The 112,141-nt window shown below is 57.3% G+C and carries 116 protein-coding genes, 1 tRNA gene, 1 pseudogene and 1 riboswitch (1 of these 119 running past the window's edge); of the genes and pseudogenes, 48 read left to right on the top strand and 70 right to left on the bottom strand.

Annotated features, from left to right (window positions below; translation table 11 throughout):
* Nucleotides 1-560: 560 nt before the first annotated feature.
* Genes pgaA through pgaD form a run of 4 tightly spaced genes read left to right on the top strand, consistent with a single transcriptional unit; the run spans nt 561 to nt 6,700 of the window.
* A complete protein-coding gene (pgaA, locus tag SPH27_RS16080) occupies nt 561-2,999 on the top strand; it encodes a poly-beta-1,6 N-acetyl-D-glucosamine export porin PgaA (protein ID WP_182071649.1) in 2,439 nt (812 codons plus the stop codon).
* 8 nt (nt 3,000-3,007) lie between these two features.
* Nucleotides 3,008-4,945 carry a poly-beta-1,6-N-acetyl-D-glucosamine N-deacetylase PgaB gene (gene pgaB / locus SPH27_RS16075; protein ID WP_182071648.1) on the top strand — a complete coding sequence of 646 codons (1,938 nt, stop codon included), beginning with the start codon at nt 3,008-3,010 and terminating at the stop codon, nt 4,943-4,945.
* On the top strand, nt 4,938-6,266 hold the full coding sequence (gene pgaC / locus SPH27_RS16070) for a poly-beta-1,6-N-acetyl-D-glucosamine synthase (RefSeq protein WP_182071647.1): 1,329 nt from the start codon (nt 4,938-4,940) through the stop codon (nt 6,264-6,266). Before pgaB ends, pgaC begins: the two co-directional genes overlap by 8 nt.
* Entirely contained in the window at nt 6,266-6,700 is a 435-nt protein-coding gene (pgaD, locus tag SPH27_RS16065) for a poly-beta-1,6-N-acetyl-D-glucosamine biosynthesis protein PgaD (protein WP_032659996.1), read from the top strand. Before pgaC ends, pgaD begins: the two co-directional genes overlap by 1 nt.
* Nucleotides 6,701-6,752: 52 nt before the next feature.
* On the opposite strand, the gene gss is transcribed toward pgaD, so the two are convergent.
* The 6 genes from gss to SPH27_RS16035 form a co-directional block, all read right to left on the bottom strand.
* Nucleotides 6,753-8,615 carry a bifunctional glutathionylspermidine amidase/synthase gene (gss, locus tag SPH27_RS16060; protein ID WP_182071646.1) on the bottom strand — a complete coding sequence of 621 codons (1,863 nt, stop codon included), beginning with the start codon at nt 8,613-8,615 and terminating at the stop codon, nt 6,753-6,755.
* Nucleotides 8,616-8,726: 111 nt separating this feature from the next.
* The gene (locus SPH27_RS16055) at nt 8,727-9,704 is read right to left on the bottom strand and encodes an ABC transporter ATP-binding protein (RefSeq protein ID WP_182071645.1); all 978 of its coding nucleotides are present in this window, start codon (nt 9,702-9,704) and stop codon (nt 8,727-8,729) included.
* Nucleotides 9,701-10,678 (bottom strand): ABC transporter ATP-binding protein, encoded by a 978-nt coding sequence (locus tag SPH27_RS16050; protein WP_182071644.1) that lies wholly within the window; start codon nt 10,676-10,678, stop codon nt 9,701-9,703. The genes SPH27_RS16055 and SPH27_RS16050 overlap by 4 nt, the downstream gene beginning before the upstream one ends.
* The gene (locus SPH27_RS16045) at nt 10,671-11,516 is read right to left on the bottom strand and encodes an ABC transporter permease (RefSeq protein WP_182071643.1); all 846 of its coding nucleotides are present in this window, start codon (nt 11,514-11,516) and stop codon (nt 10,671-10,673) included. Before SPH27_RS16045 ends, SPH27_RS16050 begins: the two co-directional genes overlap by 8 nt.
* 5 nt (nt 11,517-11,521) lie before the next feature.
* Nucleotides 11,522-12,475: an ABC transporter permease gene (locus SPH27_RS16040; RefSeq protein ID WP_080973628.1), complete on the bottom strand. Its 954-nt coding sequence runs from the start codon at nt 12,473-12,475 to the stop codon at nt 11,522-11,524.
* Between the two features lie 45 nt (nt 12,476-12,520).
* Nucleotides 12,521-14,110 carry an ABC transporter substrate-binding protein gene (locus tag SPH27_RS16035; RefSeq protein ID WP_182071642.1) on the bottom strand — a complete coding sequence of 530 codons (1,590 nt, stop codon included), beginning with the start codon at nt 14,108-14,110 and terminating at the stop codon, nt 12,521-12,523.
* Between the two features lie 245 nt (nt 14,111-14,355).
* Between SPH27_RS16035 and yghU the strand changes: the two genes are divergently transcribed.
* The 4 genes from yghU to SPH27_RS16015 all read left to right on the top strand — a co-directional run bounded on the left by yghU (nt 14,356) and on the right by SPH27_RS16015 (nt 16,604).
* Nucleotides 14,356-15,222, top strand: a complete 867-nt coding sequence (yghU, locus tag SPH27_RS16030) for a glutathione-dependent disulfide-bond oxidoreductase (RefSeq protein ID WP_023309162.1) — start codon at nt 14,356-14,358, stop codon at nt 15,220-15,222.
* 160 nt (nt 15,223-15,382) lie between these two features.
* Complete coding sequence (locus SPH27_RS16025; protein WP_029740720.1) at nt 15,383-15,715, top strand: hypothetical protein; 333 nt, start codon at nt 15,383-15,385, stop codon at nt 15,713-15,715.
* 193 nt (nt 15,716-15,908) lie between these two features.
* Nucleotides 15,909-16,241 (top strand): type II toxin-antitoxin system RelE/ParE family toxin, encoded by a 333-nt coding sequence (locus SPH27_RS16020; protein WP_182071641.1) that lies wholly within the window; start codon nt 15,909-15,911, stop codon nt 16,239-16,241.
* Between the two features lie 12 nt (nt 16,242-16,253).
* Nucleotides 16,254-16,604, top strand: a complete 351-nt coding sequence (locus SPH27_RS16015; RefSeq protein ID WP_045356040.1) for a DNA-binding protein — start codon at nt 16,254-16,256, stop codon at nt 16,602-16,604.
* Nucleotides 16,605-16,701: 97 nt separating this feature from the next.
* Here SPH27_RS16015 and SPH27_RS16010 read toward each other — a convergent pair whose 3' ends face one another.
* The 4 genes from SPH27_RS16010 to SPH27_RS15995 all read right to left on the bottom strand — a co-directional run bounded on the left by SPH27_RS16010 (nt 16,702) and on the right by SPH27_RS15995 (nt 20,049).
* A complete protein-coding gene (locus SPH27_RS16010; RefSeq protein WP_045888190.1) occupies nt 16,702-16,956 on the bottom strand; it encodes a hypothetical protein in 255 nt (84 codons plus the stop codon).
* 126 nt (nt 16,957-17,082) lie between these two features.
* Entirely contained in the window at nt 17,083-18,630 is a 1,548-nt protein-coding gene (locus SPH27_RS16005; protein ID WP_048979106.1) for a methyl-accepting chemotaxis protein, read from the bottom strand.
* 345 nt (nt 18,631-18,975) lie between these two features.
* Nucleotides 18,976-19,464, bottom strand: coding sequence for a TIGR00645 family protein (locus SPH27_RS16000; RefSeq protein ID WP_023309169.1), 489 nt, complete (start codon nt 19,462-19,464; stop codon nt 18,976-18,978).
* Nucleotides 19,465-19,545: 81 nt separating this feature from the next.
* Complete coding sequence (locus tag SPH27_RS15995; protein WP_023309170.1) at nt 19,546-20,049, bottom strand: ESA_00282 family adhesion-associated protein; 504 nt, start codon at nt 20,047-20,049, stop codon at nt 19,546-19,548.
* Between the two features lie 103 nt (nt 20,050-20,152).
* Here SPH27_RS15995 and SPH27_RS15990 point away from each other — a divergent pair, with 103 nt between their 5' ends.
* Entirely contained in the window at nt 20,153-20,557 is a 405-nt protein-coding gene (locus SPH27_RS15990; protein WP_023309171.1) for a hypothetical protein, read from the top strand.
* A gap of 1 nt (nt 20,558) precedes the next feature.
* On the top strand, nt 20,559-21,008 hold the full coding sequence (locus tag SPH27_RS15985) for a hypothetical protein (protein WP_032659963.1): 450 nt from the start codon (nt 20,559-20,561) through the stop codon (nt 21,006-21,008).
* 42 nt (nt 21,009-21,050) lie between these two features.
* On the opposite strand, the gene exbD is transcribed toward SPH27_RS15985, so the two are convergent.
* Together exbD and exbB are read right to left on the bottom strand one after the other, a co-directional pair.
* Nucleotides 21,051-21,476 carry a TonB system transport protein ExbD gene (exbD, locus tag SPH27_RS15980; RefSeq protein ID WP_023309173.1) on the bottom strand — a complete coding sequence of 142 codons (426 nt, stop codon included), beginning with the start codon at nt 21,474-21,476 and terminating at the stop codon, nt 21,051-21,053.
* Between the two features lie 4 nt (nt 21,477-21,480).
* A complete protein-coding gene (gene exbB, locus SPH27_RS15975; protein WP_047347847.1) occupies nt 21,481-22,212 on the bottom strand; it encodes a tol-pal system-associated acyl-CoA thioesterase in 732 nt (243 codons plus the stop codon).
* 251 nt (nt 22,213-22,463) lie between these two features.
* Between exbB and metC the strand changes: the two genes are divergently transcribed.
* Nucleotides 22,464-23,651: a cystathionine beta-lyase gene (gene metC, locus SPH27_RS15970; RefSeq protein WP_045403978.1), complete on the top strand. Its 1,188-nt coding sequence runs from the start codon at nt 22,464-22,466 to the stop codon at nt 23,649-23,651.
* A 143-nt stretch (nt 23,652-23,794) separates the two neighbouring features.
* Nucleotides 23,795-24,454: a DedA family general envelope maintenance protein YghB gene (gene yghB / locus SPH27_RS15965; RefSeq protein ID WP_182071640.1), complete on the top strand. Its 660-nt coding sequence runs from the start codon at nt 23,795-23,797 to the stop codon at nt 24,452-24,454.
* A 32-nt stretch (nt 24,455-24,486) separates the two neighbouring features.
* On the opposite strand, the gene SPH27_RS15960 is transcribed toward yghB, so the two are convergent.
* The gene (locus SPH27_RS15960; protein WP_182071639.1) at nt 24,487-25,386 is read right to left on the bottom strand and encodes an AraC family transcriptional regulator; all 900 of its coding nucleotides are present in this window, start codon (nt 25,384-25,386) and stop codon (nt 24,487-24,489) included.
* A 195-nt stretch (nt 25,387-25,581) separates the two neighbouring features.
* On the opposite strand from SPH27_RS15960, the gene yqhD reads away from it, so the two are divergent.
* Both yqhD and dkgA read left to right on the top strand, forming a co-directional pair.
* Nucleotides 25,582-26,745 carry an alcohol dehydrogenase gene (gene yqhD, locus SPH27_RS15955; protein WP_322435717.1) on the top strand — a complete coding sequence of 388 codons (1,164 nt, stop codon included), beginning with the start codon at nt 25,582-25,584 and terminating at the stop codon, nt 26,743-26,745.
* 105 nt (nt 26,746-26,850) lie between these two features.
* Nucleotides 26,851-27,678, top strand: a complete 828-nt coding sequence (gene dkgA, locus SPH27_RS15950) for a 2,5-didehydrogluconate reductase DkgA (RefSeq protein WP_207167846.1) — start codon at nt 26,851-26,853, stop codon at nt 27,676-27,678.
* A gap of 83 nt (nt 27,679-27,761) precedes the next feature.
* Here the strand turns inward: dkgA and SPH27_RS15945 are convergent, their stop codons facing one another.
* Nucleotides 27,762-29,933, bottom strand: coding sequence for a YgiQ family radical SAM protein (locus SPH27_RS15945; protein ID WP_048979110.1), 2,172 nt, complete (start codon nt 29,931-29,933; stop codon nt 27,762-27,764).
* A gap of 199 nt (nt 29,934-30,132) precedes the next feature.
* Between SPH27_RS15945 and SPH27_RS15940 the strand changes: the two genes are divergently transcribed.
* Nucleotides 30,133-31,608: a TrkH family potassium uptake protein gene (locus SPH27_RS15940; protein ID WP_182071636.1), complete on the top strand. Its 1,476-nt coding sequence runs from the start codon at nt 30,133-30,135 to the stop codon at nt 31,606-31,608.
* Nucleotides 31,609-31,638: 30 nt separating this feature from the next.
* Here the strand turns inward: SPH27_RS15940 and ftsP are convergent, their stop codons facing one another.
* The 4 genes from ftsP to SPH27_RS15920 all read right to left on the bottom strand — a co-directional run bounded on the left by ftsP (nt 31,639) and on the right by SPH27_RS15920 (nt 36,789).
* Nucleotides 31,639-33,051 carry a cell division protein FtsP gene (ftsP, locus tag SPH27_RS15935; protein WP_023309186.1) on the bottom strand — a complete coding sequence of 471 codons (1,413 nt, stop codon included), beginning with the start codon at nt 33,049-33,051 and terminating at the stop codon, nt 31,639-31,641.
* Between the two features lie 58 nt (nt 33,052-33,109).
* Nucleotides 33,110-33,847: a 1-acylglycerol-3-phosphate O-acyltransferase gene (plsC, locus tag SPH27_RS15930; RefSeq protein ID WP_023333413.1), complete on the bottom strand. Its 738-nt coding sequence runs from the start codon at nt 33,845-33,847 to the stop codon at nt 33,110-33,112.
* 163 nt (nt 33,848-34,010) lie between these two features.
* Nucleotides 34,011-36,269 carry a DNA topoisomerase IV subunit A gene (gene parC, locus SPH27_RS15925; RefSeq protein WP_029740706.1) on the bottom strand — a complete coding sequence of 753 codons (2,259 nt, stop codon included), beginning with the start codon at nt 36,267-36,269 and terminating at the stop codon, nt 34,011-34,013.
* A gap of 118 nt (nt 36,270-36,387) precedes the next feature.
* A complete protein-coding gene (locus tag SPH27_RS15920; RefSeq protein ID WP_023309189.1) occupies nt 36,388-36,789 on the bottom strand; it encodes a YgiW/YdeI family stress tolerance OB fold protein in 402 nt (133 codons plus the stop codon).
* Nucleotides 36,790-36,928: 139 nt separating this feature from the next.
* Here SPH27_RS15920 and qseB point away from each other — a divergent pair, with 139 nt between their 5' ends.
* From qseB to SPH27_RS15900, 4 genes are all read left to right on the top strand, one after another.
* Nucleotides 36,929-37,588, top strand: coding sequence for a quorum sensing response regulator transcription factor QseB (qseB, locus tag SPH27_RS15915; protein WP_182071635.1), 660 nt, complete (start codon nt 36,929-36,931; stop codon nt 37,586-37,588).
* Entirely contained in the window at nt 37,585-38,922 is a 1,338-nt protein-coding gene (qseC, locus tag SPH27_RS15910) for a quorum sensing histidine kinase QseC (protein ID WP_182071634.1), read from the top strand. Before qseB ends, qseC begins: the two co-directional genes overlap by 4 nt.
* Before the next feature lie 105 nt (nt 38,923-39,027).
* The gene (locus SPH27_RS15905; protein ID WP_087823196.1) at nt 39,028-39,609 is read left to right on the top strand and encodes an NAD(P)H-dependent oxidoreductase; all 582 of its coding nucleotides are present in this window, start codon (nt 39,028-39,030) and stop codon (nt 39,607-39,609) included.
* 31 nt (nt 39,610-39,640) lie between these two features.
* On the top strand, nt 39,641-39,955 hold the full coding sequence (locus SPH27_RS15900) for a putative quinol monooxygenase (RefSeq protein WP_008502984.1): 315 nt from the start codon (nt 39,641-39,643) through the stop codon (nt 39,953-39,955).
* Between the two features lie 81 nt (nt 39,956-40,036).
* On the opposite strand, the gene SPH27_RS15895 is transcribed toward SPH27_RS15900, so the two are convergent.
* From SPH27_RS15895 to SPH27_RS15875, 5 genes are read right to left on the bottom strand one after another with little or no spacing between them, the layout of a single operon-like run.
* Nucleotides 40,037-40,924 carry a MurR/RpiR family transcriptional regulator gene (locus SPH27_RS15895; protein ID WP_182071633.1) on the bottom strand — a complete coding sequence of 296 codons (888 nt, stop codon included), beginning with the start codon at nt 40,922-40,924 and terminating at the stop codon, nt 40,037-40,039.
* On the bottom strand, nt 40,921-41,871 hold the full coding sequence (locus SPH27_RS15890) for an iron-siderophore ABC transporter substrate-binding protein (RefSeq protein WP_182071632.1): 951 nt from the start codon (nt 41,869-41,871) through the stop codon (nt 40,921-40,923). The genes SPH27_RS15895 and SPH27_RS15890 overlap by 4 nt, the downstream gene beginning before the upstream one ends.
* 9 nt (nt 41,872-41,880) lie before the next feature.
* Entirely contained in the window at nt 41,881-42,921 is a 1,041-nt protein-coding gene (locus tag SPH27_RS15885) for a FecCD family ABC transporter permease (protein ID WP_182071631.1), read from the bottom strand.
* Nucleotides 42,918-43,901 (bottom strand): FecCD family ABC transporter permease, encoded by a 984-nt coding sequence (locus SPH27_RS15880; protein ID WP_182071630.1) that lies wholly within the window; start codon nt 43,899-43,901, stop codon nt 42,918-42,920. Before SPH27_RS15880 ends, SPH27_RS15885 begins: the two co-directional genes overlap by 4 nt.
* A complete protein-coding gene (locus SPH27_RS15875; RefSeq protein ID WP_182071629.1) occupies nt 43,898-44,710 on the bottom strand; it encodes an ABC transporter ATP-binding protein in 813 nt (270 codons plus the stop codon). The genes SPH27_RS15880 and SPH27_RS15875 overlap by 4 nt, the downstream gene beginning before the upstream one ends.
* A gap of 386 nt (nt 44,711-45,096) precedes the next feature.
* Here SPH27_RS15875 and SPH27_RS15870 point away from each other — a divergent pair, with 386 nt between their 5' ends.
* Complete coding sequence (locus SPH27_RS15870; protein WP_182071628.1) at nt 45,097-47,238, top strand: TonB-dependent siderophore receptor; 2,142 nt, start codon at nt 45,097-45,099, stop codon at nt 47,236-47,238.
* A gap of 83 nt (nt 47,239-47,321) precedes the next feature.
* On the opposite strand, the gene parE is transcribed toward SPH27_RS15870, so the two are convergent.
* The 5 genes from parE to nudF are packed head-to-tail and all read right to left on the bottom strand — an operon-like array spanning nt 47,322 to nt 51,730.
* Nucleotides 47,322-49,214: a DNA topoisomerase IV subunit B gene (gene parE / locus SPH27_RS15865; protein ID WP_029740698.1), complete on the bottom strand. Its 1,893-nt coding sequence runs from the start codon at nt 49,212-49,214 to the stop codon at nt 47,322-47,324.
* A 28-nt stretch (nt 49,215-49,242) separates the two neighbouring features.
* Nucleotides 49,243-49,824 (bottom strand): esterase YqiA, encoded by a 582-nt coding sequence (yqiA, locus tag SPH27_RS15860; protein WP_008502976.1) that lies wholly within the window; start codon nt 49,822-49,824, stop codon nt 49,243-49,245.
* The gene (gene cpdA / locus SPH27_RS15855) at nt 49,824-50,651 is read right to left on the bottom strand and encodes a 3',5'-cyclic-AMP phosphodiesterase (RefSeq protein WP_024906493.1); all 828 of its coding nucleotides are present in this window, start codon (nt 50,649-50,651) and stop codon (nt 49,824-49,826) included. The genes yqiA and cpdA overlap by 1 nt, the downstream gene beginning before the upstream one ends.
* A gap of 27 nt (nt 50,652-50,678) precedes the next feature.
* Nucleotides 50,679-51,101 (bottom strand): DUF1249 family protein, encoded by a 423-nt coding sequence (locus tag SPH27_RS15850; protein ID WP_003862516.1) that lies wholly within the window; start codon nt 51,099-51,101, stop codon nt 50,679-50,681.
* Nucleotides 51,098-51,730 (bottom strand): ADP-ribose diphosphatase, encoded by a 633-nt coding sequence (gene nudF, locus SPH27_RS15845; protein ID WP_023333429.1) that lies wholly within the window; start codon nt 51,728-51,730, stop codon nt 51,098-51,100. The genes SPH27_RS15850 and nudF overlap by 4 nt, the downstream gene beginning before the upstream one ends.
* A gap of 204 nt (nt 51,731-51,934) precedes the next feature.
* Between nudF and tolC the strand changes: the two genes are divergently transcribed.
* The 3 genes from tolC to SPH27_RS15830 all read left to right on the top strand — a co-directional run bounded on the left by tolC (nt 51,935) and on the right by SPH27_RS15830 (nt 55,437).
* The gene (gene tolC / locus SPH27_RS15840; RefSeq protein WP_048974927.1) at nt 51,935-53,413 is read left to right on the top strand and encodes an outer membrane channel protein TolC; all 1,479 of its coding nucleotides are present in this window, start codon (nt 51,935-51,937) and stop codon (nt 53,411-53,413) included.
* 192 nt (nt 53,414-53,605) lie between these two features.
* Complete coding sequence (locus tag SPH27_RS15835) at nt 53,606-54,274, top strand: DUF1190 family protein (RefSeq protein ID WP_029740695.1); 669 nt, start codon at nt 53,606-53,608, stop codon at nt 54,272-54,274.
* Between the two features lie 2 nt (nt 54,275-54,276).
* Complete coding sequence (locus SPH27_RS15830; protein WP_182071627.1) at nt 54,277-55,437, top strand: glutathionylspermidine synthase family protein; 1,161 nt, start codon at nt 54,277-54,279, stop codon at nt 55,435-55,437.
* 92 nt (nt 55,438-55,529) lie between these two features.
* Here SPH27_RS15830 and ygiD read toward each other — a convergent pair whose 3' ends face one another.
* Nucleotides 55,530-56,318: a 4,5-DOPA dioxygenase extradiol gene (gene ygiD / locus SPH27_RS15825; protein WP_182071626.1), complete on the bottom strand. Its 789-nt coding sequence runs from the start codon at nt 56,316-56,318 to the stop codon at nt 55,530-55,532.
* Nucleotides 56,319-56,514: 196 nt separating this feature from the next.
* Between ygiD and zupT the strand changes: the two genes are divergently transcribed.
* Nucleotides 56,515-57,288 (top strand): zinc transporter ZupT, encoded by a 774-nt coding sequence (gene zupT / locus SPH27_RS15820; protein ID WP_033146665.1) that lies wholly within the window; start codon nt 56,515-56,517, stop codon nt 57,286-57,288.
* Nucleotides 57,289-57,319: 31 nt separating this feature from the next.
* Here zupT and ribB read toward each other — a convergent pair whose 3' ends face one another.
* Nucleotides 57,320-57,973 carry a 3,4-dihydroxy-2-butanone-4-phosphate synthase gene (ribB, locus tag SPH27_RS15815; protein WP_023309208.1) on the bottom strand — a complete coding sequence of 218 codons (654 nt, stop codon included), beginning with the start codon at nt 57,971-57,973 and terminating at the stop codon, nt 57,320-57,322.
* A 106-nt stretch (nt 57,974-58,079) separates the two neighbouring features.
* A riboswitch (FMN riboswitch) is annotated at nt 58,080-58,230 on the bottom strand.
* A 119-nt stretch (nt 58,231-58,349) separates the two neighbouring features.
* Here ribB and ubiK point away from each other — a divergent pair.
* On the top strand, nt 58,350-58,646 hold the full coding sequence (ubiK, locus tag SPH27_RS15810; protein ID WP_028014454.1) for a ubiquinone biosynthesis accessory factor UbiK: 297 nt from the start codon (nt 58,350-58,352) through the stop codon (nt 58,644-58,646).
* Nucleotides 58,647-58,723: 77 nt separating this feature from the next.
* On the opposite strand, the gene hldE is transcribed toward ubiK, so the two are convergent.
* The 3 genes from hldE to SPH27_RS15795 are packed head-to-tail and all read right to left on the bottom strand — an operon-like array spanning nt 58,724 to nt 64,373.
* Nucleotides 58,724-60,154, bottom strand: a complete 1,431-nt coding sequence (hldE, locus tag SPH27_RS15805; protein WP_029740691.1) for a bifunctional D-glycero-beta-D-manno-heptose-7-phosphate kinase/D-glycero-beta-D-manno-heptose 1-phosphate adenylyltransferase HldE — start codon at nt 60,152-60,154, stop codon at nt 58,724-58,726.
* A gap of 40 nt (nt 60,155-60,194) precedes the next feature.
* A complete protein-coding gene (glnE, locus tag SPH27_RS15800) occupies nt 60,195-63,050 on the bottom strand; it encodes a bifunctional [glutamate--ammonia ligase]-adenylyl-L-tyrosine phosphorylase/[glutamate--ammonia-ligase] adenylyltransferase (RefSeq protein ID WP_182071625.1) in 2,856 nt (951 codons plus the stop codon).
* A 21-nt stretch (nt 63,051-63,071) separates the two neighbouring features.
* A complete protein-coding gene (locus tag SPH27_RS15795) occupies nt 63,072-64,373 on the bottom strand; it encodes an inorganic triphosphatase (RefSeq protein WP_182071624.1) in 1,302 nt (433 codons plus the stop codon).
* 229 nt (nt 64,374-64,602) lie between these two features.
* Here SPH27_RS15795 and SPH27_RS15790 point away from each other — a divergent pair, with 229 nt between their 5' ends.
* On the top strand, nt 64,603-65,223 hold the full coding sequence (locus SPH27_RS15790; protein ID WP_024906484.1) for a TIGR04211 family SH3 domain-containing protein: 621 nt from the start codon (nt 64,603-64,605) through the stop codon (nt 65,221-65,223).
* A 60-nt stretch (nt 65,224-65,283) separates the two neighbouring features.
* Nucleotides 65,284-66,525 carry a multifunctional CCA addition/repair protein gene (locus SPH27_RS15785; protein WP_039263025.1) on the top strand — a complete coding sequence of 414 codons (1,242 nt, stop codon included), beginning with the start codon at nt 65,284-65,286 and terminating at the stop codon, nt 66,523-66,525.
* Nucleotides 66,526-66,535: 10 nt separating this feature from the next.
* Here SPH27_RS15785 and bacA read toward each other — a convergent pair whose 3' ends face one another.
* The gene (gene bacA / locus SPH27_RS15780; protein WP_033146670.1) at nt 66,536-67,357 is read right to left on the bottom strand and encodes an undecaprenyl-diphosphate phosphatase; all 822 of its coding nucleotides are present in this window, start codon (nt 67,355-67,357) and stop codon (nt 66,536-66,538) included.
* A 106-nt stretch (nt 67,358-67,463) separates the two neighbouring features.
* Entirely contained in the window at nt 67,464-67,832 is a 369-nt protein-coding gene (gene folB, locus SPH27_RS15775; protein WP_023333447.1) for a bifunctional dihydroneopterin aldolase/7,8-dihydroneopterin epimerase, read from the bottom strand.
* Nucleotides 67,833-67,939: 107 nt separating this feature from the next.
* Here folB and plsY point away from each other — a divergent pair, with 107 nt between their 5' ends.
* Complete coding sequence (plsY, locus tag SPH27_RS15770) at nt 67,940-68,560, top strand: glycerol-3-phosphate 1-O-acyltransferase PlsY (RefSeq protein WP_048974922.1); 621 nt, start codon at nt 67,940-67,942, stop codon at nt 68,558-68,560.
* Nucleotides 68,561-68,645: 85 nt separating this feature from the next.
* A complete protein-coding gene (locus SPH27_RS15765) occupies nt 68,646-70,112 on the top strand; it encodes an MFS transporter (RefSeq protein WP_048974921.1) in 1,467 nt (488 codons plus the stop codon).
* Nucleotides 70,113-70,152: 40 nt separating this feature from the next.
* Here SPH27_RS15765 and SPH27_RS15760 read toward each other — a convergent pair whose 3' ends face one another.
* Nucleotides 70,153-70,575 carry a MarR family winged helix-turn-helix transcriptional regulator gene (locus SPH27_RS15760; RefSeq protein ID WP_045356087.1) on the bottom strand — a complete coding sequence of 141 codons (423 nt, stop codon included), beginning with the start codon at nt 70,573-70,575 and terminating at the stop codon, nt 70,153-70,155.
* A 147-nt stretch (nt 70,576-70,722) separates the two neighbouring features.
* Here SPH27_RS15760 and SPH27_RS15755 point away from each other — a divergent pair, with 147 nt between their 5' ends.
* The 9 genes from SPH27_RS15755 (at nt 70,723) to ureG (ending at nt 77,360) form a co-directional block, all read left to right on the top strand.
* Complete coding sequence (locus SPH27_RS15755; protein ID WP_033146672.1) at nt 70,723-71,736, top strand: alpha/beta hydrolase; 1,014 nt, start codon at nt 70,723-70,725, stop codon at nt 71,734-71,736.
* A 144-nt stretch (nt 71,737-71,880) separates the two neighbouring features.
* On the top strand, nt 71,881-72,708 hold the full coding sequence (locus SPH27_RS15750) for an urease accessory protein UreD (protein ID WP_182071623.1): 828 nt from the start codon (nt 71,881-71,883) through the stop codon (nt 72,706-72,708).
* Between the two features lie 10 nt (nt 72,709-72,718).
* Nucleotides 72,719-73,021 (top strand): urease subunit gamma, encoded by a 303-nt coding sequence (locus tag SPH27_RS15745; RefSeq protein WP_006811999.1) that lies wholly within the window; start codon nt 72,719-72,721, stop codon nt 73,019-73,021.
* Nucleotides 73,022-73,031: 10 nt separating this feature from the next.
* Nucleotides 73,032-73,346 carry an urease subunit beta gene (locus SPH27_RS15740; RefSeq protein ID WP_045404057.1) on the top strand — a complete coding sequence of 105 codons (315 nt, stop codon included), beginning with the start codon at nt 73,032-73,034 and terminating at the stop codon, nt 73,344-73,346.
* Nucleotides 73,339-75,042, top strand: a complete 1,704-nt coding sequence (ureC, locus tag SPH27_RS15735) for an urease subunit alpha (protein ID WP_207167854.1) — start codon at nt 73,339-73,341, stop codon at nt 75,040-75,042. Before SPH27_RS15740 ends, ureC begins: the two co-directional genes overlap by 8 nt.
* A gap of 9 nt (nt 75,043-75,051) precedes the next feature.
* Complete coding sequence (gene ureE, locus SPH27_RS15730; RefSeq protein WP_182073021.1) at nt 75,052-75,510, top strand: urease accessory protein UreE; 459 nt, start codon at nt 75,052-75,054, stop codon at nt 75,508-75,510.
* 9 nt (nt 75,511-75,519) lie between these two features.
* Nucleotides 75,520-76,059: a HupE/UreJ family protein gene (locus SPH27_RS15725; protein ID WP_029741751.1), complete on the top strand. Its 540-nt coding sequence runs from the start codon at nt 75,520-75,522 to the stop codon at nt 76,057-76,059.
* Nucleotides 76,059-76,733: an urease accessory protein UreF gene (locus SPH27_RS15720; protein ID WP_182073015.1), complete on the top strand. Its 675-nt coding sequence runs from the start codon at nt 76,059-76,061 to the stop codon at nt 76,731-76,733. The genes SPH27_RS15725 and SPH27_RS15720 overlap by 1 nt, the downstream gene beginning before the upstream one ends.
* Before the next feature lie 9 nt (nt 76,734-76,742).
* A complete protein-coding gene (gene ureG, locus SPH27_RS15715) occupies nt 76,743-77,360 on the top strand; it encodes an urease accessory protein UreG (protein WP_014071813.1) in 618 nt (205 codons plus the stop codon).
* Between the two features lie 44 nt (nt 77,361-77,404).
* Here ureG and tsaD read toward each other — a convergent pair whose 3' ends face one another.
* Nucleotides 77,405-78,418, bottom strand: coding sequence for a tRNA (adenosine(37)-N6)-threonylcarbamoyltransferase complex transferase subunit TsaD (gene tsaD / locus SPH27_RS15710; RefSeq protein WP_029741753.1), 1,014 nt, complete (start codon nt 78,416-78,418; stop codon nt 77,405-77,407).
* Nucleotides 78,419-78,654: 236 nt separating this feature from the next.
* Here tsaD and rpsU point away from each other — a divergent pair, with 236 nt between their 5' ends.
* From rpsU to rpoD, 3 genes are all read left to right on the top strand, one after another.
* Nucleotides 78,655-78,870, top strand: coding sequence for a 30S ribosomal protein S21 (gene rpsU / locus SPH27_RS15705; protein ID WP_001144069.1), 216 nt, complete (start codon nt 78,655-78,657; stop codon nt 78,868-78,870).
* Nucleotides 78,871-78,985: 115 nt separating this feature from the next.
* Nucleotides 78,986-80,731: a DNA primase gene (gene dnaG, locus SPH27_RS15700; protein ID WP_029741754.1), complete on the top strand. Its 1,746-nt coding sequence runs from the start codon at nt 78,986-78,988 to the stop codon at nt 80,729-80,731.
* A 153-nt stretch (nt 80,732-80,884) separates the two neighbouring features.
* Nucleotides 80,885-82,732 (top strand): RNA polymerase sigma factor RpoD, encoded by a 1,848-nt coding sequence (gene rpoD, locus SPH27_RS15695; protein ID WP_023309228.1) that lies wholly within the window; start codon nt 80,885-80,887, stop codon nt 82,730-82,732.
* A 107-nt stretch (nt 82,733-82,839) separates the two neighbouring features.
* Here the strand turns inward: rpoD and mug are convergent, their stop codons facing one another.
* Entirely contained in the window at nt 82,840-83,346 is a 507-nt protein-coding gene (gene mug / locus SPH27_RS15690) for a G/U mismatch-specific DNA glycosylase (protein ID WP_029741755.1), read from the bottom strand.
* Nucleotides 83,347-83,471: 125 nt separating this feature from the next.
* On the opposite strand from mug, the gene SPH27_RS15685 reads away from it, so the two are divergent.
* Nucleotides 83,472-83,547, top strand: a tRNA-Ile gene (locus SPH27_RS15685).
* Between the two features lie 82 nt (nt 83,548-83,629).
* On the opposite strand, the gene SPH27_RS15680 is transcribed toward SPH27_RS15685, so the two are convergent.
* The 9 genes from SPH27_RS15680 to SPH27_RS15640 form a co-directional block, all read right to left on the bottom strand.
* Nucleotides 83,630-83,830 carry an ogr/Delta-like zinc finger family protein gene (locus SPH27_RS15680; RefSeq protein ID WP_182073016.1) on the bottom strand — a complete coding sequence of 67 codons (201 nt, stop codon included), beginning with the start codon at nt 83,828-83,830 and terminating at the stop codon, nt 83,630-83,632.
* A 67-nt stretch (nt 83,831-83,897) separates the two neighbouring features.
* Entirely contained in the window at nt 83,898-85,052 is a 1,155-nt protein-coding gene (locus SPH27_RS15675; protein ID WP_182073017.1) for a phage late control D family protein, read from the bottom strand.
* The gene (locus SPH27_RS15670; RefSeq protein WP_182073018.1) at nt 85,049-85,513 is read right to left on the bottom strand and encodes a phage tail protein; all 465 of its coding nucleotides are present in this window, start codon (nt 85,511-85,513) and stop codon (nt 85,049-85,051) included. The genes SPH27_RS15675 and SPH27_RS15670 overlap by 4 nt, the downstream gene beginning before the upstream one ends.
* An 11-nt stretch (nt 85,514-85,524) precedes the next feature.
* Nucleotides 85,525-87,804 (bottom strand): phage tail tape measure protein, encoded by a 2,280-nt coding sequence (locus tag SPH27_RS15665; protein ID WP_182073019.1) that lies wholly within the window; start codon nt 87,802-87,804, stop codon nt 85,525-85,527.
* Nucleotides 87,797-87,916, bottom strand: coding sequence for a GpE family phage tail protein (locus SPH27_RS15660; RefSeq protein WP_023616176.1), 120 nt, complete (start codon nt 87,914-87,916; stop codon nt 87,797-87,799). Before SPH27_RS15660 ends, SPH27_RS15665 begins: the two co-directional genes overlap by 8 nt.
* Nucleotides 87,917-87,948: 32 nt before the next feature.
* Nucleotides 87,949-88,257: a phage tail assembly protein gene (locus tag SPH27_RS15655; protein ID WP_182073020.1), complete on the bottom strand. Its 309-nt coding sequence runs from the start codon at nt 88,255-88,257 to the stop codon at nt 87,949-87,951.
* Nucleotides 88,258-88,313: 56 nt separating this feature from the next.
* Nucleotides 88,314-88,832: a phage major tail tube protein gene (locus tag SPH27_RS15650; RefSeq protein ID WP_023309235.1), complete on the bottom strand. Its 519-nt coding sequence runs from the start codon at nt 88,830-88,832 to the stop codon at nt 88,314-88,316.
* Between the two features lie 11 nt (nt 88,833-88,843).
* Nucleotides 88,844-90,031, bottom strand: a complete 1,188-nt coding sequence (locus tag SPH27_RS15645; protein ID WP_047060339.1) for a phage tail sheath protein — start codon at nt 90,029-90,031, stop codon at nt 88,844-88,846.
* Between the two features lie 58 nt (nt 90,032-90,089).
* Entirely contained in the window at nt 90,090-90,683 is a 594-nt protein-coding gene (locus SPH27_RS15640; protein WP_033146684.1) for a recombinase family protein, read from the bottom strand.
* A gap of 53 nt (nt 90,684-90,736) precedes the next feature.
* Here SPH27_RS15640 and SPH27_RS23115 point away from each other — a divergent pair.
* Nucleotides 90,737-90,986 (top strand): annotated as a pseudogene (locus tag SPH27_RS23115) (phage tail protein); the annotation flags it as partial.
* A gap of 280 nt (nt 90,987-91,266) precedes the next feature.
* The gene (locus SPH27_RS15630) at nt 91,267-91,875 is read left to right on the top strand and encodes a tail fiber assembly protein (protein ID WP_182073056.1); all 609 of its coding nucleotides are present in this window, start codon (nt 91,267-91,269) and stop codon (nt 91,873-91,875) included.
* Here the strand turns inward: SPH27_RS15630 and SPH27_RS15625 are convergent.
* The 17 genes from SPH27_RS15625 to SPH27_RS15545 form a co-directional block, all read right to left on the bottom strand.
* Nucleotides 91,847-92,446: a tail fiber assembly protein gene (locus SPH27_RS15625; protein WP_087823176.1), complete on the bottom strand. Its 600-nt coding sequence runs from the start codon at nt 92,444-92,446 to the stop codon at nt 91,847-91,849. The two genes, SPH27_RS15630 and SPH27_RS15625, sit on opposite strands and share 29 nt — an antisense overlap.
* Nucleotides 92,446-93,531 (bottom strand): phage tail protein, encoded by a 1,086-nt coding sequence (locus SPH27_RS15620; RefSeq protein ID WP_322435711.1) that lies wholly within the window; start codon nt 93,529-93,531, stop codon nt 92,446-92,448. The genes SPH27_RS15625 and SPH27_RS15620 overlap by 1 nt, the downstream gene beginning before the upstream one ends.
* The gene (locus SPH27_RS15615) at nt 93,528-94,136 is read right to left on the bottom strand and encodes a phage tail protein I (protein WP_039260511.1); all 609 of its coding nucleotides are present in this window, start codon (nt 94,134-94,136) and stop codon (nt 93,528-93,530) included. The genes SPH27_RS15620 and SPH27_RS15615 overlap by 4 nt, the downstream gene beginning before the upstream one ends.
* Nucleotides 94,129-95,037 carry a baseplate assembly protein gene (locus tag SPH27_RS15610; RefSeq protein WP_033146687.1) on the bottom strand — a complete coding sequence of 303 codons (909 nt, stop codon included), beginning with the start codon at nt 95,035-95,037 and terminating at the stop codon, nt 94,129-94,131. The genes SPH27_RS15615 and SPH27_RS15610 overlap by 8 nt, the downstream gene beginning before the upstream one ends.
* A 5-nt stretch (nt 95,038-95,042) precedes the next feature.
* Entirely contained in the window at nt 95,043-95,393 is a 351-nt protein-coding gene (locus SPH27_RS15605; protein ID WP_033146688.1) for a GPW/gp25 family protein, read from the bottom strand.
* Nucleotides 95,390-96,031, bottom strand: a complete 642-nt coding sequence (locus SPH27_RS15600; protein WP_094934442.1) for a phage baseplate assembly protein V — start codon at nt 96,029-96,031, stop codon at nt 95,390-95,392. Before SPH27_RS15600 ends, SPH27_RS15605 begins: the two co-directional genes overlap by 4 nt.
* Nucleotides 96,032-96,143: 112 nt before the next feature.
* On the bottom strand, nt 96,144-96,611 hold the full coding sequence (locus tag SPH27_RS15595; protein WP_182071534.1) for a phage tail protein: 468 nt from the start codon (nt 96,609-96,611) through the stop codon (nt 96,144-96,146).
* Entirely contained in the window at nt 96,574-96,819 is a 246-nt protein-coding gene (lysC, locus tag SPH27_RS15590; protein WP_229226321.1) for an Rz1-like lysis system protein LysC, read from the bottom strand. Before lysC ends, SPH27_RS15595 begins: the two co-directional genes overlap by 38 nt.
* Nucleotides 96,707-97,120, bottom strand: coding sequence for an Rz-like lysis system protein LysB (gene lysB, locus SPH27_RS15585; protein WP_404851819.1), 414 nt, complete (start codon nt 97,118-97,120; stop codon nt 96,707-96,709). The genes lysC and lysB overlap by 113 nt, the downstream gene beginning before the upstream one ends.
* An 8-nt stretch (nt 97,121-97,128) precedes the next feature.
* On the bottom strand, nt 97,129-97,638 hold the full coding sequence (locus SPH27_RS15580; protein WP_048981243.1) for a lysozyme: 510 nt from the start codon (nt 97,636-97,638) through the stop codon (nt 97,129-97,131).
* Entirely contained in the window at nt 97,622-97,843 is a 222-nt protein-coding gene (locus SPH27_RS15575) for an HP1 family phage holin (RefSeq protein ID WP_029741404.1), read from the bottom strand. Before SPH27_RS15575 ends, SPH27_RS15580 begins: the two co-directional genes overlap by 17 nt.
* The gene (locus SPH27_RS15570; RefSeq protein WP_023309248.1) at nt 97,834-98,037 is read right to left on the bottom strand and encodes a tail protein X; all 204 of its coding nucleotides are present in this window, start codon (nt 98,035-98,037) and stop codon (nt 97,834-97,836) included. Before SPH27_RS15570 ends, SPH27_RS15575 begins: the two co-directional genes overlap by 10 nt.
* 179 nt (nt 98,038-98,216) lie before the next feature.
* Nucleotides 98,217-98,657 carry a DinI-like family protein gene (locus tag SPH27_RS15565; RefSeq protein ID WP_033146693.1) on the bottom strand — a complete coding sequence of 147 codons (441 nt, stop codon included), beginning with the start codon at nt 98,655-98,657 and terminating at the stop codon, nt 98,217-98,219.
* Nucleotides 98,658-98,766: 109 nt separating this feature from the next.
* Entirely contained in the window at nt 98,767-100,956 is a 2,190-nt protein-coding gene (locus SPH27_RS15560; RefSeq protein WP_182071532.1) for a replication endonuclease, read from the bottom strand.
* Between the two features lies 1 nt (nt 100,957).
* Nucleotides 100,958-101,179: a TraR/DksA family transcriptional regulator gene (locus SPH27_RS15555; protein ID WP_087823171.1), complete on the bottom strand. Its 222-nt coding sequence runs from the start codon at nt 101,177-101,179 to the stop codon at nt 100,958-100,960.
* The gene (locus tag SPH27_RS15550; RefSeq protein WP_029741400.1) at nt 101,179-101,406 is read right to left on the bottom strand and encodes a DUF2732 family protein; all 228 of its coding nucleotides are present in this window, start codon (nt 101,404-101,406) and stop codon (nt 101,179-101,181) included. The genes SPH27_RS15555 and SPH27_RS15550 overlap by 1 nt, the downstream gene beginning before the upstream one ends.
* A 68-nt stretch (nt 101,407-101,474) precedes the next feature.
* Nucleotides 101,475-101,813 (bottom strand): DUF5347 domain-containing protein, encoded by a 339-nt coding sequence (locus SPH27_RS15545; RefSeq protein ID WP_039260501.1) that lies wholly within the window; start codon nt 101,811-101,813, stop codon nt 101,475-101,477.
* Nucleotides 101,814-102,040: 227 nt separating this feature from the next.
* Here SPH27_RS15545 and SPH27_RS15540 point away from each other — a divergent pair, with 227 nt between their 5' ends.
* Nucleotides 102,041-102,616, top strand: a complete 576-nt coding sequence (locus SPH27_RS15540; RefSeq protein ID WP_047060318.1) for a phage repressor protein CI — start codon at nt 102,041-102,043, stop codon at nt 102,614-102,616.
* Nucleotides 102,617-102,898: 282 nt separating this feature from the next.
* On the top strand, nt 102,899-104,068 hold the full coding sequence (locus SPH27_RS15535) for a DNA repair protein (protein WP_182071531.1): 1,170 nt from the start codon (nt 102,899-102,901) through the stop codon (nt 104,066-104,068).
* On the opposite strand, the gene SPH27_RS15530 is transcribed toward SPH27_RS15535, so the two are convergent.
* Nucleotides 104,069-104,833, bottom strand: coding sequence for a siderophore-interacting protein (locus tag SPH27_RS15530; protein ID WP_182071530.1), 765 nt, complete (start codon nt 104,831-104,833; stop codon nt 104,069-104,071).
* A 148-nt stretch (nt 104,834-104,981) separates the two neighbouring features.
* On the opposite strand from SPH27_RS15530, the gene SPH27_RS15525 reads away from it, so the two are divergent.
* Nucleotides 104,982-105,476 (top strand): PadR family transcriptional regulator, encoded by a 495-nt coding sequence (locus tag SPH27_RS15525; protein ID WP_029741394.1) that lies wholly within the window; start codon nt 104,982-104,984, stop codon nt 105,474-105,476.
* Here SPH27_RS15525 and SPH27_RS15520 read toward each other — a convergent pair.
* Both SPH27_RS15520 and SPH27_RS15515 read right to left on the bottom strand, forming a co-directional pair.
* Nucleotides 105,473-107,032 carry a methyl-accepting chemotaxis protein gene (locus SPH27_RS15520; RefSeq protein ID WP_101744686.1) on the bottom strand — a complete coding sequence of 520 codons (1,560 nt, stop codon included), beginning with the start codon at nt 107,030-107,032 and terminating at the stop codon, nt 105,473-105,475. The two genes, SPH27_RS15525 and SPH27_RS15520, sit on opposite strands and share 4 nt — an antisense overlap.
* Nucleotides 107,033-107,369: 337 nt before the next feature.
* The gene (locus SPH27_RS15515; RefSeq protein ID WP_182071529.1) at nt 107,370-108,890 is read right to left on the bottom strand and encodes a PAS domain-containing methyl-accepting chemotaxis protein; all 1,521 of its coding nucleotides are present in this window, start codon (nt 108,888-108,890) and stop codon (nt 107,370-107,372) included.
* Nucleotides 108,891-109,325: 435 nt separating this feature from the next.
* On the opposite strand from SPH27_RS15515, the gene ygjG reads away from it, so the two are divergent.
* On the top strand, nt 109,326-110,705 hold the full coding sequence (gene ygjG, locus SPH27_RS15510) for a putrescine aminotransferase (RefSeq protein WP_182071528.1): 1,380 nt from the start codon (nt 109,326-109,328) through the stop codon (nt 110,703-110,705).
* 68 nt (nt 110,706-110,773) lie between these two features.
* Here ygjG and lsrG read toward each other — a convergent pair whose 3' ends face one another.
* The 3 genes in view from lsrG to lsrB are tightly spaced (at most 11 nt apart) and all read right to left on the bottom strand, a layout consistent with a single transcriptional unit that may run on beyond the window.
* Nucleotides 110,774-111,067 carry a (4S)-4-hydroxy-5-phosphonooxypentane-2,3-dione isomerase gene (lsrG, locus tag SPH27_RS15505; RefSeq protein ID WP_008503162.1) on the bottom strand — a complete coding sequence of 98 codons (294 nt, stop codon included), beginning with the start codon at nt 111,065-111,067 and terminating at the stop codon, nt 110,774-110,776.
* Nucleotides 111,064-111,951 carry a 3-hydroxy-5-phosphonooxypentane-2,4-dione thiolase gene (lsrF, locus tag SPH27_RS15500; RefSeq protein WP_033146707.1) on the bottom strand — a complete coding sequence of 296 codons (888 nt, stop codon included), beginning with the start codon at nt 111,949-111,951 and terminating at the stop codon, nt 111,064-111,066. Before lsrF ends, lsrG begins: the two co-directional genes overlap by 4 nt.
* Before the next feature lie 11 nt (nt 111,952-111,962).
* Nucleotides 111,963-112,141 carry the 3' end of an autoinducer 2 ABC transporter substrate-binding protein LsrB gene (lsrB, locus tag SPH27_RS15495; RefSeq protein WP_033146708.1) on the bottom strand. It continues 823 nt past the right edge of the window, so the window shows 179 of its 1,002 coding nt (coding positions 824-1,002); its start codon lies off the right edge, out of view — the gene reads right to left on this strand; its stop codon occupies nt 111,963-111,965.

The following is a 112,141-nucleotide window of genomic DNA, read 5'->3' as shown; positions in this document are numbered from 1 at the left end:
ATAGCGCTGTTATATTAACGATAAATGTATTCTGGCTTTGGACATCCCTCAATACAGACATTGATGAGTAAGACTTCCTGTAGACTATCATTCAATGGCTGCCATTAATTATAAATAAAAAACAATCGCAGAAAAGTCACTTCTCTAAACATTAAGAATTTTTGTCATGAAACTTCCCAAACATGCACCAGAAAGTACTTTAATTGAGGCAGGCAAACCACATTAAAAATATATACAAAGCTGTCACAATATAAATAAAATACCAATATATCAATAATTTACAAATAAACAATCATTTCAATAAAACCGCCAAAAACTACTCGATACAGAATTATCTCAAAACAACACAGCCCCATTTCAACATATTTATCCGGCAACATATCAGGTGTACATTAGCTTTCACCCAGTCCACTGACATAAGGATCCATAATTACCTTTAGGTAAGTATCCCGTAACATCACTGCATTCAGATTTAATGTTCTCATTTATGGCCTTTAACCCTGAGTTTAAAGGCGGCCGTGTTATGCAATGGATTCATGATAAACAAATGGCAAATAGATATGGAAAGATCGCTTCGCTTCAATACGTTATTCTTTTATCGCGCCCCAACATTATTGTTTCTGTTATTCCTCTTTCCTGTTCTGGCTCAGGCGACTGAATCCGTTTATGAGCAACAGATTCAACAGGCGCGTAACGGTAATTACTCGCCGTTTCTCGATTATCTTCAGCGTTATCAGCAGCAGCATGCCCTGACGCCTGATCAAGTTGCGGACTGGTTACAGGTTGCGTCCTGGGCAGGTCATGATGACGAGGTTATTCAGGTCTGGCAGCGTTACGGTATTTATATGCCGCTGCCCGCCCGCGGCGTTGCTGCCGTCGCGCAATCCTGGCGGAATAAAAAAGCCTGGCAGCCAGCCCTGGCGCGCTGGAAAGAGGCGCGTAGCCTTGCGCCGGATAACGGCGATTATCGTATCGGCTACATAAAAACTCTCGCCGATGCCCGCATGGACGCGCTTGCCCTGCAGGAAACCCAACGGCTGGTAGCGGAAAATCCCTCTCAGGCACATCTTGAGACGCTCTCGTATGTCTGGTTACGCCAGGGAAAAAGCTGGGATCGGCTTCTGGCAGACACGCGCGCGCTGAATATCGCGCCTGAGAATAAAGCGCTCCTCAGCGAGCTAATCGACGCGCTAACGGATAGCCGGGTGAACACCCCCGCGCTGCAGCTTTCACAAAGCGTCACGCTGTCTCCCGCGGAGCGTCGCCGTCTTGAGCGTAATGCCGCCGCCGAACGGGTTCGCCTTGCCGATGTGCCCGGCAGAACAGAAAAGGAGCGCCTGCAGCTTGCGCAATCCACGCTGAATCGTTACGACGATCTGCTTTCCCGCTGGCAAAAAGATCCGCAGGCGGCGGAAGACGTCGTTCTGGCGCGTATAGACAGGCTTGGCGCGCTATACGCCCATGCTGATTACCCACGGGTGATTAGCGAATATCAGGATCTTACGGCAGACCAGCATCCGGTGCCGGGCTGGGCAATCGGCTGGGTCATCTCCGCATATCTTCAGGAGAAAAACGCGGCCGCCGCCTTCGCGCTTCTGCAACGCTATCCGCAATACGCTTCCGACCCGCAGGACGAGGAGCACGCGCTTTTCTACGCCTGGCTGGATACGGGAGATTATCAATCCGCCCGCCGATATGCTGAGCGCCAGACCCGCAACGTCCCGTGGACCCGCTACGATTTCGGCTCCCCTACCCCTCAGCCGAACGATCGATGGCTTACCGGACAGTCGCTCCGCTTTAACTATTTGCTGGCGACGAATGCCCTGCCGGAAGCCGAAACGCTGGCGCACCGTCTGGCGACAACGGCGCCGGGCAATCAGGGATTACAGATTGACTACGCCACCCTGCTTCAGGCGCGGGGCCTGCCGCGTGCGGCCGAGCAAACGCTGAAAAAGGCGGAGGCGCTGGAGCCGTCCAATACAGAGCTAGAGCAACAGCAGGCTTACGTCGCAATGGATCTACAGGAGTGGCGACAGATGGATTTACTGGCCGACGACGTGCTTGCCCGCGCGCCTGCCGACCGCAGCGCCAGGCGTCTCGACAGGCTCAGGACGGTCCACCACATGTCCGAGCTGCGCCTCAACGCGAGCAAGGGTTTGCACTCCGATAGCCCCGTCAGCGGGACGCACGACCTGAGCTGGGACGCCACGCTCTATGGCCCACCCGTAGCGGACAGCTGGCGGCTGTTTGCGGGTACCCGCTACGCGCAGAGTAATTTCGATGAAGGCAAAGGCACCAGCCGTCACCTTTTGGGCGGCGTCGAGTGGCGACCACGCGACCTCCAGCTCGAAGCCGAGCTTTCCAGCAACCGCTATCACGGCGAAAACAAGCCGGGCGCTCGCCTCGCAACAACGTACTTTGTGAACGATAGCTGGCAGGTCAGCGGCAGCCTGGAACGCCTGTCGCGCACTACGCCCCTTCGGGCGTTACGCAACGGCATTAGCGCCAACCGGGGTGAAGGCGGGGTGCGCTGGTATCAAAACGAGCGGCGTGAGTACCAGTTCAGCGCCGCCCTCAGCCGCTTCTCCGATCATAACCGCCGCCAGGAATACACCCTCACGGGCAAGGAGCGTCTCTGGCAGACCCCGTCCCTGACGCTGGATCTCGAGCCGGGGATCGCCGCCAGTAAAAACAGCCTGCTCGACACGCTCTACTACAACCCGGCGCGGGATCTGTCCGTGACGGCGGCCCTGGCCGTTGACCATGAAATGTATCGCCATTACGACACCCTCTGGAGCCAGCAGTTCGTGGCGGGAGGCGGCAGCTACTGGCAGAAAAATCAATCCGCTGGCGCCATCGCCCTGCTGGGTTACGGACAACGCATTCAGTGGAACAACGTTATTGATACCGGCGTGATGCTGAACTGGGACAAACGCCCTTACGACGGCAAACGCGAGAGCAACCTCTCCGTCACGTTTGACGCGACTTTACGCTTTTAAGGATGAATATGCTGAACACACGTTTTTCCGTGAGCCTGATACTCCTCGGCTGGCTCTGCCTCAGCGCAAATGTCTGCGCGCAGGCGATCTCGTTCATTGCGCCCAAAGAGAGGCCGCAGCTGAAGGCGAGTAAACCCTGGCCGAAGAACCAGTTTCTGGTCCTGGCCTACCACGACGTCGAAGACGATGCCGCCGATCAGCGCTATCTCTCCGTTCGCACCAGCGCGTTAAACGAGCAGATAAGCTGGCTGCTGCACAATGGCTACCACGCCATCAGCGTGCAGGACATTCTTGACGCGCATGACGGGAAAAAAACGCTGCCGCCAAAAGCCGTTCTGCTCAGCTTTGACGACGGCTACAGCAGCTTTTACACCCGCGTCTGGCCGCTGCTTCAGGCCTGGAACGTCCCCGCGCTGTGGGCGCCGGTGGGCAGCTGGGTCGATACGCCGGCAAATCAAAAAGTGAATTTCGGCGGCCTGATGACGCCCCGCGAGCGCTTCGCGACGTGGGACATGGTGCGCGAGCTCAGCCACTCCCCGCTGATTGAGATCGGATCGCATACCTGGGCCTCGCATTACGGCATTCCGGCCAACCCGCAGGGCAGCCGCGAGCCGGCCATCGCCAACCGCTTTTATGACAAAGCCACGGGTCGCTATGAAACCGACCAGCAGTTCAACCAGCGGATCGGCGATGACGTTCGCAAAGTGACTGAAAAAATCACGCAGGTGACGGGCAAGGCGCCGCGCGCCTGGGTCTGGCCCTACGGCGCCGCCAGCGGTACGTCGCTCGCTATCGCCAGACAGCAGGGTTACCGGCTGGCCTTCACCCTTGAGGACGGGCTGGGGAACGTGCAGGATCTGGGCAACATCCCCCGCCTGCTGATCGCCGGGAATCCCTCGCTCAAGGCGTTTGCCAGCACGGTCAGCCAGGTTCAGGAGCGCGATCCCGTGCGCGTCATGCACGTCGATCTCGACTACGTTTACGATCCCGATCCGGCCCAGCAGACCCAAAATATCAACAGGCTGATCCAGCGGGTTTACGACATGAAGATCAGCCATGTTTTCCTGCAGGCGTTTGCCGACCCGCAGGGCGACGGCAGGATCAAGGCGCTCTATTTCCCCAACCGTCGGCTGCCGGTTCGGGCCGATCTCTTTAATTTTGTCGCCTGGCAGCTGCAAACCCGCGCCGGGGTAAAAGTCTTCGCGTGGATGCCGGTGCTCTCGTTCGATCTCGATCCTTCCCTGCCGCGCGTGCAGCGCCGGGATCGTCAAACCGGCCAGCGGCGCGAAGCCACCGAGCCCTATATCCGGCTCTCCCCGTGGGACCCGCGGGTGCGCCAGCAGGTGACGGATATCTATGAAGACCTGGCTCGCTATGCCAGCTTCAACGGGGTTTTGTTCCATGACGATGCGGCGCTGACGGACGTGGACGATGCCGGTCAGAACACCACGCGTCAGAAAAGCCAGACGCTTATCGGGTTTACCCACGCCCTGAGCCTGGCGGTGAAGCATATCCGTGGCCCGCAGATAAAAACCGCCCGCAATATGTTCGCCTTACCCATTCTGCAGCCCGAAAGCGAAGCGTGGTTCGCGCAGAATCTTGATGATTTTCTGGCGGAGTACGACTGGACGGTGCCGATGGCCATGCCGCTGATGGAGTCCGTTCCGGCAGACGAGAGCGATGCCTGGCTGACGCGTCTGGTTAACGCGGTCGCCGCACGCCCCGGCGCGCTTGATAAAACCATTTTCGAGCTGCAGGCTAGGGACTGGGACCAGAAACCGCAGCGCGCCGTGTCCGACAGCCAGCTTGCGCAGTGGATGCGCGTGCTCCAGCTGAACGGCGTCAAAAACTACGGTTACTACCCCGACGACTTCCTCAACAATCAACCTGATATCTCACGCATCAGGCCTGAATTTTCTTCGTACTGGTACCCTGACAATGACTGATCGCATTATCGCCTTCTCTATTTTATGTCTGGTATTCGGGTTGCCGTTAGGCGTGGCCGCCCTCTTTACCGGCGAACTGATTCTGGATTTCGTGTTCTTCTGGCCGCTGTTCATGTCGGTACTCTGGATAACAGGCGGCCTCTATTTCTGGTTTCAGCTTGAACGCCACTGGTCGTGGGATAAAGACACGCCCGCCCCGACGCTCGCCGGTGAGCCGCTCATCTCCATTCTTATCCCCTGCTTCAACGAGGGACGAAATGCCCGGGAGACCATCAGCGCCGCGCTGGATCAGCGGTATGAAAATATAGAAGTTATCGCCATCAACGACGGATCTTCTGACAACACCGCGCAAGTGCTGCAGGAGTTGGCGCAGGAACAGCCGCGCCTGCGGGTGATTAACCTCGCGGAAAATCAGGGGAAAGCGCTGGCGCTTAAGGCCGGGGCAGCGGCGGCGCGGGGCGATCTGCTGGTCTGCATTGACGGCGACGCCCTGCTCGACCGCGATACCGCCGCTTATCTGGTGGCCCCGCTGATTCAGTACCCCCACGTCGGGGCTGTCACCGGGAATCCGCGCATTCGCACGCGCTCCACGCTGATTGGCCGCATTCAGGTGGGCGAGTTCTCATCCATTATTGGGCTCATCAAGCGGACGCAGCGGATCTATGGCCGGGTCTTTACCGTCTCCGGCGTCATCGCCGCGTTTCGCCGACAGGCGCTGGCGGACGTCAGGTACTGGAGTCCGGACATGATCACCGAAGACATCGACATCAGCTGGAAGCTTCAGCTGCGCCACTGGGATATCTTTTTTGAGCCGCGGGCGCTGTGCTGGATCCTGATGCCGGAGACGCTGAGAGGCCTGTGGAAACAGCGCCTGCGCTGGGCCCAGGGGGGCGCGGAGGTGTTTCTGGTTAACCTTCGCAGGATCGTGCGCTGGGAGCATCACCGCATGTGGCCGCTGTTTATGGAGTACGCGCTGTCAACGCTGTGGGCATTCGCGTACGCGATGACGGTGCTGCTGTTCCTCCTCAGCCAGGTTGCGCCTGTTCCCGCCAGGCTGACCGTGGAGAGCCTTTTTCCACCGGAGTTTACCGGGCTGCTGCTGGGCGTGATGTGCCTGCTGCAGTTCCTGGTCAGCTTGTACATCGAGCGGCGCTATGAACGTAAAGTGGCCAGCTCGCTTTTCTGGGTGATCTGGTTCCCGATGGTGTACTGGATGATCGGCCTGTTCACCACCCTCGTCGCATTTCCAAAAGTCATGCTTAAACGCCAGCGCGCCCGCGCGCGCTGGATCAGTCCGGACCGGGGAAAAGGGAGCATTTAATGAACGAAAACACCTTAATTTTGACCGAGCATCGGCTCTTGCCACGTCTTTTCGATGCCGCGCTAACGCTGGTGGCGTGGGGAGGATTTCTGTTTTTCCTGTATGCCCGTCTGTGGATGCAGCTAACCGATGAGAGCGACCACCGCTGGGGCGTGATTATCGCGTCCTTTAATACGGTGTTGATCTACTTGCTATTTGCCGCGCTCAACGGCTGGCTGCTGATTTTGTGGTATCAGTACAACCGCCGCCGCGCCCACGTGAGGCGACGTCAGCCGGGCTATTTTCACCAGGAAGAGCTGGCCCGCAGCTTTAACGTCTCACCGCAGATCATCTCCGAGATGAGCCAGTACAACCTGCTGACGGTGTACCACGATCAGATTGGCCGCATCATCGATCTGAAGATCAACGAGCAGCAGGAAGAGGAAGAACAGTAACAAAAAGCCCCCGCAGGAGACCCTGCAGGGGCTTATTTATCGCAGGTGTGAACTACTTATCTTTAACCACTATCAACGGCTCGATATCGCTCTCTTTCTTCACCACCAGCGAGTCATCGCCGCGCAGACAGGTTCCTCCGTAGTTCCCGCCCACGGTGAAGGTGCAGACCTGTATGTACTTGCCGTCGACCTTCGGCAGGCACCACAGCTGCTGGTAGATGTTTTTGCGGTCAACAAACTTGCCGCTGGATTTATCCAGCAGTTCGTCCTGGGCGCTGATGAGATCGATATTGCTGCCGCAGCGTCCGGCAATCGGCTTGACGGCATAGCCGGTCTGCTTCAGCAGATCGTTAACCTCAAAATCGGTGTCGAGCAGATAACGGTGATTCGGGAACAGCTGCCACAGGACCGGGAGAATCGCCTTGTTGCCGGGAATAACGGTCCACAGCGGTTCGAAGACCAGCACCTCCGGGCGCAGCAGGACGTCAATCAGGCGCACCTCGCCCTCGGGATGTCCGGTGCGGATCGGCACGGCGGCGTATTCGGTTTCGCTTACCTCGCGGATCTGCTCTATCGCCGTTTCCCACGCCCAGGTTTTCCACACGCAGTTGACGTGGCGACCTTCGTCGTCAATCAGCTGTCCGGCGGCATCCCAGCTGAGCGCCTCCAGCCCGTGCAGAATTTTGGTCTCGAACCCGGCCTGCATCAGCGAACGCTGAATAAAGAGCGCGTGATAGTCCTCTTCGACATCGTTGTCCTGCATGATGTGGACGAACGGCCGCGCGTGGCTGTGCTTCCACGCGCCGGTCAGCTCTTCCAGCAGCCCTTCCGCCGGGTTATGCCCGTTGCCGCGATAGCCGTTTTTCACCCACTCTTCGAGAATCAGCCCGCCCTCGGTATGGCAGGACGCGGAGTCGGCGTTGTACTCGTAGACCTTAATGCCGCGCTCATCCATGCAGAAATCCATACGACCGGTGATCATATGGTGGCGACGCCACTGCCAGGAGAGGCGCAGGCGCGGCCAGAGGATTTTCGGGATGTCGAAAAGCGCCAGCAGGCTGTCGTCTTTCAGCACCTTGTCCGTCGCGTGCAGGTACATCAGATGCAGTTCGTTAGTGGCCTTGATCAGCTCCTGCTCGGCGCTTTCGGTAATGGTGAAGTACTGGCAGGGATCTTTGTTGATCACATGGCCGTTGGCGCGGATATACGCCTGCTGCAGCGCGTCATTTTCGTTAAGCCATTTTCCGTCGAACTGACGCTTGTTTTTCAGCCGCGCGCCGCTGATTTTCAGCAGTTCGCCGTCGATTTCCGGCTGGGGAATGCTGTGTTCCGCGTCGTCGGTCTGGATCATCCAGCCGAGAATCTCCGTGTCGTTGAAGGTGTCATGGATCGTGTAACACCCGTTCTCCACGCTCAGACGCAGCTCGCGCGTCCACTGCTGCCCGAGCGGCAGCGGGGAGTGAATCACGTTCTGCTCCGCAATTCGCACCCTATCGTCGAGAAGCTGGGTGATCACCGCCACGTGGCCGGTCTCGTGAAACTCGCCGCCCTTTTGCCAGATCAGCAGAGCCCCGGCGCGCGGCGCGCGTTTTGAACCGTTTGCAAAAGCCTGAAGAGGCAGAATGTTATCGTTCACCACCTGGCGCAAAAAGCGCAGGGAGAAGATTTCCCACGCCATGCCGACGTCGGTAAACACGAAGCCATAGTTGAGAAACAGGAAACGGCGGGCAAACTCAACGCATTGCCACTTGTGGCCCATGTATTCGTTGCCGATATAGCTGCGAAAATCCGCGTCTTCCGGGTATTTTCGCGGGTCCAGACTGCCGTAATTTGAAGAGTAAATCGCCACGCCACCGGGCGCATAGCCTAACAATGTCCCGAAGGGCGCATCACTGCTTAACTTTCCTTTACGCATGTATCCAACCTAAAACAGGCAGGCGGCAATTTTTTTAAGGGTTGTCGTCGTCTGCACGTTGTAATTAACCTGACAGAGGGACATTTATCATACACCTGCGCGGCGCATTAACTACATGTTAAACAGCCAGCATGCCGCGAAATGCCCAGGCGCAATCTCCTGCATGGCTGGCTCCTGCGTCTGGCAAACCGGCATCGCATGCGGGCAGCGGCTGCAGAACTTACAGCCCGGCAGCGCGGACGTGGGGCCTGGAATGTCGCCGCGCAGGGTGGCGTCTTCGAGGTTGCGGATGCGCGGATCGGGCTGGGGAACCGCCGCCAGCAGCGCGCGGGTGTAAGGGTGCGCCGGACGTTGATACAGTTCATTCGCCGGGGCCACCTCCACCAGTTTACCGAGATACATCACCCCAATGCGGCTGGAGATATGCCGCACCATGGAGAGATCGTGGGCGATGAACAGATAGGTTAGTCCCAGCTCCTGCTGCAGATCCTGCAGAATGTTCACCACCTGCGCCTGCACCGAGACGTCCAGCGCCGAGAGCGGCTCATCGCACAGCACGAATTCAGGATGCACGGACAACGCGCGGGCAATACTGATGCGCTGGCGCTGCCCGCCGCTGAACTCATGCGGGAACCGTTCAAGGTGCTCGTGCTTCAGCCCCACTTTGTAGAGCAGCATTTCAGTGCGTTCCCGCTGTTCTTCGCGGCTGTAGCCGTGGATCTGCATCGGCTCGGCCACCAGCTGTCGCACCGTCATTCCAGGGTTGAGCGAGGAGTAAGGATCCTGAAAAATCGCCTGCATCCGTTTACGCAGCGGCTTAAGCTCTTTTTCACGGGCGTGGGCAATCGCCTGCCCGGCGAAGTGGATCTCGCCCGAGGTGATATCGAAAAGGCGCAGGATGGCGCGCCCGAGGGTGGATTTTCCGCAGCCGGACTCCCCCACCAGGCCAAACGTCTCGCCGGGCTGGATATCAAAGCTCACGCCGTCAACCGCCTTCACGGCCACGCCTTTACGCAGCAAACCGCCGTTGAGCGGATAGTGCTTGCGCAGATCGCGCACGCTCACTAATGGCGCCTGTTGTTCATTCATGCCTGAATCTCCTTGTCGGCCCATAGCCAGCAGGCGGCGCGATGGCCCTCTCCGGCGGCGTAAAAGGCGGGCTGTCTTTCACACTGGGGCATACGCTTCGGGCAGCGTTCCGCGAACGGACAGCCCTGCGGCGGGTTAAGCAGGCCGGGCGGCGAACCTTCAATGGGTGATAAACGCTGAGTCACCTCATCCGGGCGGGGCAGCGAGGCCAGCAGCCCCTGGGTATAAGGATGCGCAGGGCGATAAAAAATGTCCTCCACGCTCCCCTCCTCCATTACCAGCCCGCCGTACATCACCACCACGCGGCTGCAGACCTGCGCCACGACGCCGAGATCGTGAGTGATCAGCAAAATCGCGGTCCGGGTCTGCTGTTGCAGACTTTTCAGCAGGCGCAGGATCTGCGCCTGAATGGTCACGTCCAGCGCGGTGGTCGGCTCATCAGCAATAAGAAGCTTCGGGTTGCAGGAGAGCGCAATGGCGATCATCACCCGCTGGCGCATCCCGCCGCTGAACTCGTGGGGATACTGGTCGTATCGCCGTTCCGCCTCGGCAATGCCTACCTGTTCCAGCATGGCGATGGCCGCCGCTTTGGCCGCTTTTTTGCTGAGTCCTTTGTTGCGCATCAGGATCTCAGCCATCTGCTTGCCGATGGTCAGCACCGGATTCAGGGCGGTCATCGGATCCTGAAAAATCATCGCGATCTCGTTGCCGCGGATGGCGCGCATCTGCGCGGGCGTTTTCTGCGCCAGATCCTCATTCTGGAAGCGGATGCTGCCGCCGGTTATCCGTCCGTTGCTCCCCAGAAGCTGGATAATCGACTTGCAGGTGACGCTTTTCCCGCAGCCCGACTCGCCGACGATGCCGACGAGTTCCCCCGGCTGAACCTGAAAGCTCACGCCGCGCACCGCGTGAACCTCGCCCTCGCGCGTGCGGAACGTGGTTTGCAGGTTCTCAAGCGCTAATAGGTTATTCATCGCGATTCGCTCCCGGCTCAAAGGCGGTACGGAACACATCGCCCAGCACGTTAAAGCTGAACACCGTCAGCAGGATCAGAATGCCGGGGAACATCGCCAGCCACGACGCTTCGCCAATATAAGACTGCGCGTTGTTAAGCATGCTTCCCCACGACGCCGCGGGCGCCTGCACGCCCAGCCCTAAGAAGCTGAGCGTTGACTCCATCAGAATGGCCGAGGCGATATTGAGCGTGGCCGCCACGATAATGGTCGGCAGCACGCCGGGAATAATGTGGCGCACGATGATGCGCAGCGGATGCTCTCCCGACGCGCGGGCATAAAGCACGTACTCGCGCTCTTTCACCGACAGGGTTTCAGCACGCACCAGACGCGACATGTTCATCCACGTCAGCAGGCTGATAATCAGAATGATGTTATCCACGCCCGGCTTGAGGTAAGCATTTACTACCAGCAGCAGGAAGAAGGCCGGAATGGCCATCAGGATATCCACGGCGCGCATCATCAGGTTATCCAGCCAGCCGCCAAAATAGCCGCTCACCGTTCCCACCACCGTGCCGATAAGCGTGGAAAAGAGCATGGCGAGAAAACCGACCATCAGGGAGATCTGGCCGCCATACAGCGCGCGGGTGAAGTAGTCGCGCCCGTATTCATCGGTGCCGAACCAGTGCGCGGCATCCGGCGGTAGCGTGCGCGCGCCGAGCGCCATCCGATCCGGATCGTACGGACTCAAGCCCGCACAGAGCGCGGCGACGATGAAAATAAAAAGTACAAACAGAGAGAACTGCGCCGGACGGTTGCGGCGCAGCTGGTGACGAACCTGCTGCCAGCGTCTGCTCATCCGGGTTACCTCAGCGTACGAATGCGGGGATCGGCGAAGCGATAAAGCACGTCGGCGATCAGGTTACCGACGATCAGCATCATCGACGAGAGCATGATGATCGCCATAATCAGGGGGTAATCCAGCGAGGCGATCGACTGGATCCCGAGCAGCCCCATCCCCGGCCAGGAGAAGACGCTTTCCGTCACATAGGCCCCCACAATCAGCTCTCCGAACGACAGGCCGAACAGGGTGATCACCGGCAGCAGCACGTTTTTCAGAACGTGCCGAAACAGAATACTGGAACGCGTCGCGCCGTAGGCAAGCTGGGTTTGCACGTAGTCGGCCGAGAGCTGCGAGATGGTGTTGGAGCGGATGTAGCGCACGTAGCTGGAGAGGTTGTAGAACGTGAGGGCAATACACGGCAGCACGCCGTGACGCAGCAGATCCAGCCCGTTATCCTCCATGCCGATGGTGCGCATCCCCATGCTGGGGAACCAGTTAAGCTGCACGGCAAAAACGGTGATGAGCAAGATGCCGAACCAGAATATCGGAACAGAAATGCCGATATAGGCGAATATATTGAGCAGATGATCCAGCCAGCGGTGCTTAAATGCCCCGGCCAGCAGGCCCAGCGGGATCGCCAGCACGATCGCCATCAGCAGCGACGCGCCCATCAGCCCCAGCGTGGCCGGTATGCGTTCGCCGATCATCTCCAGCACCGGGCGGTGATAAATCAGCGAATAGCCGAGATCGCCCTGCAGGACGTTTTTCAGCCACAGGACGTACTGCGTGACCAGGGGCTTATCCAGCCCCAGGCTCTGGCGAATACGTTCGATATCCTCCGGGGCCATACGCGGCGTAATGTACGCCGCCACCGGATCGCCGGGCGCGAGCTTGACCAGCAGAAACGCCACCAGTGAAATAAAAAACAGCATCGGCAGCAGCTGCAGCAGCCGACGCGTGAGGAGTGTGTTCACGACGTGCCCTTTCAAAAGCCCCGACCTGACGGCCGGGGCAATCACTTATTTCTGATAGATTTTTGACAGATCCTGGAACAGATAGACCGGTTTCGGCTCCGCTTCCTCGGTGCCGCCAAAACGCTTGTCCACCGCGACGGTCGCATTGGTGTAGGCGATCGGGTAGTAGGTCATATCGTTCGCCACGGTCTGCTGAATTTGCTTGTAGATATCGGCACGTTTTGCGGCGTCGGTTTCCACTGCGCCTTTATCCCACAGGGCATCAAACTGCGGATTTTTGTAGTGCGCGTAGTTATAGGCTTCGTTGCTCATGAACAGCGATTTGTAACCGTCCGGCTCGGAGCCCATGATGTAGCCGCCCAAGTTCAGCTCCCACGCGGTGTTGTTCATATCGAGGCTGCGCTGAGACATGGCGTTGGAGTCCAGCGGCATCAGCTCCACGTTCACCCCAATGCCCTTCAGCGCCTGCTGAATGTAGAGCGCCATGCTCTCCTGGGTTTTGTTGGTGTTCACATACGCCAGGCGCAGCTTGAGGTTGTCCGGCGCGCCGGACGTCTTCAGCAGCTCTTTGGCTTTTTGTAGATCGAACTTGTACTGTTCGACGTCATCCGTCTTGTAAAGCGTATCTGGCGTCAGGAACGAGGTCGCCGGTTTAGCGTAGTCCAGCGAGGTAAACGCGGTCTGGGTGAGCTCGTCTTTGTTGATGGCATACGCGATGGCCTGGCGCAGCGCTTTGCTCTTCATCACCGGCACGTTCTGGTTGAACGTCATATAGGCCAGACGGCCTTCCGGATAGACCACGAAGTCAAACTTACCGGTATTTTTCAGACGGTTCACATCCTGCGGGTCAACCATCTTGAGGTTGATTTCCCCGTTTTGCAGCGCAAGGTTGGCGGCGTTGCTGTCTTTGGCGAAACGGTAGGTGACCGAATCAAGCTTCGCTTTGCCGTTCCAGTAATCGTCAAAACGGGTCAGGGCGTAATACTGCCCGGCGCGGTACTCTTTAAATTTGAACGGCCCGGAGCCGACCGGCGCATCGTTTTTGCTGCTCTTTTCCAGGTCGCCTTCACCGGCGAACACGTGCTGCGGAATCGGGTAGATTTGTACCAGGGTGCCGGTAAAGGCCGCGCTGACCTGCGGTAGGGTGAACTTGACGGTGCGCTCATCCACCTTGCTCACCTGTACCGGCTTGTCGCCGTAGGTGAACATGCTGCGGAAGAAGCTGTGCTGTTTGGCATCCAGCAGCTTATTGAACGTAAAGACCACGTCGTCCGCCGTCAGCGGCTGGCCGTCCTGCCATTTCAGGTTGGGTTTTAACGTCAGGGTATAGCTCAGGTTGTCGGCGGAGGGCGTCAGGCTTTCCGCCAGGCCCCACTCAATGTTGCCGTTATTAAAGCTGTACAGCGGGGCATAGAGCGCCTGCATGATCGTTAACGTCGTACGGTCACTGGCATAGAGCGGATTAACGGCTAACGGGTCGCCGGAGGTAATTCCAATAATTAGCGAACCGCCCTCTTTTGGCGCGTCGTTTTTTGCCGCTGAGGGCGTATTTGTCTCTTTATTTTTCGCATCATCACAGCCAGCCAGGCCTAACGCGAGCGAAACCACTACTGCCGATAACAGAAGCTTGCGCATCTCACTAACTCCTTGCCTTATAAAGTGTTTATTACTGCATCTTTTATTTATGTTGAAGCATCATATTCAGCTTTATCGGTTTACGCATTAATTATGAAAATGCGATTTTCGATTAAGCTTATGCCAGATTTGTTATATATAAGCGCCGGAAGGAATAGCGGTTAATTGATTGCGCTCGCAACGTTAAACGCTTCACAAATCTCCTGCTACACTGCCTCAACACATCACTCAAAAGGCAGGCCAACATGTCAGACAACACGTATCAGCCACCAAAAGTATGGGAATGGAAAAAGAACGGCGGCGGCGCGTTCGCCAACATCAACCGCCCGATTTCCGGCGCGACCCATGAGAAAGATCTGCCCGTGGGCTCCCATCCGCTGCAGCTTTACTCTCTCGGGACACCGAACGGCCAGAAAGTGACGATCATGCTCGAAGAGCTGCTGGCGCTGGGCGTGACGGGCGCGGAGTACGACGCATGGTTGATCCGCATCGGCGAGGGCGATCAGTTCTCCAGCGGGTTTGTTGAGGTGAACCCGAACTCGAAAATACCGGCGCTGCGTGACCACTCCACGAACCCGCCAACGCGCGTCTTTGAATCCGGCAATATCCTGCTCTATCTGGCAGAGAAATTCGGTCACTTCCTGCCGAAAGATCCGGCTGGACGCACCGAGACCCTGAACTGGCTGTTCTGGCTGCAGGGCGCAGCGCCGTTCCTCGGCGGCGGCTTTGGCCACTTCTACAACTACGCGCCGGTAAAAATTGAATACGCGATTGACCGCTTCACCATGGAAGCCAAGCGCCTGTTCGACGTGCTGGATAAACAGCTGGCGCGCGGTCGCTACGTGGCGGGTGAAGAGTACACCATCGCGGATATCGCCATCTGGCCGTGGTTCGGCTGCGTGGCGCTGGGCAGCGTCTATAACGCCGCCGAGTTCCTCGATGCAGAGAAGTACACAAACGTGCAGCGCTGGGCGAAAGACGTGGCGAATCGCCATGCCGTTAAGCGCGGCCGTATCGTTAACCGCACCAGCGGCGAGCTGAACGAGCAGCTCCACGAACGCCACGCGGCGAGCGACTTCGATACCAATACGGAAGATAAGCGTCAGGCGTAATGTTCAGCCGGGCGGGTCCCCGCCCGGCAACTGAGATCCCAGCCCAGGGCATGATTAGCTTAAAGGTTGAGCCGGTATTGCTGGCACTATCTGGACGTTTTTCTCGCGTCAGAGAGTGAGAAATGACGTCTCAACCGACAGCAGTCACAAAGGATCTGTTATGAAACTTATTAAAACAACGCTGGTTATCAGCGCCCTCATTTTTTCCACCTCGGGAATGGCTATCGACAAAACCGCCGCTGGCGCGGTAGCAGGCGCGGCCATTGGTGCGGCCACGGGCAAAGATCTGAAATCGACCGTTGGCGGCGCCGTCGTGGGCGCAGGCACAGGTGCCATGTTCAAAAACGGCGGCAAAGGTAAAGCCGCGCGTAAGGGCGGCGCGGTAGGTGCTGCCGTAGGCGCAGGTGCCGCGGCGGTTACCGGCAAGAGCGTGCTGAAAGGTGCAGCCGTTGGTGCGGGCACGGGCGCGCTGATTGGTGAAGCGACGCACTGATAAATACAGCCGGGCAGCGCTCTGCAAGCCCGGCCTCGTTGTTATGCAGTCATCCCTCCGCACAAGGTCTCAAATTTTTGCGATCTGCTTTCAGAAATCACATCTTCCCCACTGCCACAACCCTGTGAACAGTTGCCTGTCGTAGCCTGAAGATTACAATGCATTTGCTTATCGTAAACTACAGGCTACAATAATGGCTAAGGTCAAACACTACATCACAGCAGACGGGTACGACCCTTTTGATGCATATCTGAGAAGTGTGAAAGATCCCATAGCTAAAGCCATGATTGCTACACGTGTCGCCAGAAGGTCTACGGGTAACTATGGTGATTGCAAGCCATGCAGAGAGAGCGTTTCAGAACTCAGGATTGACCAGGGGCCGGGTTACCGCGTCTATTTCAGCGAAGTCTTCGATCCGGCAGATGGCGCAGTGAGTCTGGTGCTATTGACTGGAACGAAAAAAAAGCAAAATGCAGATATTGACAGGGCCGTTGAGTATCTCAACGACTACAAGCGCAGGATATAAGAGGAAATCGGAATGGCTAAATCAGTACTTCATGATGACGCAATGGTACAGCTCCTGAAAGATTCTCCGGATTTCGCGCCCGTATATCTTCATCAGGCTTTTATTGAAATTGACGAGCCTGGAGGCTATGAGGCGTTCATGCTGGCTTTACGACATGTGATTGAAGCCTCTGGCGGGATGACCGTCATTGCTAAACGTGCAGGCATTTCTCGCGAATCACTCTATAAATCACTCTCACCAAACGGTAACCCCTCATTTAAGCGTATCGCAGAAGTGGCATCTGCAACGGGATACCCCATTTCCCGAATTGCAGCTGCAGGGTTAAATGCACCAGCGTGGGACGCACGTCAAAATACGCCCTAAGTTCTGGCCGGGCGAAGCATCAATGACGATCGTCATACTGAAACGCTACTGGAAAAGGCGGTAAGAGATATGCCTGCATGCCGCCTTACCTGTTGCATTAATACTTAATGTCCCGCGCTTTTTGTCTTCCGGACTGTTTCATCTGACGCTTGTCCTGACGGCAGTCGTGATTACTCTGGTTATTGTTCGCCACGCAGGTTTGCTTCACCTGCCGCGACGCGTCGCGGGTTTCCTGCCTGACATCACGCGCCACGCGTCGCTCCTGCGCCTGCTGGGTCGCACTGGCAGAAACCGAGAACAGCATCAGAAGAATGCAAGAAAGGACGGGAACGACAGATAACGATCTGTTCATAGCAACACCTCGGAGAAGAGAGCCCAGAACGTCAGGGGGTTAGCAAAAGAATAGCAGTTTCAGAAGGGGCTGAATGGGGAAGGCGTTAATAATATAAGGCCGCACAAGGCGGCCTTATAGGTTGCGTTATGCCGTCAGGCGGAACTTCTGCACCGAGCGCTGAAGATCTTCGGTCTGGCGCTCCAGCGCCGCCGCTGCCGCAGAAACCTCTTCAACCAGCGAGGCATTTTGCTGGGTCACGCCGTCCATCTGGGTAATGGCAATCCCGACCTGCGAAATACCCTTGCTTTGCTCCTCAGAGGCGGAAGCGATTTGCTTCATGATGGTCGTCACTTCCGTCACGTCGCGCAAAATCGCATCCATGGTGGTGCCGGTGTCGCTCACCAGCTGCGCCCCCTGCTCTACGCGGGAAACGGAATCGGTAATCAGCCCCTCAATCTCTTTAGCCGCGTTGGCGCTGCGGCTTGCCAGGTTACGGACTTCACCTGCCACCACGGCAAAACCACGCCCCTGTTCACCCGCGCGCGCCGCTTCAACCGCCGCATTGAGTGCCAGAATATTGGTCTGGAAGGCAATGCTGTTGATCACGTTGGTGATTTCAGCAATTTTCTTCGAGCTTTCCGAAATACCGCTCATGGTGGTCACCACCTCTTCCACCAGCGAGCCGCCGCGGCTGGCGGTAGTTGAGGCGACATCGGCCAGCTGGCTGGCCTGACGCGCGCTTTCCGCGTTCAGTTTCACCGTGGCGGTCAGCTGTTCCATGCTGGCTGCCGTCTCTTCCAGCGCAGCCGCCTGCTCTTCGGTACGGGAAGAGAGATCGTTGTTACCGCTGGAGATTTCTGTCGCGCCGCGCCAGATATTTTCACTGCCGGAGCGAATCGTACTGACCGCTTCGCGCAGGCTGTCCTGCATCGCGCTCAGCAGCGGCACCAGCTGCCCCACGCAGTTGCGGCCGAACGGCTCAATGGGCTGGCTGAGATCGCCCTGGGCAATCTGGCGGAACTGCTGGCGAATGCGAGCCAGCGGTTTGACCAGCATCGCCACCAGATAACGGTCGGTGAAGAGCAGGATCAGCAGGCCGATAATCGTGGCGACGATAATCACCGTGCGGGTCATGCTTGTCAGGCCGTCCACTACCACGCGGGTGCTGTCGAGCGACTTCGCGGCGGCATTGTTGAACGCCTCAGCGGCCGCACCGAACGCGCGGCTCAGCGGTGGCGTGACGTTGTTGGCCTGCTGGCGATAACCCTCCAGAGCCCCCTGCTTCGCCTGCTGCATTTGCGGCGTGACGCCCTGTTCGAGCAGCGCCTGCCAGGAGCCGATCACCCGGGAAGAGACCTGCTCGTCCATCGGGCCTGGGGAGATCGCTTTCATCTCGGCCAGTTTCTTGCCCATGTTATCCAGCGCCTGTTGGGCAGAGGAAAGATCCGGCGTGCCGCCTGCGGCTTTGACTTCCATCGCACGGCTCAGACGGGTCACAAAGCGGAAATATTGATCGTTCCCCTGGCTGAGTACCGTCATCTGTTTAACCAGCTGGCGATCGACTTCATTGCCATCCGATACGCGAGAAAGGGACCAGGTGCTGTACAACCCAACGCCCGCCCACATTAAACAAAAGATCCCGAGAATCGTCAGCATGACGAAACGGATCGTGAAATTACGGAGCATATTCATAAGTCTTCCTTGCCGTGAGGGTGAGTTCGCCCAGAGGCGAGTACTACTCTCGTTATCGGCAGGAAAGAGGGAAATTATAACGTTTTGTGATCATTTTTAATTAGCGTGGGTTCACTGGTCACACAGCTGGCGTTAATCATTAGGCCCGCGCTTAGTGATGCAATTTGTGATGTGATAAGTGCAGAGTGGGAAAGCGCTTTGAATCTGTGGCAGGCGTCGTCGGATAAATAGTGCAGTCTGATGCCCTCACCCCGGCCCTCTCCCACAGGGAGAGGGAGAAAGGCCGCACCGAGCGGTCCCCTCGCCCCTTTGGGGAGAGGGTTAGGGTGAGGGGTAAGGTGTACTTTATTTCTTACTGATCTTATCCAGATACCCCATCACAAACGCAGACAGCACAAACGTCAGGTGGATGATGACGTACCACATCAGTTTGTTATCCGGCACGTTCTTCGCGTCCATAAACACGCGCAACAGGTGGATAGAGGAGATCGCCACAATCGACGCGGCCACTTTATTCTTCAGCGACGAAGCATCCATTTTGCCCAGCCAGCTGAGCTTCTCTTTACGCTCGTCGATATCGAGCTGGGAGACAAAATTCTCGTAGCCGGAGAACATCACCATCACCAGCAGCCCGCCCACCAGGGTCATGTCCACCAGCGACAGCAGAACCAGAATCAAATCCGCTTCGGCAATAGAAAAAATGTTCGGCAGAACATGCCAGATTTCCTGAAAGAACTTAATCGTCAGCGCGATAAGTGCCAGCGAGAGGCCAAAATAGACGGGGGCCAGTATCCAGCGGGAGGCGTACATGGCATTTTCAAAAAAGCGTTCCATAGAGTCCTGTTTGCAAAAGAAACCAGCGCCCAGTATATCTCAACGGCGCTGACTGTTTGCAATAACTCAACGGTACGTCACTCAGACGTTGTCCGGGTTAACCTCGGGACGTGCGTACTCCGGCCAGACAAGCGCCACCAGTTCAGGATAGGCTTCCAGGCTGAACTCGCGAAAACACTGACGCAAATTTAATACGTCCAGATCGGAATAAGAGACCTTCTCGCCGTTAAGGCAGCGCTTTTTAATATTGTCATAATATTTATAGACTGCTGAATTCAGATCGCTACAGCGACGCTGCGCCTCAAACAGTCCAGGCGTGTCATTAATTTCCGACATTTTCATACGCTTAATTGTCGCGTGTAAAAAGTCGATATATTCGTGGTTCACCCGCCAGTACCAGACAGGCGTAACGGAGTTCATCAATACAGAGAAATGGTCTTCCCCTTCCTCTTTTGTCATCAGTTCAGGTTGCGGGGGTTCACTGGTGTCTTTCGACACTTTCGTTTTATTGAACTCCTGCATCAATAAAAGCACACCAGCGGTCAGTAATAGTAATGTGATGACCGTAAAAAAGATGCTGTTCATGGGTAGGCTCCATTTTTTTTGATTTTAAATTTGCCTCATGATATTGTCAACGAATCTCACGCCTTTACCAACCCCACCCTGTTGAAAATAAAGGAAATTAAAAATGCTGCCCGACTATCTCGTCCCGGCTAAGTACCACATTACGCCTGTGGAACAGCAACCGACGGAAGCAGAAAAAGAGGCCAGTTTCACTCAGGGGAAAAGAAAGCTCTCTGATTTCGAGCCCGATATATTAATTGGTGTTTCCCGAACTGGCAAATCCCGAAATATGTTGCTGGAAGAGCACGATCGCCATATAAAAGACCGCTTATTTCGCGCCATAAAAATTGAAGCCTTTGTCCACCTGCTGAATGACCTGCAGGCCGAGGGTGAAATAGATGCCCAGAAACTAAGTCAAATAATGGCCGAGAAAACCGAAGAAATTAATGAAGCGGGCAATGAAATTTGGCTTAATTTAATTACGCGCGAAAAAAACAACCCAATCTTTTATAGCCTGGGGGAAGATTAACGTGAAAGAAGTTAAAAACAACGACGTTTATTTGACTTTAGATGATAAAAAAAGTGATGAATTTATCTTAAAGCAAAATCTCGACGCGCTAAGAAACACAAAAAATGACGAGATGACGCGTATTACGCAAGACCTGGTATCGATCCCGGCGACGCTGGTTCGTCTGAAGTGGCAGAATCGCCGTGAAATTTATCCGCTACAGGTCAAAGAAGAGATTTACGGTGCCGTGATGAACGCCATCATAGAGCAGCGTCCCGAGCTGAAAGAGAAGCTTCTGGGACGTCTTGAGGCCAATTATCAGTATCTGCTTGCCAGAGAAATCGCCACCCTGCGTCTGACGCGCAAGCTGTCCGACGGTGAGTACCGTACCTCAAATGTCACCTGCGTGGCGCTTGATGAGGACGCGCTGGCAACCCCTTCTACCGCACCGACGGATAATAAAAACGCTTAAACCGACAGGCATAAAAAAAGCCGGCTTTCGCCAGCTTCTTTATCACTTCGAGGCCGCTTTCTCTTCGCCGACCAGTCCAATCTTCAGGTAACCCGCCTGATGCAGCGTGTCCATTACCTTCATCATGGTTTCATAATCAACGGTTTTATCCGCGCGGAAGAAGACCGTGGTGTCTTTCTTACCGCCCGTAAGCTGCTCCAGCGCCGGGATGACCGAGTCGGCCGTCACCGGGTCGTTCCCGAGGAACATTGATTTATCCGCTTTCACAGACAGGTAGATAGGCTTCTCCGGGCGCGGCTGGGGCTGGCTGGAAGAGGCGGGCAGATTCACCTTCACATCCACCGTCGCCAGCGGCGCGGCCACCATGAAGATAATCAGCAGAACCAGCATGACGTCGATAAACGGCGTCACGTTGATTTCATGCATTTCGCCGTTATCGTCCAGATTTTCGTTTAGACGCATCGCCATACTCTTAACCTGCGCGCAGTTTAGACGCCGCGTGCACCGGCTTAACCGAGCTGGCGTTCAGGTCGAGATCGCGACTTTGCAGCAGCAGAACCTGCGCGGCAACGTCACCCAGCGTGGCTTTGTAGCTGCCAATCATGCGCGCGAAGATGTTGTAGATGACCACCGCCGGAATAGCGGCAACCAGACCGATTGCCGTCGCCAGCAGCGCTTCTGCGATACCCGGCGCAACGACCGCCAGGTTGGTGGTTTGGGTCTGCGCGATACCGATAAAGCTGTTCATGATGCCCCAGACCGTTCCGAAAAGACCGATGAACGGTGAGATCGCGCCGATGGTCGCCAGATAACCATTACCGCGTCCCATGTGTCGGCCAACGGCCGCAACGCGACGCTCCAGGCGGAAACCGGTACGTTCTTTGATCCCTTCGTTATCTTCACTGCCAGCGGAGAGTTCCAGCTCGTTCTGCGCTTCGTTCACTAACAGGGTGGTCAGGCTTTTCGCGTGGAAGGATGAGGTCATATCTGAAGCCTGATCCAGAGAGCGGGCTTCAGCCAGCTGCAGCTGTTCCCGCTTAAGGCGACGCTTCTGCGAAAGCAGCTCGGCGCTTTTGCTGAAGAAGATAGCCCAGGTGACAACGGACGCCAGAATCAGGCCGATCATCACAATCTTAACCACGATGTCAGCATGCTGATACATGCCCCAAACGGAGAGATCCGTCTGCATCAAATTATTACCCACTCTGTATCTCCAGGACGCAAATCACAAAATCTGAGCGTAATAATATCAAAACGTCGTCGAATTGATAGTAGTTCTCATTAGTATTTGCATGGTGCCGTAATTTTCGTTCACTTTCCTTGCGCTTACGCAGTAAAAATTTCTTATGCAAATTTTTGCTAATATTTTCTGCTTATTCGATAAGCCCCGGGGTGCAGTTTTTTCCAATCGTGGTAGTCTGGACGTCCAGACGTATAAAAACAGGGTTAGCGAACATGACAAAGAAGCATCTTGATACCACGCTGGTACAGGCAGGACGCAGCAAAAAATATACGCAGGGATCGGTCAACAGCGTGATTCAACGAGCCTCCTCGCTGGTGTTTGATACCGTTGAGGAGAAAAAAATCGCCACGCGCAACCGCGCCAAAGGCGGGCTGTTTTATGGCCGTCGCGGCACGCTAACCCATTTCTCTCTTCAGGAGGCGATGTGCGAGCTGGAAGGCGGCGCGGGCTGCGCGCTGTTCCCGTGCGGGGCGGCGGCGGTCGCCAACACCATTCTGGCGTTTGTGGAACAGGGCGACCATATCCTGATGACCAACACCGCCTACGAGCCCAGCCAGGACTTCTGCACCAAAATCCTCAGCAAGCTCGGCGTAACGACCGGCTGGTTCGACCCGCTGATTGGTGAAGGCATTGCCGAACTTATTCAGCCAAACACGCGCATTGTGTTCCTGGAATCTCCGGGATCGCTCACCATGGAAGTTCACGACGTGCCGGCTATCGTGAAGGCCGTGCGCAGCAAAGCCCCAGAGGCGATCGTGATGATCGACAACACCTGGGCGGCGGGCGTGCTGTTTAAAGCCCTGGAGTTCGACATTGATATCTCGATTCAGGCGGCGACGAAATACCTGATAGGCCACTCTGACGGCATGATTGGCACCGCGGTTTCCAACGCGCGCTGCTGGGATCAGCTGCGTGAAAATGCCTACCTGATGGGCCAGATGGTGGATGCAGATACGGCCTACATGACCAGCCGCGGACTCCGCACGCTGGGCGTTCGTCTGCGTCAGCACCATGAAAGCAGCCTGAAGGTGGCCGAATGGCTGGCGCAGCATCCGCAGGTTGAGCGCGTGAATCATCCCGCGTTACCGGGCAGTAAAGGCCACGAATTCTGGCAGCGTGACTTTACGGGCAGCAGCGGCCTGTTCTCGTTCGTGCTGAAAAAACGGCTGAATAACGACGAGCTGGCGAGCTATCTGGATAATTTTACCCTCTTCAGCATGGCCTACTCCTGGGGCGGTTTTGAATCCCTGATCCTGCCTAACCAGCCGGAACAGGTTGCGGCTCTGCGCCCCGGCGGTGAAGTGGACTTCAGCGGCACCCTGATTCGACTGCATATCGGTTTAGAAAACGTTGACGATCTGATTGCCGATTTAGCAGCAGGGTTCGAGCGTATCGTGTAGAGTGCTGGCTGAAAATGTACTCCCTGGACGCTTTTGTGGACACCGCAAGCAGAAAAGTCTGCATGAGTTGCGCCCGGGATCAACCCCGACGGGCGAATAAGGGAGTACAATAGCGCTATATCTGCTGTTCCACAGGAAAGTCCATGGCTGTTATTCAAGATATTATCGCGGCGCTCTGGCAACACGACTTTGCCGCGCTGGCGGATCCTCACGTCGTCGGTATCGTTTACCTCGTGATGTTCGCAACTCTGTTTCTGGAAAATGGATTACTGCCAGCCTCTTTTTTACCCGGTGACAGCCTGCTTTTACTTGCCGGGGCGTTAATCGGAAAAGGCGTCATGGACTTCACGCCAACGATGGTTATTCTCACTTCCGCAGCCAGCCTGGGCTGCTGGCTGAGCTATCTGCAGGGCCGCTGGCTCGGGAATACCCGCGTCGTGAAAGGCTGGCTGGCGCAGTTACCGCATAAATATCATCAGCGTGCGACCTGCATGTTCGATCGCCACGGCCTGCTGGCACTGCTGGCGGGGCGTTTCCTCGCGTTTGTTCGCACGCTTCTGCCTACGATGGCGGGCATTTCCGGTCTGTCAAACCGCCGCTTCCAGTTCTTCAACTGGCTGAGCGCTCTGCTGTGGGTGGGTGTGGTCACCACGCTCGGCTACGCGCTGAATATGATCCCCTTTGTGAAACACCATGAAGATCAGGTGATGACCTTCCTGATGGTGCTGCCGTTGTTCCTGCTGGTGGCAGGCCTGGTGGGAACCATCGCGGTGGTGATTAAGAAGAAGTACTGCAGCGCGTGATCCCCTCTCCCCATAGGGGAGAGGGGAAAAGCTTAAGCTCCCTGCATGGTTCGGATGCGTGATGCATCTTCTCCCGGCGTAACGCCAAAATAGCGCTTAAACTCCCGACTGAACTGCGACGCACTTTCGTAACCCACCCGCATTGCCGCCGCGCTGGCCTTCATGCCGTCGTGGATCATCAGCATCCGCGCCTTATGCAGCCGGTAGGTTTTAAGGTACTGCAGCGGCGAGGTGCTGGTTACCGACTTGAAGTTATGGTGAAACGCCGAGACGCTCATGTTCGCTTCCGCCGCCAGCTGGTCGACGCTGAGGTTTTCCGTGTACTGGCTTTCGATACGCTTGAGCACGCGGCTTATCAGGCTGAAGTGGGTCTGTCGGCTCACCAGAGCCAGTAACGCCCCGCCGCCCGGACCCAGCAGCACATGGTAGAGAATTTCGCGGACGATCTGTTTGCCCAGAATACGCGCGTCCAGCGGCCTTTCCATCACGTCCAGCAGACGCTCAATGGCGCAGAGGATATCTTCCGACAGCGTCGCCGAGTTAATCCCGCTCGACGCCATAGACGGCTGGAAGAATTCGTCTTCGCCAATATCCATCAGCAGCTCCTGCAGCTGAAGAATATCGACGTTGACGCGAATACCGGCCAGCGGAACGGCCTCTGTCGCGAAGGTTTCACATTCGAAGGGTAAAGGTACCGTCAGGAGCAGATATTCATTGGTGTCGTAGCGGAACACGCGCTCGTTGATATAGCCAATTTTATGGCCCGAGAAGAGAAAAACGATGCCCGGCTGGTACATGACCGGCGTGCGCGTCCCGGGCTGCGTGCCGTAGAGCAGGCGAATGTCAGGAAGCAGATCGCTGACACCATTTTCTTTATCTATCAGTCTTTTAATCTGCGCAGTGAGCTGATGGCAGATCGCTTCACGGTTCATATTACGTTACTCCGGGTACGGTTTCCGACGTTGACAGTGTGCGTCGTTTTCCGCGCTTTCTCCAGCGCTCTGTAGAAATGGGCAAGACATCGGCAGGAATGTGCATTGAGAGGATAGCCCCGGACAGACACAATGTGCAGCATCAGGTCGCCCTCTGCGCCACCACGGTTTTTCACCCACTAAAGGGAACGAGCAATGAACAACTTTAATCTTCACACCCCAACCCGCATTCTGTTTGGTAAAGACGCTATCGCCGATCTGCGCGCGCCGATCCCCGCCGACGCCCGCGTGCTGATCACCTACGGTGGCGGCAGCGTGAAAAAAACCGGCGTGCTGGATCAGGTTTACAGCGCCCTGGACGGTCTGGACGTGCGTGAGTTCGGCGGCATCGAGCCAAATCCGTCTTACGAAACGCTAATGAACGCGGTGAAAATTGCCCGCGAAGAAAATATCACCTTCCTGCTGGCCGTCGGCGGCGGCTCCGTGCTGGACGGCACCAAGTTCATCGCGGCGGCAGCGCACTACGCTGACGGCATCGATCCGTGGCACATTCTGGAAACCCGCGGCAGCGACATTAAAAGCGCAATCCCGATGGGCTCCGTGCTGACCTTGCCGGCCACCGGCTCTGAATCCAACAAGGGCGCGGTGATCTCCCGTAAAACGACCGGCGACAAACAGGCCTTTATGAACGAACACGTTCAGCCTGTGTTCGCGATCCTGGATCCGGTTTACACCTACACCCTGCCTGCGCGTCAGGTGGCGAACGGCGTGGTCGACGCCTTTGTTCATACCGTTGAACAGTACGTAACGTATCCGGTGAATGCCAAAATTCAGGATCGCTTCGCGGAAGGCATTCTGCTGACGCTCGTCGAAGACGGACCGAAAGCGCTGAAAGAGCCGGAAAACTATGACGTTCGCGCCAACGTCATGTGGGCGGCAACGCAGGCGCTGAACGGCCTGATCGGCGCAGGCGTACCGCAGGACTGGGCGACCCACATGCTGGGACACGAGCTGACGGCAATGCACGGTCTGGACCACGCTCAGACGCTGGCCGTTGTGCTGCCTGCGCTGTGGAACGAAAAACGGGATACCAAGCGTGCCAAACTGCTGCAGTACGCCGAGCGCGTGTGGAACATCACCGAGGGTTCTGACGATGCGCGTATTGATGCCGCCATCGAAGCGACCCGAAGCTTCTTTGAAGGTCTGGGCGTGCCAACGCGTCTCTCTGGCTACGGTCTGGACGGCAGCTCCATCCCTGCCCTGCTGGCGAAACTCGAAGAACACGGCATGACCCACCTGGGCGAGCACGGCGATATTACGCTCGACGTGAGCCGTCGCATCTACGAAGCGGCACGCTAAGCGTTTTTGCCCTCCCGACTTTCGTTTTTTGACATTTCGTCCAGACTTAATGCACAACCCATCGCCGGAGGAACCCTCCGGCGATGCGCACCTGAAGGAGGAAAAATGGCAAACCAAACCGTAATCAAGCTGCAGGACGGCAACGTGATGCCCCAGCTGGGGCTAGGTGTATGGAAAGCCGGTAACGACGAGGTCGTCTCCGCCATTCATAAAGCCCTGGAAGTCGGCTATCGGTCCATTGATACCGCCGCCGCATATAAAAACGAGGACGGCGTGGGTAAGGCACTGGCCAGCGCCGGCGTCCCCCGCGATGAGTTATTCATCACCACGAAACTGTGGAACGACGATCAAAAACGCCCCAGCGAAGCGCTGGAGGAGAGCCTGGAGAAACTCCAGCTCGATTTCGTCGATCTCTGGCTGATGCACTGGCCGGTTCCGGCTATCGATCGCTACGTTGATGCCTGGAAAGGGATGATTGAACTGCAGAAAGAGGGGCTGGTGAAAAGCATCGGCGTCTGTAATTTCCAGGTTCATCACCTGCAGCGGCTGATTGACGAGACGGGCGTTGCGCCAGTGATTAACCAGATCGAGCTGCACCCGCTGATGCAGCAGCGCCAGCTACACGCCTGGAACGCTACGCATAAAATCCAGACCGAGTCCTGGAGCCCGCTGGCGCAGGGCGGCGAAGGGGTGTTTGATCAAAAGATCATCCGTGAGCTGGCGGATAAATACGGTAAAACCCCGGCGCAAATCGTCATTCGCTGGCATCTGGACAACGGCCTGGTGGTCATCCCGAAATCGGTCACGCCATCGCGCATCGCCGAGAACTTCGACGTCTGGGATTTCCGTCTGGACAAAGACGAGCTGGGTGAGATTGCGAAGCTGGATAAGGGTAAACGTTTAGGCCCGGACCCGGACCAGTTTGGCGGGTAGTCGCGTAAAAAAGCCGGGTGGCGGCTTCACCTTACCCGGCCTACGTGTCGACATAAAAACCCCGGCTCGCCGGGGTTTTTTATTTACGCTTTGCGCTTCACGGGCTTCTTCACACTCGAATTACCGTTCGAACGCTGATGCACAATCGGCGTGTGCTTGGTCAGCGCCGGGCGCGTATTGCGGTTCTGGCGACGCGCTTCGCGCATCTCATCCAGCGTCGGGGCCGGCACCAGGCAGTCGCGGCGCGAGCCGATCAGGTGTTTTTTACCCATATCTTCCAGAGCCTGACGGATCAGCGGCCAGTTTTTCGGATCGTGGTAGCGCAGCAGCGCTTTATGCAGACGACGCTGTTTATCCCCTTTCGGCACCACCACCTCTTCACTCTTATAACCAATCTTACTCAGCGGGTTCTTGCCGGTGTAATACATGGTCGTCGAGTTAGCGAGCGGTGACGGATAGAAGTTCTGCACCTGATCCAGGCGGAAGCGACGCTGCTTCAGCCACAGCGCCAGGTTCACCATGTCCTCGTCGCGCGTGCCCGGGTGGGCGGAGATGAAGTATGGGATCAGATACTGCTCTTTACCCGCCTGCTTCGAATAGGTATCGAACAGCTCTTTAAAGCGATCGTAGCTGCCCATGCCCGGCTTCATCATTTTCGACAGCGGGCCTTCCTCGGTGTGCTCCGGCGCAATCTTCAGATAGCCGCCGACGTGGTGCGTCGCCAGCTCTTTGATGTAGCGAGGATCTTCCACGGCGATGTCGTAACGTACCCCGGACGCGATCAGGATCTTCTTGATGCCCTTCAGGTCGCGCGCGCGGCGGTAGAGGTTGATCGTCGGCTCGTGGTTAGTGTCCATATGCTCGCAAATGCTCGGATAGACGCAGGAGAGGCGACGGCAGGTTTGCTCCGCGCGCGGCGACTTGCAGCGCAGCATGTACATGTTCGCGGTTGGGCCGCCAAGGTCGGAAATCACGCCGGTAAAGCCCGGCACCGAGTCGCGAATCGCTTCGATCTCATTGATGATCGAATCTTCAGAGCGGCTCTGGATAATACGCCCTTCGTGTTCGGTAATGGAGCAGAACGAACAGCCGCCGAAGCAGCCGCGCATGATGTTGATCGAGAAGCGGATCATCTCATACGCCGGGATACGGGCGTTACCGTACGCCGGGTGCGGCACGCGCTTGTACGGCAGCGCAAAGACGCTGTCCATCTCTTCGGTGGAGAGCGGGATCGCCGGCGGGTTGATCCAGATAAAGCGCTCGCCGTGCTTCTGCATCAGCGCGCGGGCGCAGCCCGGGTTGGTTTCATGGTGCAGAATACGGGACGCGTGCGCGTAGAGCACCTTGTCGGCTTTCACCTTCTCGTAGGACGGCAGCAGCACGTAGGTCTTTTCCCACGGTTTCGGGCGCGGCGGCTGCACAACGATAGCCTTCGCTTCCGCTTTTTTCGGCTCAACCGGCTTGTTATCGGCACACGGCAGGTCTTCGCCATACGGGTGCGGGATCGGGTCGATTTTGCCCGGCATATCAATGATGCGGGAATCCACCCCGCTCCAGCCCGGCAGCGCCTCTTTCACCATAATGGCGGTATTGCGCACGTCGCGGATGCTGCTCACCGGTTCACCCTGCGACAGACGGTGCGCCACTTCCACCAGCGGACGCTCGCCGTTACCGTAAATCAGCATGTCGGCTTTGGAATCCACCAGCACCGAGCGGCGTACGGTATCTGACCAGTAGTCGTAGTGTGCGGTGCGGCGCAGGCTTGCCTCGATGCCGCCCAGGATCACCGGCACGTCTTTCCAGGCTTCTTTACAGCGCTGGGTATAGACCAGGGTTGCGCGGTCGGGGCGTTTACCCGCCACGTTATCCGGCGTGTAGGCGTCGTCATGGCGCAGCTTGCGGTCGGCGGTATAGCGGTTGATCATCGAGTCCATGTTGCCTGCGGTGACGCCGAAGAACAGGTTCGGTTTACCCAGACGCATAAAGTCGTCTTTGCTGTTCCAGTCAGGCTGGGAGATGATCCCCACGCGGAAGCCCTGCGCCTCAAGCATACGGCCACAGATGGCCATGCCGAAGCTCGGATGGTCAACGTAGGCATCGCCCGTGACCAGAATGATGTCGCAGCTGTCCCAGCCCAGTTGGTCCATCTCTTCCCGGGACATCGGCAGGAATGGCGCCGGTCCAAAGCAGGCCGCCCAGTACTGGGGCCAGGAGAAGAGGTCACGATCCGGCTGGATCAGGGAAATTGCGCTCATAATGCTTCCGAAGAAAAAATAGACAAAAGGAGCGGGATTATACGCTGTTCATCCGCCAGATTTGAAGAAAAGGATGCAGGAAGCAGGCAGATATTCGTGGAAGTCGTTAAAATACCGCGCCCTGATAATTTTGAATCATAATATTCACTATATTTTCCGGTGAGTTGCCCCGGAACGTGTTATTGCGCGGAGCTCTGTCGTGAAGCCCAACGATTCGTTACATGTATCCCAGCTGCGGGTTGTCCTTCACCTCTGCGGTTTTCTGGTTCTGCTGTACAGCCTTTCCATGCTGCCGCCGATGGTGATCGCCCTGCTGAATAAAGAGCGGACCTACTTTGCCTTCCTGACCACCTTTTTAACCTTTTTTACTCTCGGAGGGCTAACCTGGCGGGCAACCCGTCACGCCGGCATACAGCTTCGCACCCGCGACGGGTTTGTGATTATCGTGCTGTTCTGGCTGCTGTTTTCATTCATTAGCGCCATGCCGCTCTGGATGGATGACGGGCTACAGCTCTCCTTTGCCGACGCGCTCTTTGAAGGGGTTTCCGGGATCACCACCACCGGGGCAACGGTCATCGGGGACGTCAGCGCCCTGCCCAAGTCGTACCTTTATTACCGCGCTCAGCTGAATTTTATCGGCGGGTTAGGCGTCATCGTGCTGGCCGTCGCGGTCCTGCCGCTGCTGGGCATCGGCGGCATGAAGCTCTATCAGTCAGAGATGCCGGGGCCGTTCAAAGAGGAGCGTTTGACTCCCCGCCTTGCCGATACCGCGCGGACGCTGTGGGTGACCTACTTCGCGCTGGGCGTGGCATGCACCCTGGCCTACTGGCTGGCGGGAATGTCATTTTTTGACGCCCTCTGTCACGGGCTGTCGACCGTGTCGTTGGGCGGATTTTCCACCCGCAGCGAGAGCATTGGGTTTTATGACAGCCACGCGATTGAGCTGGTCGCCGGGGCGTTTTCACTGCTTTCCGCGTTCAACTTCACCCTCTGGTACGTCGCCATTGTCAGACGCACCCTGAAACCGATTCGCCGCAGCCCGGAGGTTAAATTCTTTCTGAGCGCCGCCGCGGTGATTATTGTCATCACCGCCTGGCAGGTCTGGCATGCCGGGATGTACAACGCAACGGATAGCCTGGTGCACGCCTTCTTCCTTGCCAGTTCGATGATGACCGATAACGGCCTTTCGACAGCCGACTATGCCCAATGGCCCGCACACACCATCTTCCTGCTGTTGAGCGCCAGCTTTTTTGGCGGCTGCGTAGGCTCGACCTGCGGCGGGATCAAAGCCCTGCGTTTTCTCATTATGTTCAAGCAGAGTATTCAGGAGATGAACCAGCTGGCGCATCCGAGAGCGCTGCTGAGCATTAAGGTGGGCAAAAGCGTGGTGAATGAACGCGTCCTGCGCTCGGTATGGAGCTTCTTTTTTCTCTACATCATGATCACGGGCTTTTTTGTCTGGTCGCTCAACCTGATGGGCTACGACCTGTTTACCTCATTCGCAACGGTTGCCGCCTGCATCAACAACATGGGGCTGGGGTTTGGCGAGACGGCGTCGACGTTTGGCACGTTAACCGAGGGGGCAAAAATGCTGATGTGCGCGGCGATGATCCTGGGGCGTCTGGAAATTTACCCGGTGCTGATTCTGTTCTCGCGCTTTTTCTGGCGGGCATAAAACATTCCCGGCGAACCGGGAATGTTGGGGTTAAGGTGCGGGGTTGATCAGCATCTGCCCCACGGAGCCCCTGTCCATCATCTCCAGCGTCTGGCTGTGGAACAGGAACGGGAAGTGCGGCCACGAAGGCTGACCGTAATAGACAAGCAGTTCAACCTGGCCGTCTACCCAGACGGTATCTTTCCAGCCGCGATCTTCCGGGAACGGCATCGCACCGTTGACGTTGCGGATCAGGAATGCCACCCCTTCAATATGGAACGACTGAGGCATATCCGAGCGGACCGTCCAGCGCTCCCAGGTGCCCTGCTGCGCGGTAATGTCGATGCGGTTGACGTCCCACAGTGCGCCGTTGATGCCCGGGTCGTCGCCCAGGCTGATATCACGGCTACGCACCGGCGAGCCGCTCATGATCTCCTGCGGCAGCAGACGCATTGGCAGGCTATCGGTCACCAGCGGCAGCAGACCGGTCGGGCGCAGGGTCAGCACCAGGGTAGAGACAAGAATGCTCGACGGTTCAAAGAACCCGCGAATGCGGTCCACAATGCTGGCCGCTTCACCGCAGGTGACAGACACTTCATCCCCATTGGTCATATCAATGAGAACTTCACGACGTTCGCCCGGCGAGAGCGCCAGCTGTTTGACGGAAACCGGCGCCGGTAAAAAGCCCTGGTCGCCGGAGATCACGTGCAGCGGACGGCCATCGCTCATTTGCAGCTGATAGCGGCGCGAGTTGGAGGCGTTGAGCAGACGCAGGCGCACCCAGCCGCGAGAAACTTCCACATAAGGGCTTTGCGCGCCGTTGACCAGCAGCGTATCGCCGACGAAGCCACCGCTGCCCGGCTCGCTGTATTCCGGCGTACCGAAATTATCCAGACGTTTGTCCTGGATGATAATCGGGAAGTCATCCACGCCGTAGTGGTTCGGGATCGGCAGGGATTTGCTGACCTCATCTTCCACCAGCCACATTCCGGCCAGGCCGTTATAGACCTGCTGCGCCGTGCGGTTAGGCGTGTTGGCGTGATACCACAGGGTGGCCGCGCTCTGGCGAATCGGCAGAACGGGAGCCCAGTCGGCGCTGGGTGACATCATTCGCGCCGCGCCGCCAATCAACGGGCCAGGCACCTGCAGGCCGCTGATGGTCATGGCGACATTTTCAGGGGTACGGTTACTGTAGATGAGCTTTACGTCATCGCCATTCCACACGCGTATGGTCGGCCCAAGGTAACGTCCGTTAATGCCCCAGACCGGCGCGCGCGTCCCCTGGGTAAAGGACCAGTGGCTACGCTGCAGCGTCAGGAAAAGCGGCTGACCGCGACGGGATTCAATTAATGGCGGAATGGGCAGCGGCTGCTGCTGCCCGGCGGCGCTGGCTGTCAGCGGCATCGCACCCGCACAAAGGGCGATCCCGGAAGCCTGAATAAACTGACGCCGACTGAGTGACATATAAGCTCCATCTGAAACGACTAACAACGCGGGAATTCGTTTTCCCTTCAACGCCGGATTAAATCTTACCGGCGGCTTCTCTCTCTGCGACTTCTTTGTCGAGCTGCGCAATATGCTGAGCCATCAGCTCACGGCAGTGCGCTGCCAGCTCGCGCACCTGGTCTTTACCGTATTTGCTGGTATCGACGGGTGGCAGCATTTCGACAATCACCAGCCCGTTATTCAGGCGGTTAAGATTAATCTTATTCGAAGTATTGGAAACACACACAGGAATAATTGGAACACCTGCCGCAATTGCGGCATGAAACGCCCCGGTTTTAAACGGCAGCAGGCCGCGGCCGCGGCTGCGCGTTCCTTCCGGGAACATCCAGATTGAGATTCTGCGCTTTTTAAAATGATTGACCACTTCCGCAATGGTGCTGTGCGCTTTCGCACGGTTGTTACGGTCGATCAGCAGGTTACCGGTCAGCCAGTACAGCTGGCCAAAAAACGGGATCCACAGCAGGCTTTTTTTCCCCACCGTCACGGTCGGTGGCAAAACGATATTTGCGGCGGTCACCATATCGTAATTGTTCTGATGGTTGGCGATATAGATGGCGTTACCGAAATTCTCCGCCCCTTCAGGCAGACGTTTTTCAACCTTCAGACCAAACAGCGGCGCAAGGCGACCGAACATATGGCCGAAGGTGGCAACATGCTTAGGATTACGCGGACTGAACAGGCAATAGATGCAGCCGAAAATACAGACCAGAATGCAGTAGATAACGGTAAGAATAAGACGAACAATATATAGCATAGCGACCTCTGAAGCCCCAACAGCTGACAATTATACTTCACCTGTGGCCAGGTAAGGACTTTATTACGAGCGCGTATTGTTAATCGCAACGCACGAATTAACAACGATTTTACGGGAAATTTTATTGAAACTCCCCCTCCGGGCAGAGGGGGATATCACGACATTACTCTTCGCTGTCACCCGCGGTGCTGCGTGCAGGAGAGTCAATCTCCACGCGGTCGATGCGCTGCAGGCCGCGCATCAGCGAGCCGCGGCGACCGCGCTCACCCACCACTTTCTGCAGCTCTTCCGGACGAAGCTTGATCTTACGCTTGCCGACGTGAATGGTCAGCGTGCTCTGCGGCGGCAGGAGGAAGAGGTGCGCCAGGCCATCTTCGCCTTTCGCGGCTTCCGCCGACGGGATGTTGATGATCTTGTTGCCCTTGCCTTTCGACAGTTCCGGCAGATCGCTGACCGGGAACATCAGCATACGTCCGGCGGTGGTGATCGCCAGCAGCATGTCGCTTTCGTTCTCGATCACCAGCGGCGCCATCACGTGGGCGTTGTCCGGCAGGCTAATCAGCGCCTTACCGGCACGGTTACGGGAGACCAGATCGTTGAAGGTACAGATAAAGCCGTAGCCCGCATCGGACGCCAGCAGCAGCTTCTGGTCATCGGCTTCCATCAGCATATGGTCAACCGTCGCACCCGGCGGCAGCGTCAGCTTGCCGGTGAGCGGCTCGCCCTGCCCGCGCGCGGAAGGCAGCGTAATCGGGTCGATGGCGTAGCTGCGGCCGGTGGAGTCGATAAACGCCACCGGCTGGTTGCTCTTGCCTTTCACCGCCGCTTTGAAGCTGTCGCCCGCTTTGTAGCTCAGCCCCGGCGCGTCGATATCGTGGCCTTTGGCGCTACGCACCCAGCCGCTCTGCGACAGAACAATGGTCACCGGCTCGGACGGCTGCATGTCGTGCTCGTTCATCGCCTTCGCTTCTTCGCGCTCGTGCAGCGGAGAACGACGGTCGTCGCCGAAGGCGTCGGCATCGGCCTGCAGCTCTTTCTTCAGCAGGGTGTTCATCTTGCGCTCGGACGCGAGGATCGCCTGCAGCTGATCGCGCTCTTTTTCCAGCTCGTTCTGCTCGCCGCGGATCTTCATCTCTTCCAGTTTGGCGAGATGGCGCAGCTTCAGTTCGAGGATCGCTTCGGCCTGGGTTTCGCTGATGCCAAAGCGCGACATCAGCGCCGGCTTCGGCTCGTCCTCGGTACGGATGATCTCAATCACTTCGTCGATATTGAGGAACGCCACCAGCAAACCTTCGAGGATATGCAGGCGCTTAAGCACTTTCTCCAGACGATGGTTCAGACGACGGCGGACCGTATCGCGGCGGAACGTCAGCCATTCGGTGAGGATCTCCAGCAGGTTTTTCACCGCCGGGCGTCCGTCGAGGCCAATCATGTTCAGGTTGATGCGGTAGCTTTTTTCCAGATCGGTGGTGGCGAACAGGTGGTTCATCACCTGCTCCATGTCCACGCGATTGGAGCGCGGCACGATCACCAGACGGGTCGGGTTCTCGTGATCCGATTCGTCGCGCAGGTCGTCCACCATCGGCAGCTTTTTATTGCGCATCTGGGAGGCGATCTGCTCCAGCACTTTGGCACCGGAAACCTGATGCGGCAGCGCGGTGATCACCACGGCGCCGTCCTCTTTATTCCACACCGCGCGCATGCGCACGGAGCCGCGACCGTTCTGGTAGATTTTGCGGATTTCCGCGCGCGAGGTGATGATCTCGGCTTCGGTCGGGAAATCTGGCCCCTGCACGATATCCAGCAGCTCGTCGAGCGTCGCTTTCGGCTGCTCAATCAGGGTAATAGCGGCTTTCGCCACTTCACGCAGGTTGTGCGGCGGAATGTCCGTCGCCATACCGACCGCGATACCGGTGGTACCGTTCAGCAGGATGTTCGGCAGACGCGCAGGCAGCATCTTCGGCTCCTGCATCGTACCGTCGAAGTTTGGCACCCAGTCAACGGTTCCCTGACCCAGCTCGCCCAGCAGCACTTCGGCATATTTAGAGAGACGGGATTCGGTATAACGCATCGCCGCGAAGGATTTCGGATCGTCCGGCGCACCCCAGTTCCCCTGCCCGTCCACCAGCGGGTAGCGGTAAGAGAACGGCTGCGCCATCAGCACCATCGCTTCATAACAGGCGCTGTCGCCGTGTGGATGGTATTTACCCAGTACGTCACCGACGGTACGGGCGGATTTCTTAAACTTGGCTGTGGCGTTCAGCCCCAGTTCGGACATCGCATAGACGATGCGGCGCTGAACGGGCTTCAGGCCATCCCCGATAAACGGCAACGCCCTGTCCATGATGACGTACATGGAGTAGTTCAGGTAGGCGTTTTCCGTGAATTCATGTAGCGCGAGGCGCTCTGCCATATCGCTCATTACGTGTGATTCCTCAACTCAGAAACCGAAGGGTTTCAGGCAATATTGCCGCAGATACTACCTCATCTGATGAATTGAGTCACAAAGAAAAAGGGCCGCACAGGCGGCCCATTTCGGGTTATTTGTTCAGCTTAATAACCTGCTTCACGTCGATTTCAAACTCGTTCCAGTCTTTATCGACTTTACCCTGCAGTTCAACTTTATCCTGCGGAGTGACGGTCACGCCGTTCCAGCGCTTGTGGTCAATCTCAACTACGACCGTGCCGGACTCATCGCGGAAGGTGTAGCGGTCATCGGACAGGCGCTCGGTGATGTTCCCGCGCAGCTTCACCCAGGCATCGTCCTTCAGGTCTTTCACTTTTGCCGCGGTGGTGAGGTTGGCGTTGTTATCGACAAAACCGCCCTGCTGAGTTTGCGTCTGGGTCTGTGTGGCCGATGGGCCAGTAAAACCGCCCTGAGCAGCAAAGACCGGCGCGGTGGTCATCATCATGATGGCAGCAATTGCAGCGAATTTTTTCATCTTCATCTCTCCCTTTAATGTCGTTTCGCAGTCCATTTAACAGGGTAATCCTTAACAACTTCTTAAGGGAAAAATTTATTTATTATTGCTGTACAGCAGGCGCTTACAGAGGGTTTACTGACGACATCAAGGAGGGAACATGCGCATTTTACTGGTAGAAGACGACAGGTTAATCGGCGACGGTATCAAGGCGGGGTTGAGCAAAATGGGTTTTAGCGTGGACTGGTTTACCGACGGTAAAACCGGCGAGGCCGCGCTGTCTTCTGCACCCTATGACGCCGTGGTGCTGGATCTGACGCTGCCGGAAATTGACGGTCTGGATATCCTGCGCGCGTGGCGCGAGAGCGGGCGCAGCGAGCCGGTACTGATTCTGACGGCGCGGGATGCGCTTAACCAGCGCGTCGAAGGGCTACGTCTTGGCGCGGATGATTATCTCTGTAAGCCGTTCGCGCTGATCGAAGTGGGTGCCCGCCTCGAAGCGCTGGTCCGCCGCAGCCACGGCCAGGCGAGTAGCGAGCTGCGCCACGGGAAGGTCACGCTCGATCCGAGCCGTCTCATCGCCACGCTGGACGGTGAGCCGCTGACGCTCAAGCCGAAAGAGTTCGCGCTGCTGGAGCTGTTAATGCGTAACGCCGGTCGGGTGCTGCCGCGAAAGCTGATCGAGGAAAAACTCTATACCTGGGACGACGACGTCTCCAGCAACGCCATCGAGGTTCACGTCCATCATTTGCGCCGCAAGCTTGGGAGCGAGTTTATCCGCACCGTGCACGGCATCGGCTATACCCTGGGTGACGCATGAAACTGAGCCTGAAGCTGCGCCTGACGCTTCTCTTTTTACTTCTGTCTCTGACGGCCTGGTTTGCCGCCAGCCTGGTTGCCTGGCAGCAGACGACCCACAAGCTCGACAAGCTGTTCGATACCCAGCAGATGCTGTTTGCTAAACGGCTGCTGACGATGGATCTGGACGAGATCCGCGCCCCCGAACGCATGCGCGAGATCCCGAAAAAAGTGAAGCACGGTCGTCTGGACGACGACGCGCTGGCTTTCGCCATTTACGCCGTCGACGGCAAAATGCTCCTCAACGACGGTGAAAACGGACGCGATATCCCGTACCACTATCGCCGCGACGGGTTCGATAACGGGCAGCTGCAGGGCGACAACGACGAGTGGCGTTTTTTATGGCTGACCTCACCTGACGGAAAATACCGCGTGGTGGTCGGCCAGGAGTGGGAGTACCGCCAGGAGATGGCGCTGGACGTGGTCAGCTCGCAGCTGACCCCCTGGCTGGTAGCGCTGCCCGTGATGTTGCTGCTGCTGATCGTCCTCCTGAGTCGGGAGCTGAAGCCGCTGAAAAAGCTGGCGCAGACCCTGCGCTCCCGCTCGCCGGATGCCACCGATAAACTGCCGACCGAGGGCGTCCCTACGGAAGTACGCCCCCTGCTCGACGCGCTGAATCATCTCTTCGCGCGCACCCAGGAGATGATGACCCGCGAGCGCCGCTTTACGTCCGATGCCGCCCACGAGCTGCGCAGCCCGCTGGCGGCCCTGAAGGTGCAAACTGACGTGGCGCAGCTCTCTCATGACGATTCGCAGGCGCGGGAAAAGGCGCTGATGCAGCTGCATGCGGGCATCGACCGCGCCTCCCGGCTGGTGGATCAGCTCCTCACGCTGTCGCGTCTGGACTCGCTGGATAACCTGGACGATGTTGAACCGATAACGGTTGCCGAATTACTTCAGTCGGCCGTGCTGGATATCTGGCATCCGGCGCAGCAGGCGGGCATTGATATTCGCCTGAACATCCATGCACCAGAGGTGACACGCACGGGCCAGCAGTTGCTCCTGAGCCTGCTGGTGCGCAACCTGCTGGATAACGCGATTCGCTACAGCCCGCGCGGCAGCGTGGTGGACGTAACGCTGGACGCGCGTGGCTTTACCGTGCGCGACAACGGCCCAGGCATTTCACCTGACGCGCTGGCGCGCATCGGCGAGCGCTTTTATCGCCCGCCGGGTCAGGATGCCACGGGCAGCGGGCTGGGGTTATCCATTGTAAAACGCATCGCCGCCCTGCACGGGATGCGCGTTTCGCTGAGCAATGCGCCTGAAGGCGGTTTTGAAGCGAAGGTCAGCTGGTAAGGGATTATTGCGTTTAACGCAAAAGACTTTGCACATTTTGCTCATTTTACCGCACCGTCCTCGCGCGTAGAATACTGGCCATACTCTCATCATCGAGGACAAATAATGAGCAACATCCTGATTATCAACGGTGCAAAAGAATTTGCGCACTCTAAAGGCCAGCTGAATGACACCCTGACCGAGGTCGCGGACGGTTTCCTGCGCGACGCCGGGCATGATGTTAAGGTCGTGCGTGCAGACAGCAGTTATGACGTGAAGGCCGAAGTGCAGAACTTCCTGTGGGCTGACGTGGTGATCTGGCAGATGCCAGGCTGGTGGATGGGCGCGCCGTGGACCGTGAAAAAATACATGGACGACGTGTTCACCGAAGGTCACGGCTCGCTGTATGCCAGCGATGGCCGCACCCGCTCTGACGCCTCCAAAAAATACGGCTCGGGCGGCCTGATTCAGGGCAAAAAATATATGCTCTCGCTGACCTGGAACGCCCCGCTGGAAGCCTTCACCGATAAAGATCAGTTCTTCGAAGGCGTGGGCGTCGACGGCGCGTACCTGCCGTTCCACAAGGCTAACCAGTTCCTGGGCATGGATCCGCTGCCGACCTTTATCGTCAACGACGTGATTAAAATGCCTGACGTCCCGAGCTATATCGCAGAATATCGCAAGCATCTCGCGGAAATTTTTGCTTAACTGGTAGCCTGGAATTAAAGGAGTAGTAAACATGCTTACCGTAATCGCAGAAATCCGTACTCGTCCAGGTCAACATCACCGCCAGGCGGTGCTGGATCAGTTCGCGAAAATTATCCCGACCGTACTGAAAGAAGAAGGCTGCCACGGCTACGCGCCGATGGTGGATGCCGCCACTGACGCCAGCTTCCAGGCGACTGCGCCAGACTCGATCATCATGGTTGAGCAGTGGGAAACCGTCGCGCATCTTGAAGCGCACCTGCAGACCGCGCACATGAAAGCGTGGAGCGACGCGGTGAAGGGTGACGTGCTGGAAACCCACATCCGCATTCTGGAGCAAGGGGTTTAAGTTTCCCCTCCCCGCCCTCTCCCGAAAGGAGAGGGAGAACAGATCCAGGCCCGGTGAGCGTCAGCGCTACCGGGCTTTGTTTTAGCTGCTTTTCTTCCCCGGCTTTAACCCACGGTGTAGCTCGTTGATGCGCTTCATCGACTTGATGGTGCGCTGCGGCTCGGTGGAGGCCACGGATAAAATAATCATCTCCAGACACAGCAGCACCGTGCCGTGGAGCGGAATTTTGCCTTTTTCGCCGCCGCGCGGAACGTGGATCACCACGCTGGCCTCCTTGCTGAAGCGCGAATCGAGGGCGTTGGTCAGCAGGATGGTTGGAATGCCCAGCCGTTTTGCTTCACGCAGCGTGGTTTGCCCCTCCCGGTGCGCGGATTTCTGCGCCATCATCACCAGCACGTCGCCGCGCTGAAGCGCAATCAGCTGCTCGGCGAGCCCTATCCCGGTACGGTTAAGCGGCGTGGCGGGTAACCCCATGCGGCTGAACAGCCTGGCGGTGTACTCGGCCAGAATGCCGGAGGCGCCAATACCAAATATGGCGACCTGCCTCGCCTGCGCCAGCAGAGAGACCGCCTGGGCCATCGCGTAGCGGTTGTGGGGCTCGGATAACACCTTGCAGGTGTGCTGATGCCCCTCCAGCACGAAATCAATGCTCGCGTTGACGTCGCTGGCGAGCGTATTCACCGTGGTGGACATCTTTTCGCTGGAGGTGACCACCGGACCAAACCACTGCTCCAGCGTTTGCTTGAGATCGCGCAGCCCGGCGAAACCCAGCGCCTGAATGGCGCGGACCACCGTGGCATCTGAGGTTTTCAACAGTGTCGCGATCTCCATCGCGGTCTGTTCCATCACCGCTTCGCGGTTGTCATGGATATAGCGTGCAACCTGCAGCAGACGCGGCGTCAGCTGATGCGCACGCGCGCGAAAGCGGTCGCCATAGACATCCACGCGCCCTTTCTCTTTGCGGATCACCGTGACGCCTCCGGCAGCGGACGTCCGGCAATCTGCGACTGCACCTGCGCGGCCATCAGCCCTAACGAGGCGTACGAATTCGAGATGGCCTCTTCACGCGAGATCAGCACGTAATGCCCGGTTCGGCAGGCATTCAGGAACTGACACCAGCCCGGCATGACCGCATCCATCGCCGCCATCTCGTCCTGGGGTTTACCGCCCGTATCCCCGCGCCAGGTGGCGAAGACGAAATCGGCATCCAGCTCCGGCAGACGCTCGGCGCTGACGTCGATGCGCCCTCCTTCCGGGATAGACTCAATCAGCGGTGGGAATTTGAATCCGGCGTCGCGCAGAACGCGGCCCAGCGAGTGGTAGCTGTGCATGGCGTTAATCTTTCCCTGATTCGCCTGAATCACGGACACGGTCACCTTGCGGGTATCAATTGTCGCCTTCAGCGCCTTAATCTGCTCCTGATAGCGCCGCTCCAGAACCTTGAGCCGCGCCTGCGTTCCCGTCAGCTGAGCCAGCTTGCGGTAGATCTCCGGCGCGCCGCCGTCGAGATGATCGATGCTCACCGTCGGGGCAATTTTCGCCAGCTGTTCCAACGGGGTGTTGCGGGTCGGCTCGGTAACGATCAGGTCAGGCTTTGCTGCGGCGATGGCTTCAATGTCGATATCGGCCGTGCCGATAAATTTAATGTCGGAATTATCGAAGTCGACGCCGGTCAACATGCCGCTGGAGCGCAGAAAGTGGCTGCCGTCCGGCCGCGTGCGGCCATGGCTCGCCACCGGCGGCACGCCAAGCTCAATCAGCGGAATGGTGATATCCAGATCGTGTAAAGAGACAATCCGTTTCGGATGAACCGGTACCACCACTTTTCGGTTAAGATCGTCAGTAAACGTCTGCGTCGGCTCCGCCGCACCCACCGCGAACCCCACCAGCAACAGCATCGAAAACACTACGCGCATCCTAGTCTCCTAAAATCTGTCCCGACGCTGCCAGAGCAGCAGCAGGAAAAACGGTCCGCCAATCAATGAAATCACAATTCCCGCCGGCAGCTGCAGGGGGAGGAATGCCAGACGTCCGACGTTATCCGCCAGCAGCACCAGCAGCGCGCCCAGCACGGCGCTTCCCGTCAGGAGCGCGGTTTGCCCACCGCGCAGCAGCAGGCGCGCCATATGCGGGGCAATCAGCCCCACGAAACCAATACTGCCCACGCACGAGACGCAGGCCGCCGTCAGCACCACCGGGGCGAGAACCCGCAGCAGCGCCAGCCGGGTTATGCGCACGCCAAGGCCCGCTGCGGCCTGATTGCCGAGCAACGCCACGTCCGCAGCCCGTGCGGTAAACAGCAGCAGCGCAAACGCGGGGGCAGCCCAGAGCGCGGCTAACCCCACCAGCGTCCAGTTTGCCGCATGCAGGCTTCCCGCCAGCCACAGCATCGCCGTCTGCACGTCCCGCACGTCGGCGGTGGTGATAAAGACGCCCATTGCGGCGGCAAACGCCCACGACACGCCGATGCCGATCAGGATGAACCGCGGGCGCGAGATATCGCGCGCCAGGGCGATAACCAGCAGCGCGGTAAGCAGCCCGCCGGCCATGCCGACCAGCGGACGCCAGGCCAGGCCCAGCGCCGGGAACTGAAAAATCAGCAGCAGTACCGCCGCGCTACAGCCCTCCTTCACGCCGATAAGGCCGGGGTCAGCCAGACCATTGCGGGTGATGGACTGCATTGCCGCCCCCGCCATGCCGAGCATCGCGCCGCACAGCACCGCCATCAGCAGGCGCGGCAGGCGGATATCCATCACGATGTAGCGCGTCTGCGCCGTCAGGCTCTCAGGAGAAAACAGCGCCCGCCCGATGGCGGAGGTGGGAACAGGCAGAGATCCGTGCGTCAGGCCAAAGCCCAGCAGGCTTAACGCCACCAGCGCTAAAAGCGTCAGGCAGGCCAGCGCCCTCGGGCGAACCAGCGCCGATAAACGGCCAATACGGATCGCGCGGAATCCGGCCCGGTTCATTTGAACATCCTCGATGCCATAAAGATGAATACGGGTGCGCCGACCAGGGCCGTCATGATGCCGGTTGCCAGCTCCCAGGGCGTAAACAGCGTGCGGGCGGCGATATCCGCCAGCAGCAGAACCAGCGCGCCACACAGGGCAGACAGCGGCACCATCACGCGTAAATCGACCGACACCAGACGGCGAATGAGCTGCGGCACGACCAGGCCGATAAAGCCAATCGGCCCGGCAATTGAGACGGCCGCGCCGCAGAGCAGCGCGATGGCCAGCAGGGCAAGCAGGCGGGTTTTCAGCAGCGACACGCCAAGCCCCTGCGCCATTCGGTCTCCCAGCGCCAGCATGTTGAGCGAGGGCGACAGCCCGATGGCGAGAACAAAACCGGCTGCTGCGGCCCACAGGGCGCTCCGGAGCGTCTGCACGTTGATCCCGGACAGGTCCCCTGCCAGCCAGGTGCGCATGGCGAGCAGCGTCTGTTCATCGAGGATTAACACCGCGGCGGTAATCGACGAGGCAAACGCCGACATCGCCACGCCGCACAGCGTGACCTTCATCGGCGTAAGCCCGGTGCGACCGGACGAGGAGAACATCAGCACCAGCAAAAACAGCGCGGCGGCACCGGCGGCGGCAACGAGCGGGCGACCAAACGGCAGCGACAGCCCAAGCGCGCTGGTAATCACGACCGCCAGCGCGGCCCCGGCGTTGAGCCCCAGAATATGCGGCTCGCCGAGCGGATTGCGGATCACGGACTGCAGCAGCACGCCCGCCACGCCGAGCGCGGCGCCCGTCACCATCGCGGCGCAGAGGCGCAGCAGTCTTAATTTGATAATGACGTTATGGTCGAAATTGCGCGGTTCGAAATGGAAAAATGCCTCCACCACCGTCTGCGGGGCGATGAAGCGTGCGCCGATGCCCAGATGCATAATCGCACCCAGCGCCAGCAGCAGTGCGAAGATCGGAAAGGCCAGAGAGGAGCGCATCATGGCTGAACGGTACTCTGGCGAAACGGCATAAAGAACGGCTTGCCGGTCAACGGGTTTATGGACATATGCACGTCGACATCAAACACCGCTTTGATCAGCTCCGGCGTGCAGGCATCGCCCTCATGCAATACGCCTTCAACTTTCCCCTGGCGTAAAAAGACCAGCGAATCGCCGTAGTTTACGGCGAAGTTGAGATCGTGCAGCACCACCACGACGGTACGTCCGTGCTGGCGGGTCAGGGTGCGCAGCAGTTCCAGGATCTCCACCTGATAGCGGAGATCGAGAAACGTCGTGGGCTCGTCAAGCAGGATATACGGCGTTTGCTGCGCCAGCGCCATGGCGATCCAGCAGCGCTGACGCTGGCCGCCGGATAAGCTTTCCACCGGCATATGGGCAAACTCCGCCGTGCCGGTCAGGCGCAGGGCCTCTTCCACCGCCAGCTCGTCCTCGTCGCTCCACTGGCGCATAAAGTTCTGCCAGGGAAAACGCCCGCGCGAGACCAGCTCAAAGACGGTCAACCCTTCCGGGAGCAGCGGAGACTGCGGCAGGATACCCAGCTGGCGGGCGACGGCTTTGGTCGGCAGCGCGTGGATCGCCTTGCCGTCGAGAACTGCCGCGCCGCCAAGCGGCTGAAGCAAACGCGCAATGGTGCTCAGCAGCGTGGATTTTCCGCAGCCGTTCGCCCCTACCAGCACGGTCATTTTCTGCTGTGGGATCGCAAGGGAGATATCATCAACGATGATTTTTTTCTGATAGCCCGCAGAGAGGTTCTCCAGAACCAGTCCCGGTTTTTTTGTGTTGTGAGCCACGTGAATGCCAACGTAATAAAAAAGCGCAACAAATATAAATAAAAATCATTCTCTTTTGAGAGTTTGACGCTGCGCCATGTAGTAGTCAAGAGAAGAAACACCCTGATAAAACCAGGGATAAGCCTGAAGGGAAATGAACAAAAAAGGACTTTCAAAAGCATTTAATTCAATAACTTAACAATCATCCCGCTGCGCTTATACGCCCGGCTAAACGTTGTAGCAGATTTTTTCTTTTTTCCATTTACTACTACATTCACGCATGATTGAATGATTCTCAATTACATGTCCGATGCTCGCCGTGGCTAACGGACAGACCGTAAAGGGCAATGACTCACACATTTTTCCGCGAAACGTCATTCGCGGGATATTTCGGGATAACAGATGTAATGGCTACGTTCACACCTTCACTCTCTGGGGTAAAAGGGCGCGCGCTCTTTTCACTGCTGTTTATGGCGCCGCTGGTGCAGGCAGCAGATAACACCGCGGCTAAAGACGGCGAAACGCTTACCGTCACCGCCGATCCAAATACGACGGCGGAGGCCACGAATGGCTATCAGCCGTTGAATACCTCCACCGCGACGTTAACCAACATGCCGATGCTGGACATCCCGCAGGTGGTCAATACCGTCAGCGATAAAGTGCTTGAGGATCAGCATGCCACCACGCTGGATGAAGCGCTCTATAACGTCAGCAACGTGGTGCAGACCAACACCCTGGGCGGTACGCAGGATGCCTTCGTGCGCCGCGGATTTGGCACGAACCGCGACGGCTCGATCATGACCAACGGCCTGCGCACCGTGCTGCCGCGCAGCTTTAATGCCGCAACCGAGCGCGTAGAGGTGCTGAAAGGCCCGGCCTCGACGCTCTACGGCATTCTCGATCCGGGCGGCCTGATTAACGTCGTCACCAAACGCCCGGAGAAGACCTTCGGCGGTTCCCTCTCCGCTACCTCTTCCAGCTTTGGCGGCGGCACCGGACAGGTTGATGTTACCGGCCCGATTGACGGCACGCGCCTGGCGTATCGCCTGACGGGCGAATATCAGGACGAGGATTACTGGCGTAATTTCGGCACCGAACGCAGCACCTTTATTGCCCCGTCGCTGACCTGGTTCGGCGACGACGCCACCGTGACCGTGCTCTATTCGCATCGCGACTATAAAACGCCGTTCGATCGCGGAACGATCTTCGATCTCAACACTAAAAAAGCCGTCGACGTCGATCGCAAAACCCGCTTCGACGAACCGTTTAACGTGACCGACGGCCAGTCCGATCTCGCTCAGCTCAACGCGGAGTATCGCCTCAACAGCCAGTGGACCGCGAAGTTCGACTACAGCTACAGCCAGGATAAATACAGCGATAACCAGGCCCGCGTGATGGCCTACGATTCAAAAACCGGCAATCTGACCCGCCGCGTGGATGCGACCCAGGGCTCGACCCAGCGTATGCACACGACGCGCGCGGATCTGCAGGGAAACGTGGACATCGCGGGCTTTTACAATGAGATCCTGACCGGCGTGTCGTATGAGAATTACGATCTGCTGCGTACGGACATGATCCGCTGTAAGAACGTTAAGGACTTCAATATTTACCACCCGAGCTACGGCAGCCTCGGCAAGTGCACCACCGTCTCGGCATCCGACAGCGATCAAACCATTAAGCAGGAAAGCTACTCCGCCTACGCGCAGGACGCGCTGTACCTGACCGATAAGTGGATCGCCGTCGCCGGAATGCGCTATCAGTATTACACCCAGTACGCGGGGAAAGGCCGTCCGTTTAACGTGAACACCGACAGCCGCGACGACCAGTGGACGCCGAAGCTGGGTCTTGTTTATAAGCTCACCCCGGCGGTCTCGCTGTTTGCCAACTATTCCCAGACGTTTATGCCGCAGTCGTCCATTGCGAGCTACATCGGCGACCTGCCGCCGGAAACGTCAAACGCGTATGAAATAGGCGCTAAGTTTGACCTGTTCGACGGCATTACCGCCAATATTGCGCTGTTTGATATCCACAAGCGCAACGTGCTGTACACAGAAAGCGTGGGTGATGAAACCGTCGCCAAAACAGCGGGCCGCGTGCGCTCGCAGGGCGTGGAGGTGGATCTCGCCGGGTCGCTGACCGAGAACACCAACATTATCGCCAGCTACGGCTATACCGACGCGAAGGTGCTGGAAGATCCGGACTATGCGGGCAAACCGCTGCCGAACGTGCCGCGCCATACCGGCTCCCTGTTCCTGACCTACGATATTCACAATGCGTTTGCCGGGAATAGCCTGACGCTGGGCGGCGGCGGGCACGGCGTAAGCCGTCGCTCAGCAACCAACGGTGCGGATTATTATCTGCCGGGCTATTTCGTGGCGGACGCGTTTGCGGCGTACAAGATGAAGCTACAGTATCCGGTGACGCTGCAGGTGAACGTGAAAAATCTGTTTGATAAGACCTACTACACGTCGTCGATTGCGACCAACAACCTGGGCAACCAGATTGGCGATCCGCGCGAAGTGCAGTTTACGGTGAAGATGGAGTTTTGATGTAAAAAAGCCCGGTGGCGCTAACGCTTACCGGGCCTACGATCCATTCCCTCTCCCGGCGGGAGAGGGTTAGGGTGAGGGCATCAGGCCTCAATATCCGCCATATCGCCTTTCTCCTGCAGCCAGTTACGTCGGTCTTCCGAACGTTTCTTGGCAAGGAGCATATCCATCATGGCGTTGGTTTGCTGCTCGTCTTCATCGCTGATCGTCAGCTGCACCAGACGGCGCGTGTTCGGATCCAGCGTCGTTTCGCGAAGCTGCATCGGGTTCATCTCGCCCAGCCCTTTAAAGCGCTGCACGTTCGGTTTGCCCTTCTTGCGCTTCAGCTGTTCCAGGACGCCCGCTTTCTCTTCTTCCGTCAGCGCGTAGTAAACCTCTTTGCCGAGGTCGATACGGTAGAGCGGCGGCAGCGCCACGTGGACGTGACCATTTTTCACCAGCGTTTTGAAGTGCTTCACGAACAGCGCGCACAGCAGCGTGGCGATGTGCAGACCATCGGAGTCCGCATCCGCGAGGATACAGATCTTGCCGTAGCGCAGCTGGCTCAGATCGTCGCTGTCCGGATCGATGCCGATCGCCACCGAAATATCGTGCACTTCCTGCGAGGCCAGCACTTCATCAGAAGAGACTTCCCAAGTATTCAGGATCTTACCCTTGAGCGGCATGATCGCCTGATATTCACGATCGCGCGCCTGCTTGGCCGATCCGCCCGCCGAGTCCCCTTCCACGAGGAACAGCTCGGTACGGTTGAGATCCTGCGCGGTACAGTCCGCCAGCTTGCCCGGCAGCGCAGGGCCGCTGGTCAGCTTTTTACGCACCACTTTCTTCGCGGCGCGCAGACGACGCTGGGCGCTGGAAATGGCCATTTCGGCCAGCATCTCTGCTGCCTGCACGTTCTGGTTCAGCCACAGGGTAAACGCATCTTTCACCACGCCGGAAACGAACGCCGCGCACTGACGTGACGACAGGCGCTCTTTGGTCTGACCGGCAAACTGCGGATCCTGCATCTTCACGGAGAGCACGTAGGCGCAGCGATCCCAGATATCTTCCGCCGACAGCTTCACGCCGCGCGGCAGAATATTGCGGTATTCGCAGAACTCACGCATCGCGTCCAGCAGCCCCTGACGCAGGCCGTTGACGTGGGTACCGCCGAGCATGGTTGGGATCAGGTTGACGTAGCTTTCGGTCAGCAGCTCGCCGCCTTCCGGTAGCCACAGCAGCGCCCAGTCCACGGCTTCGGTATCGCCGCTAAAGTTACCGACAAACGGTTTTTCCGGCAGCGTCGGCAGGCCGTTTACCGCTTCGCACAGGTAGTCGTTCAGACCGTCGGCGTAGCACCAGGTTTGTGCGGTATTGTTAACGTGATCGGTAAAGGTGATTTCCACGCCCGGACACAGCACCGCTTTGGCTTTCAGCAGGTGCGTCAGGCGAGAAACGGAAAAACGCGGGCTGTCGAAGAAGCTTTCGTCAGGCCAGAAGTGGACGCTGGTACCGGTGTTGCGTTTGCCGCACGTGCCGACAACCTGCAGATCCTGCACCTTATCGCCGTTTTCAAACGCGATGTTGTACACCTGACCGTCGCGACGGACGTTCACTTCCACGCGTTTGGACAGGGCGTTCACCACGGAAATGCCCACGCCGTGCAGACCACCGGAGAACTGGTAGTTCTTGTTGGAGAACTTACCGCCCGCGTGCAGACGACAGAGGATCAGCTCAACGGCAGGCACGCCCTCTTCCGGATGGATATCCACCGGCATGCCGCGCCCGTCGTCGATGACTTCCAGCGACTGATCGGCGTGCAGAATGACGTCAACGCGTTTGGCATGGCCCGCCAGCGCTTCGTCCACACTGTTATCAATAACTTCCTGGCCCAGATGGTTTGGGCGCGTCGTATCGGTGTACATCCCCGGGCGGCGGCGAACCGGCTCAAGCCCGGTGAGGACCTCAATGGCATCAGCATTATAGGTTTGCGTCATGATTTAAACTAGCAATTCGCATTGATTGTCAGTGGCTGTGCAGTCCAAGAAAATCGACAATCTGGGTGAAATGATTCTCAAAGCCCGTGAAAGCATGGTTTCCGCCCTCTTCTATAGTCTGGCGGCAGGAGGCGTAATACGCCACTGCCTGGCGGTAATCCAGCACTTCATCACCCGTCTGTTGCAGCAGCCAGATGAGATCCGGTGCCTCAAGCGGGTCGACCTGCATAACTTTGAGATCGTAAATATGGCGTGACTCTAGCACATATTGCTGCCCGGTGTAGGGGTTCTCGTTTTCGCCAAGAAAGTCCCTCAGCAGCTCAAATGGCCGTACCGCCGGATTAACCACAACGGCGGGCAGCATGAAGCATTGTGAGAGCCAGGTGGCGTAGTACCCGCCCAGGGATGAACCGACCACACCGAAGGTTTCGCCGCCGTGCGCAAGCACAATAGATTCCAGCATCTCCGCGGCCTCTGCCGGGTAAGGCGGCAGCTGCGGGATAATCATCTCAACGTCGGGGTGATGCTCGCTCAGCCACTGGCGAAACTGTGTCGCTTTTGCAGAGCGCGGCGAGCTGTTGAATCCGTGCAGATAAAGGAGCGTAGACATCAATAGCCTTCTGAAGCGGTATCCGGGCGGAATTTTGCACCGGTCAAACGGCAGACTTCCGTGGTCAGCGTGCCGTCGGCATGCAGTTCCAGCCAGCGCCAGCCTGGCGCGATGGTGTCAAGCGTAAAGTTGGCGCAGTGCGGCTTAAACTGAACGCAGGTCGACGGCGTAGCCAGCATGCGGCGCCCGTTCCAGTCGAGATCCTGTTCCTGATGAATATGTCCACACAGCAGATTTTTCACCCGCGGGAACTTCGCCAGCACGCGATCCAGCGCCGCGGAGTTGCGCAGGCTGTGCTGATCGAGCCAGCTGCAGCCCGCCGGCAGAGGATGATGATGAAGCAACAGCAGCGTGTGACGTTCAGGTTCAGCAGCCAGTTTGGTCTCAAGCCAGTCGAGCTGAAACTCGCTTAACTCACCGTGCGGGACGCCAAACACCTGGCTATCGAGCAGCAGGATCTGCCACTGTTCACCCGCAAAAACACATTTCGCCGGAGAAATTCCCGCATCCTGAAGAGAACTGTACATGGCGGGCTGGAAGTCATGGTTTCCTGGCAGCCAGACGCAAGGCACGCTAAAGCTCGCGATGCCTTCAGCAAAATGCTGGTAGGCCGCGGAGGACTGATCCTGCGCCAGATCGCCCGTTGCGACAATCAGATCGCATGCACGGTTTTCAGCGTGAATGGCGCTAAGTACCGCCTGATAACTCTCCCAGGTGTTGACCCCCAGTAGCGTTTCATGCTTTTCGGCAAAAAGGTGGGTATCGGTGATTTGTAATATCCTGACTGGCGCCCCACCAGCAACAGTCAGGTTCAACAGGCTTTCCAAATGGTGTCCTTAGGTAGGTTTATGACGCTAACAAACCGGAATCGCCATTGCTCCATGTGCTAAACAATATCTTAGCCAGTCGGCTAAAAACTGGTTAATTTGATGCTTTTCGTCGCGTTGATGCAACTTTTTATTCGGGTAATCATACCGCGCCTTGAAGCGAAAGATCTGCTGGCTTGAACACACTTCAGCGACCATCGCGTCGTGATAGAGACGCACCGTCATCGACGGCAGGCTCCAGTAGCTAATGCTGGGTGCCGTTTGTTCAATCTCCACCAGCGTAGTGTAGCGCGTTGATTCTGTTATCGTTAACCGATACTGCGCGTTGCTCACCTGATAGCTTACCGTTTCGCCGGGTGCGTCGTTTCGCGGCAGCAGGCGGCGCAATTGTGCGAAATTGGTTTCGCACAGGCGCATCATTTCTGGGAAGTCAGGTGTATAGCGCTTCATTTTTTCCACTCGTTTCGTAATGTCTGATAATGCAGCTGCAGCCATTGCAGGGCGATGACAGACGCTGCGTTGTCGATTTTCCCCTCTTCTACCCACTGATAAGCCTGTTCCCGGCTCACCACATGAACCCGAATATCTTCATTTTCATCTGCCAGACCGTGGATCCCTTCCGCCGTCGTGGCGTCCACTTCGCCCACCATTATGGACAAGCGCTCGCTGGTACCGCCCGGGCTTGCCAGATAGCTCAGCACCGGTTTTGTACGGCCCACCACCAGTCCGGCCTCTTCCAGCGCCTCGCGACGGGCGACGTCTTCAACAGACTCACCTTCTTCGATCATCCCGGCCACCATCTCCAGCAGCCACGGGCTCTCACTGACGTCATAAGCGGCGATGCGGATCTGCTCCACCAGCACAACTTCGTCACGCACTGGGTCAAAGGGTAGCAAGACTGCCGCATGCCCGCGCTCAAAAATTTCGCGTCTGATTTCGCCGCTCATTTCCCCGTTAAACAGGCGATGCCTGAAACGGTAAAGATCCATTGAAAAAAAACCGCTATAAAGCGTTTCTCGTGCAATAATTTCTACATCGTTTTTGGCGAATGTCACGGGCAACTTTTCTGGTTTTTGCATGAGTTGAGTCCTGGTAGCAATGGTGATGAAATTGTGAATTTCAAGGCTGTTTGGCTGCCGTTTGTAAGGCTATATGGTAGATTGGTGCAAATTACCGCCAGATGGCACGTTACGCCAACCTTTTGGTATGGAAGATTCTGTTAGAATCGGCAATTATTTTTTAATTAGATCAGCGCTAATACTGCTTCACAACAAGGAATGCAAATGAAGAAATTGCTCCCCATCCTTATCGGCCTGAGCCTGACGGGCTTCAGTGCAATGAGCCAGGCGGAAAACCTGTTACAGGTCTACCAGCAGGCACGTCTGGGCAACCCTGATTTACGTAAATCAGCGGCCGATCGTGATGCTGCGTTTGAAAAGATTAACGAAGCGCGTAGCCCCTTGCTGCCACAGTTAGGTTTAGGTGCAGATTATACCTACAGCAACGGTTTCCGCGACGCTAACGGCGTAAACTCCAATGCTACCAGCGCCTCACTGCAATTGACACAGACGCTGTTTGATATGTCCAAATGGCGCGCCCTGACCCTGCAGGAAAAGAGCGCGGGTATCCAGGATGTGACCTATCAGACCGACCAGCAGACGCTGATCCTGAACACCGCCACGGCGTACTTCAACGTGCTGAGCGCGATTGACGCACTCTCCTACACCGAAGCGCAGAAACAGGCGATTTACCGCCAGTTAGATCAAACTACCCAGCGTTTCAACGTGGGCCTGGTCGCGATCACCGACGTGCAGAACGCCCGTTCACAGTACGACACCGTGCTGGCTAACGAAGTGACCGCGCGTAACAACCTCGACAACGCGCTGGAATCCCTGCGTCAGGTCACCGGGAATTACTATCCTGAGCTGGCGTCGCTGAACGTGGACAGCTTTAAAACGGATAAACCGCAGGCCGTTAACGCCCTGCTGAAAGAGGCGGAAAACCGCAACCTGAGTTTGCTGCAGGCGCGTCTGAGCCAGGACCTGGCCCGCGAGCAAATTCGTCAGGCGCAGGACGGCCATCTGCCAACCCTGAGCCTGAGCGCGTCTACCGGTGTCTCTGATACGTCCTATAGCGGCTCTAAAACCAATACGTCCCAGTATGACGACAGCAATATGGGTCAGAATAAAGTGGGTCTGAGCTTCTCCCTGCCGCTGTATCAGGGCGGTCAGGTCAACTCTCAGGTGAAACAGGCGCAGTACAACTTTGTTGGCGCGAGCGAGCAGCTGGAAAGCGCCCACCGCAACGTGGTGCAGACCGTACGTTCCTCCTTCAACAACGTGAACGCCTCGATCAGCAGCATCAACGCCTATAAACAGGCCGTTGTGTCTGCACAGAGCTCTCTGGATGCGATGGAAGCGGGCTACTCGGTCGGTACACGTACTATCGTTGACGTGCTCGACGCGACCACCACGCTGTACAACGCGAAACAGCAGCTCTCAAGCGCGCGTTACCAGTACCTGATTAACCAGCTGAACATCAAACAGGCTCTGGGTACGCTGAACGAGCAAGATCTGCAGATGCTGAACAGCGCGCTGGGCAAACCGGTCTCCACCTCTCCGGACAGCGTTGCGCCGGAGAACCCGGAGCAGGTTGCCGCGGTTGATAACTTCAACGCTAACAGCAACACCCCTGCGGCACAGCCGGCCGCTGCGCGTACCACTACATCCGCCAGCAAAGGCAATAATCCGTTCCGTAACTAAGAGTGTCATCAGGCCCACTGCGGCCTGATGCCCTCCACCCCGCCCCTCTCCCACAGGGAGAGGGGCGCATCTGAATCACATCCGAACGTAAGCCAACGTAAAGATCCCCCTGATTCCGCCCCTCTTCGCTTCATTTTCAACCACTCATCCTCTATCCTGAGCGTTATTACCACTGGGTCCTGGAAGACAAACATGAAACGGACAAAATCCATAAATCACGCTTCGTTCCGCAAGAGCTGGAACGCGCGTCACCTCACCCCTGTTGCGCTGGCGGTCACGGCTGTCTTTATGCTGGCAGGCTGTGAGAAAAATGACGAAACGGTTTCGCTGTATCAAAACGCAGACGACTGCTCTGCCGCAACCGGCAAAGCCGCCGAATGTAAAACGGCTTACACCAGCGCGCTGAAAGAAGCGGAACGTACTGCACCGAAATATGCCTCACGCGAAGACTGCGTGGCGGAGTTTGGTGAAGGTCAGTGCCAGCAGGCACCGGCTCAGGCAGGCACCGCACCTGAAAATCAGGCGCAGGCGCAGTCCAGCGGCAGCTTCTGGATGCCGCTGATGGCAGGCTACATGATGGGTCGCCTGATGGGCGGCGGTGCGGGCTACCAGCAGCAGCCGCTGTTTAGCTCGAAAAACCCGGCCAGCCCGGCTTACGGTCAATATACCGATGCCAGCGGCAAAGGCTACGGCGCAGCGACCCCAGGCCGCACCGTGAACGTTCCGAAAACGGCGATGGCGCCGAAGCCTGCGACCACCAGCACCATCACCCGCGGCGGGTTTGGTGAATCTGTGGCGAAGCAGACCAGCATGCAGCGTAGTGCGACAGGCACCTCCTCTACTCGCTCAATGGGCGGCTGACCATGGAACGAGTCAGTATCACCGAGCGCCCGAACTGGCGCGAAAAAGCCACCGAGTACGGTTTTAACTTCCACACCATGTACGGCGAGCCGTACTGGTGTGAAGACGCCTATTACAAGCTCACGCTGGCTCAGGTGGAAAAACTGGAAGAGGTGACGGCCGAGCTGCACCAGATGTGCCTGAAGGTCGTGGAAAAGGTCATCGACAGCGACGAGCTGATGGCAAAGTTCCGCATTCCGAAGCACACCTGGGGCTTTGTGCGCCAGTCGTGGAAAACGAATCAGCCTTCGCTTTACTCTCGCCTGGATCTGGCGTGGGACGGCAAAGGTGAACCGAAGCTTCTGGAAAACAACGCCGATACGCCAACCTCTCTGTATGAAGCGGCGTTCTTCCAGTGGATCTGGCTGGAAGACCAGGCCAATGCCGGAAACCTGCCGGAAGGCAGCGACCAGTTTAACAGCCTGCAGGAAAAGCTGATTGAGCGTTTTGCCGAGCTGCGTGAACAGCATGGCTTTAACCTGCTCCATCTCGCCTGCTGCCGCGACACGGAAGAAGACCGTGGCACGGTTCAATATCTGCAGGACTGCGCCGCCGAAGCGGAAGTGGCGACCGAGTTCCTCTATATCGAGGATATCGGCTTGGGTGAAAAAGGTCAGTTTACGGATATGCAGGACCAGGTGATAAGCAACCTGTTCAAGCTCTACCCGTGGGAATACATGCTGCGCGAGATGTTTTCCACCAAGCTGGAAGATGCTGGCGTGCGCTGGCTGGAGCCGGCCTGGAAGAGCATTATCTCTAACAAAGCCCTGCTGCCGATGCTCTGGGAGATGTTCCCGAACCACCCGAACCTGCTGCCAGCCTATTTTGCGGAAGATGATTACCCGCAAATGGAGAAATACGTCGTTAAGCCGATCTTCTCCCGCGAAGGCGCAAACGTCTCGATTATCGAAAACGGCAAGACGCTGGAAGCGGTTGAAGGGCCATACGGCGAAGAAGGGATGATCGTCCAGGAGTTCTATCAACTGCCGAAATTTGGCAACAGCTATACCCTGATTGGCAGCTGGCTCATCAACGATCAACCGGCCGGGATTGGCATTCGCGAAGATCGCGCGCTGATCACGCAGGATCTGTCACGCTTTTATCCGCACATTTTTGTCGAATAGGCCGCAGCCTGATGCCCTCACCCCGCCCCTCTCCCACAGGGAGAGGGTGCAAACACTAAAAACGGCAACCTGAGGTTGCCGTTTTGCTTTTATTAACCCACCTGCACCGACAGCATACTCAGACTCCCCATCTCAATACCGTCGACCGGGATCGTCACCGGCTCCTGACCATCCCACGCGCCAAGCACGTACAGCAGCGGCAGGAAGTGTTCCGGCGTCGGGTTAGAGAGCGAACCGCCTTCGTGATCCAGATAGTTCACCAGCGGATGCTCCTCAGCCGGGCCTTGCCAGGCCAGGTTCGCTTTGACGTAGTCGTTAAAAGAGGTTGCCCACGGGTACGGCGTGTTCTCACCGTGCCAGCGTGCGGTACGCAGGTTATGCACCACGTTGCCGCTCGCCACCAGCATGATGCCTTCATCACGCAGGGTTGCCAGCTTACGCCCCATCTCCAGATGCCAGGCCGCCGGTTTAGTGCTGTCGATGCTCAACTGCACCATCGGGATATCAGCGTCAGGATACATTTTAATCAGCACGCCCCAGGAGCCATGGTCAAAGCCCCAGGCCTCTTTATCCAGCGTCACAGGGACAGGTGCCAGCAACTCTACCAGCTTTTGCGCCAGCTCAGGCGACCCGGGGGCCGGATAATGCGTGTCGTACAGCGCCTGCGGGAAGCCGCCAAAATCATGAATGGTTTTTGGCGCTTCCATGGCGGTCACGCCGGTCCCACGGGTAAACCAGTGTGCAGACACCACCACGATCGCTTTCGGACGCGGCAACGTCTCGCCAAGATGACGCCAGGCGCGGGTATAGACGTTGTCTTCCAGAACGTTCATAGGGCTACCGTGGCCTAAAAACAGGGCTGGCATACGGGAAGAAGTCATGGTGATATCCTTACAGAAGGTGTCAATTTAATGGTGCTACATTACGCGCAATCCGGCAAAGATGAACGTAGATAAGCGTGAAGATCATCATCAGGAAATTTGAATGTAAGGAATGTGTAAAGCCGGGTTTTCACCCTCGCTTTGCCAGAAATGGATCATTTATATTAATGAGAATGATTATCATAAGGAGCAATGCATGTCAGTCCCCCTGATCCTGACCATACTGGCGGGCGCCGCGACCTTCATCGGTGCGCTCCTCGGCGTGCTCGGCCAAAAGCCCTCTAACCGCGTACTGGCCTTTTCACTGGGCTTTGCTGCCGGGATCATGCTGCTGATCTCCCTGATGGAGATGCTGCCTGCCGCGCTGGGCACGGAAGGCATGTCTCCGCTGCTGGGCTACGGCATGTTTGTCTTTGGCCTGCTGGGATACTTTGCCCTCGATCGGATGCTGCCGCACGCGCATCCGCAGGATTTAATGCAGAAAAACGTGACGCCCATGCCGCGCAATATCAAGCGTACCGCCGTGCTGTTAACGCTTGGCATCAGCCTGCACAACTTCCCGGAAGGGGTCGCTACCTACGTGACGGCCAGCAGCAATCTTGAGATGGGCTTTGGCATCGCGCTGGCGGTCGCCTTACACAATATTCCTGAAGGACTGGCCGTCGCCGGACCCGTGTATGCCGCAACGGGATCGAAACGCACCGCGGTGTTCTGGGCGGGGATTTCCGGGATGGCCGAAATCCTTGGCGGCGTACTGGCCTGGCTGATCCTCGGTAGCCTGGTCTCTCCGGTAGTGATGGCGGCGATTATGGCCGCGGTAGCCGGGATCATGGTTGCGCTTTCGGTGGATGAACTGATGCCGCTGGCGAAGGAGATCGATCCTAACAACAACCCCAGCTATGGCGTGCTGTGTGGAATGTCGGTGATGGGATTAAGTCTGGTTCTGCTGCAGACCGCAGGAATCGGGTAAAAAACGCCGGGACTTCCCGGCGTTTTTATTATCAGCTGGCTTTACGCTCGTGCGCCTGGCGATACTCAACCAGATCTTCAATCGTGACCACCGGCATGTTGTGCAGACGGGCAAAGGTGATGCACTCCGGCGCGCGCGCCATGGTGCCATCATCGTTGGTCAGTTCGCACAGCACGCCAGCAGGTTTGAAGCCGGCCAGCGTCACCAGGTCGATCGTCGCTTCGGTGTGACCACCGCGGGTCAACACGCCGCCCGCCTGCGCACGCAGTGGGAAGACGTGGCCTGGACGGTGCAGATCGGATGGCTTCGCACCATCAGCAATCGCTGCACGTACGGTGGTCAGACGGTCAGCCGCAGACACACCGGTGGTCACGCCATGCGCCGCTTCAATGGTCACGGTAAAACCGGTACCAAAGGCGCTGGTGTTGTTTTCGACCATCATCGGCAGATCGAGCTGCTTACGACGATCTTCATTAATACACAGGCATACGATGCCGCTGCCGTGACGGATGGTCAGCGCCATCTGTTCAACGGTCATGTTTTCGGCGGCGAAGATCATGTCGCCTTCGTTTTCACGGTTTTCATCGTCAAGCACCATCACACCGCGGCCTTCGCGCAGTGCATCCAGTGCATGTTCAACACGTTGAGTTGAAGTGCCAAAAGAGGAAAGTAGCGTCTGATTCATGGTAAAAAAACCTCATTAACATTATGGTTACCAGAATCAGGGCAGTCTTAGGAGCGCCGTATAAGCGGCAAAAAGATAACGTGAGCGGGCCCATGCCCGACTTGATCGTTACTCTCTCCCATCCGGACTCTAACCGTCGGCCCCGGAATTACACCGGATCTGCTGACCTTTGAGTTTTCACCCAAAGCGCTCGCGGGCTTTCAGCGTCACGCTGATTTACCGCCGGTGGGGAATTTCGCCCCGCCCTGAGAATAAGCGAGATAACTATAACGCTATTGATTATCCTGGGCAATGCATAAGCATCAAACAATTTTGTTTACCCCGGGCATGACGCGCTACAATGGACACTAACACTTTTCCATCAAGGGAAACGCCAATGATTGACCCGAAAAAAATTGAGCAGATCGCGCGTCAGGTTCATGAATCTATGCCAAAAGGCATTCGTGAATTTGGTGATGACGTAGAAAAGAAAATCCGCCAGACGCTGCAGGCGCAGTTGGTTCGCCTTGATTTAGTCAGCCGCGAAGAGTTTGACGTGCAGACCCAGGTTCTGCTGCGCACCCGCGAGAAGCTGGCGCTGCTGGAACAGCGTCTGAGCGAGCTGGAAAACCGCAATGCGCCGGAAGAAGTGAAGCCGGCACCGGCTATTCCACCGGTGGACGACCAGGAGTAAGTGCGGCCTGATGCCCTCACCCCAGCCCTCTCCCACAGGGAGAGGGAGAAAAAAACGGGCCAGCTGGCCCGTTTTTTTTACTGACTGTCTTTCTGGATTTTCTTGATGATGTTGGTGGTTGAGCACCCGTCCTCAAAGTTGAGCACCATCACCTCGCCGCCGTTGGCCCAGACCTCTTCGCTACCCGCGATTTGCTCCGGCTTGTAATCCCCACCTTTTACCAGCAGGTCCGGCAGAATACCGGCTATCAGGCGCTGCGGGGTATCTTCTTCAAACGACACCACCCAGTCCACCGCTTCCAGCGCGCCGAGCACAATCATTCGCTGCTCTAGCGGGTTCACCGGACGCGTTTCGCCCTTCAGGCGTTTCGTCGATGCATCGCTGTTAACCGCCACAATCAGGCGATCGCCCAGCTTGCGCGCGTTCGCCAGATACGAAACGTGGCCCGCGTGCAGAATGTCGAACACGCCGTTGGTCATCACCACTTTTTCACCACGCTTGCGCGCGGCGGCGACGGCCACCTTCAGCTCGTCTTCGGTCATGACGCCAAAACCGGTATCCGCACGACCGCGCACCGCGTTTTCCAGCTCGATTGGCGAAACGGTTGAGGTCCCGAGTTTACCGACGACCACGCCCGCCGCGGCGTTAGCGAAGTAGCACGCCTCTTCCAGCGAGTTTCCTGCTGCCAGCGTCGCCGCCAGCACGCCGATCACCGTATCACCGGCACCGGTCACGTCGTACACTTCCTGCGCCTGGGTTGGCATATGCAGCGGCGCTTTGCCCGGCTGCAGCAGCGTCATCCCCTGCTCGGAGCGGGTGACGAGCAAAGCAGACAGCTCGAAATCAGCAATGATCTTCATGCCGCGCTCAACCAGCTCTTCCTCGGTTTTGCACTTGCCCGCCACCGCTTCAAACTCGGAGAGGTTTGGCGTCAGCAGGGTTGCGCCGCGATAGCGCTCAAAATCGGTCCCTTTCGGGTCGATCAGCACCGGCACGTTGGCTTTACGCGCCAGCTGAATCATCGTCTTCACGCTCGCCAGCGCGCCTTTGGCATAGTCGGACAGCACCAGCGCGCCGATATTGCCCAGCGCCTGGTTTATACGCTCGTGCAGCGGCTCAGGATCAACGCCTTCGAACCCTTCTTCAAAGTCGAGGCGGATCAGCTGCTGGTTGCGCGACAGCACGCGCAGTTTCGTAATCGTTGGGTGGGTCGGAACAGAAACGAAGTCGCACTTCACGTTCACGTCCGCCAGCGACTTGCTCAGCGCGCGCGCCGCATCGTCGATGCCGGTCAGGCCCACCAGACGCGACTGCGCGCCCAGAGAGGCAATGTTCATCGCCACGTTTGCCGCGCCGCCGGGACGCTCTTCAATGGTGTCGACCTTAACCACCGGTACCGGTGCTTCCGGAGAGATGCGGCTGGTAGGCCCATACCAGTAGCGATCCAGCATCACATCCCCAACAACCATTACCCCAGCACGTTCAAACTCTGGCAGTGTTACTTTCATTCCTGACTCCAGAAAGATTCACAATTTGCGCGCGATAATATCACACTTGATTTGTTACGCACGGTTCCACCAGCCACTTCTGCCAGCTGGCCGTTACCTGAGCACGTTCATGAGCAAAACAGTCCAGCGCCACGTGCCCCGGCTGCTCCTGCAGCGCCAAGTGGTGAAGCTCATCGCGCAGCGTCGTATAGGCGCGGGTTAAGGCCTGCGCCTCCTGCTCGTCCATGATGTCGTTTTGCGCCAGCAGCTCCAGAATGCGCACGTTATCGGACCAGCGCGTCAGCTTCGGCTTGTCGTGGGCGTGCAGCAGCACCAGATACTGGGTAATGAACTCAATATCGGTAATCCCGCCCTCGTCGGCTTTAATATCAAAGCGATCGCGGTGTTTATTGCCGAGATGCGCGCGCATTTTCTCGCGCATTTCGCGCACTTCAGTTTGCAGCGTGCTGCCATCACGCACGGTGGTCATAACGTCCTTACGGATGACGTCAAACTGCGTTTTGAGCTGCGGATCGCCATACACCACGCGAGCGCGCACCAGCGCCTGATGTTCCCACGTCCAGGCTTCATTCTTCTGGTAATCGGCGAAGGACTCCGTCGAGGTCACCAGCATGCCCGCCGCGCCGGACGGACGCAGACGGGCATCCACTTCATACAGAATGCCCGACGAGGTGCGGGTACTGAACAGGTGCATGATGCGCTGCGCCAGGCGCAGGTAGAACTGGCGCCCGTCAATTTCACGCTCGCCGTCGGTCATTACGTCAACCGGGCAGTCGTGCAGGAAGATTAAATCCAGATCGGAGCTATAGCCCAGCTCCCAGCCGCCAAGCTTGCCGTACCCCACGACCGCAAAGCCGCGTCCTTCACGTTCTGCCAAATGTTTCGGCTGGCCGTAGCGCGCCACCATCTGCACCCACGCCTGATGGACCACGGCGTCGATGATCGCCTCTGCAAGCCAGGTTAAGTGATCGCTCACTTTCATCACCGGCAGCGTTCCGGCGATGTCAGCCGCCGCCACGCGCAGCATCTGCGCCTGCTTAAACTGGCGCAGCGCCTCCAGCTGTTGCTCTTCGTCTTCTTCCGGCACGCGCAGCAGATACTGACGCAACTCGTCCCGGTAGGCATCCGTCGCCGTGGGCTGATACAGCGTGTTCGGATCGAGCAGCTCATCCAGCAGCAGCGGGTAACGCGCCAGCTTGTTGGCCACCATCGGCGACGCGGCGCAGAGCGTAATCAGGTGCTTCAGTGCCCCCGGAAACTCGCTCAGGAGTTCCAGATAGGTGGTACGCGTGATGATCCCGCTCAGCAGCGGCATCATGCGCGACAGCGGCACCGGCGCGTCCGCCCGCGAGCAGACCTCGCTCAGCAGGTGCGGCATCAGGTGATCCAGCACCTGACGACCTCGCGGGCCGATGGCGCGTTTGTTCAGCTCAAGACGGAAATCCGCGATCAGCGCCACCACGCGATGGCGGGCGTCGTCGGTTAAGTGCGTCAGCACCGGCGTGGTGTCATCTTCCTGGAGCGCATCCTGCCACAGCTCGCGCCAGTGCTCGGAAAGGGCATCGTCCGGTGATTCACTTTCGTCATCACCGATCAGCTCGTTAAAGATGCGGCGCACGCCTGCCATATGGGCATCCAGCCGTTCGGTTAACGCCGCCCAGTCGTCCACACGCATGCCCCAGGCCAGGCGCGCCCGGTTAAGGTCATCGCCCGGCAGGGTCTGGGTCTGTTCGTCGTTGATGCTTTGCAGCAGGTTTTCCAGACGACGCAGGAAAAGATAGGCCTCGCGCAGGGTTTGCGCGTCGCCGTCCGGCAGCAGGTGCAGCTGCTCGATGGCGCTCAGCGTCGGTAACAGCGAGCGGGACTGCAGGGACGGCTCACGGCCACCGCGAATAAGCTGGAAGACCTGGACGATAAATTCGATTTCACGGATGCCGCCCGCGCCGAGCTTGATGTTGTCTTTCAGGCCGCGACGGCGCACCTCACGGGCGATCATCCCTTTCATATTACGCAGGGACTGGATCACGCTGAAGTCGATATAGCGACGGAATACGAACGGGCGCAGCATGGCGCGCAGCTCGTTGGCGTAAGCGTCGTCGCTGTCGCCCATAATCCGCGCTTTAACCATCGCATAGCGCTCCCAGTCGCGCCCCTGCTCCTGGTAGTAATCCTCCAGCGCGGCAAAGCTCAGCACCAGCGGTCCGCTGTCGCCAAACGGGCGCAGGCGCATGTCCACGCGGTAAACAAAACCGTCCTGCGTCGGCTGATCCAGCGCCTTAATCAGACGCTGACCGAGACGGGTAAAGAACTGGGCGTTGTCCAGCTCGCGACGGCCGCCGCGCGTGGAGCCGTTCTCGGGCCAGGCAAAAATCAGGTCGATGTCGGAGGAGAAGTTCAGCTCGCAGCCGCCCAGCTTGCCCATCCCCAGAATCAACAGCGGCTGAGGAACCCCTTCCTCGCTGCACGGCGTGCCCCACTCTTTACAGCAGGCGGCGTAGAGCCAGTCGCGCGCGGCGACAATCAGCGTTTGCGCCAGCTCGCTTAGCTGCTGCAGCGTGCTCTCTTCGCTCACCCGCTCCAGCGCCTGAGCCCAGGCAATGCGCACCATCACCCGACGGCGGAACTGGCGCAGGACGCGCATCAGCGTGGCTTCATCCGCAACGTCTTCGAGTGCGGTTTGCAGCCAGCCGGCGTAATGCCGCCACTCGTCCGCCTGCGGCGGCACGTTCTCAAGCTCTGCCAGCCAGTCCGGGTTGGCGGTGATGCTTTCCTGCACAAAATCACTGAAGGCGAGCACGCTCTTCGCCTGCTCGCTTAACGATGACGCCGGTAATGACTCAGGCAGACGTTCGCAAACGGTCTGCCACTGCTGCTGTAACGGTGAAGAAAGCGGCATTATAGGGGTTCCTTGCCAGAGTTAACGTTTTCCGCTGTGCAGCCAGAACGGCTCCTGCGAAATGGCCTCGTTACGGAAATGCTCAATCTCAATATGCTGGCGGGTTTCAATGGCATGCTTCAGCCCCTGCCAGTTTTCCAGCCAGGCCTGGGTTTTAACGCCGTCATAAGCGCCGGAAAGCAGCAGCATGCTGTCGATGTTGCGCGACAGACGGGGAAGCTGATCGCCATACTGATCGCCGAGCGGATACGCAAAGGTACTCTTCAGCTCGGCGGCATGACGGGAAAGATGAATATCCGCGAAACGCTTAAAGTTTTCCGCGATTTTGGCTTCCGCTTTCGCATCCAGGAAGGCGCGCCAGCCGCGCGTCACCAGAAACTCGGTCAGCGCCAGTTTTGCCGAAGCGGCTTGCGGGCTGTAGATCGCCGTTTGCGCCGATACGTCGGAGAGCATCAGCGTTTCGGTTTGCGTCAGCAGGTCACGTAAGTGAGCGCTCGCTTTGCGAGGAACAATACCGCCGAACAGCGTCAGGGTATGGCGCACCAGGGCAATCGCCGCCAGCACGTGGGATTTCGCGTTTTTCACATTTCGCACCCACAGCTCTTCATGGTACTGCCACTGAGAAAGCGCTAGCTCCAGCGCGGCTTCCAGCCCCTGTTCAACGCTGGCTTTTGGCGCAACGTGCAGGATGGTCGTCTCTTTCAGCACGCGCGGCGCATTTCCGGCGGCCAGATGGTAACCCCGCGCGGCTTTACTCAGGCTTCCCTGACGCAGTCCGGAGTGGTTCACCAGCCTGCGCGCCAGCTTCAGCACGTCATTCGCGTCCCCTTCCAGCAGCTCAAGCTCGAGTTCACAAATCGGCTCCTGGAACTCACCCGCCTTCACGTCGCCAAGATCGAGGGCGATTTCGATGCGGCTTTTGCCTTCCGTCACCAGCCATTTTTCGCGCCAGAAATCAGTGCTGAACAGCGGCTGCACCTGTTCCGCCAGCGTGGAAGGCAGTTCGCCATCCGGCCAGACTTCCGTCGGGAAACGTTCCAGCTCAAGTTCTGGCTTGCTGATGTCGATATTGTATTCCGGGCGCTGATGTAAACCGCCGACCACGCGGCCGGCAATTTTCATCGTCATCTCGTAGCGCCCGCTCGCGCCGCGGATGCGCAGCCCCATATCGTGGCGACGCAGCCAGTTGTCTGGCGTTTCGTAATAGATATTAAGCAGTTGTACCGGTGCATGGTGTTCGCCGGAAAGCGTATGCAGATGCTGGCGGAGTGCGTCAACGCTGTCTTTTTCGACGATAAACTTTAATTCGATTTCTTGTGCCATAGCCTTGTACTTTTGCGGGCGTCACAGACGCGTCAATGAGGGCGAACTTCCTCGCCATTTGTTTGTCAGTACATAGTATTTTGCGCCAAATTGCCATGCAATGAGCAATTTGTCGGGCGTAAATCTGTAGAGTCGTGACACAGATGATTCTGATTGCTGACGAATGCTTTGCGTAGAGACACTGTTGCCACTACTATCGTTCCACTATTTATGAAAATAACGACTAATGATGCTTAAATTACGCCTGATTGGACTTACTTTACTCGCTTTTAGCGCCGCAACCGCAGTGCACGCTGAAGAGAAGCGTTACGTTTCTGACGAACTGAACACCTGGGTACGCAGTGGCCCCGGAGATAATTATCGCCTCGTGGGCACGGTGAATGCCGGCGAGGAAGTCACCCTGTTACAGACCAACGCGGACACCAATTACGGTCAGGTGCGCGACAGTACCGGCCGTACGTCCTGGATCCCGCTGAAAGAGCTGAGCACCGTGCCAAGCCTGCGCACGCGCGTTCCCGATCTGGAAAACCAGGTGAAGACCCTGACCGACAAGCTGAACAACATCGACGGCACCTGGAACCAGCGCACCGCTGAAATGCAGCAGAAAGTGGCGCAAAGCGACGGGGTGATTAACGGTCTGAAAGAAGAGAACCAGAAACTGAAAAACGAGCTGATTGTCGCGCAGAAGAAAGTGAATGCCGCTAATCTGCAGCTCGACGACAAACAGCGCACCATCATCATGCAGTGGTTTATGTATGGCGGCGGCGTGCTGGGCGTGGGTCTGGTGCTGGGTCTGGTCCTGCCGCATCTGATCCCAAGCCGCAAGCGTAAAGACCGCTGGATGAACTAATTCGTCTTCTCTGCCAGACTTACGTATCATTCTGGAAAAGAGAAAACGGGAGAGTTGGGCGTGAAGAGTTATCTGGTCGGTGGTGCGGTACGTGATGCGTTGTTAGGTCTGCCGGTCAAAGATAAAGACTGGGTGGTGGTTGGCGCTACCCCTGAAGAGATGCTCGACGCGGGCTACCAGCAGGTAGGCCGCGATTTTCCCGTGTTCCTGCACCCGAAAAGCCGTGAAGAGTATGCCCTGGCGCGTACCGAGCGGAAATCGGGCTCGGGCTATACGGGCTTCACCTGCTATGCCGCGCCGGACGTGACGCTGGAGCAAGATCTTCTGCGCCGCGATCTCACCATCAACGCGCTGGCGCAGGACGAGGACGGGCAGATCGTTGACGCCTATGGCGGTCAGGACGATCTGCGCAACCGCCTTTTACGCCACGTCTCTCCGGCGTTTTCTGAAGATCCGCTCCGCGTGCTGCGCGTGGCGCGCTTTGCCGCGCGTTACGCCCATCTCAGCTTCCGGATTGCCGATGAAACAATGGCGCTGATGACCGCCATGACCGAGGCGGGCGAGCTTGAACACCTGACGCCAGAGCGCGTCTGGAAAGAGACGGAAAATGCCCTCACCACGCGCAACCCGCAGGTCTTTTTCCAGGTTCTGCGCGACTGCGGCGCGCTGAAGGTGCTCTTCCCGGAAATAGACGCGCTGTTTGGCGTGCCTGCCCCGGCAAAATGGCACCCGGAAATTGATACCGGCGTGCACACGCTGATGACCCTGAGCATGGCCGCCATGCTCAGCCCTGAGGTGGACGTGCGCTTTTCCACCCTGTGCCACGATCTCGGCAAAGGCTTAACGCCAAAAGAATTCTGGCCTCGCCACCACGGGCACGGCCCGGCGGGGGTGAAGCTGGTCGAGGGGCTGTGCCAGCGTCTGCGCGTGCCGAACGAGATCCGCGATCTGGCGAAACTGGTGGCCGAGTTCCACGATCTGATCCACACCTTCCCTATTCTGAAACCGGCCACCATCGTTAAGCTTTTCGATAACATCGACGCCTGGCGCAAACCCCAGCGCGTCGAGCAAATCGCGCTCACCAGCGAAGCTGACGTGCGCGGTCGTACCGGTTTTGAAGCGTGCGATTACCCGCAGGGACGCTTACTGCGCAAAGCCTGGGACGTAGCGAAAGCGGTGCCCACGAAGGACGTTGTCGAAGCGGGATTCAAAGGGCCGGAAATTCGCGAAGAGCTCACGAAACGGCGAATTCAGGCGGTGTCGGACTGGAAGGAAAAGCATTGCCCTCAGCCGAAAGACTGAGGGCCATCGGTCAGAAGAAGACCACGTACACCGCAGCCGCCACGATAAAGCGATAGATCGCGAACGGAATAAACGAGATACGCTTAATCAGCTGCAGGAAGGTTTTAATGGCAATCAGCGCCACGATAAACGCGGTGATGAAGCCGACGGCGAACATCGGAATGTCGCCAGCCGTCAGGAAGTGATAGCTCTTATAGACGTCGAGTACGGTGGCGCCCATCATCATCGGCACCGCCAGCAGGAACGAGAACTCTGAGGCGGCGTAACGGCTTACGCCCATCAGCATCCCGCCGGAGATGGTTGCGCCTGAACGCGAGAAGCCCGGCCACAGCGCCAGACACTGGAAGCAACCAATGATAAACGCCTGACGATACGTCATATCGTCCAGACCTTCCGCGCGCGGCGTTTTTGGCTTCAGCACTTCCGCGGCGATCAGCAGGAAGCCCCCCACCACCAGCGCGTACATTACGTTAATCGGGTTAAACAGCGATTTGATGGCGTCGTGGAACACCAGGCCCAGCACCACCGCAGGGATCATCCCAAGCAGAATATGGATCAGTGACAGACGACCTTTACTGGCCCCCTCGTGCTGAGGCGGACGGCCAAAATGGATGCCGATCAGGCCAAACAGGCGACGCCAGAACATTACGACCACCGCCAGAATAGACCCCAGCTGGATCACCACTTCAAACGTTTTTGCGGTATCGCCTTCAAAGCCCAGCAGATGGCCAACGATAATCATATGGCCCGTACTGGAGACCGGCAAAAACTCCGTCAATCCTTCGACCACACCCAGTATTGCCGCCACCAGAAGCGAGTGCATATCGCTCATCTATAAACCCCTAAAAAAGATATAAAAAAACGGTCGCCCCAACGGCTACCGTGAAAGATACAGCTTTAAGACCGGTATAACCTAAAATGGTTTAGCAATTATGACGTTAATTCTTGCCTTTCAGATTTGTGCCACGCTCAATAATGACGCCAACGTTGGCGGCGCGCGCCACCGCTCCCGGCTTGCTCAGCTTGATGCGCACCCACGGTGAATTGAATTTTTTCAACAGCAATTCTGCGACTTCTTCCGCCACCCGTTCGACCAGCGCAAAACGTTGCCCTTCAACGTGGGCGATGACCGTTTCACTGATGTCGGCATAGCTCAGACAGTCGTTCACGTCATCGCTTTTTGCCGATTTGCGGTTATCCCATCCCATTTCGATATCGAACACCAGCTTCTGCTCGATGGTCTGTTCCCAGTCGTAAACACCAATTGTGGTGATTACCGAAAGTTGCTCTATAAATACAATATCCATCACGACCTGCCTGCTTTTTGGCTAAACCGGATACCACTTCCGGCGAATTATGCGTATTATCCACAGATGCTGAGAATACAGATACATTTTCAAAACGGAACAGCGTTATGAGTGCAATCGCGCCTGGAATGATCCTCCTCGCCTATCTTTGCGGCTCAATCTCCAGCGCCATTCTGGTCTGCCGCATTGCCGGGTTGCCTGACCCGCGTGAAAATGGTTCCGGGAATCCGGGGGCGACCAACGTACTACGAATTGGCGGCAAGGGAGCGGCCGTAGCGGTTTTGATTTTTGATGTTCTGAAAGGGATGCTGCCCGTCTGGGGCGCCTATGCGCTGGGCGTTACGCCGTTCTGGCTGGGGCTCATTGCTATTGCTGCCTGTGTTGGCCATATTTGGCCCATTTTCTTTGGTTTTAAAGGCGGCAAAGGCGTTGCGACGGCCTTCGGTGCGATTGCACCTATCGGCTGGGATCTCACCGGCGTCATGGCCGGGACCTGGCTTCTGACCATTCTTCTTAGCGGCTACTCGTCGCTGGGCGCCATCGTCAGCGCGCTGATCGCTCCGTTCTACGTCTGGTGGTTCAAACCCCAGTTCACCTTCCCGGTGTCGATGCTCTCCTGTCTTATCCTGCTGCGTCATCACGACAATATCCAGCGCCTGTGGCGTCGTCAGGAGACCAAAATCTGGACGAAGCTCAAGAGAAAGAAAAAAGACGCTCCGAAGGGTTAGTTATGCCTTATAGCCAAATGTGATTTTGGTCACCTTCTGCCTGTGGTAACTGTTAGAGACACAACACAACCACACAAAAAGAAAAATGGCAGAAATCACAGAACCAACTCCCCTTTCAACGGCAGGAAGCACCCCGGATGGCGACATCCAGTGGGTGCGCAGCGCGTCGGACGTATCACGCCTCGTTAATGACGGCTCTCAGGGCCGGGCAAACGCCCGTATCGTGGTCAGTATCGCGCTGGGCGGTATTTTCCTCGATGCCTACGATCTGGGCGCGCTGGCGTTCGGCATTAAAGACATCACCCGCGAATTTAACCTGACGCCCGCCGGGACCGGTATGGTGGCCTCGGCGATTACCTTTGGTGCCATTGTCGGGGCGCTGCTCGGCGGTTACCTCACGGATAAAATCGGGCGCTACCGCGTTTTTATGGCTGATATGGTGTTCTTCGTGGTGGCAGCGATCGCCTGTGCGCTGGCCCCGAACGAATATGTGCTCGCGGGCGCCCGCTTTGTGATGGGGCTGGGGGTCGGGATCGACCTTCCCGTGGCGATGGCGTTTTTAAGCGAGTTCGCCAGGCTGAAAGGGCCCGGAAATAAGGCCTCCAGCGTCGCGATGTGGTGCCCCACCTGGTATGCCGCCATCAGTATCTCCTACCTGCTGGTGCTTTTCTTCTACGCCGTGCTGCCGGAAAGCCACAGCGACTGGCTGTGGCGTTTGATCCTGGGCTTTGGCGCGGTGCCCGCGCTGGTGATTATCGCCATCCGCAGCCGCTATATGAGCGAATCTCCGGTCTGGGCGGCGAATCAGGGCAACCTGAAAGAGGCGGCGTCGATTTTACGCCAGTCGTATAACATCAATGCCCACGTGCCGCAGGACGCGCTCGGCCAGCCCGCACCTGTCGTGAATAAAGCGAAATGGTCAAATTATCTGAACCTGTTCCGCGGCATCTACTTGCGCCGCACTACGCTCGCCACGCTGCTGTCCGTCGTCTCGTCGTTTGCCTACAACGCCGTGGCGTTTGGCCTGCCGGTGATCATCTCCAGCTTCTTTGTCCAGTCGATGCTCACCACCATTCTCATTTCTCTGGCGCTTAACCTGCTGTTTGCCTTCGTCGGCGGACTGCTGGCGGTACGCTACGTACCACGCTTCGGCGCCTGGCGGATGTCGCTTGCGGGTTATGCCTGCCAGCTTGTCGCATTGCTTGGCCTGGCGCTGATTGGCCGACCGGAAGGTGTCTCTGAAGGCGTGCTTGCTGTGGCGATGCTGGCGCTTTTCCTGTTCGGTCAGGGCTTCGGCCCGGGCGCGCATACCATGACGTTCGCCTCCCTGAGCTACCCGACCTCGCTGCGCGGCGTGGGCGTGGGCCTCAACCAGACGCTGATGCGCAGCAGCTCGACGCTGTCGCTGTTTCTGTTCCCGCTGCTGGTGGCGTCGCTGGATACCGCCGTCTTCTGGGTGATTGCGCTGGCGCCGTTTATCGGCCTGGCGTCGCTGCTGGCGATCCGCTGGGAGCCGTCCGGGTATGACGTGGATGCGGAGGACTACCGGTAACGACACATCACTTCGGTGGGTTCACCCCGCCGAAGGTTTCTTATAAATCGTCAAGCAGCGTCCGGGAGAGTTTTTTTAGCGTCTCAAGCTCATCGTCATTCATCCGCATGCTGCAGCGAATCTGGTCCGGCAAAGCCATCACCCGTTTCTTCAGGTCTTTGGCCTTGTCGGTCAGTACAACATTTTTCATCCTTTCATCACCCACAACCGCGATACGGTTGAGAAATCCTTTTGCCTCAAGCTTTTGTACAAGCGGGGTCAATGTGCCCGAATCAAAAAATGTCTTATCGCTGAGATCGCGAAGTGGGATGTTGTCTTTCTCATAAAGCGCCATCAAAACAACGAATTGCGGATAGGTCAAATCCATCTCTTGCAGTAAAGGGCGATACTGGCGAACGAACGCGTTGGTGACCGAGTACAGCGAGAAGCAAAGTAAGTCGTCTAGCGTTTTGTTTTCTTTCATTTTTCTATCAACTCCGAATCGGTTTCCTGAAAAAATTATAAATAATGTTTGACTAAAAGTATCTTGCGCGCAAGTATTATACCAACAACTAAGTAGCGCACTACATAGTTATCTCATCCGATCAAATACGCTTAAAGAGGCACTACCATGAAAACACTAACCGCCATCCTGGTTTCTTCGGTCTTCGCGTCAGCCGCGGCATCCGCTCAAACCACCAATACCCCAACCCCGACCGCAGGCGTACAGGCATTTCTTAATGTTTTGAATTCCGGCAAGGGTAAGCCAATGGAACAGATGACCCCGCAGGAGGCCCGCCAGGTACTGATTGGCGCACAGCAAGGCGCAAAACTGCCGCCCGCTCAGGTCTCTGAAAAAACGATCCAGGTAAATGGCCAGGCGATAAAACTGAAAATAGTGAAACCTGAAAACGCCAGCGGCACGCTCCCCGCTTTTATGTTCTTTCACGGCGGCGGCTGGGTGCTGGGTGACTTCCCTACCCACGAACGCTTAATCCGCGACCTCGTTCGCGCTTCGGGTGCCGCTGCGGTTTACGTCGATTACACTCCGTCACCTGAGGCCCATTTCCCGGTAGCAATTAATCAGGCCTATGAAGCGACAAAATGGGTCGCCGGGCACGGTCAGGAAATTGGCGTGGACGGTAGCCGTCTGGGTCTGGTGGGTAACAGCGTGGGCGGCAACATGGTGGCTTCGGTGGCGCTGCAGGCCAAACAGTTCAATGGGCCAAAAATTCGCTACAACGTCATGCTCTGGCCGGTTACCGATGCGAACTTTGATACTGCCTCGTATAACCAGTTCGAAAATGGCTATTTCCTGTCGAAAAACATGATGAAATGGTTCTGGGATAACTACACCACCAGCGCTGCCGATCGCAACAATATTCTTGCCTCTCCGCTTCGCGCCAGCACCGCGCAGTTGAAAGGCTTCCCCGAAACGCTGATCCAGACAGCGGAGCTGGACGTTCTGCGGGATGAAGGTGAAGCATTCGGGCGTAAACTGGATGCGGCTGGCGTCCCGGTGACCGTCACGCGCTATAACGGCATGATCCACGACTACGGCCTGCTTAACCCGCTGAGCCAGGAGCCAACGGTGAAAGTTGCCCTTGAGCAGGCAGGTGCAGCATTGCATGAACACCTGAAGTAGGATCGTCATTCATCTATAGAGCACGGCCCCGGCCGTGCTTTTGTATTTCTCCTGCCTGGCCATCCATAAGCGACTCGTATGACAGGCTTCATTTCCGCCAGGGCATACTGAAACGTATCCCGATGGTGTGGAAATGGATGCAGCATGTTAGCAGCTCAGGTCACTGATAATACGTATAAAGGCTGGCAGGCGTCGCTTGCCCTGCAGTTTTGTCACACCCCTGAGAAAACCCTCCTGTACTCCGCCCACCACGTCGGGCCGCTCACCGTTCAACGTCCGTTTTACCCCGAAGGGGAAACCTGCCACCTTTACCTGCTGCACCCGCCCGGCGGGATTGTGGGCGGCGACACGCTGGACATTTCCGTTCAGCTGGACGCCAAAAGCCACGCGCTCATCACCATGCCCGGGGCGAGCAAGTTCTATCGCAGCAGCGGCCCACAGGCTCGTCTGAGCCAGCATTTTTACCTCGAGGAAGATTCCACCCTGGAGTGGCTGCCGCAGGACACGATTATTTTTCCCGGAGCGAATGCCGCGCTGCGCTCCGTCTTCCACCTGAAGGCCTCCAGCACGCTGCTGGCGTGGGAGCTGTACTGCCTGGGGCGCCCGGTGATCGCTGAGACCTTTAGCCACGGCACGCTGGAAAGCCGCCTTGAAATCTGGGTTGAAGACGAACCGCGCCTGATCGAGCGTCAGCATCTTAGCGACGGCGATCTCACGCCCGTCGCCGGACGTCCGTGGCTCGGCACGCTGCTGTTCTATCCGGCCAAAGAAGAACATCTCGACGCGGTGCGCGAGCGGCTCGCACCGCTGGAAAATTATGCAGGTGCAACGCTCGCTGACGATCTGCTGTCGGTGCGTTTTCTCTCCGACGACAACCTGATTTGCCAGCGGGTGATGCGCGATATCTGGCAGTCGCTTCGCCCGCTTCTCACTACCAAACCCGCCTGTTCGCCGCGTATCTGGCAGACATAAGAGAAACGTTATGGAACTGACCCCCAGAGAAAAAGACAAGCTGTTGCTGTTCACCGCCGCGCTGGTTGCCGAACGCCGCCTTGCGCGCGGGGTAAAGCTCAATTACCCGGAATCGGTCGCGCTGATCAGCGCCTTCATTATGGAGGGCGCGCGCGATGGCGAAACCGTCGCCTCGCTGATGGAGGCGGGCCGCCACGTCCTGAGGCGCGACCAGGTAATGGAGGGCGTCCCGGAGATGATCCCGGATATTCAGGTCGAAGCCACCTTCCCGGACGGATCGAAGCTCGTCACCGTCCACAACCCGATCGTCTAAGGAGCGCGTGATGATCCCAGGTGAATACCAGATCCAGCCCGGAACGATTGCCCTCAACGTCGGGCGTGAAACCCAACGCGTGGTTGTCGAAAATCACGGCGACAGGCCGATCCAGGTCGGATCGCACTACCACTTTTACGAGGTCAACCCGGCGCTGAAGTTCGATCGGGAAGCCACCAAAGGCTTCCGGCTGAACATCCCGGCGGGCACCGCCGTGCGCTTCGAGCCCGGCCAGAAGCGGGAGGTGACGCTGGTTCAGGTCACGGGGGCGCAGCGCATTTTCGGCTTTCGCGGCGAGGTGATGGGCGAGGTGAAACATGGCTGAGATTTCGCGCCGGGCGTATGCCGATATGTTCGGCCCCACCACCGGAGATAAAGTGCGGCTGGCCGACAGCGAGCTGTGGATCGAAGTGGAAGACGATCTCACGGTCTACGGCGAAGAGGTCAAATTCGGCGGCGGAAAGGTGATCCGCGACGGCATGGGCCAGGGGCAGATGACCGCTGAGGGCTGCGTGGATCTGGTTCTCACCAACGCGCTGATCGTCGATCACTGGGGGATCGTAAAAGCCGATATCGGCGTCAAGGACGGACGGATCTTCGCCGTCGGCAAAGCCGGGAACCCGGACATTCAGCCCGGCGTGACGATCCCGATTGGCGCGGCAACGGAAGTGATTGCCGCCGAAGGGAAGATCGTCACCGCCGGCGGGATCGACACCCACATCCACTGGATCTGCCCGCAGCAGGCGGAAGAGGCGCTGGTCTCCGGCGTCACCACCATGATCGGCGGCGGCACCGGACCGGCGGCGGGCACCAACGCCACCACCTGCACGCCGGGGCCGTGGTATATCGCCCGCATGCTGCAGGCTGCCGATACGCTGCCGGTGAATATTGGCCTGCTCGGCAAAGGTAACGGCTCCAACCCGGACGCCCTGCGCGAGCAGATTGCCGCAGGCGCCATCGGGCTGAAGATCCACGAAGACTGGGGCGCGACGCCCGCCGCCATCAATTGCTCGCTGGAGGTGGCTGACGAGATGGATATTCAGGTGGCGCTGCACAGCGACACGCTGAACGAGTCCGGGTTTGTCGAAGACACGCTGGCGGCTATCGCCGGGCGCACCATCCACACTTTCCACACCGAAGGCGCGGGCGGCGGCCACGCGCCGGATATCATCACCGCCTGCGCGCATCCGAATATTCTGCCCTCTTCCACCAACCCGACGCTGCCCTATACGGTGAACACCATCGATGAGCATCTCGACATGCTGATGGTTTGCCATCACCTCGACCCGGATATCGCCGAGGACGTGGCGTTTGCGGAATCCCGCATTCGTCGTGAAACCATCGCCGCGGAAGACGTGCTGCACGACATCGGCGCGTTCTCGCTCACCTCATCAGATTCACAGGCCATGGGCCGCGTCGGGGAAGTGATCATCCGCACCTGGCAGGTGGCGCACCGCATGAAGGTCCAGCGCGGCGCGCTGCCGGAAGAGACCGGCGATAACGACAACTTCCGCGTGAAGCGCTATGTCGCCAAATACACCATTAACCCGGCGCTCACCCACGGCATCGCCCATGAAGTCGGTTCGATTGAGGCGGGCAAGCTGGCGGATCTCGTGGTCTGGTCTCCGGCGTTCTTCGGCGTCAAACCCGCCACCATCGTCAAGGGCGGGATGATCGCCTGCGCGCCAATGGGCGATATCAACGCCTCAATCCCTACGCCGCAGCCGGTGCATTACCGTCCGATGTTTGGCGCGCTGGGCGCCGCGCGCCACGCTACCCGACTGACGTTTATCTCGCAGGCCGCCAGTACGAACGGCATCCCGCAGCAGCTCAACCTGCAGAGCGCCACCGCGGTGGTGAAAGGCTGCCGGACGGTGAAAAAGGCGGACATGATCCACAACGGCCTGCAGCCGAATATCACCGTCGACTCGCAAACCTACGAGGTGCGCGTCGACGATGAACTGATAACCAGCGAACCGGCTGACGTTCTGCCGATGGCGCAACGCTATTTCCTGTTTTGAGGAGTGATGATGATCTATTTAACCCAACGCCTGGACCACGCGCATCCGATTACCGCCAGCGTCACGCTGCCGATTGACGTGCGGGTGAAAAGCCGCGCCCGCGTAGCGCTGAACGACGGACGCGAAGCCGGGCTGATGCTGCCGCGCGGCCTGCTGCTGCGCGGGGGCGACCTGCTGACGACCGACGACGGCAGCGAGGTCATCGAAGTGATCGCCGCCCCGGAGTCAGTTTCCGTGGTGCGCTGCGCCGATCCGTTCCTGCTCGCCCGCGCCTGCTACCACCTGGGCAACCGCCACGTGCCGCTGCAGATCATGCCCGGCGAGCTGCGCTATCACCACGACCACGTTCTCGACGACATGCTGCGCCAGTTCGGGCTGGAAGTGGCCTACGCCAGCCTGCCGTTTGAACCGGAAGCGGGTGCTTACGCCAGCGATGCCCACAGCCATTCTCACGCTCATTCACATTAAGGATCCATCATGCGCAAGTATTTACCGCTGTTACTGCTGGCTTTTTCCGTTCCCGCGCTCGCGCATCCCGGCCACGGCACGGACAGCTTCCAGGCCGGATTTCTTCATCCGCTGACCGGGCTCGATCACCTGCTGATGCTCACCGGTGCGGGCGTGCTCTCGGCCCTGAGCGGCCGCAAACTCCTGCTGCCGTTTGCCACCCTCGGGATGATGCTTGTCGGCGCCATTGCGGGCAGCCTGCTCGGCGGCTTCAGCGGCATGGAGATGCTGATTATCGCCTCGCTGGCGGTATCCGGCGTGATGATGTTTAAAACTGAAAACCGTCTGCTGCTGGCGGTACCTGCCCTGGCGATGTTCCACGGCTGGGCGCACGGCGTGGAGATGTCCGGCCACAGCTTCTGGCTCTTCACCAGCGGCTTTATGCTCGCCAGCGCCACGGTGCTGTGCGCCAGCTTTGCCGCAGGGCTGCTGCTGCGCCGTCACGACGGCCTGCGTAAAACCTTCGGCGGCGGGCTGATCGTCTCTGCCCTGCTGGCGCTGATGAGCTGATGGAGCACGCCCGCCAGAGGCTGCGCCTGATGCAGCTCTCAAGCAGCAGCCTGCCGGTCGGGTCGTTTACCTGGTCGCAGGGGCTGGAGTGGGCCGTTGAGGCAGGCTGGGTCACCGACGCCGACGCGTTCAAACGCTGGCAAATCCAGCAGATGGAGCAGAGCTTTTTCTGCGTCGATCTGCCGCTGTTTATCCGTCTTTATCAGGCCTGTGAGCAACGCTCTCTTACAAAAGCAAAACGCTGGACGACATACCTTCTCGCCTGCCGGGAAACGCGCGAGCTGCGCGAAGAGGAGCGCAACCGTGGAGCGGCGTTTACGCGGCTGATTAAGAACTGGGAACCTGACTGTCCGCCCGAATGGCTGCCGCTGTTTATGCAAAGCCAGCTCTGCGGCATGGCCTGGCTCGGCGTGCGCTGGGGCATTAGCGCGCGCGAGCTGGCGCTGAGCCTCGGCTACAGCTGGATGGAGAGCGCGGTGATGGCGGGCGTCAAGCTGGTGCCGTTTGGGCAACAGGCCGCGCAGCAGCTGATTATCGAACTGGGCGACCATTACGCCGCCGGGCTTGAACAGGCATTTTTGCGCAGCGACGACGCGCTGGGGGCAGCAACGCCGCTGTCCGCCATCGCCTCCGCGCGCCACGAAACCCAATATTCACGACTATTCCGTTCCTGAGGAGTCAACATGGCTGATTACAAACATCCCCTGCGCGTAGGCGTGGGCGGCCCGGTAGGATCGGGCAAAACCGCGCTGCTGGAAGCGCTCTGCAAGGCGATGCGCGACACGTATCACCTGGCGGTGGTCACGAACGATATCTACACCAAAGAGGATCAGCGCATCCTCACCGAGGCGGGCGCGCTGGAGCCGGAGCGCATCGTGGGCGTGGAAACGGGCGGCTGCCCGCATACCGCCATTCGTGAAGATGCGTCGATGAACCTGGCGGCGGTAGAGGCGCTAAGCGAGAAGTTCGGCAATCTGGATCTGATCTTCGTTGAAAGCGGCGGAGACAACCTGAGCGCGACGTTCAGCCCGGAGCTGGCGGATCTGACCATCTACGTGATCGACGTGGCCGAAGGGGAAAAAATCCCGCGCAAGGGCGGGCCGGGGATCACCAAATCCGATTTTTTGGTGATCAACAAAACCGACCTCGCGCCGTACGTCGGTGCGTCGCTGGAGGTGATGGAGCGCGACACCAACCGCATGCGCGGCGAGCGCCCGTGGACCTTTACCAACCTGAAGGCGGGTGACGGGTTAGCGACGATTATTGCGTTTCTGGAAGAGAAAGGGATGCTGCGGGTGTAGGGCCATAATACCCTCTCCCTGTGGGAGAGGGTTAGGGTGAGGGATTACGCCTCCGGCAGTTCCGCCAGCGGCCAGCGCGGACGCACGGACACGCTCAGGTCGGACGTTGCGCCCGCGTTCAGGCGCACCATTCCGGCGTAAGCGATCATCGCGCCGTTGTCGGTGCAGAATTCCGGACGGGCATAGAACACTTCCCCGCGACGCTTTTGCATCATCTCGGCGAGCTTCGCGCGCAGCGTGCGGTTAGCGCTCACGCCACCCGCCATCACCAGACGCTTAAAGCCGGTCTGATCCAGCGCGCGCTTGCACTTGATCATCAGCGTGTCCACCACCGCATCTTCGAACGCGCGGGCGATATCGGCGCGGGTCTGCTCGCTGTCATCGTTATTGCGAATCGTATTCGCCGCGAAGGTTTTCAGCCCGGAGAAGCTGAAATCCAGCCCCGGACGGTCGGTCATCGGACGCGGGAAGACAAAGCGCCCTTCCGTTCCCTGCGACGCCATTTTTGACAGCATCGGGCCGCCCGGATAATCCAGCCCCAGCAGCTTGGCGGTTTTATCGAACGCTTCACCGGCGGCGTCGTCGATCGACTCGCCCAGCAGCTCGTACTTGCCAATGCCCGTTACGCTAATCAGCTGCGTATGACCGCCGGAGACCAGCAGCGCCACAAACGGGAACTCAGGCGGATTCTCTTCCAGCATCGGTGCCAGAAGATGCCCTTCCATATGGTGAACCGGGATCGCCGGCACATCCCACGCGAAGGCCAGCGAACGGCCAACCGTCGCGCCGACCAGCAGCGCGCCGACCAGGCCCGGGCCTGCGGTATAGGCCACAGCGTCGATATCGTTTGAACTCAACCCGGCCTCTTTCAGCGCCGCCTGAATCAGGGGAACCGTTTTACGCACGTGGTCACGAGAGGCCAGTTCAGGTACGACGCCGCCGTAGTCAGCGTGCAATTTCACCTGACTATACAGCTGGTTGGCCAGAAGCCCTTTTTCGTCGTCGTAAATGGCGATGCCGGTTTCATCGCAGGATGTTTCAATACCCAGTACACGCATGACTTGTTTTACCTCGTTTCAATACCGCGCAGTGTAGAGCCTGGGCGGGTTGATGTAAAACTTTGTTCGCCCCAGGAAGAAGGCTCGTGTATACTCCTCACCCTTATTAAAGTCCCTTTCAAAATCGCATCGGTGCTTTACAAAGCAGCAGCATTTGCAGTAAAATTCCGCACCATTTTGAAATAAGCTGGCGTTGATGCCAGCGGCAAACCGAATTTATTAAAGGTGAGAGTTACATGCCGGTAATTAAAGTACGTGAAAACGAGCCGTTCGACGTAGCACTGCGTCGCTTCAAACGTTCATGCGAGAAAGCAGGTGTTCTGGCTGAAGTTCGTCGTCGTGAGTTTTATGAAAAACCAACGACCGAACGTAAGCGCGCTAAAGCTTCCGCTGTGAAACGTCACGCGAAGAAACTGGCTCGCGAAAACGCACGCCGTACTCGTCTGTACTAATTGGTTGAGGGCCTCAGCCCTCAATTGACAGACAGAGTAATAGTCGTAAGGCCGTGCTTCCGGAAGGAATGCGCGGCTTGTTTTCGTTTATGAGTCACTAAAAATAACGGGGCATATGGCCGGAAGAATCCCACGCGTTTTCATCAATGACCTGCTTGCCAGAACCGACATCGTCGATCTCATCGACGCGCGGGTAAAGCTAAAAAAGCAGGGCAAGAACTACCATGCGTGCTGTCCGTTCCATAACGAAAAAACCCCCTCCTTCACCGTAAACGGTGAAAAGCAGTTCTACCATTGCTTCGGCTGTGGCGCACACGGTAATGCCGTCGATTTTTTGATGAACTACGACAAGCTCGAGTTCGTTGAAACCGTCGAAGAGCTGGCGGCGATGCATAACCTTGAAGTGCCGTATGAAGCAGGCAGTGGGCCAAGTCAGATCGAGCGCCATCAACGGCAAACGCTGTATCAACTGATGGATGGCCTGAATTCGTTTTACCAACAGTCTCTTAAGCAATCTGCGGCTGAGCCTGCGCGTCAGTATCTGAACAAGCGCGGACTGAGCGACGATGTCATTGCGCGTTTCGCTATTGGTTACGCCCCGCCCGGCTGGGACAACGTGTTAAAGCGTTTTGGCGGCAATAGCGAAGATCGTAAGTCTCTCATCGATGCAGGCATGCTGGTCACCAACGACCAGGGACGAAGCTACGACCGCTTCCGCGAACGGGTGATGTTCCCGATCCGCGACAAGCGTGGCCGGGTAATTGGTTTTGGTGGTCGCGTGCTGGGTGATGCCCTGCCGAAATACCTTAACTCCCCGGAAACCGATATTTTCCATAAGGGCCGCCAGCTGTACGGTCTTTATGAGGCGCAGCAGAATAATGCGGAACCTCCGCGTCTTCTGGTCGTCGAAGGCTATATGGACGTCGTGGCACTGGCGCAGTACGACATCAACTACGCGGTTGCGTCGTTAGGGACGTCCACCACCGCCGATCATATTCAACTGCTGTTCAGGGTGACCAACAACGTCATCTGCTGTTACGACGGTGACCGCGCAGGGCGCGACGCCGCCTGGCGCGCGCTGGAAACCGCGCTACCCTATATGACCGACGGGCGTCAGCTACGCTTTATGTTTCTGCCCGACGGTGAAGACCCGGATACGCTGGTGCGTAAAGAGGGCAAAGCGGCGTTTGAAGCGCGGATGGAGCAGGCTCAGCCGCTCTCCACGTTTTTGTTTAACAGCCTGATGCCGCAGGTCGATTTGAGTACCCCTGACGGGCGCGCGCAGCTCAGTACGCTGGCGTTGCCGTTAATCAGCCAGGTGCCCGGCGAAACGCTTCGCATCTATCTGCGTCAGGAGTTAGGCAACAAGCTCGGCATTCTGGATGACAGCCAGCTTGAACGTTTAATGCCAAAACAGGCTGAAAACGGTGCGGTTCGCCCCGCGCCTCAGCTAAAACGCACAACCATGCGTATACTGATAGGGTTGCTGGTCCAAAACCCCGAGCTTGCGCCGCAGGTGCCGTCGCTGGCGGGTTTAAACCACGAAAAATTGCCCGGACTTGGCTTATTTTCAGAACTGGTCAACACGTGTTTGTCTCAGCCAGGTCTGACCACCGGACAACTTTTAGAGCATTATCGCGGCACAAAAGAGGCCGCTACCCTTGAAAAATTGTCGATGTGGGACGATATAGCAGATAAGGACATTGCAGAAAAAACGTTCACCGACTCACTCAACCATATGTTTGATTCGATGCTTGAGCTGCGCCAGGAAGAGTTGATAGCTCGCGAGCGCACACACGGTTTAAGCAGCGAAGAACGCCGGGAGCTCTGGATGATTAACCAGGAACTGGCGAAGAAATAAAAAATTTAACGGCTTAAGTGCCGAATATCGATCGGGAAGCCCCCGGCAGCCGCACTGAGAGGCAGCGGCAAAAATATAAGTACGCCCTCGCTTTAAAGGTTGGCAGCCCCATCGCCGACACCAATCAAACGAATTAAGTGTGGATACCGTCTTATGGAGCAAAACCCGCAGTCACAGCTGAAACTTCTTGTCCAACGTGGTAAGGAGCAAGGCTATCTGACCTATGCCGAGGTCAATGACCATCTGCCGGAAGATATCGTCGATTCAGATCAAATCGAAGATATCATCCAAATGATCAATGACATGGGCATTCAGGTGATGGAAGAAGCACCGGATGCCGATGATCTGTTGCTGGCTGAAACCTCCAACAACACTGACGAAGATGCGGAAGAAGCTGCTGCACAGGTACTGTCCAGCGTGGAATCTGAAATCGGGCGTACCACTGACCCGGTCCGCATGTACATGCGCGAAATGGGAACCGTTGAACTGTTGACCCGCGAAGGCGAAATTGACATCGCAAAACGCATCGAAGACGGGATCAACCAGGTTCAGTGCTCTGTTGCCGAGTACCCGGAAGCGATCACCTATCTGCTGGAGCAGTACGATCGCGTTGAAGCGGAAGAAGCGCGCCTGTCTGACCTGATCACCGGTTTTGTCGACCCGAACGCTGAAGAAGATATGGCGCCTACCGCCACTCACGTCGGTTCTGAACTGTCTCAGGAAGAGATGGATGATGACGAAGACGAAGATGAGGAAGAGAGCGACGACGACACCGCGGACGATGACAACAGCATCGACCCGGAGCTGGCGCGTGAGAAGTTTGCCGAGCTGCGTACCCAGTACGAAGTGACGCGTGACACCATCAAAGCGAAAGGCCGCAGCCATGCCGCCGCTCAGGAAGAGATCCTGAAGCTGTCTGAAGTCTTCAAACAGTTCCGCCTGGTGCCAAAACAGTTCGACTACCTGGTGAACAGCATGCGCGTGATGATGGATCGCGTACGTACCCAGGAACGCATCATCATGAAGCTGTGCGTTGAGCAGTGCAAAATGCCGAAGAAGAACTTCATCACCCTCTTCACCGGCAACGAAACCAGCGAAACCTGGTTCAACGCGGCTATCGCGATGAACAAGCCGTGGTCTGAAAAACTGCACGACGTGAAGGACGATGTACATCGCGGCCTGCAGAAACTGCATCAGATTGAAGAAGAGACCGGCCTGACCATCGAGCAGGTTAAAGACATCAACCGTCGTATGTCCATCGGTGAAGCGAAAGCCCGCCGTGCGAAGAAAGAGATGGTTGAAGCGAACTTGCGTCTGGTTATCTCTATCGCCAAGAAATACACCAACCGTGGTCTGCAGTTCCTGGATCTGATTCAGGAAGGCAACATCGGTCTGATGAAAGCGGTAGATAAGTTTGAATACCGTCGTGGTTACAAATTCTCCACCTACGCAACATGGTGGATCCGTCAGGCTATCACCCGCTCTATCGCGGATCAGGCGCGCACCATCCGTATCCCGGTGCATATGATTGAGACCATCAACAAGCTCAACCGTATCTCTCGCCAGATGCTGCAGGAGATGGGCCGCGAGCCGACGCCGGAAGAGCTGGCCGAGCGCATGCTGATGCCGGAAGACAAGATCCGTAAGGTGCTGAAGATCGCCAAAGAGCCAATCTCCATGGAAACACCAATCGGTGATGATGAAGATTCGCATCTGGGTGATTTCATCGAGGATACCACCCTCGAGCTGCCGCTGGACTCTGCCACTACCGAGAGCCTGCGCGCTGCGACGCACGACGTTCTGGCTGGCCTGACCGCCCGTGAAGCAAAAGTCCTGCGTATGCGTTTCGGTATTGATATGAACACCGACCACACGCTGGAAGAAGTGGGTAAACAGTTCGACGTTACCCGCGAACGTATCCGTCAGATCGAAGCGAAGGCGCTGCGTAAGCTGCGTCATCCAAGCCGCTCTGAAGTACTGCGTAGCTTCCTGGACGACTAATCGGTCCTGACAGTGAAAAAGCTCCCTTCGGGGAGCTTTTTTTTGTTTATTCCCTCTCCCTGTGGGAAAGAGTAAGGGTGAGGGTAAGGGCATCAGGCCTCAAAGGATTACAGCCCCCGCACCATCAGCGCCTCATCCAGCTCGCGATACGCTTCCACCAGCTTATCCAGCGTCGCCCTGTTGAGCCCGCTCGGGTTCGGCAGCACCCAAACCTGCGTCACGCCAATCATGATGCTCTGCTTGCCCCACTGCGTTCCACGCTGGCTAAACGCCTGCTCGTAGGCCTGCTTGCCGAGGATCGCCAGCGCGGCCGGCTGATAATCCTCTATCTTCTTGATCAGCTCCCGCCCGCCGCTGCGCAGCTCATGCAGGTTAACCTCGCTCGCCTGCACCGTAGGCCGCTCGACCAGCATGGTAATTCCGCAGCGCGTGTCCAGCAGATGCTGTTCCTCTTCGGGCTTGAGTAGCCTGTCGGTAAACCCGGCCTGGTAGATCACCTTCCAGAAGCGATTACCCGGATGGGCAAAGTGAAAACCGGTGTGCGCCGAGGACTTACCCGGGTTGATTCCGCAGAACACCACCCGCAGGCCAGGGGCCAGAATATCGTTGATCATCTTTACTCCCGCTCGATACATCGTCAGGGAAGTATAAAGGATTGATTATGCGTTGTTTATAAAAACAGCAGGCAGGTGTGAATGGCTGGATTGCTGCGGGGAGTTACTTTATAATTCACCGCCACGGCCCCTTAGCTCAGTGGTTAGAGCAGGCGACTCATAATCGCTTGGTCGCTGGTTCAAGTCCAGCAGGGGCCACCAAATTTTAGTTTTAGAATCATATGATTAAGCCACTCGATTGAGTGGCTTTTTTTATTGTTTTTTTGAGCCGGTAACGGAGTCGCTAACCGTGGTTTAGCGAAGCCGTGCGGACATGCTCAGAGGCACCCGGGGTCGCGATCAGGCGCTCCACGGATTCCATCGTCACGAACGTACAGCTGCAATCTACATTGGTGCACTGATGATAGCGCTCTTTGGTATTTTCACTTAGATAGCGACTGGTACGCGCATGCGCAGAGTGCTTGCACTTAGGACAATGAAACATGTACCCCTCCACTTGATTCACATTTTGTGAATCAATAATACCCAAAATAAAACCAATAGCAACTACATTACTCACTATCAACAGTAAATTTTTCGTCGCTGACGTTCAGCTCAAGCTTAAGCTGCGTGGTAAATCCGCTATCGTTGAGGGTATGCACCACCTCGCTGATGATCCACGCCTGCTCGTCGATGACGCGTTTAAAACCGTTTACCAGCACCGGCGTTTCGGGGAACAGATCGGCGCGTCCCAGGGCAAGCTGGATGGAAAACTCTACGGTTCCCCGCTGAAGCGCGCGCCACTTAGCCTCTGCGGCCCTGAGCGCCTGCTCTTCAGAGGCATAAACCGTGGTGAGCTCAAATACGTTCTCCGCCGATCCCACCAGCCTCTCTTGCGGTTTCTGCTCCTTGCCTGCTGCTCCCGCTACCGGTGCGGCGGCATCCGGGTGCTGCAGTGCTTCTGTCTGCTGCCCTCCGGACTGACGATTAATACTCAATTGAGTATTTTGTTGTTTGGGGTCACGCGTTTGCAGCCATTTGGCCGTTACGCCGGAATAATTTTCACGGTCAGTTATGGAAAAAAGGTGCTTATCGCCATCCCCACGTTCAATCATCATTAAGGAAAGCGGAGTGCCGCTGGCCGTCACGGCCTGGCCCGCTTTCATAAAGATAATCTTCCCGGCTTTGATTGAAACAAATGCACCATTACGTTCAGCAAGGCGGGAGAGGAACGCCGCGTCTGTCTCCTGAGACTGGTCAATATGAGAGATGGCGATGGATGCAAGCCCCGACGCGACGCTGGCGGTCAACTGGTTACGCTGAGCGATGGTATCGACTATCGCGCCAATCGTCGTGTCATGCCACGACTGTTCGCGCCGCACGTTTAGCTTTCCACGAAAATCTGCGCTGAATCCCTGGATGGTCAGCGTGTCCGGCGCGCCCCGGAAATGAATCGCATCAATCGTAAAGTCCCCTTTCTCCTCGAGCGGGGTTCCCTCCCATCCCAGCCATAAGGACAGCCTTGCCCCCCGGGCAGGCAAGTCCAGCAGCCCGTCGGAATCATCCAGCAGAATATCCAGCTGATCGGCTTCCAGCCCCCGTTTGTCGGTCATGGTCAGGCTGATAAGACGATGGCTGAAATTTTGCGTGATATCACGATCGTCAAGCTTAAGCATAAAATCAGGGGCGATTTTTCCACCCGCCCGGATATTCATTTCAGCGATCATCCCACCAGCCCTCCAATGCTATTCCGTGCGCTTTCCACCAGCTCTGAGGCCTGCGTTCGCAGGTCGCCAAACGTCGTCATCAGCGATTCGTCCACGCGTTTTAGCGACAGGGTAAACTCAATTTTTCGGGCGGTACCGTCACTGTAAAAATCCGAATGCGTATGCGTGACTTTATCAATGACAAACATGCCGTGAATGATGCCGGTACCGTCTATCAACGGCCATGCCCGCCCCTCATTTGCCATCAGCTCAACCGCCTTGAGGGAAAGCCGCCCTCCCGTGAGTTCCGGGTAAAGCAAGCCGGAGAGGCTAAAGGATGTCTCACCTTCGCCAAGGTACTGCCAGGCTTTGGGTTTCCCGATGCGAGCGCTGGATGCCCAGCGGTAGTCTTTCGTGAATATCATTGACTGATACGGTAAGGTTCGTCGCTCAAAGACAAACAGACCCAGCACCATTAACATTTTTTCTCTCCTCAACCATACATAAAGCTGGATTGCTGCCGTCTCGCTTTATCCTGTTCAATATTATCTATCGTCTCCCGGATTTGACGCGTCAGATCCGTTCCGGAGGCCGTGCCCCCCTGCAGCGTGATGTTATATTCGCTTTTACTCTGATCGACGTAAGAGCGTCCTCCAGTAGCGATGGTCGGCTGATACCCCAGGCTGCCGCCAGAGATCCCCGCGCCCGGAATATAAGCGCTGCCCGCCGGTGAGGATGCCGCTTCTGCTTTTGCCGCAGCGGCGTCGAGATCGCCCGACTCGTTTTTGATAATACCGAGCTTCTCCAGCAGCCAGCTGGCCTTGCCGCTCAGGCTATTAAAGAGATCGAGCGGTGCCATTAACGCATCGCCCAGCGCCTGACCAAAAATCACGCCAGCGTTTTTACAGCCATCCAGCGTTTCCTGCGTCGCCTTGATCGGCGTAATCAAGTCGGTGAACCATTGCCAAATACCGCCCAGCTTCTCCGAGATAGAGTCAAACACCGCCATCACCGGTGAGAACAGCGCCCCCAGCGGTGCGAAAGCCGTCGAAAGCCCTTCCATCACCCCGCCAAAGAAGGCGCTGATGGGCTCCCAGTATTTAAAAATCAGTAAAGCACCGGCAGCAATCGCCGCGCCAAGGGCAATCACCGGCCAGCTAAGCGCACCCAGCACCGTCATGATGGCGCCGCCCACCACGCTGAATACCGTTCCCAACATCCCGGCCGCGGTAATAACCATATTGACGCCCGTCAGAACCGGGCCGATAACCGTGCCTACGCCACCCAGTACGCCAGCAAACGCCTGTGCGCCGACAACGATGCTGGCGAGGGTCTGCGTCAGCTCAGGGTTGGCATTCACCCAAAGGGAGGCCGTGCCAAGCCAGCCGGTTGCGGTTGTTATCAGGTTGCGCAGAGCGCCATCCGCTTGATCAAATACATCAATCTTCAACCCGTTCCACGCGGCCTGGAATCGGTTGATATCGCCGTCAAGATTATCGGTCTGCACGGAAGCCGCGAGCGCGGTACTGCCCTTTGCCCCCTGCAACTGCTGGCGTTTTTCATCAAGCGATCCATCACCCGCAGCGGAAGCCAGCGCCCCCGCGGCTTTTATGGCATCCGGAGTCTGAACATGGCGCAACATCGCGCTGAGCGCATCCCCGGCGGCGGCACCTTTCATTCCTTTTTCCGCCAGAACGCCAAGCAGCGCGGTGGTCTCTTCAAGCCCCATACCGGATGCACCCGCAGCGGGCGCAGCGGAGGTGACGGCCGCCGCCATCTCAGCGAGGCTGGTATTCGAAGAGGTAGAACCGCGCGTAAGCACATCTGCAATGCGTCCCGCGTCCGCATCGGCCAGGCTATACGCGGCCTGCGTGCTGGCGATCATATCGGCCGCTTTAGCCGCGTCGACACTCCCCGCCAGGCTGAGGTTGACCGTTGGCGCGGTGGCCGCAAGCAGCCCATCGGCGTCATAGCCTGAACGAGCCAGTTCGGTTTGTGCCCGGAGGACCGTATCTGCAGGTACTCCGGTCCTGGCGCTGACCTCCCGCGCCTGTTGGCGAATCGCCTCAAGCCGGGAATCCCCCTTCGCCAGGCCAAGGTTTGCCTGAATGGCCGACATCTGCTTTTCAAAGCCGATGCCAGGGGCGATAAACCGGGACGTCTGGTCAAAGCCCGCTTTTGCGATGCCCACGCCCGCATTCGCAAGCTGACGCACCCGCGCGGTAACGCGTTTGCCTGACTCGTAGCGATTCTGAACGGCACTCAGCCGCTCCTGCTGCTGATTGACGCGGGCCAGCGCATCCCGCTGTCGGTTAAGCTGCTGCGTTTTTTCACTGATGTGACTTTTTAAACGACGTTCATCCGACGAGAGCGTGCGCGTGTTCACTCCCGCCTGAGCGAGTTCAGCACGCTGACGCTGTACCGAGTAGCGTAAGCTGTTGTACTCATGCTTAAGGTCGGTCGCCGATTTTCGGGCTGCAGTCAGCGCATCAGCCTGCGCCTGGGTGGGGTTATGCGTGTTTTTAAACTGTACCGCCAGCGCCGCGGCCTGCTGTTTCGCCTGGGCAAGCGACTGCTCCGTCGTGGCGAGCCGGGCATTTGCTTTTCTGAAGCCGTTAATGCGCCCCGCCTGCTCATCGAGCTCCCCCAGCGCCGTCTGCGCATCGCGGATATCGCTCGAGAGAGTGAGGCTGGCGTTCTGGAGAGCGTTAAGCGGTCGGGTTGCCCGGTCGACTGCCTTAAGCAGCTCCTGAAGACTGACATTATTACTCATGGTGGTTTCCGCTTCGCTGTAGCGCTTTTTCGCGCCATAAGAGGAGTTCGGTCACGCTAAGGGAGTACAGTTCTGACGGCGGCCAGTGAAAGATCACCGCGATATCCGCCATCAGATCGTCGACCGACACATTTTCGGGAAATTTCAGCGAGCCGAAGCCGGTGACAAAAAACCGACCACCTTACCTGCAAAAGAGAGCAGATCGCAGGCATCCAGGCGCGCAACCTCATGCTCGGTCAGCGCCGGCGAGGTCATTCGCGGCAGCACCTTAATCAGCGCATCCACGTCAGATTGCGCCAGCGACGCCAGCGATACGCCGCGCAGGGTCCCCGCATTGGGTTTTGCGACGGTCACCTTTTCGATTTTTTGCTCGCCGCGCTGAACGGGGCTATCAAGCGTGACGATGTGTGGGTTTTCACTTTCGTTCATGGTGGTCTCGTTGATATGTTCCATTTCGTTACTCTTCAGAAAGTTAACTCACCGGCCGGTAATCCCGGCCGGTTAAAGGGTTACAGGCCGATGGCCTTACGGTGTTCTGCCAGGCGATCGACCCCGTCGACTTTGAGCACCATGTTGATGATGTCGATTTCGATGATCTCTTTGCCATCAATGGTCAGCTGGTAGTAAGCGCACTCAGTGGACATCTTGGTGGTGCCGCTCTCGCCCTGCTTGTTTTCACCGCCATCAAACTCTTTATGACGGCCGCGCATGACGATTTCGACGGCGGAGATTTCGCCGGTATCATCGCGCTGATAAGAGCCGGTAAAGCGCAGCGGCACGCTGTCCGCGCCCGGAGAGGCATACTGCGCCCACAGCGCGGCGTCCGGCAGGCCGCCAACGGTCCACTCCAGCGCCAGGGCATCATCGTCCAGGCCGAGGTCGACAGAGACCGAGCCCGGCATACCGCCGCCGCGATACTTCTCCAGCTTGCGGGTCAGCTTCGGTAAGGTGACAGACTCAACAACGCCCATATAGCTCAGGCCATCATTGAACATATTCAGGTACTTAAGTTTGCGTGGTAACGCCATGCTTCAGCTCCTTAGCTGTTAACCGAATCTGACAGGTCTGCCAGATAGGTATCGGTGATGCGCTGGCGCAGAGTCAGATTTTCCAGCGGCGGGACGGGGGTGTAGTCGTAATCGATATACAGTTTCCCCGCTTTCAGGGTGGTTGCATCGTTCGACTCAGGGTCATACCAGCAGGAGCCGTCGACGATATAGCCGTTGGTTTTCAGCTCGCGGAACTTGGCGTTAATACCGGAAACGATGTCGCGAATAAGCGTTGGCGTGATGGGTTTATCCATCGCCCACGCGTGCGCTTCCGCCATGGTATCGGCCAGCACCTGTGCGGTACGGGTGTAGTTTTCAAAGACGAATAACGGATCGTCTGAGCAGGTACGGTTACCCCAGAATTTAAAGCCGTCGTTGCGAATCAGCGTGGTGACGCCAGCCTGGTTGAGCAGGTTCGCGTCGGTAGCCTGTTCCTGCAGATCCCAGGAGACAGAAGCGCTTACGCCAGTAACGCCGTTGACGCCAACGTTTGACAGGGTTTTATGCCAGCCCATGGTCTGGTCGATTTTGGCGCGCAGGCCAAGCGCGCGGGCGGTCGCCCAGGCCGTTGTCGTTGCGTTCGTGGTGGTATCCCATGCCAGAAAATCAGGATGGATAACCATCAGCTCGCGCTGGCTGAAGTTTTTGCGATAGTTAATCGCCTCAGAAATGGTTTTACATCCCCATGCGCTGACATAGCCGAACGCGCGCAGGCTCTGGCACATGGCGGCCAGTGCGGTCGCCACTTCCTGAGAGTCCAGCCCCGGCACGCCGAGAATACGTGGCTTGACGCCGGTTACCGTTTTCGCCGTGAGAAGCGCCTTCAGGCCGGTATATTTACCGTTTTCATCGGTAGTACCGATGATATTGGAAACGGTCTGCTTGCGCGCCTCTTCCGGGGTTTCAGCGGTGCCTTCGGCCACGCGAACAACCACGACAACCGGTTTGCACTGGTCGGCGATCGCTTGCAGAGAAGCGGACAGCGTCCCCGCCTTGCCGGCTTTCGCAATCGCGTTTTGCACGTTGGTAATGAGCACGGGCTCGTTTAAAGGAAATGTCTTGTCGTCAGCATCGCTGGCCGTACAGACCATGCCGATGATTGCCGTCGAGACGGTGGAAATGGTGCGGGTGCCATCGTTGATTTCGATAACTTCCACGCCGTGGTGAAAATCACTCATCCGTTTAACTCCTTGGTTAGTTGGTGAGTGATATTGTCGCGGCTGGGCTTGCTATGAGCTAACCATCCCTGTCCAGCGGCCGCTGGCACAACGATTGTCCGACTATCGTAGCGGGGAATTTTTTATAAAGCGTGGAAATACCTACATCAAAAATTAACGCAACGCGCTGTCGGGATTCTCCGGAAGCAATCAGCCTGCCAGCCTGAGCCCATTCCTCCTGCGTCAATTTAGGGCGTCTGCCACCAATTCGTCCCTGTTCCCGCGCTGCGGCCAGCCCGGCGCACGTCCTCTCGACAATGAGTTCACGCTCCATTTCAGCAAGCGCCCCCATGATATGGAAGAAGAAACGTCCCATTGGCGTTGAGGTATCAATGCTATCAGTCAAACTGCGGAAATTAATGCTTCGCTGGCGGAGTTCCTCGGTCATTGAAACAAGGTGGCGCATACTGCGCCCGAGCCGATCAAGTTTCCATACAACGAGAGTATCGCCCGCATTAAGTTGTCTGAGGGCTCGATTGAGCCCCGGTCTGTTTGTCGATTTACCGCTGATTTTATCTTCAAAAATGAGCTCACATCCTGAACGCTGCAGCGCGTCACGCTGTAAGGCGGTGTTTTGTTCATTTGTTGACACGCGTACGTAGCCAATAAGCATGGTATTTCTCTCCGTCAAAACCGGAAATCATGCCATTTAATGGATAAACACGCATTTTCAAAAACCTTGGTTTGGGAGAAGGCTCTGCTTTGCCGGTGGGTGTACCCGTTCCATGGACATCAGCAACTCCACCGACGGGGTGGCTTAAATGCAACGGAGCGGCGTTCACAGCCTCCCAGTACCCTAAATTGGCTCTGGCTTATCCTGCACTCAGATTACCTGATTTACGCGGTGAGTTTATCCGTGGCTGGGATGATGGACGTGGAGTTGATTCAGGGCGCGGCCTGCTATCGCTTCAGATGGGTAGTTTGATGGCTGTATCTATTTCCGGCAGTACAGAAGATGATGTGATGAACACCATGCATGTATACGCACCTCCTGACTACAAACCATTAATGGATGGTGTGGGCATGGATTCAATGGCTAATTATCAAAAGCCTTTTGCTGTTAACCGGCTGTCGTCAAATGGCACTATCCCGTACTCAACCGCACAATTAAGCACAACAGTTAGTGGTCAATCCGCAGTGGGTGGTGTGGCAAGACCACGGAACGTCGCATTTAACTACATCGTGAGGGCCGCATAATGGCAAAAGCTGAACTAAATAGTGAATTTATCGCCACTGTGGCTGGGGATATTATCGTCTATAACTTTAACGGTGAGTCCCGTGAATTACAGTCCTCATCCGTTGAGTATCTCGCCGTGGGGGTCGGTATTCCAGCCTTATCCTGTACTGATGCGCCAGGAGAGCAAAAGGAGGGTTTTGCCATTTGTCGTACAGCAGACTTTACGGCGTGGGAATATGTTACCGACCATCGAGGTGAAACAATCTACGGCACCAAAACTGGTGAAGCACTTGTTGTATCTTTACCAGGGGATTACCCAGAAGAGACCACGACGCTGGCTCCTGCTACGCCATACGATACGTGGAACGGCAGCGAGTGGGTTACAAATACTGACAAGCTACATACCGCAGACGTGGAAGCTGCAGAAAAGCAAAAATCAGCTTTATTAGTTAAAGCGCAGGCAACGATCAGCCTATGGCAGACGGAGCTGCAGTTAGGCATTATCAGTGATAAAGATAAGGCCAGCCTGATGCTCTGGCTGACCTACATAAAGGAATTGCAGGCGGTCGTTCCTGACGCTGCACCGAATATCAAATGGCCTACACCTCCGGCTGAGCAGGCCAGCTAACATCAGGAGCCGTCGAAACATCGACGGCTTTAATCGCAGCTTTATAAGCCATCCAAGACGACAGTTTCTTTTTGTTTTCTTCACTGATATCACCGAGCATCAGCTCCACTCGCCAGTCGGAGGTTAGTTCATCTACCTGAGCGAGGAGTGTTTGTCGGTATTGTTCTGCATCAGCAATATCACCTTCATATTTTGCGGCAGAATCCGTGACCCATTTTTCTCCGTCCCATTTATCGTACGGTGATGCAGGTGCATTGGGCGTTGCACCTTCGGGATATTCCCCCAGTGCCGTCACTTCAACTTGTTGCATCGTCTCTGTGCTGTATACCGTTTCACCACGGTGGTCAGTGATATATTCCCATGATGAAAGGTCTTCTGTACGGCAAATGGCAAAGCCGGTTTTACCCTCTCCCGGAGCGTCAATGCACGAATTTGCAGGAATACTGACCCCCACGGCGATGTACTCAACGGATGAGGATTGAAATTCACGGGACTCACCGTTGTAGTTAAAAACGGTGATATCACCGGCGACTGTGGCAATAAGTTCGTTATTTAATTCTGCTGTTCCCATTATGCGGCCCTCACGATGTAGTTAAATGCGATGTTGCGCGGACGGGTTTCCGTCGCAGAACGCGCTACAAGGGATGAATCAAAGACAAGATCGACCCCCTGATAATCGGCATTCTGAGCGTTAGTATTTGGGTAAATGTTACTTCCGCGCTTAAAAATTCCGCTGACATTAGACGTGCTGCTATTCACGAAGCCAGTTGCCGCGCCGTTACTTGCTGAACCAGTCATTTTTTGAAGGGCATCAAGCTGCAAAGAAAGCAGCGTTCGACCACTATCAATCCCACGCACGTCATCCCAGCCACGGATAAACTCCCCGCGCAGGTCTGGCAATTTGAGTGCGGGAAAGGCAAGTGCCAGATTCGGATATTGGGAAGCCGCGAACGCGGCTCCGTTGCATTTAAGCCACCCCGTCGGTGGAGTTGCTGACGGCCACGGAACGGGGACGCCAACCGGCAAAGCAGAGCCTTCTCCCAAACCAAGGTTTTTGAGAACCTCAGCGCTTAACCCCGCATCGGCAATTTCTTTTAACGCATTGGCGATTAAAGGGTACTGTTTATGCGGATTATCAGCAGCAATATGCTTTTTCATCTGATCATCAGCATAGCTCTTTACCTCAAGAGCTTTATCGTCAACGTACTGACGCGTTGCCAGCACAACTGAGGGATCAATTTTCAGGGAAATTGACGATGTGCTCGACACAATAAGAATCATGCGGATGGTCTGCGTGCGACCGCTGCCTTCCTGCAGCTGAGGCTTATATGTCTCCGGGCAGTTAGCCACGGCGATCAGAATGCCGTCGTCGTCATAGAGACCGATCTCTCGGATCCAGAAACCGCCCTCATTCTCGGGAATAATCTGTTCAGCGATGATCTGGCTGGTATTGTTTGGGTCAACAGCGAGCAGGTTCAGCGGCGCTATGCGTTTTTGGTTGACGAGCTTCGTCTGCGCCGGGTCGGGGGTTGGCAACGTTCCGTTGGCGTCACCTACCGCCATTTGCGTCAGGTTGAGTTGCGTACCAAGTGCCGTCGCGTTAGCTAGCCGCGCCGCGCCCTGATTCGTCAGTATGGCAAAATATTTTGCGGTCATGCGTTCACTCTCAGGTTATCAATCAAATGGATGGCCGAGGCCGGGTAATAATCACCACTGACAATAAGTTCCTCAGTGGTATAGGGGTAAACAGCCAGCGCATCGCCGTGATAGCATCCTGCGCCAACATAAAACTCTCCCGTTGAGCTCAGGCTGATAGCCAGCCCGGTCATGTGTCTACTTGCCGGTTTGGCATCCTCAATGAGCCGTTCAAGCTCCTGATACATTTCGTCAGTGATGCCGTTATCAAGCACACCGACAACCAGACGGAATGTGCCAGGCTCCTCACCGAGCTGCCACCACTCGCGCACCTCAATCAAAAAGCCAAGCGGTTCCACCACACGACGCAATGCGCTGATGGTTCCTTTGTGCTGATGGACGAAAAACGAGGACATAATGACGCTGCGCTTCGTGCTCTCCGGCCACGCCTCATCCCAACGGTCTACCGACAGCGCCCATGCCAGGTAGGGAAGTAAATTTACCGGGCACGCGCTGGGGTTCCATAAGGTGCGTAGCGGTACCGGCACACGCTCAATATTCGAGAGCGCAGCGGCAGCGGCGACTTCCAGCGGTGATGACCCAACGGGTAACAGCCTTTCACTCATCCGAACCCCCGATCGCTATCTGATACGAGGTACAGTTCGAGGCCTGCGACTTACTCAGTACAATGTCAGAGTGGGGAGATTCCAGTTCCACGCGCTGCACGCCTTCAACGTGAAGTGCTGCATAGATGGCCGAGAGACGAATATCGCGTCCAAGGCGATGCTGCGCGCTGATATAATTCTGCAGCTTCTGCTCTGCAGCTTGCCTGATGGGTTCAGCTTCTGGTCCGGGATAAACGTAGAGCGTTGCGTTTATCTTGTAAGGCACAATTTCTGCTGACTGGACAGTTACACGATCGCCGACCGGGCGGACGGTTTCAGCGTTAAGCGCTTTTTCAACAACCGCCAGTAGTTCAGGACGAGCGGTACCATCCCCCTCACGGGATAACACCGAAATCGTCACGTATGCGGGCTGAGGGCTTTCAACCGAAACGTCAGCGACCCGCCCGTCGGCACTTCGACCATGATATTCATAGGCTCCAACCGGCCCCGCGACGCTCAACCCTTCAAAGGCCTGCTGCGCACGCAGTCGCAGGTCAGCATCAGACTCCATGACGGCAGCCGTTGGCGGAATGGTAGTGTCATCGCCCGGGGTGATGGTCAGGCGTTCGGTATTATTGTTTCCCGCAATAACGTCCAGATCGTGACCGGAAGAATAGGCCAGCGTCACGGCCAGCGCAGCCTCATTAACGCGCTGGCGCCAGATGACTTCCCGGTAGGCGTTCTCCTGCAGCAGCTTCACAATCGGCTCGGATTCCAGCGTCAGCGTCCGTGCAATTGCCTCTCGCTCCTCTTCCGGATAGAGCGAGACAAAAGTGGCCTTTCGTTCTGCCAACAGCGTTTCATAATCCACCTCCTCCACGACATCAGGCGCGGCGAGCTGGCTCAGATCAACAATAGCCATAGCGTTTAACTCAGTGAAATGGTGATAGAAAAGGATTGTCCGGAGGTCGGGCGCGTGCCGGTGATATCGACATACAACGTCCCGTCGTTCTCCGAACGCTCGAATGTGATGGCCGTCAGGCTTATTCGCGGCTCCCATTTCTGGATGGCGGAATAACAGGCGGCCATGATTTGCAGGCGCAGCGCCGGACTCTGCGGCCTGTCGATCATCGCCGCCAGCAGCGAGCCGTAATCCCGCCGCATGACCCGCGAGCCAATCGGCGTAACCAGAATGTCGCGCACGCTTTGCCGGATGTGTTCCGCCTCTGAAAGGCTAAGCCCGGTCTGCCTGTTCATCCCCCTGTAACGCACCGTCATTGTGTCCCCTTAGTCCAGCTTCCGCCGCTTTGCACACTGCCGTGCGCGTGGTTATCCACCTGCACCCCGTTGGAGGTGAATTTACCGCCGGAATGCTCAATATTTCCGGCCATCACGCCGCCCTTCTGCACTTCAAGAGAGGCGGTAATTAACTTGTTGGTACACACCACTTCAGGCGTATCCAGCGTGATGCGGGACGTTGACGTCACCCTCACCTCCGGCACGGTGGCGGTCAGCGATTCAGAGGCGGTAATGACGGCCGTTTTAATGCCTGTAACCGTCAGCGCCCCGTGACCGGGTTCGTACTCAATCACCGCGCCGTCAGGGAACGAGACGTGGAACGCGTCAGGTGACCCGGACGGCGCCGGATGGTCGTCAGAGAAAATGCCGGGCAGCACAAAGGCGGTATCAAGCTCGCCGCCGATGGCCAGCAGCAGCACCTGTTCCCCCTCAGAAGGGGCCCACCAGACGCGCGAACGTCCCGCACGACAGGTGAGCCAGTTCAGCCAGGTGGTTTTCATCCCGCCGGTCTGGACACGACAAAGTCCTCTGCTGAGGTCAACATCGGTCACAACGCCGATACGAATAAGATTACGGATCGCGCGAGCGATGCCGTTCATGGAAGTTAATGTATTCATGAGAAGAGAATGCCGTTCAGGAGGAACGGCAGCAACGAGACGGGGTTTTCTGCGGGATGATACAACAAGCGGTCCAGACGGCAGTCGGATGGCGGCCTTCAGCGCGGGGAAATTACTCCTCCCACTGGCTGACCAGCTCGCCGTTAACGTACAGCGCCTTCGGACGCGTGACGGGCTCCGGCAGCGGCGGCTCGGGGGAATACGTCGCGTGCAGAGCGCCCTGCTCCTGGGAAACAAGAATACGCTCGGTTAATTGCACGCTGATGGTGATATCCATCGTATCGTCATCGTTTAAGACGATCGCGAAGGTGTAACCGTTTTTACGACCTTCATCGAGGGTAAAAATATCCGGCTGGTTTTCCCGAAGCCAGGCCAGCACCGGGACGAAAAATCCCTCGCTGTCGCCGGTGAAGCCGCTAACCTTCGCGTTCAGCGCATACCGCTTTTCAAAGGAGAGCGAGGAGGCCAGTCGGGCGTCAACATTGCCGCCTCCGACCGACATCTGCAGGCGCTCCGGGTTGGCATTGAGTTGGGGGATCGCGTCAATTAATGCCTGACGCAGGCTCTTGAGTTTGTGCATCGAGTTTATCCTGACAGTCTTTAATGGTTTCAACCTGCAGCGCGCAGGCGATAAGGGCGTATTCCAGCCTGCGAATATCCGCGCTGAGATCGCCGTTAGTGGCGGGTTCGCTCCCCGGCATCGGGCAGCGGCTCACCTTCGGGCAGGCGTTGTAAACAATGGGCTGCGGAGGCGCAGGCGGTGCGGGTGTGCAGCCTGCGGACAGCATCAGGCAGCTGAGCGGTATACCAGCGGCGTAACGCTTCATTTTCATTGAGTAATCTCCCGATAGTCGCTTCCCGTCTTGCCCTCTCCTCGCCCGCGGTGACAAGCTCCTCACGGAGCCTGACCTGGGCATTTTCATTTGCTCTGGCCATCCGCTGCGACAGGGACAGCTGCTGATCAAGCGTGGCGAGGGCTGTTTTTTGCTCGCTGGCAACCCGATTGGCCGTAGCTAAGGAACGGGACAGGTTCAGGTTGTCATGACGAAGCCACAGCACGATGGCCAGCAGCCCGGCCAGCGCCAGCATGAGCGTTCTCACGGCAGCCCCTTCATACACCAGGCCTTCTCGCGGACGCGACGGTTTTCCAGACCGGCATTTTTGACGCCGTTGACGTACACCCAGCGGGTAAGCTGCCCGCATGCCTGCGGCCACTGTTTACGTTTGATAAAGGACACCAGCGTCGAACGGCAGGCGGCACCTGCGCCGACATTAAAGGTAAAACTCACCAGCGCGTCATAGACCCGGGGCGGCATCTCTACTGGCGCACACGCCGCCAGACGCCGCTCAACATTGAGCACATCAGCGACCAGATTTACCGCGGCCTCACGCTCGGTAATGTCCCGCGTCGGCACAACGTTTGCCGTGTGGCCAATGCCGGACGTCCATACGCCGGCGCTACACCGGTAGGGCGAGAGGCGACATCCTTCGAGATCGGCAATCAACGCCAATCCTTCCGGGGACGTTTTCAGTAATCGAAAGTCAGGCATCAGCACCGCCAGGGCCAGCACGCCGGCGACGCTGCAACGCTTAATGATTGAGTTCACGAATGCTCTTCTTATCGAGGCCAAGAGACTGGAGATAGCGCCAGGTTTTTCGCTTAAACCAGTAATTCGTTAATGCGGTAAAAATGGCGCAAAGACTCCCGACGTACAGCGCGACTTTTTCAGGAGACATCGCTCCGAACCAGGCCAGCGCCACGGCCAGCCAGTAGGCGATAAACGTGGTGATTTTCTCCAGGCTCAGTCCCATAGGTTTACGGATTCTTTTGTGGGGGCGCTATTCACCTCCGGCATCTCTACCGGCGTGCCGTGAGGCAAGATAACGCCTAACTCCGCGAGGCCAGGATTGGCCTTCAGAACGGCTTCAACGACGCCAGCCGTGCGCCCATAAAAGCGGGCGCAAACGGCATCAAGCGTGTCCCCCTGCATTGCATAGATTTTCATCAGACGCTCCCAACATCCGGTTTCCAGGTACTGTAGAGTTTCCCGGGCCAGCAGGCTTTTCGCTATCGCTGACGGATGGACAATCGCGGGCACAACAGATCGTCCGCGAGCGGCGAAGCGTGGTTCAACGGAAGCGCAAAACAGGAATGAGGGTGTTGGTACGGGTGATGACGCCGGGGCTAGCGCCAGCTCTCGTCTTCCCAGACTTCCCGGAGGATAGCGTCCAGCGCCTCGCGATCGGCTTCTTTTTCAAGCCCCTGGAGCTCGACACCCGTCACCGATCCTATTTTCACGTTCACCCGCGATGACGGAAACAGGGAGCGTATTCTGCGGGTCAGTTCGCACTGAAAGGCCTCAACGACGGCATGATCGATCTGCTGATCTTTATCGAGAGTAATGTTCACCCGAACGTTGCCCTCTTTTTTGATTCGTTCCGGAACAGGCGATGCTGAGAACACAACGGTAAATGCGTTGTTCTTAATTAAATTTCCCCGCGCAATCTCAGCAATCAAATTCAGGGCAATCTCACGATCTCTTTCCTGACACGTTCCTTCTGTCGTCAGTCGCGCAATCAGCTCGACTCGTTCAATCATGACCTGCTCGTTCAACTCTCTGTCCACACAACCTCCACCACGAGATACTGTATAAACATACAGTAGCACGTATTCATAAAAAGAGTGAAGCGAAAAATCAGAACCCTTCACGGTATGTACATGATATGGATGGAGATTAGCGGGTTCTCTGAGCGAAGAGATCCGTTAAATACCCAATACGTTCAAGGATTTTCCGCGCCTTTTGCTGGTAAGAACACGGTGCCGGAAATAGCGATCCGTCAGCTGCGCCCCTGCACCATTTATCGTTAAAGCGGCTGATGCCTCCCGCCATCAGATGCAGGGCTTCTGCCCGGCTGATGGCTATCCCGGTGGCGAGCCGTATCTCATCGATCACCTTCTCCGGCACGCCGTTCTGCGGATCGCTCGCGAAGAGGACGGGCGCTGTCTCGCCAGGGCGAATGAATTTGATGCGTTCGGTTAACGCCCGCCTAGCACGTCGGCTGAGGGGTTGAGAAAGATCGGTCTGCGTACAGTTATTGACAGAACTCCGAGAGGATACGGGCGCGTCCTTAAGATCCGCGGCCCGCTTCGGCACAATTTTCCACTGCGTGAGTCGGGTTAAAACTGGGCTGCCCGCGCCAACGGCGGAATCGTACACGCCGCGGATGCGGACCGTTTCCTCGCCGTACTGGTTAAACCCGGCGCGCGGCTCATACAGCGTGCGCACCTGTAAATCATCGCGACGCACAAACGGCCCGCCCTGCGCCGTGACGTAACCCGCCCAGTCCCCGGCATCGGCAGCATCATGGACGGCTGCAAACTCAACGCTCAGACCGCGCGCGGCATCGGTATCCACCAGACGCCGCAGCTCGCGGTAGACCGTTACCGGCGCGCCGCCGATGAACTGAAACTGGCGAATGTGCCAGCGCCCTGCCCAGGCCGACACGGAGGACGCCGTCTCCTTCAGCAATCCACCGCTTTCGTTATCGGTCTCGCCATCAAGCGCATAGCCGTCGATATTCTTTGAGATGTATTTGGCGATATAGCCGGTAGCACTGCCTTTCTGCGGATCGATCGCGTCCGCGTGAAAGCGCGCCTGTCTGGCGTCTTCGCTCTGCAGCTCAGCGCCATCCTCCTGCCGGGCGTAATCCCCGATAATCCGGCGAACGCATTCGACGTCTTCCGGCAGCATAAACATCAGCATGTGCCAGTGGGGTGTACCGTCGTGATGGGGTTCCGCAACGCGGATACCAAAGATACGGCGCCCGTCCCGGTGCAGTTTTGCCCGGATACGCGCCCACAGGCGGGTAAAGTAGAGTTGCGTATCCGCCGGGCTGGCCCCGTTCCACTTCGCGTTGGGGAAGCCTGATTTCAGCGTCGCGTGATACTGCGCGGGCGCGGTTAAGGTATAGAACTCGCCCACGTAGCCCAGCGCCTCACAGATATTTTCAAACCCGCGGATACGGGTCATCAGTTCACAGCGACGTATCGCCGGGTTGGCCGCCGAGCTGTCGTATTTTTCAATCAGGCTGATGCGGTTGCCCTCTTCATCTTCCAGCTCCATGCCCTTGAGAAATTCGCGCGTGCGGCGCTTCTGCTCGCGCCACTCGGTCACGCAGCGTTTGCTCGCATACGCCGTTCTCCGTTTGCTGACGTTGCCGAGGGCAATCTGCAAATGCTCGCGCCAGGCAGCCGCGACCCGACGCAGACGCCCGCGCCACCACGCCTCGGAAAACATGCGGATCACCGCCGCGGCAACGTCATCTTTGTTGAAAAACGTCTTCGACACCCGCTCCCAGTGCGGAGGCGACACGTTGAACTGTCGGGCGATCAGTCCGGCGCGCTGATACCAGACGTACAGCGTCTGGTATTCACCCATCTCAGCATCGTTAATATTCGCCAGCTCGCCGCGAATAAAGCTGGCGATATCTGCGGCCAGCAGGTCGATGTCCGCGCGGGTCATATCCGGAAGGCGGTTATAGCGGGCAACCAGTTCGACCATCCGCGAGGCGAGGTATTGCAGAAGCTGAGTGTCGAAATGGCCGTCGAACACGGCCCAGGAGACTTCGTCGTGCAGGCCTGTGCAGGCATAGCGTTCAGAGACCCGCCGCAGGCGAGGCAACATCCTTTTGCAGAAGCGGATCAAAAAGGCGTTGGCCTGCGGGCTGCCCCGATGCTGTTCGAGGGCATCAACCGTGCGCCAGATCTCGAAGCGTACGCAGTCGGGCTGCTGTGAGAGGGCAATTCTTGCCTGCTGCAGCGCCGCGAAAAGGCGATCGCGGCGCTGCTGTTGGGCATGGGTGAGATAAGGGCTGGCAATGGCCGACCGTGGGGCATTCCACGGATAAGCAAATGACGTAGCCAACTTATCCTCCCCGGACGTGTTTATTTTTTATCTCTGCGATCTCCTGGCAGGTTACGCACAGGGCTACGCCGGGCACCGCTATTCGGCGCGCCTCCGGTATCGGCGCCTCGCAGTCCTCGCAGAGGAAACGCGAAGGCGATGCGGGTCGTCTGCGGGCGCGATTAATGTATCGCTCTCTGTCTTCCTGCTCGCGCGCCTGCGCAAGATCGATAAAATCGGCCATCAGTGCAGCTCCTGGGATTCACGCTCGTAGCGAGCCGCCTCGTGGCACAGCAGTTCGGCAACGTCTTCTCCGCTCATGCCGGTTTTGTAGATATGGCTCGCCAGCGCCTCCAGACGCAGGGAGACCGCGAGGGCTCGCGCGCATCGTTCCTCTGTTTTTGCCTCTGCCAGCAGGCGCTTCAGTTCTTCACTTCCGGTCGGATAAGGGCGGTTTTCACTGTTTCGCATCACGCGTTCTCCTTAAATTCAGGCAAAAGGATGCCCGGCGGGTTTACGCCATTAGGTTTCTGGTTGGGTTATATCGGCATGGTCAGCCGTTCAGGAAATAAACTCACGACAGCACGAAAATGATTCATGGCGTTAATCAGCGCCCTTTTCTCCTCTGTGGTTAACTCACTGAGCTCGCACTCATGACGGGCGACGGGCAATCTCGCCAGGAAAAAGAGGGCGGCCAGCGCCCTGCTGTTCTCCTCAAAACAGGGATCGCGCTTATCGCGCAGCTCAGCCATAAACCGCGCCAGCTCTTTTCCGCTATCGCTCCCGTATCGGGCGCGCAGTTCAGCGACGTGGTTAAGCCCGCTAAGACGCGCTCCCACGCTAAGTGGAACCCTTGCACGGGCAGCTTCTATCGCCATATCTCCCCTCGCGTAAACTCACGCACGCTAGTGCGCTGAAAACGGGCACAGCACGGTTTTTTCCGCCGTTTGATGATTGCGATTTCAGATGCCATGCTGCATGATTCCCATTTTGATAATGTCTGCAATCATTAGCCTCTGTTTACCAACGCCTGCCGCTGATTGCCCGAATTTGTAATGATACTAATACCCAAATGAGTATTAGTAAACACCCAAAGGAATATATTTTGATTTTAGATTCTCAAGTGAATAATGAAGAGTTACTCGATAGAATCTGTCAGGTATATGGTTTCACGCAGAAAATCCAGCTGGCCCGGCACTTTAATATCGCCGCCAGCTCGCTTCAGAACCGCTACGCGCGCGGTACCGTCTCTTACGACTTTGCGGTTCAGTGCGCGCTGGACACCGGTGCCAGCCTTCGCTGGCTGATGACCGGACAAGGTGCACAGTTTGAAGGTCACCCCGCGCCGGGCGATCCGGTTTCGGTTTCCACATTCACACTGAGTGATGGAAAGCTGGAAGAAAATACCACTTTGAGTATTGACTCTGGTTTCTTTAGCAAACCGCTGGCTCGCGGCATCGCCGTTCGGGCGGAGGGAAAGCTGCACTTTATTGAAAAAGAAGCATCGTTAACCGACGGCCTGTGGCTGGTTGAGATTGAAGGCACCGCCAGCATCCGCGACCTCACGCTGCTGCCGGGTAAAAAACTCCACGTGGCGGGCGGCAAGGTTCCGTTTGAATGCGGTATCGACGAGATAAAAACGGTGGGTCGCGTAGTGGGGATTTACAGCGAGGTTAATTGAGGGTGGGTCGGATGCATTCGCCACCAAAGGTGGGGCGCTCGCTTTCGGGTAGGACACGGAAAAACCCGAGTCAGGGGAAAAAGAGGATCGACGCACATTAACAGGGCTGGTGAAGGTGTGGCATGTCGCTCTATCGGGTTTACCCCATAATGAGAGCACCACACATCAACTCATTAAAGAAATCCCCCATCGCGCCGATCATCATCCGTGTGTATTATTTCCTGTAGCTTTTACAACAACTAACCTTAACTCAAATACTTAAGCGCCAAAGCGAAAGGCATCATGAGCACACCGATCAAACGGCTAGAAATCATTAAAAATGCCATTGAACTGGAAGATGACGACATCATCCAGAGCCAGCTGACACGCCTGAAAAATGAAGCGTTTGACGATGAGCTACAGGCAATCGTCGTGGCGCTTGAGGAGAAGAACTACACCGCTGCGATGGCGGCTATTACCGCCTGGCTGCAGGGCCAGCGCGCCGTGACTCAATGGCGCGATCCGCAGGTGGCCGCCAGCAAGCTGGAGCTGAAGGCGCTGGAAGAGCGTCTGCGCGATCTGATTGACCGGCGCAACGCCCGGGTGCAGCAGCTTGATGAGTTCAACGATCTCTATTTTTCTCGCCTCGGGCCGCTGATGCAGCAGATCCTCGCCCTGCGTAAAACGCTGGCCGAGCTCAATCTGCGCCGTCAGCAGGCGGAAGCGCGTCGTCGCGAGGAAGATTACCGTCGCTGCCAGCGCTATATGGCGCAGGCGGTAGAGGTGCTGACGACGCTCACCCAGCGCTGGCGCGATCTCCCGGCCGACTCCGTGCAGGCCGCTGAGGCGCGTAAGCATCTGGAACAGCAAAGCAATCTGATTGCCAACCTGCTAGCCGAAGCGCTGGAGCTGGAGAGCGGCTTAACGCGCGAAGAGGAGCCTGCGCGTCAGGCGCGCGACGACGCTAACGAAGAGTACGAGAAGTATCGCGAGCAGCATCACGATGCCGAAGTGCGGCTGCGCAAAGGGAAAGATCTCTCGGAAGAGGATCGGAACGAGCTCAAGCGCCTCTGGCGGCAGGCGAGCAAGCTCTGCCATCCGGATCTGGTGGCGGACGACCTGAAAGAGGAAGCTAACGCGATGATGGTCCAGCTCAACCAGGCGAAGCAGCGTGGCGACGTTAAAACTATTCGCTCACTGGTGGCCCGGCTGCAGCAGGGCTTTGAGCCATTGATGGCAAGCGACAGGCTGAACGATCTGGAACGTATCCGCAAAAAAATGGCGCAGGTTCGCGAGCAAATCGACATTTTAGTGAACGAGCTGGCGGAGCTGGAGAAAGAGGAATCCTGGCTTCTGGTCTCGTCGCTGAACAATATGGAAGCTTACTTCGCTCAGCAGGAGAAAGCGCTGCACGAGGTCCGCGCCTCGCTCGAACATCAGGTGAGCGAAGCGCAGCTGGATTCCGCCGCCTGATTATCTGGCGTGCCAGTATGCGCTGGCACGCACCAGTTGAGGGTCAATAGCGTCGGTTTCAAACTGACGGCTCAGCGTCTTCACCACTTTCCCTTCCCCGGTCAGCCAGATGAAGTAATCTTCCTCTGGAACGGTCAGCGCCGCCAGATGGTCCGCTACCGCCTGCTCGCTGTGGCCCACCACCCAGGTGATGTTGAATTCACTCAGGTGCGCCAGATACGCCTTATAAGAATCGTCCCCGACCGTCACAACCGCATGAATTTCCGGGCGAACCGGCAGTTTAGCAATGCTCTCTAAGCGTCGACGCAGCGCGGGCATGCCGGACTCGTCGCACACGTACAGCTGCCAGGCGTAATCCTCCGGCACCACCAGCGAACCGCGCGGACCGCCGATGCTCAGCCTGTCTCCCGCTTTCGCCTCGACCGCCCAGCGGCTGGCAATGCCGCCGTCATGAACGAAGAAATCGAGTACCAGCTCATGGTTTGCCTCGTCGTACAGCGGCGTGTAGTCGCGCGTCTGAGGACGTACGCCGTCACCCCAGTCGATGCCTTCATCGGTGACCACCGGCGGTACAAATACCGCCCCAGGAGCCGGGAAAAAGACTTTTGTATGGTCGTCGAAACCGCGGGAACTAAAGCCCTCCAGCTGCTCGCCGCCTAAAACAATGCGCTGGAAACCCGCGCTGGCGCGCTCAACGCGGAGCACCGTCAGCTCGCGAAAGCGCAGGTCATTACGAACACGCTGTGGGTAACGGGTAGATGCCATTTTTAGCCCCTTCTCTGGTGAATACGATATATCTAAATCAATTATCCAAATGATAATGATTACTAGTAAGTAAAAATGCAAGATCTTTTAGATTGCATCTGAATATATCTTAGATATAGTTTAGATATATCAAATTAAGAGAACTACTATGCGACACGAACACGACAGCGGCGGGCGCCGACCGCGCTTTTTCGGCCACGGCGATCTGCGGCTGGTGATTCTGGATATCCTGACCCGCAGCGCGAGCCACGGCTACGAGCTGATCAAAGAGATCGAGAATCTGACCCAGGGGAATTACACCCCGAGCCCAGGCGTGATCTACCCGACCCTGGATTATCTTCAGGATCAAACCTTTATCACCATTACGGAAGAAGAGAACGGTCGTAAGACGATTACAATTACCGCTGAAGGACAACGCTGGCTGGACGAAAACCGGGAGCAGCTGGAACAGATCCAGGTGCGTATTAAAGCCCGTTCCGTCGGTTTTCAGCTGCGCAAAAACCCGCAGATGAAGCGGGCGCTGGATAACTTCAAAGCGGTGTTAGATCTGAAGGTGAATCAGGGAGAGCTCAGCGACGCGCAGCTCAAGCAGATTATCGGCGTTATTGACCGCGCGGCGCTCGAGATCTCCCAGCTGGACTAAGCCGGAGCGTGCTCGCTCACGCGGAAGACGCGTACCAGCTCCTTCAGGTGCATCGCCTGTTCGTTAAGCGATGCTGCCGCCGCGACGGACTCCTCCACCAGCGCGGAGTTCTGCTGGGTGGTGGCATCAATCAGGCCAATCGCGCTGTTAATCTGCGAGATACCTTCCGTCTGCTCGTGGCTGGCCTGGCGGATTTCGCGCAGGATAACGTCCATCTCTTCCACGTTGCCGACCATCCCGTTAATCAACGCACTCGCTTTTTCAACCAGGTTCATCCCGTCCTGGGTCTGGCTGGTAGAGCTCTCAATCAGCTCGCGGATTTCGCTGGCAGATGACGCGCTCTTCTGGGCAAGCTGGCGAACTTCACCCGCCACCACCGCAAAGCCGCGACCGTGCTCGCCGGCGCGCGCCGCTTCCACCGCCGCGTTCAGCGCCAGAATATTGGTCTGGAAAGCAATGGCGTCGATCAGGTCGATAATGTCGGACATCCGGTTCGACGTCTCGTTAATCAGGCGCATTTTGCTGGTCACCTGCTTCATCATCTCGCCGTTGTTTTTGACCACCGTGGCGGCATCCGCCGAGAGGTTGGTGGCTTCCCCGGTATGCGAGGCGGTATTTTTCACCGTCGCGGTGATCTGCTCCATCGAGGCGGCGGTCTGTTCTACAGAACTTGCCTGCTCTTCCGTGCGCGCGGCCAGATCCTGGTTCCCGGCGACAATCTGCGCGGCTGCGCTGGAGATATTCTCCGAGCCGGTTTGCACCTGCTGCACGATGTCCAGCAGTCGCGTTTTCATCTCCATCAGCGCATGCAGCAGCAGACCCGTTTCGTCTTTGCCGTGTGGCGTGATGCTGCCCGTGAGATCGCCCTCAGAAATGGCTTTTGCAAAATGCACCGCCTCGCCGAGCGGACGAGTGATAGCGCGCACGATAAACCAGCCAATCAGGCTGCCTGCCGCAATGCTAAAGAGCGTGAGCAGAATCAGCAGCAGTCGGTTAGATCTGAAATCCCCTTCCACCTGCGCGCCAGCACTCTGCATCTCGCTGTTTTGAATGGTAATCAGCTCCTTCACCTTCGCTTTATAAGCCTGCTGCACGGCGAGGGTGGTGGTCATCATCTCCTGAATAGCGCCCGCACGATTGTTGTTCTGCACCGCCTGCAGAATGCGGTAGCGCGAGTCCAGATACTGCTGGCGCACGCTGCGGATCTCCGCCAGAACCTGCTGAGACTTTTGATCCTGCAGCGCGTTGTTCAGCTCGCCCAGGATCACCGTGATGTGCTCGCTGATCTCTTTCAGGCGCTGCTGAGATTGCCCCGTATAGGTGCCCTGCTCGTCCAGCAGCATCAGCTGTTGAGTGCTAATAAATTCCTGGAAGTTATCGATTAGCTGGTTCGCTTTTACCGTGGTCGGATAATCACTGGTAATAATCGATTGCATTCCGTTATTAGCCCGATCCAGACTCAGCAGAGACAGGCTCGCACTGATGGCCATCAGGACAATAAAGAACCCGAACGCCAGAAATAATTTCGTGCCGATCTTTACGTCATGTAAGAACATATTTTCTCCATCGATGTGATTATTTCTCAGACGATCGCTGTTATCGGTAACGATTTTGCTAACTTTATGAGTTTGATCGTTTTTTTATTTCATAACCCCAGCAATGCATAGGTGTAGGCTATTAATATGGCCTCATCGATCGTTACCAGACCGTCAAACGGGGTATTTTCGAAATAGCATTCTGAAGAACTGACTTAGGCAGGAATAAATAACTGAGGCACTTTCTTTAGTTATTTAATATTAGATTAACAATAAACCACATTAATAGTCACATTCAGAAGAATAAAAAGCCGTTTATTCCCTACGGTATAAACGGCTTTTTTGGAACATTACTGACTCAGTGGAGCACAGTCACCGCATCCTTAAGGCGTCCGGCGCGGTGCTTCACCATCGCAGAAATGTGGGCGCTCTCCTCGACCAGGTCGGCGTTTTTCTGCGTGATGCTGTCGAGTTCGGCGACCGCGCGGGTCAACTCTGACAGTCCGGTTGCCTGCTCGGAGGTCGCGTGGCTGATCTGGGCGATAAGCTGCGTCACGTTTTTCACCTGCACAACGATATCATCCATCGTGCGACCTGCGGCGTGAACCTGCTCAGAGCCGGACTGCACCTTGCTGGCGCTGGCATCAATGAGTTTACGAATATCATTGGCGGCACTGGCGCTGCGGCTGGCGAGATGGCGAACTTCGCCCGCGACCACGGCAAAACCTTTTCCCTGCTCTCCTGCCCTTGCCGCTTCAACCGCCGCGTTCAGCGCCAGAATATTGGTCTGGAAAGCGATATCGTTAATCAGGGAGGTAATCGAACCAATCCGCTGCGTGCTGTCGGCAATGTCATCCATGGTTTTGACGACGGTCTGCATCGCGTTGCCCCCTTTCGTCGCCGCGCTGCTCGCGGCCACGGAGAGTTTATCCACCTCGGCGGCAGTTTCAGAGTTACTCTGAACGGAAGCGGCCATCTGGTTCATTGTTGCGACGGTCTGCTGCACGTTCGCCACGGTCTGACGCGTGCGATCGTTCAGGTCTTCATTTCCCTGCGCCAGCCTGTCGCTGCCGTCACGGACGCTCACTACCTGGCTCGAGACGTCATTGATTAACCAGCGGCACATCAGGCCCAGCTGCCCGACCGCGCGCAGCGTCAGCCCCAGCTCGTCGCTGCGGTTCAGATGCTGCACGCTGTTGCGCTCACCGGTTGCGACCTTCAGCGCCTGTCGCGCCACATTCTCTACCGGGCGGACAATCTGCTGCTCAAACAGCAGCGTTCCCAGCAGCATCACCACCGCGGCAGCAACGAGCGGCATCCACCCGGCGGAAGTCGCGACCAGCGTGGCGGCGAGAACGGCAAAAAGCACCGCCATCACGCTGCGCACGCGCCAGCGCAGCGGCATTGCCGGCAGTTTACCCAGCCAGCCTTTTCCAACCACCAGCCCCTTGTGCACGCGTTTCTTACAGCTCCCGTCGTTCAGCGCCCGGTAGAGCGGCTCCACGGCCGCAATCTCTTCGGCTGTGGCTTTGGTGCGAATGGACATATAGCCCGTCACCTGCCCGCGGCGCACCATCGGCACCGCATTCGCACGCACCCAGTAGTGGTCGCCGTTTTTGCGCCGGTTTTTGACAATTCCGCTCCACGGCTCGCCCTGCTGCAGCGTGTACCACATATCGGCAAACGCGGCTTTTGGCATGTCGGGGTGGCGGACCAGATTGTGCGGCTGGCCCGTCAGCTCATCAAGCTGGTAGCCGCTCACCTGCACAAAGGTGTCGTTGGCGTGTGTGATGTAGCTGTGGATGTCTGTGGTAGACATTAAGGTGGTGTCATCGTCCAGAGGATATTCATTCTGGGTGACATAGGTTGGAGAGGACATCGTGGGCATCCCTTGCAGGTTATTTGAATGTTAATTTTGTGGGTCAATGTTTTTTCGGCGGTAAACAATTTATCTTTAGTTGTTAAACTTGATGAAGATCGCAGATTTCACTTAAACCATACTTTTTGTACGATTTTATAATTCATTGATTTCAAATACTTTCGCAAAGAAATTACCTATAAAGCATGACCAGTTAATGCCCACTTAAGTTGCAGCCAATGCACTTCTTTAGTGCAGATGCGCTTTTCCGGCCTCATTTACCCTTTTTGTCCTGTACCGCTAAATCCCGTTTCGGTTGCTCCGGCATGATTAAATATTGTGCAACATTATTTTAACCTGGCATTTATCCCGATTTTCGTTAAGTCATCTGAAGTGGCGTAATCCCTGCAATACTTAAACCAGTATCATGTGATACGCGATCCCCGGGAGCACATTTTGAACAGGTTACCTTCCAGCGCCTCGGCTCTTGCCTGTACCGCGCACGCACTGAATCTCATTGAGAAGCGAACGCTCGATCATGAGGAAATGAAACAACTTAACCGAGAGGTCATCGATTACTTTAAAGAGCACGTCAATCCAGGTTTTCTGGAGTATCGCAAATCTGTTACCGCCGGCGGGGATTACGGAGCCGTAGAGTGGCAAGCGGGGAGTCTTAACACGCTTGTCGACACCCAGGGACAGGAGTTTATCGATTGCCTGGGTGGTTTTGGTATCTTCAACGTGGGGCACCGTAATCCAGTTGTGGTTTCCGCCGTACAGAATCAACTTGCGAAACAACCTCTCCATAGCCAGGAACTGCTCGACCCGCTTCGCGCCATGCTCGCGAAAACGCTGGCGGCCTTAACGCCCGGCAAACTGAAGTACAGCTTCTTTAGCAACAGCGGCACGGAATCGGTCGAAGCGGCGATTAAACTCGCCAAAGCGTACCAGTCGCCGCGCGGGAAATTCACCTTTATCGCCACCAGCGGCGCGTTCCACGGTAAATCCCTGGGCGCACTGTCTGCTACCGCCAAATCCACCTTCCGCAAACCGTTTATGCCGCTGCTGCCGGGCTTCCGCCACGTGCCGTTTGGCGACATCAACGCCATGCGCACCGTGCTGAGCGAATGCCGTAAAACCGGTGATGACGTGGCCGCGGTGATCCTGGAGCCGATTCAGGGCGAAGGCGGCGTAATCCTCCCTCCGCAGGGCTATCTGCCCGCCGTGCGTCAGCTGTGCGATGAGTTTGGCGCGCTGCTGATCCTCGACGAAGTCCAGACCGGGATGGGGCGCACCGGCAAAATGTTTGCCTGCGAGCACGAAAACGTTCAGCCGGACATCCTGTGCCTGGCGAAGGCGCTCGGCGGCGGCGTGATGCCGATTGGTGCGACGGTTGCGACTGAAGAGGTCTTCTCGGTGCTGTTCGACAACCCGTTCCTGCATACCACCACCTTTGGCGGTAACCCGCTGGCCTGTGCGGCCGCGCTGGCAACCATCAACGTGCTGCTGGAGCAAAACCTGCCCGCGCAGGCGGAGCAGAAAGGCGACATGCTGCTGGACGGCTTCCGTCAGCTAGGCCGGGAGTATCCGGACCTGGTGCAGGACGCGCGTGGGAAAGGGATGCTGATGGCGATTGAGTTTATCGATAACGAAACCGGCTATAGCTTCGCGAGCGAGATGTTCCGCCAGCGGGTGCTGGTCGCCGGAACGCTCAACAACTCGAAAACCATCCGCATCGAACCGCCGCTGACGCTGACGATTGAGCAGTGCGAGCAAGTGCTGAAAGCGGCGCGTAAAGCACTGGCAGCGCTCAGGGTGAGCGTGGAAGAGGCGTAATATCGACTCCCCCCTCCGGTGGAGGGGGGTTAAAAGATGGCGGTCATGAAAAGCGCCGGGCAAAGCCGCTACTCCGGCAACAGCCCCACAAAACTGCGTTTCTTGCGCGGCTCCGACATCAGCTCTTCGAGCTTATCCACGCACGCCAGGTAGTGCGGGGTTTGCTTGTGCGCCAGCACCGCCTCCTCGTCTTTATAGGCTTCGTAGATAAAGAACCGGGTTTTCACCCTCGGATCCTGCAATACGTCAAAACGCAGGTTTCCCGGCTCCTGGATTGCCCCCTCGTGGTTGGCGCGAAACACCTCCAGAAACTCGTCCACCCGCTCGGGCTTAATGTTGATCTCCACCAGCGTCACGTTCATTTTGCTTCTCCCTGTTTCTCATCCTGCCAGAACTGGAACGCATCGCGGGCGTTCCAGTTCTCGTGAACCACTTTTTTCACCGCCTTCAGCATGGCGAGCGGCGCGCTGGACTGGAAGATGTTGCGCCCCATGTCCACACCGGATGCGCCCTGATCGATAGCGCGCCAGCACATCTCCAGCGCCTCGTGCTCCGGCAGCTTTTTGCCCCCGGCGATCACAATCGGCACCGGGCAGCTGGCGGTCACTTTTTCAAAGCCCTCGTCCACGTAGTAGGTTTTGACGAACTGCGCCCCCATTTCGGCGGCGATGCGGCTGGCCAGCGAGAAATAGCGCGCGTCGCGCGCCATCTCTTTCCCCACGCCCGTCACCGCCAGCGTCGGCATACCGTAGCGCGCGCCCGCATCGACAAGCTTGATGATGTTGTTGATCGACTGATGCTCAAACTCGCTGCCGATATACACCTGCGCCGCCACCGCGCAGACGTTCAGGCGCAGCGCGTCTTCCATCGCCACCGCCACGCACTCGTTGGACAGCTCGCCCAGAATCGAGTTACCGCCCGAGGCGCGCAGCACCACCGGTTTGTTCGTCGCGGCAGGCACCTGGCTTCTCAGGATGCCGCGGGTGCACATCAGCACGTCGGTTTCGCCAAACAGCGGCGCTATAGAGAGATCGATACGCTCAAGGCCGGTGGTCGGCCCCTGAAAGTAGCCGTGGTCAAAGGCCAGCATCACCGTGCGGTTGCTCTGCGGGTTGAAGATGCGCGCAAGCCTGGACTGCATGCCCCAGTCCAGCGAGCCGCAGCCCTTCAGGGTGTAAGGCACATTCTGCTGCGGCGTGCCGATGCCAAAATCCTTGCCGTCTTTGATGTCGTCTAAATCAGCCATTTGCTCCCCCGTCAGAAATCGTATTTGCTGATGTTCTCTTTGGTGAACACCACGCGCTCCGGCAGCAGCACGATGCCGTTGCCCTTCGCCTCATACTGGTAGCCCTGCACGCTGTTCGGCTCGACCTTCAGCGCGCCGATATTTTTTACGTCCACGCTGTCGCCGACGTTAAGATCGCCTTTTTTCAGCA

The sequence above is a fragment of the Enterobacter sp. A103 genome, from assembly GCF_034427535.1.
GTDB classification, from domain to species: domain Bacteria; phylum Pseudomonadota; class Gammaproteobacteria; order Enterobacterales; family Enterobacteriaceae; genus Enterobacter; species Enterobacter asburiae_B.
The sequence above is the reverse complement of the archived record's forward strand: the minus strand, read 5'-3'. Positions and strand labels throughout refer to the sequence as shown.

Coding starts and splice junctions, on each gene's coding strand:
- pgaA (WP_182071649.1), top strand. CDS start 561: ATGGAAAGATCGCTTCGCTTCAATACGTTATTCTTTTATCGCGCCCCA.
- pgaB (WP_182071648.1), top strand. CDS start 3,008: ATGCTGAACACACGTTTTTCCGTGAGCCTGATACTCCTCGGCTGGCTC.
- pgaC (WP_182071647.1), top strand. CDS start 4,938: ATGACTGATCGCATTATCGCCTTCTCTATTTTATGTCTGGTATTCGGG.
- pgaD (WP_032659996.1), top strand. CDS start 6,266: ATGAACGAAAACACCTTAATTTTGACCGAGCATCGGCTCTTGCCACGT.
- gss (WP_182071646.1), bottom strand. CDS start 8,615: ATGCGTAAAGGAAAGTTAAGCAGTGATGCGCCCTTCGGGACATTGTTA.
- SPH27_RS16055 (WP_182071645.1), bottom strand. CDS start 9,704: ATGAATGAACAACAGGCGCCATTAGTGAGCGTGCGCGATCTGCGCAAG.
- SPH27_RS16050 (WP_182071644.1), bottom strand. CDS start 10,678: ATGAATAACCTATTAGCGCTTGAGAACCTGCAAACCACGTTCCGCACG.
- SPH27_RS16045 (WP_182071643.1), bottom strand. CDS start 11,516: ATGAGCAGACGCTGGCAGCAGGTTCGTCACCAGCTGCGCCGCAACCGT.
- SPH27_RS16035 (WP_182071642.1), bottom strand. CDS start 14,110: ATGCGCAAGCTTCTGTTATCGGCAGTAGTGGTTTCGCTCGCGTTAGGC.
- yghU (WP_023309162.1), top strand. CDS start 14,356: ATGTCAGACAACACGTATCAGCCACCAAAAGTATGGGAATGGAAAAAG.
- SPH27_RS16025 (WP_029740720.1), top strand. CDS start 15,383: ATGAAACTTATTAAAACAACGCTGGTTATCAGCGCCCTCATTTTTTCC.
- SPH27_RS16020 (WP_182071641.1), top strand. CDS start 15,909: ATGGCTAAGGTCAAACACTACATCACAGCAGACGGGTACGACCCTTTT.
- SPH27_RS16015 (WP_045356040.1), top strand. CDS start 16,254: ATGGCTAAATCAGTACTTCATGATGACGCAATGGTACAGCTCCTGAAA.
- SPH27_RS16010 (WP_045888190.1), bottom strand. CDS start 16,956: ATGAACAGATCGTTATCTGTCGTTCCCGTCCTTTCTTGCATTCTTCTG.
- SPH27_RS16005 (WP_048979106.1), bottom strand. CDS start 18,630: ATGAATATGCTCCGTAATTTCACGATCCGTTTCGTCATGCTGACGATT.
- SPH27_RS16000 (WP_023309169.1), bottom strand. CDS start 19,464: ATGGAACGCTTTTTTGAAAATGCCATGTACGCCTCCCGCTGGATACTG.
- SPH27_RS15995 (WP_023309170.1), bottom strand. CDS start 20,049: ATGAACAGCATCTTTTTTACGGTCATCACATTACTATTACTGACCGCT.
- SPH27_RS15990 (WP_023309171.1), top strand. CDS start 20,153: ATGCTGCCCGACTATCTCGTCCCGGCTAAGTACCACATTACGCCTGTG.
- exbD (WP_023309173.1), bottom strand. CDS start 21,476: ATGGCGATGCGTCTAAACGAAAATCTGGACGATAACGGCGAAATGCAT.
- metC (WP_045403978.1), top strand. CDS start 22,464: ATGACAAAGAAGCATCTTGATACCACGCTGGTACAGGCAGGACGCAGC.
- yghB (WP_182071640.1), top strand. CDS start 23,795: ATGGCTGTTATTCAAGATATTATCGCGGCGCTCTGGCAACACGACTTT.
- SPH27_RS15960 (WP_182071639.1), bottom strand. CDS start 25,386: ATGAACCGTGAAGCGATCTGCCATCAGCTCACTGCGCAGATTAAAAGA.
- yqhD (WP_322435717.1), top strand. CDS start 25,582: ATGAACAACTTTAATCTTCACACCCCAACCCGCATTCTGTTTGGTAAA.
- dkgA (WP_207167846.1), top strand. CDS start 26,851: ATGGCAAACCAAACCGTAATCAAGCTGCAGGACGGCAACGTGATGCCC.
- SPH27_RS15945 (WP_048979110.1), bottom strand. CDS start 29,933: ATGAGCGCAATTTCCCTGATCCAGCCGGATCGTGACCTCTTCTCCTGG.
- ftsP (WP_023309186.1), bottom strand. CDS start 33,051: ATGTCACTCAGTCGGCGTCAGTTTATTCAGGCTTCCGGGATCGCCCTT.
- plsC (WP_023333413.1), bottom strand. CDS start 33,847: ATGCTATATATTGTTCGTCTTATTCTTACCGTTATCTACTGCATTCTG.
- parC (WP_029740706.1), bottom strand. CDS start 36,269: ATGAGCGATATGGCAGAGCGCCTCGCGCTACATGAATTCACGGAAAAC.
- SPH27_RS15920 (WP_023309189.1), bottom strand. CDS start 36,789: ATGAAAAAATTCGCTGCAATTGCTGCCATCATGATGATGACCACCGCG.
- qseB (WP_182071635.1), top strand. CDS start 36,929: ATGCGCATTTTACTGGTAGAAGACGACAGGTTAATCGGCGACGGTATC.
- qseC (WP_182071634.1), top strand. CDS start 37,585: ATGAAACTGAGCCTGAAGCTGCGCCTGACGCTTCTCTTTTTACTTCTG.
- SPH27_RS15905 (WP_087823196.1), top strand. CDS start 39,028: ATGAGCAACATCCTGATTATCAACGGTGCAAAAGAATTTGCGCACTCT.
- SPH27_RS15900 (WP_008502984.1), top strand. CDS start 39,641: ATGCTTACCGTAATCGCAGAAATCCGTACTCGTCCAGGTCAACATCAC.
- SPH27_RS15890 (WP_182071632.1), bottom strand. CDS start 41,871: ATGCGCGTAGTGTTTTCGATGCTGTTGCTGGTGGGGTTCGCGGTGGGT.
- SPH27_RS15885 (WP_182071631.1), bottom strand. CDS start 42,921: ATGAACCGGGCCGGATTCCGCGCGATCCGTATTGGCCGTTTATCGGCG.
- SPH27_RS15880 (WP_182071630.1), bottom strand. CDS start 43,901: ATGATGCGCTCCTCTCTGGCCTTTCCGATCTTCGCACTGCTGCTGGCG.
- SPH27_RS15870 (WP_182071628.1), top strand. CDS start 45,097: ATGGCTACGTTCACACCTTCACTCTCTGGGGTAAAAGGGCGCGCGCTC.
- parE (WP_029740698.1), bottom strand. CDS start 49,214: ATGACGCAAACCTATAATGCTGATGCCATTGAGGTCCTCACCGGGCTT.
- yqiA (WP_008502976.1), bottom strand. CDS start 49,824: ATGTCTACGCTCCTTTATCTGCACGGATTCAACAGCTCGCCGCGCTCT.
- SPH27_RS15850 (WP_003862516.1), bottom strand. CDS start 51,101: ATGAAGCGCTATACACCTGACTTCCCAGAAATGATGCGCCTGTGCGAA.
- nudF (WP_023333429.1), bottom strand. CDS start 51,730: ATGCAAAAACCAGAAAAGTTGCCCGTGACATTCGCCAAAAACGATGTA.
- tolC (WP_048974927.1), top strand. CDS start 51,935: ATGAAGAAATTGCTCCCCATCCTTATCGGCCTGAGCCTGACGGGCTTC.
- SPH27_RS15835 (WP_029740695.1), top strand. CDS start 53,606: ATGAAACGGACAAAATCCATAAATCACGCTTCGTTCCGCAAGAGCTGG.
- SPH27_RS15830 (WP_182071627.1), top strand. CDS start 54,277: ATGGAACGAGTCAGTATCACCGAGCGCCCGAACTGGCGCGAAAAAGCC.
- ygiD (WP_182071626.1), bottom strand. CDS start 56,318: ATGACTTCTTCCCGTATGCCAGCCCTGTTTTTAGGCCACGGTAGCCCT.
- zupT (WP_033146665.1), top strand. CDS start 56,515: ATGTCAGTCCCCCTGATCCTGACCATACTGGCGGGCGCCGCGACCTTC.
- ribB (WP_023309208.1), bottom strand. CDS start 57,973: ATGAATCAGACGCTACTTTCCTCTTTTGGCACTTCAACTCAACGTGTT.
- ubiK (WP_028014454.1), top strand. CDS start 58,350: ATGATTGACCCGAAAAAAATTGAGCAGATCGCGCGTCAGGTTCATGAA.
- hldE (WP_029740691.1), bottom strand. CDS start 60,154: ATGAAAGTAACACTGCCAGAGTTTGAACGTGCTGGGGTAATGGTTGTT.
- glnE (WP_182071625.1), bottom strand. CDS start 63,050: ATGCCGCTTTCTTCACCGTTACAGCAGCAGTGGCAGACCGTTTGCGAA.
- SPH27_RS15795 (WP_182071624.1), bottom strand. CDS start 64,373: ATGGCACAAGAAATCGAATTAAAGTTTATCGTCGAAAAAGACAGCGTT.
- SPH27_RS15790 (WP_024906484.1), top strand. CDS start 64,603: ATGCTTAAATTACGCCTGATTGGACTTACTTTACTCGCTTTTAGCGCC.
- bacA (WP_033146670.1), bottom strand. CDS start 67,357: ATGAGCGATATGCACTCGCTTCTGGTGGCGGCAATACTGGGTGTGGTC.
- folB (WP_023333447.1), bottom strand. CDS start 67,832: ATGGATATTGTATTTATAGAGCAACTTTCGGTAATCACCACAATTGGT.
- plsY (WP_048974922.1), top strand. CDS start 67,940: ATGAGTGCAATCGCGCCTGGAATGATCCTCCTCGCCTATCTTTGCGGC.
- SPH27_RS15765 (WP_048974921.1), top strand. CDS start 68,646: ATGGCAGAAATCACAGAACCAACTCCCCTTTCAACGGCAGGAAGCACC.
- SPH27_RS15760 (WP_045356087.1), bottom strand. CDS start 70,575: ATGAAAGAAAACAAAACGCTAGACGACTTACTTTGCTTCTCGCTGTAC.
- SPH27_RS15755 (WP_033146672.1), top strand. CDS start 70,723: ATGAAAACACTAACCGCCATCCTGGTTTCTTCGGTCTTCGCGTCAGCC.
- SPH27_RS15750 (WP_182071623.1), top strand. CDS start 71,881: ATGTTAGCAGCTCAGGTCACTGATAATACGTATAAAGGCTGGCAGGCG.
- SPH27_RS15745 (WP_006811999.1), top strand. CDS start 72,719: ATGGAACTGACCCCCAGAGAAAAAGACAAGCTGTTGCTGTTCACCGCC.
- SPH27_RS15740 (WP_045404057.1), top strand. CDS start 73,032: ATGATCCCAGGTGAATACCAGATCCAGCCCGGAACGATTGCCCTCAAC.
- ureC (WP_207167854.1), top strand. CDS start 73,339: ATGGCTGAGATTTCGCGCCGGGCGTATGCCGATATGTTCGGCCCCACC.
- ureE (WP_182073021.1), top strand. CDS start 75,052: ATGATCTATTTAACCCAACGCCTGGACCACGCGCATCCGATTACCGCC.
- SPH27_RS15725 (WP_029741751.1), top strand. CDS start 75,520: ATGCGCAAGTATTTACCGCTGTTACTGCTGGCTTTTTCCGTTCCCGCG.
- SPH27_RS15720 (WP_182073015.1), top strand. CDS start 76,059: ATGGAGCACGCCCGCCAGAGGCTGCGCCTGATGCAGCTCTCAAGCAGC.
- ureG (WP_014071813.1), top strand. CDS start 76,743: ATGGCTGATTACAAACATCCCCTGCGCGTAGGCGTGGGCGGCCCGGTA.
- tsaD (WP_029741753.1), bottom strand. CDS start 78,418: ATGCGTGTACTGGGTATTGAAACATCCTGCGATGAAACCGGCATCGCC.
- rpsU (WP_001144069.1), top strand. CDS start 78,655: ATGCCGGTAATTAAAGTACGTGAAAACGAGCCGTTCGACGTAGCACTG.
- dnaG (WP_029741754.1), top strand. CDS start 78,986: ATGGCCGGAAGAATCCCACGCGTTTTCATCAATGACCTGCTTGCCAGA.
- rpoD (WP_023309228.1), top strand. CDS start 80,885: ATGGAGCAAAACCCGCAGTCACAGCTGAAACTTCTTGTCCAACGTGGT.
- mug (WP_029741755.1), bottom strand. CDS start 83,346: ATGATCAACGATATTCTGGCCCCTGGCCTGCGGGTGGTGTTCTGCGGA.
- SPH27_RS15680 (WP_182073016.1), bottom strand. CDS start 83,830: ATGTTTCATTGTCCTAAGTGCAAGCACTCTGCGCATGCGCGTACCAGT.
- SPH27_RS15675 (WP_182073017.1), bottom strand. CDS start 85,052: ATGATCGCTGAAATGAATATCCGGGCGGGTGGAAAAATCGCCCCTGAT.
- SPH27_RS15670 (WP_182073018.1), bottom strand. CDS start 85,513: ATGTTAATGGTGCTGGGTCTGTTTGTCTTTGAGCGACGAACCTTACCG.
- SPH27_RS15665 (WP_182073019.1), bottom strand. CDS start 87,804: ATGAGTAATAATGTCAGTCTTCAGGAGCTGCTTAAGGCAGTCGACCGG.
- SPH27_RS15660 (WP_023616176.1), bottom strand. CDS start 87,916: ATGGCGGATATCGCGGTGATCTTTCACTGGCCGCCGTCAGAACTGTAC.
- SPH27_RS15655 (WP_182073020.1), bottom strand. CDS start 88,257: ATGGAACATATCAACGAGACCACCATGAACGAAAGTGAAAACCCACAC.
- SPH27_RS15650 (WP_023309235.1), bottom strand. CDS start 88,832: ATGGCGTTACCACGCAAACTTAAGTACCTGAATATGTTCAATGATGGC.
- SPH27_RS15645 (WP_047060339.1), bottom strand. CDS start 90,031: ATGAGTGATTTTCACCACGGCGTGGAAGTTATCGAAATCAACGATGGC.
- SPH27_RS15640 (WP_033146684.1), bottom strand. CDS start 90,683: ATGCTTATTGGCTACGTACGCGTGTCAACAAATGAACAAAACACCGCC.
- SPH27_RS15630 (WP_182073056.1), top strand. CDS start 91,267: ATGGCAAAAGCTGAACTAAATAGTGAATTTATCGCCACTGTGGCTGGG.
- SPH27_RS15625 (WP_087823176.1), bottom strand. CDS start 92,446: ATGGGAACAGCAGAATTAAATAACGAACTTATTGCCACAGTCGCCGGT.
- SPH27_RS15620 (WP_322435711.1), bottom strand. CDS start 93,531: ATGACCGCAAAATATTTTGCCATACTGACGAATCAGGGCGCGGCGCGG.
- SPH27_RS15615 (WP_039260511.1), bottom strand. CDS start 94,136: ATGAGTGAAAGGCTGTTACCCGTTGGGTCATCACCGCTGGAAGTCGCC.
- SPH27_RS15610 (WP_033146687.1), bottom strand. CDS start 95,037: ATGGCTATTGTTGATCTGAGCCAGCTCGCCGCGCCTGATGTCGTGGAG.
- SPH27_RS15605 (WP_033146688.1), bottom strand. CDS start 95,393: ATGACGGTGCGTTACAGGGGGATGAACAGGCAGACCGGGCTTAGCCTT.
- SPH27_RS15600 (WP_094934442.1), bottom strand. CDS start 96,031: ATGAATACATTAACTTCCATGAACGGCATCGCTCGCGCGATCCGTAAT.
- SPH27_RS15595 (WP_182071534.1), bottom strand. CDS start 96,611: ATGCACAAACTCAAGAGCCTGCGTCAGGCATTAATTGACGCGATCCCC.
- lysC (WP_229226321.1), bottom strand. CDS start 96,819: ATGCTGTCCGCAGGCTGCACACCCGCACCGCCTGCGCCTCCGCAGCCC.
- lysB (WP_404851819.1), bottom strand. CDS start 97,120: ATGCTGGCGCTGGCCGGGCTGCTGGCCATCGTGCTGTGGCTTCGTCAT.
- SPH27_RS15575 (WP_029741404.1), bottom strand. CDS start 97,843: ATGGGACTGAGCCTGGAGAAAATCACCACGTTTATCGCCTACTGGCTG.
- SPH27_RS15570 (WP_023309248.1), bottom strand. CDS start 98,037: ATGAAAATCTATGCAATGCAGGGGGACACGCTTGATGCCGTTTGCGCC.
- SPH27_RS15555 (WP_087823171.1), bottom strand. CDS start 101,179: ATGGCCGATTTTATCGATCTTGCGCAGGCGCGCGAGCAGGAAGACAGA.
- SPH27_RS15550 (WP_029741400.1), bottom strand. CDS start 101,406: ATGCGAAACAGTGAAAACCGCCCTTATCCGACCGGAAGTGAAGAACTG.
- SPH27_RS15545 (WP_039260501.1), bottom strand. CDS start 101,813: ATGGCGATAGAAGCTGCCCGTGCAAGGGTTCCACTTAGCGTGGGAGCG.
- SPH27_RS15535 (WP_182071531.1), top strand. CDS start 102,899: ATGAGCACACCGATCAAACGGCTAGAAATCATTAAAAATGCCATTGAA.
- SPH27_RS15530 (WP_182071530.1), bottom strand. CDS start 104,833: ATGGCATCTACCCGTTACCCACAGCGTGTTCGTAATGACCTGCGCTTT.
- SPH27_RS15525 (WP_029741394.1), top strand. CDS start 104,982: ATGCGACACGAACACGACAGCGGCGGGCGCCGACCGCGCTTTTTCGGC.
- SPH27_RS15520 (WP_101744686.1), bottom strand. CDS start 107,032: ATGTTCTTACATGACGTAAAGATCGGCACGAAATTATTTCTGGCGTTC.
- SPH27_RS15515 (WP_182071529.1), bottom strand. CDS start 108,890: ATGTCCTCTCCAACCTATGTCACCCAGAATGAATATCCTCTGGACGAT.
- lsrG (WP_008503162.1), bottom strand. CDS start 111,067: ATGAACGTGACGCTGGTGGAGATCAACATTAAGCCCGAGCGGGTGGAC.
- lsrF (WP_033146707.1), bottom strand. CDS start 111,951: ATGGCTGATTTAGACGACATCAAAGACGGCAAGGATTTTGGCATCGGC.